The sequence below is a fragment of the Enterococcus sp. 4E1_DIV0656 genome, assembly GCF_002140695.1.
Classification (GTDB): Bacteria; Bacillota; Bacilli; order Lactobacillales; family Enterococcaceae; genus Enterococcus_D; species Enterococcus_D entomosocium.
On sequence record NZ_NGLF01000001.1, the window covers coordinates 2,274,501 to 2,389,843 of the forward strand.

Below are 115,343 nucleotides of genomic sequence, written 5' to 3' on the forward strand. Positions count from 1 at the left end.
TTTGAAAAAAATCGGCAAAACTCGTAAACCAACTGGAACCACAGTCACCTTTAAACCTGACGACACGATCTTTTCAACAACCAAATTCTCCTATGAAATTCTCGCAGAACGTTTAAGAGAATCGGCTTTCTTGCTAAAAGGGGTCAAAATCTCCCTGACGGATGAACGTGGGGAAGAACCAATTCATGAAGTTTTTTTATATGAAGAAGGCATCAAAGAATTCGTTGATTATTTAAATGAAGAAAAAGATACCTTGACCCAGGTGGTTTATTTTTCCGGTACCAAAGAAGCAATCGAGGTAGAACTTGCCTTTCAATACAATGATGGCTATTCGGAAAATGTCTTGTCCTTTGTCAACAATGTACGTACCAAAGATGGTGGTACCCATGAAGTTGGGATGAAAACATCAATGACGAAAGCTTTCAATGAATATGCCCGCAAGGTCAATTTGTTGAAGGAAAAAGATAAGAACCTTGAAGGTAGTGATTTTCGTGAAGGCTTAGCGGCCGTGCTGTCGATCCGTGTTCCAGAAAATCTTTTGCAATTTGAAGGACAGACCAAAGGGAAATTAGGAACACCCTTAGCAAGAAATGCTGTAGACAATGTGATTGGCGAGCAACTAGGCTATTACCTGCAAGAAAACAGTGAAATGAGTCAAATGCTGGTTCGTAAAGCGATCAAAGCAAGAGAGGCCCGTGAAGCTGCCAGAAAGGCGAGAGAAGAAAGCCGCACAGGAAAGAAACGCAAAAAAGGTGAGTCACTGCTTTCTGGAAAATTAACGCCTGCTCAGTCTCGTAATCCTAAGAAAAATGAATTGTATTTGGTGGAGGGGGACTCAGCCGGCGGGTCAGCGAAGCAAGGCCGTGACCGCAAGTTCCAAGCGATTTTACCGTTACGAGGCAAAGTTATCAATACAGAAAAAGCCAAGATGCAGGATATTTTGAAAAATGAAGAGATCAATACCATGATCTATACTATCGGTGCCGGTGTTGGCCCAGAGTTTTCGATTGAAGACTGCAATTATGACAAAGTCATTATCATGACCGATGCGGATACCGATGGGGCGCACATCCAAGTGCTGCTTTTAACGTTTTTCTACCGGTATATGAAACCTTTGATCGAAGCGGGAAAAGTATACATTGCTTTGCCACCTTTGTATAAAGTGTCTAAAGGGTTAGGGAAAAAGGCAGTAGTCGAATATGCTTGGACGGATGATGAACTAAGCAAACTGACCCAAAAAATCGGTAAAGGCTATATGCTTCAGCGCTACAAAGGGTTGGGGGAAATGAATGCCGATCAATTGTGGGAAACGACGATGGACCCAGAAACGCGGACGCTGATTCGGGTAAGAATCGATGATGCGGCTCAAGCAGAACGTCGCGTCACCACTTTGATGGGGGACAAGGTAGAACCTCGTCGGAAGTGGATCGAAAGCCATGTTCAATTCAGTTTAGAAGAAGATGGCAGTATTTTGGATAAAAAAGAAGATACGGTACCGGAATTAGTTGATGAAAAGTTAATGGATACCGAACAAGCAGAAAGCAAACATTTAGTTAAGGAATAGGAGGTGGTCTCTTGGAACACAGAAGCAATATACAAGAATTGACATTGGAAGAAGTGATGGGAGATCGCTTCGGTCGATATTCCAAATACATTATTCAAGAACGGGCATTGCCAGATATTCGTGATGGGTTAAAACCGGTTCAGCGGCGCATCTTGTTTGCCATGAACCAAGACGGCAATACGTATGACAAAGGCTTCCGCAAATCAGCGAAATCAGTCGGGAATATCATGGGGAACTTTCATCCCCATGGTGACTCGAGTATTTATGAAGCAATGGTCCGCATGAGCCAAGACTGGAAATTGCGTCAGATTTTGATTGAAATGCACGGAAACAACGGGAGTATGGATGGTGATCCGCCAGCTGCCATGCGTTATACCGAAGCACGACTTTCAGAATTAAGCGGTGAGCTGTTAAAAGATATCGAAAAAAACACCGTCGAATTGGTGTGGAATTTTGATGATACCGAAAAAGAACCAACGGTCTTACCAGCAAAATACCCAAATCTGTTAGTCAATGGCTCAACTGGGATCTCAGCTGGGTATGCAACGGAAATTCCCACCCATAATTTAGGGGAAATCATTGATGGAACGGTCTATTTGATCGACCATCCGCAAGCTTCTTTGGATCAGCTGATGAAGTATATTCCCGGCCCTGATTTTCCAACAGGAGGGATTTTACAAGGGAAAGAAGAAATCAAAAAAGCCTATGAAACAGGCAAAGGCAAAGTGATCCTGCGTTCGAAAACCAAGATCGAAGACATCAAAGGTGGCAAGCAGCAAATCGTTATCAATGAGATTCCCTATGAGGTCAATAAAGCCAATCTAGTCAAAAAAATGGATGAGATTCGTTTGAATAAACGGATCGACGGGATTGCTGAAGTGCGTGATGAAACTGACCGTACTGGTTTGCAGATCGTTGTCGAGCTGAAAAAAGAAGCAAATGCACAAGGAATTTTAAATTATTTATTTAAAAATACCGAATTGCAGATCAACTACAACTTCAACATGGTGGCTATCGACAATATGCGCCCCCAACAAGTCGGTTTGAAACGGATTTTAGAAAGCTACATCAAGCATCGGCGTGAAGTGATCGAAAAACGCAGTCGTTTTGAACTGCAAAAAGCCCAAAAGAGACAGCATATCGTCGATGGGTTAATCAAAGCTTTATCGATTCTTGATGAAGTGATCGCCACCATTCGCGGCAGTAATGACAAAAAAGATGCCAAAAACAATCTGGTTGTTCAGCACGGTTTTACGGAAGAGCAAGCAGAAGCCATTGTGAACTTACAGTTGTACCGCTTGACCAATACGGATATCACACAATTGCAAGCAGAGGCGAAAGAACTTGCTGAAACGATCGCTGAATTGACAACGATTTTAAATGAGGAAAGTGAATTACTGAAAGTGATCAAAAAGGAATTGCGGGAGATCAAGAAAAAATATTCGACACCGCGATTGACTGAGATCGAAGCCGAAATTCAAGAAATCAAGATCGAAACACAAGTTTTAGTCGCGCAAGAAGAAGTCGTCGTGACAGTCACAAGAGACGGTTATGTCAAACGCAGCAGTTTGCGTTCTTACGGTGCCTCAAAACCAGAAGAGATCGGCATGAAAGAAGGCGACTCTTTACTTTACAGCAACCAAATGAATACGTTGGATCATCTGTTATTGGTAACCAATAAAGGAAACACGATCTATCGTCCGGTTCATGAATTGCCTGATTTAAAATGGAAAGATCTAGGCGAACATATTTCGCAAACGGTTATGACACTGGCGCAAGATGAAATGATCATTGGGGTCTTTGCCTACAAAGAGATCGATCCGTTGAAAAACTTTGTGCTGATCAGTAAAAACGGCATGATTAAACAAACACGAATGACGGAATTTGAACCTTGGCGCACCTATAAGACACGGCCAATGACGATCATGAAGCTGAAAGATGAATCAGATGAATTAGTCAATGTCTTTTTGACTGATCAAACAGAAGAAATGGATGTCTTTTTAGTCAGTCATCTTGCCTTTGGCTTACGGTATTCGCTTAATGAAGTGCCCGTTGTGGGACCAAAAGCAGCTGGGGTCAAAGCGATGAACCTTAAAGCGGATGATTATCTTATCAATGGGTTGTTAGTTTATTCAGAAGGGGATACACCGATCGTTCTGATTACCCAACGTGGCGCAGCAAAACGCATGCTAGCCCAAGAGATCACCCAATTAGGACGGGCGAAGCGTGGATTGATGGTCTTACGGGAATTGAAGAAAAACCCTCATCGCGTAGTCTATATGGGGAATGGAGAGAACCAGCAGCTACTGGTAACCAACCAAAAAGGACAAGCCTTTGAAGTCATCACGAATCAAATCCCGATCAATGATCGGACCTCCAACGGCTCATTTATCATGGATGAGAAAACAGGGGGGCAAATCTACGAAGTGAAAACACAAATCAGTCCTGCAATCGCAGAGGATTCTGTACTATAAATTATAACAAAGCAACCATTCTGTACCAGTACAGAATGGTTGCTTTTTTGCCTCTTAATTAATCTTTCACATTAATAAAAAACGCACTTTAATAAAAGATTCACATTTGATAAATGCTTATAAATCAACGTTTTTAATAATAAAAATCTTAAAAAAAACTAAATTGTTCAAAATAATTCTTGAAAACACTTGCAATCATTAGGGTGTGTGTTATACTGTTCACGTAAAGCTGTTACATTAGTGAACAGAAAATTTAAGGAGGTCCATCAGATGGAACAATGGAATGGATTTAAAGGAAAAACTTGGAAAGAAGAAGTAAACGTACGCGACTTCATCCAAGAAAACTACACACCTTATGACGGAACAGATGAATTCCTAGCAGATGCTACTGAAGCAACGACGAAGCTATGGGATCAAGTCATGGAACTGAACAAGCAAGAGCGTGAAGCTGGCGGCGTATTGGATATGGATACAAAAGTCGTTTCAACGATTACTTCTCATGGACCTGGCTACTTAGACAAAAACTTAGAAACAGTTGTTGGTTTCCAAACGGAAAAACCATTTAAACGCAGCTTGCAACCATTTGGCGGCATCCGCATGTCAGAACAAGCAGCAGAATCTTACGGCTATGAAATCGATGCGGAAGTTTCTCACATTTTCCGCGACTACCGTAAAACACATAACCAAGGGGTATTTGATGCCTATACACCTGAAATCAGAGCAGCTCGTCGTTCTGGTGTAATCACAGGTCTTCCTGATGCATACGGCCGTGGCCGGATCATTGGTGACTACCGTCGTGTTGCATTATACGGAGTGGATTTCTTGATCAAAGAAAAACAACAAGACCTATTGTATTGCGGAAACGGAACCATGTCTGAAGACATTATCCGCCAACGTGAAGAATTAAGTGAACAAATTCGCGCTTTAAGCGAATTGAAAGAATTAGGAAACATTTACGGATTTGATATTTCTAAACCAGCTCAAACGGCGAAAGAAGCATTCCAATGGTTATATCTTGGTTACTTAGCAGCCATCAAAGAGCAAAATGGTGCGGCAATGTCATTGGGACGTACGTCAACTTTCCTTGATATTTATGTTGAACGCGATTTAAAAAATGGCGTGATCACTGAAGAAGAAGCACAAGAAATCGTTGACCATTTTGTCATGAAACTACGTCTTGTGAAATTTGCTCGGACGCCTGATTACAACGCATTGTTCTCTGGTGACCCAACTTGGGTAACTGAGTCAATCGCTGGTATGGGTGAAGATGGACGCCACATGGTAACAAAAAACAGCTTCCGTTTCTTACACACGCTAGCAAACTTAGGTCCAGCACCAGAACCAAACTTGACTGTTTTATGGTCAACACGTTTGCCTCATAACTTCAAAACATTCTGTGCGAAAATGTCGATCCAAACATCAGCGATTCAATATGAAAACGATGATGTGATGCGTGGACATTGGGGCGATGATTACGGAATCGCTTGTTGTGTATCCGCAATGCGCATCGGGAAACAAATGCAATTCTTTGGTGCTCGTGCCAACTTAGCGAAAACATTGTTGTATGCAATCAACGGTGGGGTCGATGAAAAATCAAAAGCACAAGTTGGACCAAAATTCCAACCAATTACTTCTGAATACTTGGATTACAACGAAGTAATGCAAAAATATGACACAATGATGGACTGGATTTGTGATCTGTATGTGAACACATTGAACATCATTCATTACATGCATGACAAATATTCTTATGAACGCATTGAAATGGCGCTCCAAGATACAGATATTCTACGTACGATGGCTACTGGTATCGCTGGTTTCTCTGTTGCAGTTGATTCATTATCAGCGATTAAATATGCCAAAGTTCGTACGATTCGTGATGAAAACGGCATTGTTGAAGATTACGAAATCGAAGGCGATTATCCTAAATACGGAAACAATGATGACCGTGTAGATGATATCGCGGTCAACTTGTTGAAAGCTTTCATGAAGAAAGTAAAACGCACAAAAACATATCGTGATGCAAAACATACAACTTCGATCCTTACAATCACTTCTAATGTGGTTTATGGGAAGAAAACAGGGAACACGCCTGATGGACGTCGTGCAGGTGCACCATTTGCTCCAGGTGCAAACCCAATGCATGGCCGCGATACGCATGGTGCATTAGCAAGTCTTTCGTCAGTTGCGAAATTACCATATGATTACTCATTAGATGGTATTTCAAACACCTTCTCAATCGTACCTAAAGCATTAGGTCGTGACGATGAGACACAACAAGAAAACCTAGCAACAATGCTAGATGGCTATGCAGCAAAAGGTGGTCACCACTTAAATATCAACGTATTTAACCGTGATACATTACTTGATGCGCAAGCTCACCCAGAAAAATACCCACAATTAACGATTCGGGTTTCTGGTTATGCGGTTAATTTCATTAAATTAACCAAAGAACAACAAGATGATGTCATTGCTCGTACAATGCACGAAGCAATGTAATAAGCAACAACTTCAGGCGGCGGACGGGAAAATCCGCCGCCTCTTGTTTTGAGAGTATCAGACGGAGCATGGTTATCCGTCGTTTCGAAGAAAGGAAGAGCATTATGGCAGTAACAGGACAAGTACATTCAACAGAAAGTTTTGGATCAGTAGATGGACCAGGTATCCGTTTTATTGTATTCATGCAAGGATGCCGCATGCGTTGCCAGTTTTGTCATAATCCAGATACTTGGAAGATTGGCACGGGTATCGAACGAACGACCGATGACGTCTTAGAAGAGGCGTTGAAATATCGCGAATTCTGGGGACAAAAAGGTGGGATCACCGTTAGTGGTGGGGAACCGTTACTTCAAATGGACTTTCTGATCGATCTGTTTCGCAAAGCCAAAGCAGAAGGGGTCAGCACAACACTGGACACTTGCGGAAAACCATTTACACGAGAAGAGCCTTTTTTCAGTAAGTTTCAAGAGTTGATGACTGTGACTGATTTGCTGTTGTTTGATATCAAACATATCGATAACAAAGCCCATAAAGAGCTGACCACCCAATCCAATGATAATATTTTGGATATGGCAAATTATCTTTCAGAGATCAATCAGCCCGTCTGGATTCGTCATGTGCTGGTTCCTTTTAGAAGCGATTATGATGACTTCTTGATCCGTTTGGATGAATTTATCAAGACGTTGAAGAATGTCGATAAAGTTGAGATCTTACCTTATCACACGATGGGGAAATACAAGTGGGATGAGCTAGGCTTGAAATATCCCCTTGAAGGGATCGAACCACCAACCGAAGATCGGGTGAAAAATGCCAAATGTTTGCTCCATGTAGATGACTATAAAGGCTACTTAACCCGTTGATCAAAACAGGAAAGAAGAGATTGCTATTGCTTCTTTCCTGTTTTTTTACTATGATTAGAAAGTGAATATCAATTGAAATAGGAGCGATGAAGAAATGTCGAAAATATTAGTATTCGGTCACCAAAATCCTGATACCGACGCTATTGGTGCAGCGATTGCCTTTGCAAACTTACAAAATCAACTTGGGAAAGACTGTGAAGCGGTGGCGCTAGGTACACCGAATGAAGAAACACAATTTGCACTAGACACCTTTAGCCTGGCTGCTCCTCGTGTAATCGATTCAGTAACTAAGGAAACACAAGAAGTAATGCTGGTGGATCACAATGAGTTTCAGCAAAGTGCGGCAGATATTGCGGATGTTACAGTGTTGGCAGTGGTTGATCATCACCGTATTGCTAACTTTGAGACAGCCAATCCGTTGTATTATCGTGCAGAACCTGTTGGTTGTACCAGTACGATCGTATTGAAGTTATACAAAGAAAATCAAGTGGAAATTCCAAAAGCGATCGCAGGAATCATGCTTTCAGCGATCATCTCCGATACATTGTTGTTCAAATCGCCAACATGTACCGATGAAGATGTAGCGGCAGCAAAAGAATTAGCGGTTTTAGCAGGTGTTGAACTGGAAGCATACGGATTGGATATGTTGAAAGCCGGCACAAATCTTGGAACGAAATCAGCCGCAGAATTGCTGGATCTTGATGCAAAAAGCTTCCCAATGGGCGGGAAAAACATCCGTATCGGACAAGTCAATACAGTCGACCTAAAAGAGGTCTTTGACCGTCAAGCAGAATTGGAAGCTGCCATGAAAGAATCAATGTCAGCAAATGGCTATGATTTGTTCTTGCTTGTTGCTACTGATATCTTAGACAGTAATTCTGAGCTATTAGTTGTTGGTGAACCAATTGCCCCAGTAGAAGCAGCGTTTGAAACGACATTAACGAACCATCGTGCCTTTTTACCTGGCGTTGTTTCTCGTAAAAAACAAATCGTTCCTCAATTAACAGCGGTTTTCGAAGGATAATTAGGATAAATGTCAGAGTGCTGGTGAGATCTGTTTTGGTAGATCAAGCCAGCATTTTTCATGATTTTTTTAATAAGGAGTACACACAGTGAAATTTTTTTATAGTCCCCATTATCGTTCGTTGCAACCGATCCTGGCATCTTCTGAATTCCATGATTTGGTTCATGTGCTTTTAAGCTGTCAGGAACCGCCGACACTACGAGAGCTAAAAGCGAAGTTTCCAGAGGTGTCATTTGATAAAACCCTTGACCGTCTGATCGCATCAGCTTTGATCATCCGCCAAAATCGACGCTATTTTTTAGGTTTTCCTGTTTATACTGAAGAAGATCAAAAGCAGCTGCAAGAAAGTGACGGTTTTTATCAAGATGCCCTTGATTGGTCAACACAAGAAATCGCTGGTTTTCTCAAAAACTTTGCGACATTAAGTAATGAAAATAAATACTTCTATGGTTGTTTGCAGGAGGTGGAGCAGGGGATTGTTTATTCCTTGGCCCATGAAAGTTTTCAGATGATCTCATACGCAGAAGCGCCATGGCCACCAACGCTGCCGGCTTTTTTTGAAGCAAATCGCCAGCTGCAAAATCTATCGGTTTATGACGAACTAATGGATTTGATCGGTGATGTCGATCCGGTCTATTACTTAGATCAAGTAAGTGTCATCTTTGAACGTATCCGTAAAAACAAAAAAGTGCGTCCGAGTATTTTTCTAGAATCGCTTCAACAGTTGAAAATCGTTAGTTCCGAGCTAGATTTCTTGCTGGAAGAAATAAATTGTGATAATCTAAAAAACGGCCGTTATCCATCTGCTGAAAAGGATATTTTCTTGCAACGATCAGTGCTCGCTCACTTAGCGAAAAAAGCAGGTTCATACAACACGTTTTTTTTCAATGATAATTGAGATTTCTAATAATTATGTTATTTGTTTTAAATTTTCTGAATATTACAAAGCTTTTGTTTGGAGATTTGATTTCTTGATGATATGATGATTTTAGAACGTTGAAAGGGGATATAAAAATGGAAGGATATAAAACGGTTGATTTTGAACAGTTGGAACGGAATAAAACGAAAGCAGAAATGATTACATTCGTATCAATGTCAGAGATAGAAGCGGCACGGCAAGCAATTACAAATGCGGGGATCGATGAAACGCGTTTTTCTGATGGAGATCTCATTCTCGCATTAAAGCAAAAGGAACGATTTGGGGCAAATACGATCGTTTCAGTGGTTATTGATTGGCTAGTGAATCAAAACTATTTAGTGAATCCCGCGAATGCCCTTCGTTATTTGGCGAAAAAAATGGCAGATGGTCCATTAACGAGTTATAAATTATTGAGTGAGGGAGAGTTTGACTGTGATGGCAATTATTACTTAATTGGTCACGCAGACAAGTCCTTGGCAGTAAATAAAGCCTATAAAGTTTACACCGATGGGCAAGTAAAAGAGCTTTGGCAAGCAAAATAATTGAAGGTGATTTCGGCTCTAGCGAAGAAGGGAAACGGCTGTAGAAGCAGTTGTTTTCGTAAAAGGATCGAAGATTGAAGGTTGTGAAGGACGCGTGAAACTAAACATTCGAATCAGCTTAGCTGGCAGTCATCTTTTGATTGGTGCATTCAGTTTGATCGGTGCATTGCTGACGCTTTATAAAGTACCAACTAGTTTTGGTACGATCCAAGTCATGTTAGGTGAAATTTATTATACCGATACGGTATTTGACCGATTTACTCAGCTTTTCTTATTGGGGATTATTAGTCTTTATACCGTAGTGACGAGTTTTTACGGGTTTCGATTCTGGTGTTTTTGCTCCGCCTCTTCTGCATTTGGGACACTGCTGGCATATGTTGAATTAACTGAGACACTTCCGGTGATGATTGTTTTCATCCTGGTTTTGGCAAGTTTGTTTCAGTTAAGTGTAGTCACATACTTCATTTTCCAAAAGCTAAAAAGTAGAGCTGAAACAGGTTGAACAGATACGTTCAAGCTGTTTTTTTCTGTCCTGAATAATTCGTTCGTATCATAGGGTTATTAGGTTACTAGAATTTTATTTTATGCTATGCTAACAGTAGAGATCGTTTGATTGCAAATGCTTCTCTATGAAAAAATGGGACAATGATCGATCGTTAAAGAATAAGCGATCAAGATGAGTCGAAGGAGGACTGATGAGAGAGTGGTTACCAAACAACAGGTACTGACTGCAGAAAAGGACTTTCTGAGCGGTGAAAATTTTTATGTCCAACATTTCTTAGGAGCCCATCAAGCGGATGACGGCTATGTGTTTCGTGTTTGGGCACCAAACGCTCAACAAGTTTGGCTGGTTGGTGATTTCAACCAATGGACAGACACTTTGCCAATGAATAAAAGGGCAGAATCTGGGGTCTGGGAGATTGAGACCAACCAAGTAAAAGAAGGACAGCTTTACAAATACAAAGTCAAACAAGCAAATGGACGAGAAGTATTGAAGATTGATCCTTTTGCTGTCCATTTCGAAGCTCGACCAGGAACTGCTGCCGTGTTGCATTCGATCCCACAAAAAAAATGGCGGGACGGACTATGGCAAGGCCGCAAAAAAAGACAGAAAACATTTAATCGACCTCTAAATATTTATGAAGTTCATGCCAGCTCGTGGAAGCACCACGAAGACGGCACCCCTTATCGCTTCTCTGAATTAAAAGATGAACTTATTCCTTATGTGAAAAAAATGGGTTATACCCATATTGAATTTATGCCTTTGATGGAACATCCATTAGGTACCTCGTGGGGCTATCAGCTGACAGGTTATTTTGCGCTCAGTTCCTATTATGGGACACCAGAAGAATTTCAAGACTTTGTAGAGGCATGCCATTTAGAAAATATTGGTGTCTTTGTTGATTGGGTACCAGGACATTTTTGTGTCAATGATGACAGCTTAGCTTATTATGACGGCACGCCGACATTTGAATACATGGATGAAAACCGTGCCAAAAATGTTCGCTGGGGTGCGATCAACTTTGATCTCGGCAAACCACAAGTCCAAAGCTTTCTGATCTCAAGTGCCTTGTTCTGGATCGAATTTTACCACATTGATGGTATTCGGGTAGATGCCGTTTCCAACATGATCTATCGCGATTATGATGAAGGTCCATGGGAACCAAATCACGAAGGGGGCAATCGCAACTTTGAAGGCTATTACTTTTTACAGAAGCTTAATTCTGTTATCAAGTTAGCCCATCCAGCAGTGGTCATGATTGCAGAAGAAAGTACGTCTGAAACCAAAATAACAGGAATGGTCGAAGAAGGCGCGTTAGGATTTGATTATAAATGGAATATGGGCTGGATGAACGATGTCCTGCGTTTTTATGAAATGGACCCGATTTTCCGTAAAGATCATTTAAATCTGCTTTCTTTCTCTTTCATGTATCGGATGCAAGAAAATTATATCTTGCCACTTTCTCATGATGAAGTCGTTCATGGTAAAAAAAGTTTGATGCATAAAATGTGGGGGGACCGCTACAAACAGTTTTCACAACTACGAAATCTCTATACGTACATGATGATGCATCCAGGGAAAAAATTGTTATTCATGGGTAGTGAATGGGGACAGTTTTTAGAATGGAAATATGATCATGGGCTTGAATGGGTCGATTTAAACGACACATTAAATGCAAAAATGCAGTTCTTCACCCAGACCTTGAATGAACTATACAAAGAAGAACGAGCCCTTTGGGAATTGGATGATCAAGAAGATTCATTGATGGTGATCGATGCAGACAACTTAGATGAAACGACATTGACTTTCTTACGACAAGGAAAAACGAAAAAAGATTTCTTGATCGTTGTTGTCAATCTGACACCAGTGGAGCGTCACGATTTTGCGATCGGCGTGCCATACGAAGGAACGTATCGAGAGATTTTAAACACTGAACGGGATGTATTTGGTGGAACTTGGGTGGCTAATAACCAAGACTGCCAGACCAGTAATGCCCCTTTTAAACAATACGACTATCAAATCAAAACAATTTTGCCTGCACTTGGGGCTTTGATTATCAAACCAGAAAAAATCAAAATGACTCGTAAAAAAGCAGTAAAGAAAGCATAAAAAAAGAGTAGAGGGGGAACGGTGAGTAGATCACCAAACAAAATGAAAACAGAAATGTTAGCAATGATCCTCGCAGGAGGACAAGGGACTCGTTTAGGGAAACTAACAAAAAATATTGCCAAGCCAGCAGTTCCGTTTGGCGGCAGGTATCGGATCATCGATTTCACGTTGAGTAATTGTGTCAATTCTGGAATCAAAAATGTGGGTGTAGTCACGCAGTACCAACCTTTAGCACTGAACAACCATATCGGCAATGGCGCCAGTTGGGGATTGGATGGAATCAGTACCGGTGTGACGATTTTACAGCCATATTCAAATTCAGAAGGCGAAAAATGGTTTGAGGGAACTGCCCATGCCATCTATCAAAACATCGCCTATATCGATGAGATGGACCCGCAATATGTCTTGATTTTGTCCGGCGACCATATCTACAAAATGGATTACGAAGAAATGCTGGAAAAACACAAAGAAAATGATGCTTCATTGACGGTTGCAGTTCTCGAAGTTCCGATGAAAGATGCTTCTCGTTTCGGGATCATGAATACTGATAAAAATGACCGCATCATCGAATTTGATGAAAAACCAGCCGAACCAAAAAGTAATCTTGCTTCGATGGGGATCTATATATTTGATTGGAGTCGTCTACGCAGTATGCTATTGAGTAACTACACAAAAGACGGCGAAATGGTCGATTTTGGGAAACATGTGATTCCTTCTTATCTAGAAAGCGGCGACAACGTTTTTGCCTATCGCTTCTCTGGCTATTGGAAAGACGTAGGAACGATCGATTCATTGTGGGAAGCCAACATGGAATTTATTGATCCAGCTATGGAGTTGAATATCCGGGATAAAAGCTGGCAAGTGTTCTCCAAAAACCCAATCGCACCACCGCACTTTGTAACTGAAACCGGTGCTGCTAAAAATTCGCTTGTGATGGACGGCTGCTATGTTGCTGGGGAGATCGAGCACAGTATTTTATCAGAGAACGTGCAAGTGAAAGAAGGCTCGACTATCAAAGATAGCGTGATCATGCCTGGAGCGGTGATTGGCAGAAATGTCAAATTAAATCGAGTGATCGTTGGGGAAAATGCAGTGATTGGTGACGACGCAGAGATCGATGGAACAGACGAAATTGCCGTAGTCGGCTATTCTGAAATTTTAGGGGTGACGATTGATGAGAACTAATAAAATGTGTGCAATTTTAGGGAACCTACAGCGATACCAAGACTTGATGCCATTAACGGAGAATCGTCCGCTGTCGACCTTGTTGTTTGACTGCAAATATCGCTTGCTGGATTTCAATCTTTCAAGTATTGAAAATGCCAACATCAAACAAGTCTACATGATTTTCAATGAAGGAGAGACCCAGTCAGTTTTTGATCATATCGGTGGTGGAAAAGAGTGGAACTTGGACGGTGTTCAAAACCGGTTCTTTATCCACTTATTCCAAGACTCATTGAAAAAGCAAGCCGAAGGGCAAGAGTACTACTATAACGTCATTGACTATTTGGAAAAATCAAAATCAGATCACACTGTATTTATGGGCAGCAAAATCTTATGCAACATCGATTTGCGTGCTTTGCTGAAAATTCATCAACTACAAGGCAATGAAATGACTGTGGTGTATAAACGCATCGGCAGTGACAATGTTTCTGAAAGTGACTTGTTGTTTAATGTTGACAGTGAAGGACACTTAGAAGAAGCGATCCAAGCGAAAAAAGGGGAAGTTGGCTCCCTAGTCAACTTGTGTACGGATATTTTTATCATTCAAACGGATCGTCTGATCGCGGCTCTTAAAGAAGGGCAAAAAGTTGGCGCAACGGCAGATCTCGGTCAATTTTTACGAGAGATGATCTCTGTGGAGAACACTGGCCTATATGAGTACACTGGTTACTTAAGTAACATTTATGATATCTCTTCTTATTATCAAACAAATATGGACATGCTAGATGTGCATAAATTCACCTCATTGCTTTATTCGAATCAAAAAATCTATACCAAATTGAAGAATGAAGTACCAACCTATTATTCGGAAACGTCTGAGGTGAAAAATAGCCACTTTGCTTCTGGTTGCATCGTTGAAGGCTCTGTCGAGCAGTCACTGGTTGCTCGCCGTACGAAAATCCATCCTGAGGCAAAAGTCAAAGGCGCGATCATTTTCGGAAATAACGAAATCAAAGCAGGTGCCGAAGTCTCTTATGCGATCTTAGATAAAAATGTAACCATCGCAGAAGGTGTAAAAGTGCAGGGAACCAAAGAAACCCCGATTGTCATTAAGAAGAATTCTCATGTGACAGAAGATGTAATCGGAGGAGCAAGCGCATGAAGGTTTTGTTTACAGCAGCAGAGTGCGCTCCGTTTTTTAAAACAGGCGGGTTAGGGGATGTTGCAGGTGCATTGCCAAAAGAGTTGGTCAAAAAAGGCGTCGAGACAGTTGTCGTCTTACCTTATTTCACGAAAATGCCTGCCGAATACCAAGACCAAATGGAAGATTGTTTTTCCTTTGAAGTGGCGGTCGGCTGGCGCAAGCAATATTGTGGAATCAAAAAATTAGTTCTAGGCGCTGTGACTTATTATTTCATAGACAATCTTTACTATTTTGGTCGCGAACGGCTCTATGATTTTTATGATGATGGGGAACGCTTTGCTTTCTTCCAATTAGCCGTGATCGAAATGATGGAACGCATTGAATTTATTCCAGACATCGTACATGTCAATGATTACCATACGGCGATGATTCCGTTCTTGATCAAAGAAAAATATCATTGGATCCAAGCGTATCAAAACATACGCACCGTTTTGACGATCCATAACATTGGGTTTCAAGGGTGGTATAGTCGCGATATTTTACCGGATCTTTTTGGGATGGGTACGGAAAGATATGATGATGGAACCTTGCGTTTAAACGATTGCTTGAACTTTATGAAAGCAGGAATCTTGTATGCGGACCGCATCACGACCGTCAGTCCTTCCTATAGTGAAGAAATCAAAACAGCTGAGTTTGGTTGTGGTCTTGAAGTCATTTTACGCATGGAAAGTGGCAAGCTAAGCGGTATCTTGAATGGAATTGATTATGAAATGAATGATCCAGAAACCGATCCTCATTTGGACTATCCTTTCAGTGTCGATGATTTATCAGGAAAAGCTAAAAACAAGCGAGCGCTACAAGAACAGTTTGGCTTGCCAACTCGTAAAGAGGTTCCGCTGATTTCCGTTGTTAGTCGTTTGACCACTCAAAAGGGGTTCCATTTAGTTCTTGAAGAAATGGAAAACCTCTTGCAGTTTGATGTTCAGTTCATCTTACTAGGGACTGGCGAACATGATTTTGAAGAAGGCTTTCGCTACTTTGCGCAGAAATATCCTGACAAATGTGCTGCCGCGATTTCTTTTGATATTGCACTGGCGCAAAAGTTATACGCAGCAGCGGATCTCTTCTTGATGCCTTCGGCTTTTGAACCATGTGGACTATCGCAGATGATCGCGATGCGTTATGGTACATTACCGATCGTTCATGAAATCGGTGGCTTGAAAGATACGGTGGATTCCTATAATCCGATCACGAAACAAGGAACCGGCTTTGGCTTCCAAGAGTTTTCACCTTTTTACTTGATGAATGCCTTAAAACAGGGGATTGAATTATATGAATCGGATCCGACAACATGGACGGCATTAGTCAAGCAAGCAATGCAAAAAGATTTTAGCTGGAATCAAAGCTCAGATCTTTATGTTGAGTTGTATAATAATATCAAAGTTTGATTGTTTTAAGACAGAAGAATCCTTGTCTGCAACAGAACGGCTAGTTGTATGACTAGCCATTCTGGCGGCAAGAATTCTTCTTTTTTATAAACGGTTAGCATAAAGGAGTGTAACCCTATGACAAAAGAACGATTGCGTGATCTGTTAGAAACCAACGTGCACGAACTGTTTGCGATAGAGATCGATGAAGCATCACCGCAGGAATTGTTTCAGGCGCTAGCCAATGTCGTGAAGCAAATGTATTCAGAAGACTGGCGTCAGACCAGAAAAAATCTCTTGTTGGAGGATCAGAAACAAGCGTATTATTTTTCAATCGAATTTTTACCCGGCAAAATGTTAAAGAGTAATCTGTTAAATATGCAGCTGTTGGAGCAAGCGGAAGCCGTTTTTGAAGAGTTAGGGGTTTCACTTGACGATGTTGCAGAGACGGAAAAAGACATGGCTTTAGGCAACGGGGGACTCGGTCGCTTAGCGTCTTGTTTTATGGATTCATTGGCTTCTTTAGGTTTGCCGGGAAATGGCAATGGGATCCGCTATCGCTACGGATTATTTAAACAAAAATTTATTGACGGTCATCAAGTAGAGTTGCCCGATGACTGGTTGCGTTCGGGGAATGTTTGGGAAGTCCGCAAAGAAAGCAAGGCGGTGCCTATTCGTTTCGGGGGCCATGTCTATCTCGTTACCGGAGAGGACGGGAAATTAGCCCCAGTTTATGAAGGTGGCTTTACCTGGCGGGCGGTTCCTTATGATACAGCAATGGTTGGCTACCAAAATCACCATCTCAATACCTTGCGTTTATGGAGTGTTGAGGTTCCTGCCGAAGATGAGGCGCACTACGCGACACTAGAATCGCGGCAAGCATTGGAAAATCTGACAGCGGTCTTGTATCCCGATGATTCCAATGAGACAGGCAAACGGACCCGGCTGATGCAAGAATACTTTTTTGTGTCTGCAGGGATCCAAAGTATCGTCCGTTATTATAAAAAATTGAATTTACCTTTGGCCATGATGAGTGAACGAGTAGCGATCCACATCAATGATACGCACCCAGCCCTTTGCGTCCCAGAACTGATGCGCATTTTAGTTGATGAAGAAGGTCTTGCTTGGGAACAAGCGTGGTCGATCACCGTGAAAGTCATGAGTTATACGAACCATACGATCATGGCGGAAGCCTTAGAAAAATGGCCCGTGCGCATGATTGAAGAAGTTTTGCCGAGAATGGATCAGATCATCAAAGAAATTGATCGCCGTTTTGTGGAAACGATGCAAGGGGTCCATCCGCAAGCCTTACTGGAACGGACGCGAATCATTATTGATGATCAAGTCCATATGGCACATCTCGCGATCATCGGCAGCCACAGTGTCAATGGCGTAGCCAAGCTCCATTCTGATTTACTAAAATCAGTGGTACTCCATGACTTTTATCTTATTTATCCTGCCCGTTTCAACAATAAGACCAACGGCATCGCGCAACGGCGTTGGCTTCAGCTAGCCAATCAACCGTTAGCCAAAGTATTGGATCAGTCCATCGGTACAAGCTGGCGCAATGATCCATTAGACCTGCAACTACTCAAAAACTATTATGAGGACGAAACTGTTCTCCAACAAATTGCCGACGCAAAAATGAGTAACAAGCGTGCACTGGCACAGTACATTCAAAAAGCAACGGGCATCACAGTAGATCCGACGGCAATATTTGATGTGCAGATCAAGCGTCTGCATGCATACAAACGACAATTACTAAATCTTATGCATATTCTAAAGCTCTACTTTGAGGTCAAAGACGATCCAACTGCTGCGTTTCATCCAAGAGTCTTTCTCTTTGGTGCCAAAGCCGCACCAAGTTATCACTACGCAAAATCGATCATTAAAGTCATCAATGAAGTGGCGAATCTGATCAATCATGATGAAACCATCAATGATAAAATCAAGGTTGTTTTTTTAGAAAATTACAACGTTTCTTTAGCAGAAAAAATTATCCCAGCAGCGGATGTCAGTGAACAAATATCATTGGCCTCCAAAGAAGCTTCAGGGACAAGTAATATGAAGTTGATGCTAAATGGGGCAGTAACGATCGCCACTTTAGATGGTGCCAATATTGAGATTCGAGATGCAATCGGTGATGAAAACATCGCGATCTTTGGGCTAACCGAAGAAGAAGTGTATCAGTATTACGCCCAGCGTAATTATTCTGCCTATGCATATTATGAGTCAGATCCACTACTACAACGTGTAGTCAATGCCTTTATTGACGGGACAATCCCCAATATCCAAGTAGAAGGCCGCGAGATTTTTGATTCACTTTTGAAATACAATGATGAGTACTTTTTATTAAGAGATTTCCACGCCTATTGTGATGCACAGCATCGGGTGGATATTGCTTATCAAGATACTCATCGCTGGCAAAAAATCAGTTTAATGAATATTGCGAATGCTGGGAAGTTTTCGGCGGATGAAACGGTGCGAAATTATGCAGCAGATATTTGGCAGATCGATCCATTATTTGCCCATATCAAAGAACCAAATGCGGCAAGCTTGACGGAGTCAGTGCCTCCAAGGGGAGACAATTGAAGCGACTTCGGTTGAAATGGCGCAGTCTTTCGTGAAATTCTCTTTTATTTGTGGTATGATGAAAAAAATGCATGTAAGAGGATGAGTACAGTGGCAAATTATTTAGATGTGAAACGAAAACACTTCCGTTTTCCTGCTTATGATGATACAGACGGTGTGAAGCTTCAATCCGAGCATCGCCCCGCATTCAGTAAAGCAGATGATTGGATTTTAACCGAAATCAAAGATCCCGTGAGTCATTCTCACAAGGAAGAAAATCAATCTTTGCAGCGTAAAGTGCATTCCAGCCAACGCGATCGAGGGCACAATGTTCGTCAAAAAGAAGAGCTTGCCAATCACCGTGCCAACTTGCCTCAGTACGGAAAACGTCCGGTGAAAGAGCAGATGCCGACAGGAAAAACCAATTTTTTTGGCAAAGAAGCGAACCATTCTTCTTATCAAGTGACTAGTAAGAAGGAAAAAGCTGAGGTTCCTGTTTCTTCAAAAAAAGAATATTCGGGACGCTCTTACTTCGTGCCTAAATATATTCCTGCATCAATTATTCCTGATGAGCAAAAACCTGAAATTACGCCGAACGATTTGATGGATGCAATGGCAAAAAAACAAGAAAGTTATTTGTTATTTGACACTGAACCAGCAGCTTATCAAGTCAAAGAAGAAAGCGATCCAACCGTCAAAAAATTCAATCGCCACCCCTCTGTTGGGATGACACGCAGCGAGTTTCGGGCCAACAATAAAAAAAATGGTGAGAAAAAACGGTCCGTTTTAGATCGATCATTAAAAGGAATGATTGAAGACGATCAACAAGAAGAATCTTCAAATGGCTATTTTCGTTCTAAATAGTAGAGACAGTTACTCTTAATAGAAGTAGTCCTTTGAGCATAACGATGAATGATTTCAGCTAGATGGCGAACATCTAGCTGTTTTTTTTGTGTGCTGAAACTGCCGATTTCACAAAATACTTAGTCGAATTACATTTTTCACCGACTGAGGAATATTCTGATTTTACTAAGCAATAGCGTGGGCTATAGAATAAAGTGAAACGATCAAAACCATCGTTATTTATAATGTTTGTTATTTTAATTGGCGATTTCTTTTGTCATTTAAAATCGATGGCAGGATTGTGGTTTTCTGATCAGCCGTAATTGAAAAAAGGAAGCAAGCGTCCTGATGGTTATAGCTGCTCTTTGGGAAGGACTGATCCATGATCGATTTCAAGGGAAAGATACGCTGAAAGGTGGGGCATCAACAAATGAACAAAAAAAAGAGAATGGTATATTTCACCATCATTATTGGCTTACTTGGAGGACTCTACTTTTTTTCAACCATGAGTGTGTTTTCTTCAAACATTTTCTTTGCTGCACAGCTGGAGGAAGAAACGGTTGCGAGTGACCCATTCGAACCGATACGAGAGAAAGAGGCTGAGGGAAAAGTTGCCATTTATTTTGATGAATCAACGAAAGCCGGGACTGTAGGAGACATGTTACTAGTTGCGTTTCATACGGGCCGTCCCATTAGTGAAATAGCGATCCGGTTGCCGCAATCTGCGGTTTTTGTTGAAGAGGAGTTGCCAAAGGGAGTCAAAATTACGTCAACCACTGAAGAGAATGGTTGGAAACTAACGACTGATATCCCTAAAAGTGATTTTTTGGTTCCATTGGTAGTTGATACAGCAGGGGCGTTTCCATTTGAAGTAGCAGAATCAATGATAATACTTGAAATAAAGGAAGCACGGGAGACAAACCCTACGGATACACAAGAGGATGCGCTAACCGATTCGAGTGACTCCACTGACCAATTCGATCAAGAGGACAAAGAGGATCAATTACCAAAAGAGAAGGAAATAGAAAGCCAGATTCCTGACGAATCAGAGTCAGATCCTGGCAATCTATATCTGTTAGGCGACGACGTAAAAAAGAGAGGGGTTGCTAACTGGGTCGAATTTATGGCTGCAATGGTCGATACGACGGTCAATTATATTTATTTGACAGCCAGTTTTCAAACGAACGATAATCCTCGTTTAGGCATTACGGGAATTGACGGCTGGAGCAGCAGCGCCAATCCTAATGGCGGATTAGCCTATGTTTATATCAATGCCTCGAGAGTTTCAAGAACGTTAATCATCGATGGTCTCGACACCTTTCAGATGGATCTTAGAGCCGTAGCGATCTGTTTTCGCGATTCGAGTGTCAATCCTGATTCCCCATGGGACATTACCTTGCAAAATTTGGAACTTTACCATGGAAACTTTTGGGGGGCAATTGAATATCATGATTTGAACATGTCAAATCAGCAGCGTTCAATCATTCGGTACCACAATCTCAACCATACTGGCAATCAGTTGTTTTACGGTTTGCACTCTCGAGCCAGCTTTTCTGGACATTCGGTTTCACACCAAACGCCTAGATATACATCAGACTTCAATGCTTCTTGGATGATTCACTCGAACACCCAAGCGAATTTTGAAATCAACCAAATCGAGCTTCGTGAGGGAGCAAACGTCGAAATGTCGACGATCAGCTCAGGAAATCTTGATTTTTATAATACGAATGCGCGTCTCATACTAGGGAATAATGCCCGACTATCATTAAATGCCAACGGTTCAGCTGGCGAAGCAGGCGGTGCCAATATTCGCTTTGTCGCTGGCAATGGACGCATTGAGTTAGGAAAAGGTGCGGAATTGGCATTAAATACACAAAACAACAGTCCGGCAGTCATCACATCAGGCACGCCCCATGATATTCGCTTAATGGAAAAAAGTCGCTTGTCAGTTACTGCTACAAACCGAACGTTGTACAGTCATATTTTCTGGTTAAGTGCCAATACGCATGTCACCTTAGAAGACAGCAGCACCTTAGAGGTTGAAGCAACAAATCAAAATACAACCGCAAATATCTTCCACTTCTCTGGCACGACTGGCAATCTCAACGTGGGCAAAGATGCTACCTTAGATATTCGTTCGGACAGCCCACAAGCTGTCCAACGGCTACTTTTCTTTACCGGTGCCAACAATCCCGCAAGATTGACGATCGACGATGCCAAGCGTGTCAATTTGCAAAGAACCCGCGCCATAACGACCACCACAAATGGTCTAATTGAAGGGGGAGGAATCACTGCAAAGAATCAGGCGATTCGCCAGTGGCGGCATGGAAATACAGGAGATCCATCTGATTTTCAGTGGCAACCGATTCTGTCCATGACTGCGGCGATTTCCGGAACCAACACCAATGTGACCAATGTATCTTCACTGAATGAGGAAACAAGTCGAGGGTTTGCCTCGCAGTTTGCTTCTCGTTCACAACGTCTATTATTTGAGAGAATCCCAGACATCACGGTGACCATCGATCCTTTGACAGAAGATAGAACCTTACCTAATGCCTATACGATTTCGGGAACCGCCAATCCTGGTAGCTACCTTCGATTTCAAAGAGAGGGGCTGATGCCAGAACCGACGCTTGAAACGCCAGTCGATAGTGCCGGCAATAGCGAGTACTTTCACACACAAGCGGGTGAAAATGGGCACTATTTACTTGATCTATCTGATTTAGAACCTTTCCAGTATTTTACACAAGGTGAGGTGGTCACCGCTCAGGCATTTCTTGATGGTAAATGGGCAGAAGCATCAACCACTGTGGAACCCATTGGTGACGTTGACCCAAAAGATCCCCTTGATCCTGATCAACCGATTCTACCTGAAAATCCACCCTTGATACCAGAAAATCGCGGGTTTATCAGTATAGACTTTGTTTCACAATTCGATTTTGGTACAGTACCGATTCGCTCGTCGACAAGCCGCTATCCGGCGCGTCCGCAACGAATTTCTTCAGTGGATGATCATGAATCAACCGAACGACCAAACTATATTCAGGTTTCCGATCGTCGATTTCTCCCAAATGGCTGGACCTTGAGTGCCCGATTATCTGAGGAAGGGTTCGTAAGCACGGATGCGTTTAAGCACTATTTAAAAGGAGCGAGTGTGCATTTGAATAATATTGAAATGGTCACCTCTAAAGAAAATCGCTCTGAAGCACCAGACTACGTTGAAGCAATTGAGCTAGGACCGCAGAACCAAGTGATTGCACGTGCCAATGAAAATCAAGGGACGGGTACTTGGATTCAACGCTATGGAAACGAGCATACCATGCAAAAAAGTGTCGAGCTGGAAATCCCTATTGGCGCGAGGCCGCAAGCAACAAGTTATCAAGGAACCCTTCGTTGGGAGCTGAGTTTCGTACCTGGTGCTGACGAATAACCCCTTGGAAAACAAGTAAGCATGTTCTGCAATCGTGAATATGATCGAACACTGTAAAAGTTGCTCAGACAAAAAGAAGTCCAGTTGCCATTGGACTTCTTTTTTGTCTGAAACAGACGAGCGGTGGTTTAAACTGCTTTTCCCACTTTGGTGGATATGCTTTTCGATCAATAGAAGAGAGTGAAACCACAGGCAATGGACCAATGAGCAAAATCATGACATGGTAGTGATCAATGAAATCACTTAAGCACTATATCTTCCCCAGTATAAATTTTATTTAGCTATTTTAGTAATTAAATCCTGCTCAAATATTTTAATTTTCTCTTGCCTTTTGATATGCTAAGAACAAGGGGGAATCAAAGATGGGAGTTGATCTACAAATGCTGGCGATGATTTTCTTTATCAATCTCGCCTATGTCACATTGAACACACTGCGATTTTTATTGACAATGAAAGGGTATCGCGTGATTGCCCCATTAGTGAGTATGATCGAAATCACGATCTATATTTTAGGCTTATCTATGGTATTGGATCGTTTGGATAACCCGCTGAATCTCTTATTCTATGCATTAGGTTATGCTGCAGGAGTCAGTATTGGTATCAAAATCGAAGATAAGCTGGCTCTGGGCTATACAATGGTCACAGTGATCCTACCTAGTAATACGGATGAGGAAAAAAGTTTGCCTAAGATCTTACGACAAGAAGGCTACGGAGTTACACAAAGTTATGGAGAAGGCTTAGAAGGGCCACGACTGATTTTTAGAGATTCTTTCCCAAAGAAAAAGTGAGAAAAAGCTCTATCAAACCATCAAAGCGGTGGAAGAACGAGCGTTTATCATCAGCTATGAACCCAAGTATATTTCGGGCGGTTTTTGGACCAAAAAAATCAGCCGTAGAGAGGCGAAGTTGAAAAAGCAAGCACCTGTTGATTGAGGAACTAGAGGCAGCTTGATCCATTCGTGAAGAATAGTTGCATAATAAGCAGGGAGTTTATTGATGAGAGGAAGCGTAAGGTGTGGAAAAGAAAGCAAATGGTATGATGGCGGTCATCGCTGCCCTGATCTCAAATATTTTGGTGGCTATTAGTAAGTTTGTCGGTTATGCACTAAGTGGCAGTGCAGCCATGTTGAATGAAAGCATTCATAGTGTCGTGGATTGTAGCAATCAAATCTTTTTATTGATCGGGGATAAACGGGCAACAAAGGGCCAAAGTGAACTGCATCAGTTTGGAGAAGGTCGGGCGAAATATTTTTTTAGCACGATCGTTGCGATGATGCTCTTCTTTGGTGGGGGCGCACTCGGTGTGATGGAAGCGGTAGAAAAGCTGCTGCATCCTGCCCATGAAGTTGGTAACGCTTGGTTGGTGATCGCTATTTTGATTTTCGGGATGATCGTTGAAGGAAGTTCGTTGTGGATCGCGATCAAGGAGATCCGCGAACTGAATGTGGAACGTCAACCAATCTATCGTTTTTTGAAAGAAAGTCGGCATAGTGAGATTCTGATCATTTTCACAGAAGACTTTTGTGCAATGATCGGCCTAATGATCGCACTATTTGGTACGATTTTAACCATGATTACGGGTAACGCATTTTTTGATGCCTTCAGTGGTTTATTGATTGGTCTTTTATTGATGGTAGCAGCCATTTTCTTAGCCCGCGAATTTTACAGTCTACTGATTGGCGAAAGTGTCACAAAACGGGATCTAGCAGTGATCAAAAGAGCATTTGAACGGCCAGATGTTGATCGCTTGATTGATGTTAAAACGGTGCATTTAGGACCATCAGAAATTTTGATTGCGGCAAAAGTTGATATTGCCTCGAAACAAGAAGAGGTCGGCTATGAGATCATTAATGAGATTGAAGCCGAGATTCGACACCAGATGGCAGATAAAAAAGTCTATATTTATATTGAGACAGATGAGTATGACCCTCACTATATGGAGAAACGCCGTAAACTTGTGCGACCTTCCCACTGATTTAGCTAGAATAAAGCAGCTTTTTTTGATACAATAGACAAGGATTATCACATAGTGAAGGAGATTTCAAAATTATGATCAATGCAAGTGACTTAAGAGCTGGAATGACATTCGTTCAAGACGGCAAACTTATCAAAGTATTAGATGCTAGCCATCACAAACCAGGTAAGGGAAATACGGTTATGCGTATGAAATTACGGGACGTTCGGACTGGTTCGACTTATGATACAACCTTCCGTCCAGAAGAAAAATTTGAAAAAGCGCATATTGATACGAAAGCTGTACAATATCTATACACAATGGATGATACAGCATTCTTCATGGATCTGGAAACGTATGAACAATATGAAATTCCAGTTGAAGTGGTAGAAGAAGAAATGAAATTTATTCTTGAAAACATGGAAGTAAAAATCCAATTCTTCGGCAGCGAAGTAATCGGCGTTCAACTACCATCAAGCGTAATCTTAAAGGTTGTTGAAACACAGCCGTCGATCAAAGGGGCGACTGTGACTGGTTCAGGCAAGCCAGCAACGATGGAAACTGGCTTAGTTGTCAATGTTCCTGACTTTGTTGAAGAAGGCGAAATGCTAGAAATCAATACAGCTGAAGGTACCTACTTAAAACGTGCGAAATAAGAAAAAAACCGCGACTTGTTCGCGGTTTTTTCTTTTGCTCTGGAGGAGGGATCAAAAGTGAATCATTTCCCGTCTGCCAATGATTTTTGTAAGGGATAAATACTATAGGGTTTACTGATAAAGTAGGCGACGGAGCAGACGATCACAAACAAGGGCAGATTTTCAAAGCCAAAGACTTCCCCACCGATAAAGATCGGTGCAAATAAAGTGCTAGTAGCACTGCCAAAGACACTGGCATAGCCTAGGGCTGCCACCAGTTCGATAGGCAGTCCGAAGAGCGGTGCCAGCACGACGCCCAAAGAGGCGCCGATCGCAAACAAAGGGGTGACTTCTCCGCCCAAAAAACCAATACTGATAGTCAGTACAGTTAACACCATCTTAAGCAGCCAGTCATAAGAATAGATTGGTTGATTCGTGAAACTAGCGCTGATCAAATTCGTTCCTAAACCTGAATAACGACCATGATACAAAAGGACAAAAAGTAAGACTAGCACGAGTGAACCGATGCCAATGCGCCAGAGAGGATGAGGAAAGCGTCGTTTCATGATCCGTTTCATCGTTTCTAATAATCCCGCAAAGCTGCCACCAACAATACCAAATATTAAGCCAATCAAAAGTAATTTCAGAAAAACAGCCAAAGTCAAATCGGGGGACGGTGACAAAGCAAAACTAAATTTTTCTAATCCTAACAATTGAGAAGTCGTACTAGCGGTGAAAGCAGCCAGCAAAGTTGGTAAGAGTGCATGATGACTGAATTTACCGATGACAAGTACCTCCAGTGCGAAGAACGTCGCAGCGATCGGGGTTTCAAATAAACCAGCAAATCCCGCAGCCATCCCAATCATGATCAGGGTGCTGGCGTACTTTTCTAGTCGCAGCCATTTTCCTAAGCGATTGGCGATGGTGGCACCTAACTGAACCGCAACCCCTTCTCTGCCAGCGCTTCCTCCAAATAAATGCGTCAGCCAGGTTCCCACCATTACAAAAGGAATCAAGCGCAACGGAATGTCTTTTTCTTCTTCATGTCCGACTAAAAACACTAAATTCATTCCCTGAGGACTTCGGTCACCGTACTTTTGGAACAGGTAAGTAAAACAAATGCCGATAATGGGTAAAAAGAGAATCAAGGGCAAAAAATGACTATCACGAAAGGCGCTTAAGGAAAGTAGGATCTTCCCAAAGAAGGTGTCGACGGCTCCAGCGAATACGCCAATAACCAGACTGACCACACCTAAAGCAGTCAGTTCCCAATTAGTTGTTTTTTGTTTCATCATTTCTATCACGATCCTTTAAAAAGAATATAGGAACAATGCTCCTGCAAATACGACGACCTAGTGAAAATAAAAAAATGACTGCTACACACTAAAAAAAGTGGTAGAAGTCATTAGCAAAATTGCGGTTTCAGTAAGAACTGAGGGAGACATTCATTCCCGATTAGCATTAATATTATCTGATAAAACCCTCCTTTTGTCAATGGATGTTTGTTGTGAAAAGCAATTCATCTAACACTTATCTTTTCTACATAGTTATGGTAAAATTAATCTCATAAGAACTTATATGGGAATTGAGCGCCTTGAGGATAATTGGCATGAAAAGGGATGAAAGGACGATCCTTCTACTGTTTGACCAAAGGTAAGACAGTGAGTAGTGAGGAATCGAAGAGGAATAAAAAATGGTTGCATTTATGACGAGCGAAAAATGGCTGCAAAGTGAGCGTTTTTATTATGTGATCCTACCAATTCTCATGGTAGTTGGTCTGATTGCGTTATTAGGGTTCCTGATGGTTCTGCTTTATCGAGAAAACCGCAACCCAAAAGTGACGCTATTGCTTGGCGGCATAGTCGTTACGTGTCTATTAGGTTTTTTTATTGGGGATCAAGTGTATGGTGAATTCAAAACGTATAATGCGCTGATCACACCGAATATCCGAGATCGCGAAAAGATGTTTCTAGGCTATAAATATTACGAATCTGATACTACAGCAATTTATCAGCGCATCCAAAGCAATGAAGCGATTGAAACTTTAGGAATCTATCAAGCAATACCGGTGGAACGGGAGATTGAATTTCTTGGTTCTGCTCATAACTCCGTATATTTTAAAATGGGCGCCCAGGTTTACTATGCTCGCTATCAACCGACTTTTGTGGATGAGGAAACAACTGCTAAACTGCAGGGGGTTCAATATCATTTGACTGATCCTTCCTTTGAAACAATTGGTTTCTATTCCGAAACCAACAACTATTTAACGGCAATCACGATTCCAAAGTCCCAAGAAACCCTCGAATATCAATCCGTTGATTCTGTGATCCCGAAAGAATTTGGGAAAAGTCAAACCCAATGGGCGTTACCGAATAGGAATGAATAACGATAAAAAAACTACCTAAGTCACGAAAGAAAGCTCCCTCAAGAAGGAAACTTCCGTGCGCAGGTAGTTTTTTGCATGCTTGGTCAGAGAACATTGCTTTTCCTATGACTGATCAGGTAGTCCTCTTTCTTTTTGCGAGGCAATTTTTTGAAGGCGGCTTCTGCTTGAGTGGCTTTACTACGAGTGGAAAAGCTTTCCGCATGGATCATTTGCAAGGGTCTGCGACTAGCGGGACGGGTATATTTTGCCCCGATGCCTTTGTTATGCTCTAATAAGCGGCGACTCAAATCGGTAGTATAGCCGCCGTAAAAGGATTGGTCGTTGCAACGTAAGACATAAAAGTAATGGTTGTCAGCAGCCATAGAGCATCGCCTTCACTTCTGGACTATAAGAGCCCGTTTCATCATAGGTAATGAGAGGAGAATCAATTTTAAACCCTTCCGCCTTACCATCCTTGATTCCTTCAATCAATAAAATATTGGCCTCTTTGCCTACTTTCGGATAGACGAAGCGGACTCGTTTTGGCGCGATTCGATGGGTGCGCATATGGTCCAAAATATCGAGAAAGCGATCCGGGCGATGAACCATCGCAAACCTTCCATTCATTTTTAACGCTTTACTGGCGGTTTGGATCACTTCATCTAAATTTGTGGTGATCTCGTGCCGGGCGATCGCTAAATAGGGATTCGGGTTTTTGATCGCCGTCGGTATATTTTTAAAGTAAGGCGGATTGCAGACCAAAAGATCGACGGAATCAGGTTTGATTTTTTGAAAGAGATTCTTCAAATCCATAGGATAGACCGTCAGCTGTTCTTGCAAGTCATTTAATTCGATACTGCGCTGCGCCATATCCGCTAAGCGTTCCTGCAATTCGACCTGATAAATATGAGCAGTCGTTTTTCTGCTGATAAATAAACCGACTGCGCCATTCCCTGCACAAAGGTCAACGATCACACCTCTTTTTGGTACTCTAGCGTAATTGGCTAATAAGACAGCATCTAATGAAAAAGAAAAAAATTCGGAACTCTGAATAATCTTGATGTCATCGGCATACAATTGGTCAATGCGTTCGTTCGGTTGCAACATGAAGCATACTCCTGTTCTAAATTCATTTCAATGTATTATACTACGATTAAGAATAATGGGAAACGCTAAAAAAGGCTTGTCATTTAAACCGTTTTTTTGCATACTTGAATAGGAGAGAAATAGAAAGGAAAATGAGTATGTTTTTTCGCTTTATGCGCGGTGTGGTTCGCGTAGTATTATTTTTGATCAACGGCAATGCTCGTTATCAAAACAAAGAGGTTTTACCTAAAAATGAAAACTATATTTTAGTGGCTCCTCACCGAACCTGGTGGGATCCATTGTACCTAGCAGTGGCTGCTCGGCCAAAGAAATTCAGTTTTATGGCGAAAGAAGAGCTGTTCAAAAACCCGATTTTACGGTTCATTTTGATTCATGCCAATGCTTTTCCAGTCAAACGGGACAAGCCAGGACCGAGCGCGGTAAAGACGCCAGTCAAAATCTTGAAGGAAACCGATCTTAGCTTGATCATGTTCCCAAGTGGTACGAGACATGCAACGGCCTTAAAAGGTGGCATGGCGTTGATCGCGAAAATGGCCAAAGTCAAGATCGTTCCCTCTGTTTATCAAGGACCGCTGACATTAAAGGATTTATTTAAACGCAAGCGAGTGACTGTCCGTTTTGGGGAGCCAATCGATATCAGTGACATCAAAAAGATGGACAAAGAGGGCTTGGCGGAAGTGGAACGGCGCATCCAAGGTGCATTTGACACACTGGATCAAGCGATCGATCCGTCATTTGTTTATCAAATCGATGAGTCCAAAAGAGAAGATTAATACCTAATAAAAGCCGTTGATCCTTTTGTGATCAGCGGCTTTTTTCTAATGATTTAATCCAACAATTCGAAAGCAAATTTGGTCCATGGTTTCAAATATTCCAACAAAGGCAACTCCTCTTTTGGGATAGCACCGACTTTGTTTTTTCGGGCGTCTTGGTGAGGGGTCAAAACGATCTGCAATTCGTTTTTGTACTGACCAAAGGTATCATTGCCGATAACGATGTCCCCATAAGCAAACGGTTCTTGGTTTGTATGAGGGAGGTTTTCGATGGGACGGTATTTCACCCGTGATTGTGTGGAACGAGCGACTAACGCATTACTGTCACCGCGACGAAAATGATTGGTTTCAGCTAATATCCTCCGTTCGATTTCGCTGGCTTCTGCTTCTACGGAAACGCCAAAGGTCAGTTTGTAGCGATCGATCGCCGCCAGAGCTTTCAGTTCTGCATCCGACGCATAGGCATTGCCAATAATCACCGTATCGATCAACCCAGAAGCAAAAAGCAGCTTTCCTTGCAACGCCAAAGGTAAATCGCGACAAGATTCTAAGGTTGGCAGGCCATCATTGACTTCCCAAGGGCCAATTTTGGCTGATTGACTAGTGATGAAGGCGGCTGTTTTCAACCCATATTTTTTAAAACGTTGACTGCAGTTGCGGAAAAAAGCCTCCGTTAAGCCTGTGCCTCGTTGGGGGTAAAAATTGTGGCAGCCATATAAAAAAGGTTCATTGGCTTGATAAGAAAGGATATTTTCTAAATAGTTCACATCATTACTCATGTTTAATTCAATCGCCAAGCCGAATGGATTGAAGGTCAGTTGGGCTTCTTTGCTGCCATCAAACCCTTGATCCAAGCGGATACCGTCCGCACCTAATTCTGCAAAGAAGCTTAGATCGTCATAAGAGATCGCCAGATCACTAAAAACAGCTGGGGAAATATCTAAAATCGTTTCAAACCCAAGGTTCTTGGCAAACCCGATAATCGAAGAGAATTTTTTTCTGACGATCTCTTTGCCTTCACTGACTTCTAGCATACTCATAAATAAGCGAGAGTAACCAAGGGCAGCAGCTTTTTTTAAATAGTCTTGATCCAGTAAAGGATCGCTATGGTCGGGGTAAATCGAAAGGCCAATTTCTCGTTTCAATGGTTTTCCCTCTTTCTAAAAAAATCGTACGAAGCACCTCTTAGTATCGAAAAATGCTGCTGTGGAGCGCTTCTTCCGATTGTCTTGATGGGTGCTTCGTCCGACCTTTATCAACAAATTATTGTGTGACTGGTTGATTTTCTTTTTCCAATTCGTTTTTGTCATAGATTTTTACGAATGGGTAATAGATCAGAATCGATAAAAGAATCAAAAGAACATTCAGCACGATCGCACGCCAATCGCCGCCAGTCGCTAAGAAAGCACCAATTGGTCCAGGCAATGTCCAAGGGGCATTGACCGTGACGGCATTGACTAAACCTGCTGAGGTGGCGACCCATGCAATGACACCATTGATTAAAGGCGCAATGATGAATGGTGGGATCAAGATTGGATTCAAGACGATCGGTGTACCGAAAATCAGTGGTTCGTTGATGTTGAAAATAGCTGGAATTAAGGCTGTTTTTCCTAGTTTGGAACCGAATTCCGATTTTGTGCGAAAAGCTAACAAAATAGCCAAACCAATCGTTGAACCAGCCCCACCAATCCAGATGAACCATTGATAAAATGGTTCGGCTGCAATATTGGGAATCATATCTCCCGATGCAAGCGCTGTTGTATTTCCTTCTAACAACTGTAACCATAATGGACGAGCCAGTGAACCAACGATAGAAGCACCATGGATCCCGAATGACCAGAAGAAGGTCGTCAAGAAGGTGATCAAAAGCACACTTGGCAAGGTATCTGCGGCACTGACTAAAGGATCGACCACTTTTGCCACGATCGTGTGCCAGTCAAAACCGATATAGTAAGTGATCGCGCCCATTCCTAAAATGATCACTAAAGTGGGAGTCAAGGCTTCAAAAGAGCGAGCGACTGCAGGTGGGACTTGTTCTGGCATCGTGATTTTAAATTTCGATTTGTCCGTTAACCGATAGATTTCAACGGCAAGAATCGAGGTGATGATCGCCACGAACATACCAGCACTCCCTAAATTGGCCATTGGCAAGACAAAACCGACCGTTCCAGCTGCATCCAACGCTTCTGCTGGGATATTGACCGGGGTGAAGGTCAGTAAGAAGGCGGTCGTTGCTAAGATCCCGCCCGAAAGACCATCAAGCTTATAAGAGCGAGAAAGACTGTATCCGATCCCGAATGCAGCATACAAGCTCATAATGTACATCGTCATTCGATAAGGCAATAAGATGGTTGTGGCATTGCTAGACAAGAATTGATAGATGCCCCAACTTTGAGGCAGCGGTGGAAAGGCTAAAATCATAAAGAACGAACTGACGATAATCAATGGCAATGTTGAAACGATCCCGTCACGAACCGCTCGCAAATGACGCTGGCTGCCAAGTTTTTCCATCGGTCCTGCCAGATGGCGTTCGATGAACTGAGTGAATTTATCTAACATGGTTTATCCTCCTAAGATGTTTTACATTTTTGTTTCCCATGGATTCGAAATGATTTTTCCTAAAATCACGCCTTGGGCTGCCCCGGTTGCTGCAGGGGCATTGTTGACACGGCTGTGAAGGGTTTCATTTCCTAAGATGGCGAAAGCCACCGCTTCTTTGGCATCGTTCGAACCGCCAATGTCATCTTGTGTTACAACGGCTACTGTTTCGGGTAAATAGCCTTTGATCATCTCAATCAGCAGATGGTTATGGGCGCCACCACCTGAAAGAATCACTTCAATATCATTTGTTCCCAACTGAGGGAAAATGAACCTTTGGTAACTGTCAGCAATGGAAAATGCGGTGAAATCGGTTAAAGTCCTCACCAAGTCTTCCGATGCTACTTGGGGATATTCGGTCATTAGCTGCTGCACAAAATGTTTGCCAAATTGTTCACGTCCAGTGCTTTTCGGCGGTTGCTGGGACAAATAAAAATGAGTTCTTAATTCCTTTTGCAAGGTGGGTATAATTGCTCCCGCTCGGGCTGTTTCGCCAAACGCATCATAAGGCTGACCGAATAGCTGAACCATTAGTTCATCGATGACCATGTTTCCTGGACCTGTATCAAAAGCATATAATTCGCTTAAGCCACCATTTTTAGGCAGAACCGTAACGTTGCCGATGCCGCCAATATTTTGCAATAAACGATTTTTATCGTTTGATTGATAGAGCAGATAGTCCGTATAAGGTACAAGGGGCGCTCCTTGCCCGCCAGCAGCCATATCCATCACTCGGAAATCGGCGACGACTTTCGTTTGTAAGCCATAAGCAATAATCGAAGGTTCGCCAATTTGCAAGGTGCTGTTTTTCGCTGGATCAGCATCGGGGGAGTGCCAGATCGTTTGTCCGTGGCTGGCAACAAAATCAATGCTTTTTTCTTCAATACCGGCTTTTTGGCAGAGGATTTGACACGCTTTCAAAAATTGATACCCTAATTCAGTATTTAATTGGCAGATGAGGGGAACATTTGATTCCACCGGATCACAAGCAGTTTTTATTCGTTCCTTCAATTCTTCATCAATGGGCAGTGTGAGCATTTCCATCAGCTGGACGTCAGTTTCGATACCGCAGCCGTTGATTTTTACTAAAGCAGCGTCGATTCCATCCAAACTGGTTCCTGACATGAGTCCTATTGCAAGCATATCGTTTCTCCTTTCTTTTAGAATAGTGATGAAAGCGATTGTTGAATTCGATTTCACACTCATTGTAAATGAAGTGTAATTATATTTCAAGATATAAATTTATAATTGAAAAAACATTTCAACATAATGATGTTAGGTGTTCGCTATTTTTATCAAAAATGGGTGGTAAATGAAATTTCGCTGGAAGAGAGATGTCTAACGATCAGGGAAAGTGGTATAATGATTGGAAGGATATTTTTTAAGAAGGTGAAGAAATGCGCTTTATACATACAGCTGATTGGCACATCGGAAAAAAACTACATGGCTATGATCTGCTGGAAGACCAACGAGCAATCATTGATCAAATCATAGCGCTAGCAAGAGCAGAAAAGGTCGATGCCATCGTCATTGCGGGGGACCTTTATGATCGTTCGGTTCCTGCTGTTGATGCAGTCAAATTACTAAATGAAAAAATCGCTGAAATCAATTTAACGAATGAACTGCCATTATTGGCTATCTCAGGAAATCATGATAGTCCAACTCGTTTAGAAACCGGCAGTCAGTGGTTTCAACAAACACGCTTTTACCTGTCCACCAGCATCGAACAAAGTTTGCACCCGGTTGAGTTTGACGATACACAATTCTTTTTACTACCGTATTTCGAACCCATCGAGGCCCGCTTGTTTTTTGATGAACCATTAATGAAGATTTCTGATAGTGTCCAAAGAGTCATTGAGGAGATGACCAAGAACTTTGACTCGTCCAAAAAGCAAGTGCTAGTGACCCATTTTTTTGTGGCGGGTTCTAGCCAAACAGATTCAGAAACAAAAATTCAAGTTGGCGGATTGGACAGCGTACCGACCACCGCTTTTGCGCCTTTTGATCGGGTTGTTTTAGGCCATTTACATGCCAATACGGCTCTCAAACACCCAAATATCGGGTACAGCGGCTCACCACTGAAATTTTCCCTTTCTGAACGGACGAACCAAAAAGGGATCTATCTTATTGATACCGTAAAAGATACCAATGAATTTATTCCACTGACACCAAAAAGGGATATCCAGCAGCTGACGGCGTCCTTTGAGGAGTTGATCGATCCGGTTTTTTACCGTGATCTGGATCGTGAGGCGTTTTGGCATTTTCTGCTGACGGATCGTGCTGTGATTCCAAATATGATGAATCAGTTGCGAAAAATCTATCCATTTATTTTGTCTGTCGAACGGTTGAATGGACGAGAACAGACGAAAAAAAGACAGCTAACGACACGAGAAACCGACCCGCAGACCTTGATCAGTCATTTTTTTCAAGAAATGACGGGAGATTCATTGCTCGATTCACAAACCAAATGGATCGAACAAGGATTAAATGAAGCATTTGTCGTGGAAAAGAGGGAATAGTCATGCAACCGAAGTCTTTACAAATGAAAAATTTTGGTCCATTCATTGATGAAAAATTGGATTTTAGTCAGCTGCAAGCTGGCGGGTTGTTTTTGATCAGCGGCAAAACTGGTGCAGGAAAAACGACGATTTTCGATGGAATGACGTTTGCCTTGTTCGGTGAAACATCGGGGAATCTGCGCTCAGGCAAAGAAATGCGATCGATGTTTGCTTCACCAACCGAAGAGACCAGCGTCACGTTTACTTTTGAACATCAGCGTTTTACCTACCAGATCCAACGGAAACCGGAACAGACGTTAGCAAAAAAACGTGGTGACGGTGTCACTAACCAAACGGCAAAAGTTCAATTGACGATTTTTGACGCCGATGGCAAAGAGAAAAAGCAGATCAGTAAACGGACAGAAGTTGATGCGTTTATCAAGGATCTGCTGCAGCTGGATGCAAAACAGTTTTTTCAAATCATGATGTTGCCGCAAGGAGAATTTCGTAATTTTCTGATTGCCAGTAGTAACGAGAAAGAACGGGTTTTACGAAATCTATTTGGTACAGAAATGTACCAGCAATTTAATGAATGGCTAAAAGAGCAAGTCAAAGCACAAAGTAGAAAGCTTGAACATCAGCAACTAGTCGCTTCGCAGATCATGGAGCGTTTTGAATGGGAAGAAGTGCAAGAAGTTTTAACGGTTGCGGAATGTCTGACTTTATGGGCGCAAGATTTAGAGAAACAACAGATTCAACTTCAAAAGTTATTGCAGAGAAAAGACCAGGCAACGCAAGAAATGAAAGCTGCGCAAGATGCCTTTTACCGTGCAAAAGAAATCGAAAATGCTCGGATCGAATGGCAAGAACTACAAGAAAAAGCACAACTGTTGAATGCCCAAAAAAACGAGATCGATCAAAAAAAAGCACGATTGACTCAACTTGTGTGGGCGCTTGAACATCAAGAAATCATGCAGCAAAAAGAAGAACGCGTAAATGAAGCGCAGCAAGCAGCACAGCAAATCGACGAAACGAAGCAGCTGTTGCAAGATGTTCAGCGGCAACAAGTAAGCTGGCAAGAACAAAGACCGTTGATCGAAGAGACTAAGAAAAAGCATGAAGCTGCCAATCAAAGAAGCCAACAGATCCAGCAGCAGATTCCATTGGCGCAACGCACAGAAAAGCAGCGAGAAGAAGTGGCACAGCAGGAAAAAGCAGCACAGCAGCAAACGAGCAAATTGACCAAAATTACTCAAGTGCTTGCTAACACCAAAACACAAGAGCAGCAACTGGTAGAAAAAATTGAAACGTTAAGAACATTTCAAACAGAAGCATTAAAACTAGCTGAAACACAATTGCTAATTGAAAAATGGCAGCAAGCAAAGGCACTGGTTCGTGAAGCAGAGCAAAAAACAGGGGAACAACAACAAATTCATTCGGATTTGGTCCTTGAAAAACAGCAACTAGAAACATCTTTGCTAGAGCTGCAAAAAACGCTAAAACAAGAAACCAGTCAAAATGCTCGGATGCAAATTGCGCGGCTTCGTCTTTTATTGGAAGAAAATGAACCTTGTCCCGTGTGTGGATCATTGGATCATCCGAATGCACAGGAGCATACGACCTATCCCATTGAGGACATTCTTGCGAGTGAGCAAAGACTTGAGCAAATGCAAGAAAAATTGACGATAGTCCAACAGCAGGTATCGGCAAATCAAACGCTTCAAGAACAAGCGTTATTGCGGATCAATGAATGGCAAGCGACAAGCGTTTCGGCGGAAAAGCAAGCGGCTGCTGCTTGGAACGACGTTCAGCAGGCATACGCTAGGTTACAGCCTTTCGAAACGCAAGAGAAGCTTACTGAAGAAACGATTGCACAGGAATTAAAAAAACGACAATCTATCAATCAGCAAAAAGCCTCCTCTTACGAAGCAGCGCAAAAAACATATCAGGCAGTAAAGGGGCAATTGACAAAGTTAGATGAATCCTATCAGCAAGTCAGTGAGCAAGCAAAAAAGGCCGAGGAAGCGCGCCAACTTGCGGCAGGAAAATTGGCCTCTTTGCAAGAACAACTTGGTGGTGCTACTTACCAACAACTACAAGCCGATTTAGCGTCAATTCATCTTTTACTAAGGGAATATACGCAACAAATCGAGGCGGATGCCCGGCAAGAAGCACAGATCAAAGAGCAGCAAGCGATCCTTTCAGAGAAGTTGAAGAATGTACAACAATTTTTCGAAGAAAAGCAAGCCGCCAAGGCGAAAGCAGAACAACGGCTGATGCAACGATTGCAAGAAGCAGCGATGACTGAAGAAGCAATGCGGGAATTGATTGCCCAAGCTCCTCAAACAACCCTTCTGACAGAAGAAATCAAAACCTATGAGCAAGAAACGGCGTTTGTTCAACAGCGTCTGATATTGCTAGATACCCAATTAAAAGAGCAGGCGACAATGGATTTAATCCAATTGGAAACGACCTACCTTCAGTTGCAGACTGTGATGGAGAAATTACAGCAAGAAACGGTTCGCAAACAGGAGAAGGTCAACAGCAATCAACGGTTATTTGACGAGTTGCAAGTCATTTATCAGAAAAATGTAGAAGAACTTGCCCAATTAGGCCAACTTCAACAGTTGGCAGAAACCATCAATGGCGAAAACACGAAGAAAACCAGCTTGGAACGGTATGTGTTGCAACAATTTTTGACGGAGATCTTAGAAGTCGCCAATGAACGCTTGTCCCGTTTGACCCGTGGCCGCTATCAATTTGAATTAGCGGATAAAGTTGGTAGCTATCGAAGCTCAACAGGCTTAGAAATTGACATCTATGACGATAATGCCGGTCAAGTCAGAAGAGCACATACACTGTCAGGCGGTGAAAGCTTTATTGCAGCCTTAGCGTTAGCAATCTCTTTAGCAGATGTGATCCAGCAACGAGCTGGCGGGATTGAGATCGAAGCACTTTTCATCGATGAAGGGTTTGGCTCGCTTGATGAAGAATCATTGGAAATGGCGATGGAAGCATTAGAAATGATCGAAAATGAAGGGCGCATGATTGGGATCATCAGTCATGTTCGAGAACTGCGGGCAAGGATCCTGCAGCAAGTTTTCGTAGAAACCAACGGCAGCGGGCAAAGCCGGATCCGAATAAAAGAATAAGGAGAGGAGGGCTCTTATGAAGTGGAGTATTCCAGAAAAAGTAATCGAGCGGGGGAGAACGTATCTTAATGAAGGCCGTGTCCTGTCTGTCACCCCGGATAAAGAAAAAAATGTGTGGCATGCAGAAGTACTCGGAACAGAATTGTATTTAGTTACTTTGGATGCTACTGCCAAAGAAGTGGATTATTGCCAATGTCCCTATTGGGAAGAACATCATTATTGCAAACATACGGTGGCCGTCGAACTCTATTTACGCCAACAAGGAAAAACACGAAAAATCAATGAACAAACCCCCATCAAAAAGGCCTTTTCTGCTTCAGAGATGTTTTCCAATGGTTTTGCTCGCTTAGACAGCGAAAAGGAAGCGAGTAAACCATTACAGATTGAATTTCGGGTAGATACGATTGCGACAAATCCTTATCACCAAGAGATGGATATTTTAGGGGTCTCTTTGAAGGTCGGGCATCGCGGCACGGCCAGGACCTATGTCGTCAAAAACATTTATAAATTTTTACAGATGTATCAAGAGAACAAGCAATATGCGGCCAATAAGCAACAGACCTTTTTGCTTTCTGCGGATGCCTTTGATGAGAAAAATCGAGCTTTATTGAATCGATTGACAGGAATCGCGCAAACCCAACAATTAATGGGGCAAGCGGGCATTCAAATCAATGGCAAACTTGATAAAAAATACTTGCTTCTGCCCGTTGAATTCGGCAAAGAACTGCTATTGCAATTCAATGATGTCTACACGCAAATCACCATTGGTGAAACCAAGGTCAGCCAAGTAGACTTCCAATCGGGGGAACCATTGACGTTTTCAGTTACAAAAGAAACGGATCATTTTCCGCTGCAGTTCGTAAAAGACTTCGACCACTTACTTAGTTATTATAACTGGGGGCTGTTGGACGGAACATTTTATGAATTGACTGTCGAGCAAAAGGAGATCTATGTCACGATGCAGCAGCTGTTTAAACGTTTTGAACAGCCAATCATTGATTATCCAAAAGAAGAGCTGGCGAATCTCTTTATGAAAGTTTTGCCTTATTTGCGAAAAATTGGGCGTGTCCAAGTGGCTCCTGAGGTTCAAAATGACATCGAAGAATCTGAATTGAAAGCAGTTTTCTCCTTGCGGAAAATCAAAGGTCAAGTAGATCTACAAGTTGATTTTACTTATGGAGAAGTCGTTTTTTCAAGTGATGAAAAACATCAATACATGCCAGAAAATCATCCAGAGATTTTACGTGATTTCCAACAAGAAGCACGGATCGAAGCCATTATTGAAACCTTTGGCTATCAAGCCAGCAGCAAAAATTGGCAAAAAAATCTACCACTAGGCGAGCAACTCTATACCTTTTTTACGAGAGAGATCCCGGTCTTGAGACAATTAGGGGAAGTGCGGATCGGCAAGAAGCTGCGGGAACTCTACCTTGATGCCCAGCATCATCGACCAGAAATCGTGATTGAAGAGAATGGTTCTTGGTTGGATATCAAGTTTGATGTTAGCGGCATTCAAGAATCAGAGATCAACGATGTTTTGCGGAGTCTGTTGCAATCTGCGCAATTTTATACCACAGAAAATGGTCAAGTTCTTTCGCTGGAGTCGGAAGAGTTTCAAGAAGCAAGTGCTGCCCTCAAAAAATTACGGCTCTCGTTAGATACGAAAAACGGGGCAATCCAAGTCCCATTGAATCAAGGGCTATTACTGCAAGAACAGTTTGCCGATCAAGCGAGTTTTAGTACAGGTTTTCAGCAAATGACGGAAGATTTGATCCATCCAGAAAACTTTGAGGCACAGTTGCCAGACAACTTGCATGCTGAGTTGCGGCAGTACCAAGAAGTTGGCTTTCGTTGGCTAAAAATGTTGAGCCATTATCAATTTGGCGGTATTCTTGCTGATGAAATGGGGTTAGGGAAGACCGTCCAAACCATTAGCTATTTGCTTTCTGAGAAACAAGAGCATCAAAAATTGAATGCATTGATCGTGGCACCAGCCAGTCTAACATTCAACTGGCAGCAAGAAATCAAACGGTTCGCACCTTCAATTTCAGCGACTGTCATCAGTGGAACGAAAGAAGAGCGAGAAGCGCAGATGGCGCAATCAGCGGATGTCCGAATTACTTCGTATGCAAGCTTGCGTCAGGACATTGATGCCTATCAAGCACTAGAGTTATCGTGTTTGATTTTAGATGAAGCACAGATGGTCAAAAACAGCGCGACCAAAACGGCACAGGCATTGCGATCCTTGGAAGTTCCGCAGCGGTTCGCCCTCAGTGGCACACCGATCGAGAACAATTTAGAAGAATTGTGGTCCTTGTTCCAAATGATTATGCCAGGCTTTTTCCCCAACAAGCAGAAATTTAAGGAACTGTCTACACAAGAAATTGCAAAAATGATCAAACCCTTCATTTTGCGAAGAGATAAAAAATCTGTGTTACATGATTTGCCGCAAAAGCTGGAAACAAATTATTACAGTGTCCTAACAGAGGAACAAAAGAAAATTTATTTGGCGTATTTGCGACAAATGCGAGAAGAAATCGCGCAAATGGATTCTACGTCTTTCCGCAAAAATCGGATCAGTATTTTAGCTGGCTTGACTCGTCTACGGCAAATCTGCTGTGACCCTCGATTATTCGTGGAGGACTACGAAGGGTCTTCTGGGAAACTTGAGCAGGTCAAAGATTTACTCTTAGCAGCCAAAGAAAATGGCCGTCGTGTCCTGCTATTTTCTCAGTTCACCAGTATGCTTTCGATTATTGAAGAAGAATTAGCCCAGGAAGGGTTTGAATCCTTCTATTTGCGTGGCAGCACACCGCCGCAAGATCGTTTGACGATGGTCAATGCTTTTAATAGTGGCGAAAAAGATGTCTTCTTGATCTCATTAAAAGCAGGAGGAACTGGACTAAATCTGACTGGTGCAGATACAGTGATTTTATACGATTTATGGTGGAACCCAGCAGTGGAAGAACAAGCCGCTGGACGAGCCCATCGGATTGGTCAAAAAAATGTAGTCGAAGTCTGGCGAATGATCGCCGAAGGAACCATTGAAGAACGAATGGATGCATTGCAACAAGAAAAACGTGAGCTTTTCCAAAAAGTGATCCAAGGCAATGAAACCCAGCTTCAACAAATGACCGAAGAAGATATTCGCTTAATTTTGAGTATCGGCGAAGAACATTAAGCATTCAAAAAAACATGGACCCGCTTGAAGCGAAGGTCCATGTTTTTTAGTTATAGGCGTATGCAGGAAGCTGCAAGAGGGCGTCAATACTTTCTTGGAGCTGCGAGAAAGCAGTGATCGACACATCGGGCAAATCTTCCAATCCATTAGGCGCCTGACGAAGACGATGATTGAACCACAAGGCTTGCCAACCGGCTTTTTTGCAGCCCACTACATCATTATCAAAGTTGTCACCTACGTACAGTGTTGTTTCTGGATCAAGAGCAAAGGCGGTTTCTGCCAATTGGTAAATTTCTAGCTCTGGTTTCTGATAACCGGTTGCTTGTGAAATGATCATATGCTCTGGTTTGATCCATCGAGTCAGTTGCAACTGATCCAATTTTTTTTGCTGGTGGTCAGTGGGACCGTTGGTAATAATTCCTAGTTTGACTGGCAATGTGGACAAATAGTTCAAAGTTGACTCAACTTCAGGATGCAGTGTGATGGCATCTAGTTCTTGTTCATAACACAGCTGAAACTTACAGCTTTCTTCTATTGTAATAGGTAAGTACCCTAAATCCGTTAATGAATGGGTCAGTCGAAAATAACGAAAATGATCTAGCGTCCATTCATTTGCCAATACCCGTCCAAACTGCTCATCACTGTGCACCCGAAACCGTAAGTAAAGAGCAGTTAAATCTTTGTGGGCTATTTGTGGGAAACATGAGGTTACGGCATTGTGAAATGGTTGTTGCTGGTCATATAAGGTATCATCGACATCAAAAAGAATACTAGTGATCAAAAAAGACACGCCTTTCAGAATTAGTGAAAATTTTCAGTTTGTTTTCGAATCAATCATAAGCCATTATTCCTGTAAAAAAAAGAGGAAAATCCCTGTAAAATAAAGGTTTTATTTACTGTTTTTAGAAATCCGCGTCTTTATAGGTTTTCAAAATTATAGTGAATTTTACCCATTTTCACATGTTTCTCATTTTGCATTTCTACTGAGAGTTGCTTATAATGATAGCTATTGAGGAGGGGGAAATGTGTTAAAAAGGTTTTTTCGTTATTATCGACCGTATCGGTCACTATTTATGCTAGATTTTACTTGTGCGGTATTTGCTGGTTTATTAGAACTGGCCTTTCCCGTTGCCGTCAACCAAGTAATCGATAAGATCATGCCCCAGAACAACTTTCGCTTGATACTATTGGCTTGCTTAGGCTTGTTCTTGTTTTATGTGATCAATACTGTGTTGCAATATATCGTGGTTTTTTATGGTCATAAACTTGGGGTCAATATTGAGACAGATATGCGTCAAGAACTGTTTCGACATCTGCAGACCCAATCTTTTGAATATTATGACAATCAAAAGACCGGCAAGCTGATCAGTCGCTTGACCACGGATCTCTTTGAAATCTCTGAAGTCGCTCACCATGGGCCAGAAGATGTTTTTATTACCATTATGACTTTGGTGGGGGCATTCCTATTGATGTTGAATATGCACGTTCAATTAGCGGTAGCGACATTTGCGTTGATTCCATTGATTACGATTGCCTTGGTTTTTTTCAATAAGAAAATGACCAAAGTCAATACACAGATCTATGACAACCTCGGTGAGTTCAACGCCGGAGTGGAAGCATCTGTTAGCGGCATTCGAGTGACCCAATCGTTTGCTAATGAAACGTTCGAACATAAACGCTTTGATGGATTGAGCGAAATCTATCGGCAATCGAAGATCCTTTTTTATAAGGTAATGGCGATCAGTTCAGCGTATAATTACTTTCTGATTCGCTTGATCAACTTGTTTGCTCTGATTTTTGGTGCTTACTACGTGATTCGTGGTGAACTGACGAATGGCCAGTTTGTTGGGTTTATTTTATTATCGAATGTCTTTGTTAGACCAATTGAGAAGGTCAATACGATGATTGAAAGCTATCCGAAAGGCATCGCTGGCTTCAAACGATTGACCGAAGAATTGGATAAAGAACCGACGATCAAAGACAAACCAGGGGCACGGGCTGTTCAATCATTAAAAGGGGATATCGTCTACCAAGATGTTTCTTTTTCCTATGCGGATGCGACGAAAGTCTTGAATCACATCGATTTATCGATCAAAGCTGGCGAGACGATCGCCTTCGTCGGGCAAAGTGGCTCAGGGAAAACCACGTTATGCAACTTGTTGCCGCGTTTTTATGAAGTCACTGAAGGCGCCATTACGATTGACGGCATCAATATTCAGGAGATGACCCTGGCTTCTTTACGTCAGCAGATTGGGACTGTGCAGCAAGATGTCTTTCTTTTCCCGGGAACGATTCGAGAAAATATTGCTTATGGCAAACTTGATGCAACAGAAGAAGAGATTTTAAAGGCAGTCAAATTAGCACACTTAGAAAAGGTCATCGATCAAATGACGGATGGGTTAGATACGGTCATCGGTGAACGAGGAGTCAAATTATCCGGTGGTCAAAAGCAGCGGGTAGCGATTGCTCGGATGTTCTTAAAAAACCCGCCGATTTTGATATTAGATGAAGCAACATCAGCGTTGGATACGGAAACCGAGCAAGTGATTCAAGAGTCATTGAATTCTTTGGCAGATGGCCGTACAACCTTGATCATTGCCCATCGCCTCGCAACGATCAAACATGCGACACGCATCATTGTCGTTAGTGATAAAGGCATCTTAGAAGAGGGGACCCATGAAGATTTGATGGCGAAAAAGGGACATTATCGCGCATTGCATGATGCGCAATTCGCTCGTGATGGAGAACCTTCTCTCCCTTAGAAGAAAGAAATGAACGATCAATCCAAGAAAACACTAGTCTTTTTATACTTTGTCAGGAAAAAGCATAAAAGACGGGTTTCTTAGGTTGATCGTTTTTCACTAAATTTTTGTGAGAAACCCTTTTCATTTATAAGCAGATATTCATTTCTCCTACTGTTTTATTGTCGATTATGACAGAAATGCTTGTATGGTTTTCTGATTAAAAAGGAATGTGATACAATGGAATCAAGAATGAAGACATTGGTTGAGAATCTTCTCTGGAAAAAATAACATATATTTTTATTGTAGCCCTGTCGTTTCCAAGGCAACAAGGGATCGTGAAATTTTTCCTTTGAAAACGATTGAGCCATGGACTTGGTTTTTTTCTCCATTTTTTTGATTACACATGTAATTACAGAGGGGAAATTAAAAAACGCGGGATTCAACTAAAAGAGTATTTTAATATTCTGACATCTTTTTGATACACCTTTGACACACTGTTGTATAAAAGAAGTAATATTAAAAAAAAATTTGATTTTTCTCATTTAAAAATAAACTTTTTGAGTGAAACCTTTTGCCTAAAAGGTTTCGCTTTTAATATAACTTTCGAGTTTTATTAAAAAATATGAGATTTAGACTAGATTTTTTTTAGTTAAACCTGTATAATTGAAATCAAGCGAGGGAACAGGACTTGCTTGATTGAAAATTAAAAAGGAGAGATGCACGTTGTTGACACTATACACTTCCCCAAGTTGCACATCTTGTCGCAAAGCTCGTGCGTGGTTACAAGAGCACGAAATCCCTTTTGTTGAAAGAAATATTTTTTCAGAACCGTTAAATATTTCTGAGCTTAAGGCAATTCTACAAATGACAGAAGATGGCACAGAAGAAATTATTTCCACCAGATCCAAAGTATTCCAAAAGTTGAATATGGATCTAGATGACCTGCCCCTAAAAGATTTATTGACACTTGTTCAAGAAAATCCAGGATTATTGCGTCGGCCAATTATGATCGATGAAAAACGATTGCAAGTTGGGTTTAACGAAGATGAAATTCGTCGGTTCTTACCTAGGGATGTTCGCCAACTGGAACTAAGACAAGCGCAATTAATGGCAGGCTTATAAATTTGACTTCATCGACTCGCTTTCTCGTAGAAAGTGAGTCTTTTTTTGAGTTTTTACGTTTTTCTTAAGAGGATATTCGTTTTCTCTTTACTTTTTATCAGGTTTCGATACAATGAACCTATAGTGAGTAGCAAAAGTGAGGTGTAGCTAATATGGAAATGGAACATATCAATGAGAACACCATTCGTGTATTGATCAAAAGTGAAGACTTAGCTGCGAGAGGCATCACTTTTCTTGACCTTCTAGGAAATCACAATGAAATTGAAAACTTCTTTTACAGTATTCTTGAAGAAGTTGATATTGACGAAGAATTTAAAGGCAGTGAAGCTGTAACTTTCCAAGTCTTGCCTAAAGGCGATGGGTTAGAATTGTTTATTAGCAAAAATCTTCCACCAGAAGGAATGGAAAATTTTGATGAGATGAACGATGAAGCGAATGAAGACATTACCGATATGTTGAAAAAACATGTGGCGGCTCAATTACAAGAGTCAGAGCAAGCAGAAGAAATCGGCAATCGTTTTGTATTCGAGTTGTTGCGATTCGAAGATATGATTCAATTGGCATCCGAAGTATATTTGGATTCCGTTGCAACCAATCTTTACCAAATGGGCAATCATTATTATATTGAAATTCGATTTATGGATGCAGATATTACTGATATTGAAGTGGAAAATGCACTTTCTTATTTGATGGAATTTGCCCAAAGGACTTCAGTGACGCCCGAAGTTTTATCAGAATACGGTGAGTTGATCATGGAAAACGATGCACTTGAATTGACTCGTTTCTATTTCAAGAATGATTAATGAATGAAAATCATTTCCAGCCAAGGACATTTTGACAATGTTTTTGGCTTTTTTAATTGTGTTTGACGAATCTGGCGTACCTCTTATTGAGGTGAGCCAGATGTTGAAAGCGTTGAACCAAAGAAAAGAAGTCATCCTAGCGAAAGGGGCAAAGAAATCCTCGGGCCCTTTTTATTGCCCAGGCTGTCAGAAAGAAGTGATTTTGAGGCAAGGACTTAAGCGACAGTCCCACTTTGCCCATCAAGCCACCACTGATTGTCAGACATACAGTGAAGGGGAGACGAAGGAGCACTTGGAAGCAAAACAACTTTTGTTTGAATGGTATCAAGAGATGGATATTGAACTTGAAGCCTACTTGCCGCAACTTCAGCAGCGACCTGATCTCTGTTACAAAAATATTGCCGTTGAAGTCCAGTGTTCTTCACTCAAGTTTTCACGATTTCTGGAACGAACCAGCACTTATTTAGCAAATGGTTATCAGCCTTGGTGGATCCTAGGGACCAAAATGTATCCGAAACGCCATTGGTCGCTTTTGGCAAAAGCCTGCTGTACTTATCAGTCTACTGGCTTTTGCTTGTGGCTCATTGATACGCGAAATCAGGCATTGGTGCGGCTGCACCAAATCAAATGGCACTATCAAGAAGGGGTAATCAGTCGACGAAGCGCTATACAAAAAGGGGAGCCATACAGGAAAGAGACACTTCGACCTTTGTACGAAGCAGATGAATCAGATACCCACCATTCTATTGAATGGGTAGCGGTCGATTATCGTTTGTGGGTGATTCGAAAACTGCGAAACAGACTGCCTAAAATCAGAGAGATTCAAGAAATAGTATACCCGTTGAATGGGAATGTCTCACAGTTGCCTCTTTGGTGCTATTGTGAAAGTCGGTTTGGCTTTTTATTTGAACACCACATACTGATTTTTCGCTTTCTCTATTTAAGTGAATGTCCCATTAGTTTTGAACAGTGGTTGATTCAGTTGAGGAAGCTGCATTGGCAATGGTGCTTTCCTTTGCTTGATCAAAGAGAAATATTGAGAGAAATCTTTCAAGAATGCCAATATTTAGAAAATTCGGTTTCTTTTTCAAGCCAATGATTTGGTTTCGCTGAAAAGTGTGATAAGATATTTTTAACCAATGAACAAGGAGTGAAGGGAATGTCAGAAACAAAACAATTACCAGCACGTGAATCGATTCCAGTCGAAAAAACGTGGGACTTAACGAAAATCTATGCCGATGATGCGGCTTTTGACATAGAATTTCAAGAAATCCAAGCACAGCTTAAAGAAGCTAGCAGTTACCAAGGCACTTTAGCAGATGGGCCACAAGCCTTCCTATCCGCTTTAGAATTTGTCTTAGATCTTTCTCGCCGTTTAGAGAAACTGTATGTTTACAGTCATTTGAAAAATGATCAAGATACCGCTAATACGACTTATCAAGGCTTATATGCGAAAGCCAGCAGTTTAGTTGCGCAAGTAAGTGAAGCCGTTGCTTGGTTTGATCCCGAATTATTGACGATGTCCGATGAAACGATTTGGGGCTATTTCGATCAAGAACCGAAACTAGCTGTTTATCGTCATATGATCGAAAAAACTATTAACGAGCGGCCCCATGTTTTGCCTGCCGATCAAGAAGCGCTATTGGCCGGAGCAGGCGAAATTTTTGGAGCATCCGGCAACATTTTTTCTGTTTTAAACAATGCTGATTTGGATTTTCCAGTAGTTGAAGACGAAAACGGGGAAAAAGTACAGCTATCTCATGGTGTATACGGTGAGTTGATGGAAAGCACGGATCGGTCTGTTCGGGAAGCGGCCTTTAAAGGTCTCTATGGCGTTTATGAGCAATTCCGCAATACCTTTGCCCAAACCTTAAGTACGAATATCAAAGCCCACAACTTTAAAGCCAAAGCCCGTAAATACGACTCGGCACGCCAAGCCGCTTTGAGTGCCAATCATATTCCTGAAAGTGTCTATGATACCTTAGTGGACGTCGTTAATCAGCATTTGCCATTATTACACCGATATATGGCATTAAGAAAACGCCTGTTGGCTGTCGACACGCTTCATATGTATGATGTGTACACGCCGATTTTAGGGGAAGCACCGATTCGCTATACCTATGAAGAAGCAGTCGAAAAAGCGAAAGAAGCGCTAAAACCATTAGGGGAAGAGTATCTAGCTGTAGTTGAAGAAGCCTTCAGCAATCGGTGGATCGATGTCGTTGAAAACAAAGGCAAACGCAGTGGTGCCTATTCTTCAGGTGCTTATGACACACTGCCTTATATCTTAATGAACTGGAATGATCGATTGGATCAACTCTTTACCCTCGTTCATGAAATGGGACACAGTGTGCATAGTTACTTCACACGGAATAACCAGCCTTATGCCTATGGGGATTACTCGATCTTCTTAGCAGAAATCGCTTCAACCACGAATGAAAATATTTTAACGGAATACATGCTTCGGACTGAGACTGATCCGCGGGTCAAAGCCTATGTCTTGAATCATTTTCTTGATGGATTCAAAGGAACGATTTTCCGTCAAACGCAATTTGCCGAGTTTGAACACTTCATGCACGTGGAAGATGCGAAAGGAACGCCGTTGACCAGTGAATTCTTAAGCGAGAACTATGCCGAGTTAAATGCAAAATACTACGGACCATCAGTTGAAAAAGATCCGGAGATTCGTCTTGAGTGGTCACGCATTCCGCATTTCTATTACAATTACTATGTTTACCAATATTCAACTGGTTTTTCGGCAGCTTCTGCTTTGGCGAAGAAAATCTTAGCTGGCGAACCGGATGCCTTAACTAACTATTTGAACTATTTGAAAGCCGGACGTAGTGATTATCCAATCGAAGTCATGAAAAAAGCAGGCGTAGATATGACGAAAGCAGATTATATTGAAGATGCAATGAAAGTATTTGAGCAACGCTTGAATGAATTGGAAGAACTCGTAAAAGAAATCGAAGCATAATTGAAAAGAGTACAAACCAGTCCGAAAAGGATTGGTTTGTTTTTTTTTGTTCCTCCCGCAATGAAAAACGCTGCGCAGCGAGCCAAACACAAGATCATCGTTTGGCTCGCTGCGCAGCGTCGCTATTGAATAGGGTTTCATAAAAGAATCAACCCTCGATCAATTTCATGAATAGTGGAAAGTTTTGGTGCTTTCAAAGACTGAGCTTTTTGCATAAATGTATCGAGTTCTGTTGCTGTACCACAGACGAGAGGAAGACTTCTCAGTTCCTCTGATCCTTCTAAAAGGACCCCATATTCTTCTTCACTTGAAAAATCATACACCACAGCAGAAGGTGTGATCGTGATGCCCATGTCTTTCGCTACCCTCTGATCGGTGGCAAAGTTCTTTTTCACTAACTCAGATGTACGATCTTCTAGGAACATCTCTAAATCACCATTCGTTTCTGAAAATAGATCTTTCACTAAGGTGTCACAATATTCCTGTTTTTCGATCCCTATCCGTTGTTGCAATTTCAATAAGAAATCCCGAGCAATTTTTTTTCCTTGCAACTGGGCTGCTTTATAATCCAATGACGCAGCATAGATTTGGTTGGTCTGTTCATTTCGCAAGACCAAATCCGCCTTATTCATGGACAAATAGTCCATTGAAACACCTACGGAAAACAAGTTAACGAAAGGCAGGATCTGCAAATGGATTTTTTTGCGGCTCGTGTTTAATTTGTTGAGAATCTCTTTTTCGATATCATAACAAATAGGCCCAATCGGATTAATAAATAAAAAAAGTTCGATCATTTGAATCTCTCCCCAATTAAGATTCTTGAGTAACTTGAAAAACAAAATAAGTATGTTTTATTAAATATAGCAAAAAAACGCGAAAAAAGTAAGCAAAAGGGCATCCTACAATGATTTTTCTTCAACGGCTCGAATGATCTTGTTTTTTGCTGGTCGGTAAGGAACACCAAAAGAATGCAATAACGATTGAAAGGCAAATTTTCCTTGAATTGGCTCACTGACTTCTAGCTCTAACTCATAATCATGCTGTTGACCATACCAGCTTTCATCCAAAGCAAGTAATCCTTCATTGATCGGAAATTCCGCCCGTTTCGTTTTTAATGCTGCGATCATGTGTAATGAATCAGGTTCGATATTCGCTGCTTTTAAGCGTTGAGCAACCACACCTGTTTTTAAAATTTTTTCTGACGCGATCAATGACGCTGCGGTTTCGATTGTCAAAGGATCAGTCGTTTCTAACAGACCGTGTTCAATGGGGGTCTTTAGCGTTAATTCTGCATTGGTAGGAGTCGTGCGAATGCGTAAGCCAAAATGCTTTTCTCGCAGTTTAAAGTCTTGCGTATCAAAGTAATAATTGGTTTGCGTCTTGAAGGCTTTTTCTGACAATTTGTAATAAGCAAGCAACTGGTGGTATTCTTTTTCCGTCAACATTGTTTTATATTCAATCTCTACTTGTTCGACCATTGATTTTCACTCTCTTTCTATTGCAAACATAGTGTACGCTGTTTCAGCTATTCCGTCAAAGAAACTAAACAAAGAAAAGCGGAAACGATTGGGGCAGACAAAAAAATCTTTTGTTTCTGCACTTCTGTCCATTCAGTTTTATTCCAAGAGTATGGTAGAATAAGAGGTATGTTATGAACAGAATCGAGGGAGAAGAATGATTCGAGATTGGGAAGAATTCTTAGCGCCTTATGAACAGGCGGTTTCAGAATTAAAAGTAAAATTAAGAGGCATAAGAAAACAATATCGGGAACAAAACAAACATGTTCCCATTGAATTTGTCACGGGGCGTGTCAAGCCAGTAGATAGCATTTTAACAAAAAGCAAATTACGAGGAATCGCACTGGATCGTCTTGAAGAAGAAATGTCTGACATCGCCGGTTTGCGAATCATGTGTCAGTTTGTGGAAGACATTCACCAAGTCGTTGAACTGTTGCGGACACGTAAAGACATGAAAGTCATTATTGAACGTGACTATATTACCAATAAAAAAGTCAGTGGTTACCGCTCGTATCATCTGGTGATCGAGTATCCAGTTCAATTGATCGATGGAGAAAAAATTATCTTAGCAGAGGTACAAATTCGTACACTGGCGATGAACTTTTGGGCAACGATTGAACATTCATTGAACTACAAATACCAAGGGGAATTTCCCGATGAAATTAGCGAGCGACTACGACGTTCGGCAGAAGCAGCCTACCAGCTAGATGAAGAGATGTCTAATATTCGTGAAGAGATCCAAGAGGCACAGCGGTTGTTTTCTCATGGGAAAGGCAAACGCGGCGGACATGACACGCCCAAGTTGCCGAAGGAGGAATCAGAATGAAAGGCATCCGCGTGGCAATCGTCCATAATCAAGAAAGCAAGTCAGTAGAAGTGACGAAGCGTTTAACTGTCCTCCTGGAGCAGTCTGAAAACAAGATCGATCAAGAGAACCCTGAATTAGTGATCTCTGTTGGTGGAGATGGTACGCTTCTTTCTGCTTTTCACTTGTTCAACCATAAGTTAGACCAAGTACAATTTTTAGGGGTCCATACGGGACACCTCGGCTTTTATACAGATTGGCGTGACTATGAATTGGATGAATTGGTAGAGTCTTTATGCAATGACCATCAAAAGAGTGTCAGTTATCCTTTATTGGATGTCCGAATCACTTATGCAAATGGCAAACCAGACAAGCATTTCCTGGCATTGAACGAATCAACGATCAAACGCGGCAATCGCACCATGGTTGCCGATATTTCTATTAAAGAAGACCTCTTTGAAAAGTTTCGCGGGGATGGCCTCTCGATCTCAACGCCAACCGGCTCAACTGCCTATAACAAAAGTGTTGGTGGGGCAGTATTGCACCCAAGTATCAATGCGTTTCAATTAGCAGAGATTGCTTCTTTGAACAATCGCGTCTTTCGGACACTTGGATCACCGATCGTCGTGGGTCATCACGAGTGGGTCAAAGTGCAACTGCAACAAAGTACCGACTATTTAGTGACGATTGATCAATTTACCATCGAGCAAGAAGAAATCGACGCAATCTATTACCGGATTGCCGATGAACGGATTCATTTTGCGTCTTATCGGCATATGCATTTTTGGAATCGTGTCAAAGATTCCTTTATTGGAGAAGAATAAACTCATGGAATTTACGTATCAATATACCGGACAAGGGCAGCAAGTCAAATATTTTTTGAAGGAACAAGGAGTATCCAAAGGTCTGCTAGCGAAAATAAAATTTCAAGGCGGAAAGATATTTGTGAACGACCACGAGCAAAACGTCTTGTTTTCTTTGGCGCAAAATGATAGGGTAACTATTGTAATTCCTCCTGAAGGGGAACATGAAACGATGCTGGCTGATCCGACACCTATTGAGATTGTGTATGAAGATGCCCATCTGTTAATCGTGAATAAGCCGGCTGGCATCTCATCGATTCCTGCGCAATATCATCCGACTGGCACGATGGCCAATCGAGTCAAGGCCTACTATCAAGCGCAACACTATGAAGATCAAGTGATCCATGTAGTGACTCGCTTAGACCGTGACACATCAGGATTGATGCTTTTTGCAAAACACGGCTTTGCCCATGCGAAGCTGGATAGCCAGTTACGGAAGAAGCAAGTTGTTAAAAAATATCAAGCCCTCGTTGCGGGAGATCTTTCCGCATTATCCGCCCATAGCGAGATCGATTTGCCTATCGCTAGGGACCTGACCTCGCTTTTGAAACGCAAGGTCAGTGAAGAAGGAAAAGAGGCACGTACGGAGTATTGGCTAAAACAGCGCAATTCAGATTGCGCATTAGTCGACATTCAACTACACACAGGCCGGACACATCAAATAAGGGTCCATTTTTCTGCAATCGGTTGTCCCTTACTAGGAGACGAGATGTATGGGGGACCAATGGCTTTTGGGATCAGACGACAGGCACTTCATTGCTGTCAGCTGCAATTCCAGCATCCCTTTACGAATGAACCGTTGGCTTTTGAACTGCCTTTACCTGCAGACATGGCCGCTGTTTGTTCAGCTATCGATAAGCAATAACAAATGAGGTGAAGAGATTGGATGAAAATCAAGAATTAACCGAACGATTTGATCAACTGAATCAAGCACTAAAAGACAATGATATCCAGGGATTTCGTGAGGCATTCTTGGATCTGCATATCTACGAGCAGGGTCAATTCTACCAATCTCTAGAAGCAGACGATCGACAAATCGTCTATACGTATCTATCGCCGAAAGAATTGGCAGACATGTTTGACGTCATTGAAGAAGACGATGAAAACATGGTGGACTATCTTTCAGAAATGCGGCCGGCATATGCTGCAACGATGTTAGCAGAGATGTATACCGATAATGCTGTCGATCTACTGAATACATTGGACAAGAAACAAACGGCCAAATATTTGAGTCTGATGACTGCTGAAGCCGCTAGCGAGATCAAAGAACTATTGCATTATGAAGATGAAACAGCTGGATCATTGATGACAACCGAGTTTGTTTCCATTGTTGCCAACCAAACGGTTCGTTCAGCGATGTATGTCTTAAAAAATGCCGCAGATGTTGCTGAGACGATTTATTATATTTACGTCGTGGATACCGACAACAAACTTGTGGGCGTTATTTCTTTAAGAGACTTGATCATCAATGATGAAGATACCATGATTGCTGATATTTTGAACGAGCGGGTGATGTCGGTTCATGTTGGAGATGACCAAGAGGATGTCGCTCAGACCTTCCGGGATTATGACTTTCTCGCATTGCCAGTCACCGATTATGACGATCACCTATTAGGGATCGTGACCGTCGATGATATCATCGACGTTATCGATGATGAAGCAGCCAGTGATTACTCGGGTTTGGCAGGGGTCAATGTAGAAGAAGTCAGTGAAAACCCGATCAAAGCTTCTTCGAGAAGGTTACCTTGGCTCATCACCTTACTCTTTCTCGGAATGGCAACCGCCAGTTTAATCAGCCATTATGAAGAGTTAGTTAGTGAAGCAAGTATTCTCGCCGTCTTTATCTCACTGATCACCGGAACTGCCGGCAATGCCGGTACCCAATCTTTAGCGGTAGCCGTACGCCGCTTGGCGATCAATGATGATAAAGAAAATAGCTTTATGAAAACAGTGGTCGGTGAGGTGCTTACAGGACTTTTCACAGGAGCTATTACCGGATTGACGATTTTTGCTATTGTGGCTGTCTGGAAACAAAATCCGATTCTAGGGTTTGTGATCGGGATGGCTATGATGTGTGCCATCACAGTAGCCAACTTAGCGGGAAGTTTGATTCCGATGCTAATGGATAAGCTTGGGTTTGATCCGGCAGTGGCGAGCGGTCCGTTTATTACGACCCTCAGTGATTTGACCAGTGTTTTGATCTATTTCAATATTGCCAGTCTTTTTATGAACTATTTTATTCAATGAATAAAAAATAAAAGCAAGCCGATGATTTTTCTTCGAGTGAAGAATCATTGGCTTGCTTTTTAATTTTTTGGTTTTGGCAACACCCCAGAAGGAGAGACGCCATAAAGTTTTTTAAAAGACTTGCTAAAGTGATAGGCATCTTGATAGCCAACTGCAGAGGCGACTTCCTTGATCGTGAGGTTGTCATTTTTTAGCATGTCTTTGGCGCGTTTTAGGCGGATTTCTATCAAATAGTTAATGGGGCTGACCCCTGTCGCTTCTTTAAAAATCTTGGAAAGGTACGTCGGGCTGAGAAATTGATCTTGTGCCAGTTTTTCCAAGGTGATTTCTTCTTTATAATGATTTTCCAAATAATAGACGGTATAGTTGACGATTTGTTGTTGTCTTCTTTGGCTTTTGGAAAGGTAAGGAACGACATTGATGTGGTCTTCATTTAGTCCGCGTAAAATATAGACGAGCATCTCCATCAAGACAGCTTTTTGCATCAACTGAAACTCATCCCGCTCTTCACTGCTTTCTCGCACCAACTGCCACGCTTTTTCCAAAACTTGATGATGGTATTTGCCTAATTCTAACAATGGGTGCTTGTTGGGGAAAAAATTTCGCTTGAATCCTTCCAAGGAAATATTCTTCAGTCCAATATGCAACTGGTGGGAGCGAGTGCCTTTAGGCTGTAACTCGCAGTGGTCGACACCAGGATTAAAAAGCATGACACTGCCAGCACGAATTTTCTTCGCTGGTTCTTTTTCAAAATAATACGTACTTTCTCCTTCTAACAAGACGCTGATTTCTAAAAAGTCATGATGGTGCATTTCTCCATGACTTTCTGCTTGCGTCCATGGGTCAAAGAGATAGATGATTTCGGGATTGAAGGTTCGAGGGTTAACTAAATTCATGGCTGATTCACTCCAATTGGGTGCCCATCTCCGATAAAAAAAGGGAATGGTGCTTCTTACTAATATTTTACATCAAAATGAGTAAGAAAAACCATTCAAATCGCTTTTCAAAACGCTAAGCTTAACAACGAGAGGGGGAATTAGATGAGTAATACACAATGGATCTGGCGCTATGCCAAAAAGAACCGCGGAAAAATCATATTGGCGATCCTGTTTTTAGTGATCAATGCAGCGCTGATCATTGTTAATCCGTACTTGGGAGGAATGGTGATCGATGATGTCATCAATCAGCAAAAAACGCACTTATTGATTCCATTACTGTTGATCATGATCGCAACGACCGTCATTCGCACCATTGTCCGCTATAGTTATCAAATTTTATTTGAACGGGTCGGACAAAATACGCTATACGATTTACGGGAAGACTTGTATCAGAAACTGCAGGAATTGGATTTCGACTTTTTTAATCACACACGGGTTGGAGATATTATGGCACGAATGACCGGGGATACTGATGCCATACGCCACTTTGTTTCTTGGGTGACCTATAATATCGCTGAATGTATCTTGTGGTTCTTTTCTGCGGTGGTGGTCATGAGCTTTATTGATTGGAAATTGATGTTGACATTGGTGGCTGTCACACCGATCATTTTTCTGTTGACGAATCGCATGTCTAAAAAAGCACACCCACTGTTTTTTGATATTCGTGAGAGCTTTTCGCGCTTGAACTCAATGGTAGAAGAAAATATTGGCGGCAATCGGGTGGTGAAAGCTTTTGCTCGTGAAAATTTTGAGATCGAAAAATTTCGCTCGTACAACGAAGATTTTAAGACCCGCAACATGGCATCTGCCAAAGTTTCCCGCACTTATCTGCCATGGCTTGATGGCTTAGCAGGAAGTTTGTCAGTCATTGCCTTAGTCTTAGGCGGAATTTTCGTAATCAATGGGGAGATGACATTAGGTGATCTCGTTGCATTTAATGGCTATCTATGGATGTTGAATAACCCTATGCGTATGAGCGGTTGGTTGATCAACGATGTTCAGCGATTTTCTGCAGCTTGTATCAAAATTCGACAAATGCTAGCACAAGAATCGAAAATACCGGTTCACAAACAAGAAAAATTAGAACCGATCAATGGGTTTGTGGAATTCAAAGATGTCTCGTTCCACTTTTCAGATGACCCGGATCAAAATGTGTTGGAAAACATCAACTTCACCATCGGGCCGGGACAAACGTTAGGGATTTTAGGCGAAACCGGCTCAGGAAAAACGACCTTAGTGAATTTAGTCGGACGTTTTTATGACCCGACTGAAGGGGAAGTATTGATTGATGGAAAAAATGCCAAAGAGTATCCTGTGCGCCAAATGCGGGAAAACATTTCAATGGTGATGCAAGATGTCTTCTTGTTTTCTAATACCATCTCTGACAATATTGCTTTTGGAAATCCTTTAGCAGATGAAGGCTTTATTCGGCAAATGGCCGTAGTCGCCGATGCAGATACCTTTATTTCTCGAATGCCTCAAGGCTACGAGACGATTGTCGGTGAACGAGGCGTCGGACTTTCTGGCGGACAAAAACAACGGATCTCTCTTGCGAGGGCCTTAGCCAAAGATCCATCGATCTTGATTTTGGATGACACGACGTCTGCCGTCGATATGGAGACAGAATCGAAGATCCAACAAGAGCTGACAAAATTAACAGGAGAGAAAACGACGTTCATCATTGCGCATCGCATCTCCTCCGTTCGAGAAGCCGATCAGATCTTGATGATGGAAAAAGGGCGGGTCGTTGAACAAGGCACCCACGAAGAACTTGTCAAACTGCGAGGTAAATACTATGAAGTGTATCAAAAACAATTAGGTTTGTCAGGAGGTGAAGACGATGGCGAGAAATAAATTTGATGTGGATGAGGAATTAGACCAGGAATTTAGCTGGAAGGATTTCAAGCGTTTGTCCCAATACGTCGTACCGTATAAAAAAAGTATTGGAAAAGTACTATTTACGATCATCCTAGCAAACTTAGCAGGAATGCTGGCGCCCGTTTTCACGAAGATCGCTATCGACTCATCGATTCCTGAGAAAAATGTCAATCAATTGCTGCTTTTAGGAGCTGCCTTTTTAGTGACCTTGATCGTTATTGGCGTCTGCATGCGTTATCGTATTTACCATATCACGAATATTGGGCAAGATGTTTTGAAGGATATGCGCTTTGATATTTTTGAACATCTGCAGCGGCTGCCGTTTTCTTATTTTGATACAAGGCCCCATGGCAAGATCTTGATCCGCATCGTAAACTACATCAATACACTGAGTGACCTGTTGAGTAATGGCCTGATCAATTTGATTTCCGATGTTTTCAACGTCATCATCACCTTGATCTTTATGTTTGCGATCGACTTCAAATTGACCCTATATTCCCTTGCGTTGCTGCCAATTTTGTTCATCATGGTGATGGTAATCAAAAATAACCAGCGCAAAGCCTATCAGGAGTTGAGTAATAAACAGTCCAATTTAAATGCTTACATTCATGAAAGTATTGCCGGCATCAAGATTACCCAATCCTTCGCACGGGAAGAAGAAAATGCAGAGATTTTCCAAGAAGTCAGCAATGATTATCGGACTTCCTGGATGAAAGCTGTCAAAATTCAGTTTCTCATGTGGCCTGGGGTGCAAAACATTTCAGTCATTACGACTTGTTTGATTTATTTTGTCGGCATTCGCCAAATTGGTGTCGCTGTCAGCACAGGTACTCTGATCGCTTTTATCAGTTATATCAATAATTTCTGGAATCCAGTCATCAATATCGGGAATTTTTATAATTCTTTGATTACAGCAACAGCCTATCTTGAACGGATTTTTGAAACGATGGATGAAGTCCCAGATATCGAAGACAAACCAGATGCAAAAGTATTGCCGACGATGAAAGGGACCGTTGATTTTGAACACGTGACCTTCCGATACGAAGAAGGCAAAAACATTCTTTCTGATGTCAATTTCCACATCGAACCCGGGGAAAGCATTGCCTTGGTTGGCCCTACTGGTGCAGGGAAGACCACGATCATCAATTTGCTGAGCCGCTTTTATGATGTCAATGAAGGCAGTGTTAAAGTAGATGGGATGGACGTTCGTGACGTGACGCTGGAATCGCTGCGTTCACAAATGGGGGTCATGCTGCAAGATACTTTTATTTTCTCAGGAACGATCATAGAGAATATTCGCTATGGAAAATTAGATGCAACAGAAGAAGAGATCATCGAAGCAGCGAAAATCGTCCGTGCTCACGACTTTATCACGGAGTTGAAAGACGGCTATCAAACCGTCGTCGAAGAACGAGGAAGCACTTTATCTGCAGGGCAACGGCAACTGATTTCCTTTGCCCGAGCGTTGTTGGCTGATCCAAAAATTTTGATCTTAGATGAAGCGACCTCAAGTATCGATACGAAGACAGAAGAATTGCTGCAAGAAGGATTGTTGAAGCTGTTAGAAGGCAGAACCTCCTTTATCATTGCTCACCGGCTGTCCACGATCAAAAATTCTGATCGAATCTTTTACGTGGCGGGGGGAACGATCGCTGAATCTGGTAACCATGATCAGCTAATGGCACAAAAAGGCTTGTACCACCATTTGTATCAATCACAATACGACTTACTGCAAGCCATATAAAAAGAATCCCCACAAATGATGCGTTACCATCGTTTGTGGGGGTTTCTTTGCGTGATTCTTTTGTGTCCCTCAATCTCAATCGTTAAGGTCAACGATTCTGGTTCCATGAACTTCTTTTACACCTAGTATATCAGCAACTTGTTGGGCATTTTCATAGGAAATGCCACCGCCAGGTAAGATCGTTAAACGCTCACCAGCATAGGCGATCAATTCTTTCAGACGATCGAAATTTGCTTCGATAGGGGTGCCTGCAGTACCACCATGGGTCAAAATCCGCTGTACGCCATGCTCAGCTAACCAATCGATCGCCTTGAATTGACGCGCTGCAGGAATCGCGTCGAATGCCATGTGAAAAGTAACCTGCAAGCCTTCTGCAGTTTCTAACAATAGCTCCAATGCTTCTTCGTCCAACCAACCGCTAGGTGTTAAGCAACCTAGAACAACGCCGTCTGTTCCTAATTTTTTTGCTTCGATCAAGTCGGTATGCATGATTTTCAATTCTGTATCATTGTAAACAAAATCACCGCCTCGAGGTCGAATGATCGTCATAACGGGTATTCCTTTTTCGCCAGCATATTGCAGGACTTCTTCTTGCACGCCGGTACTTGGTGTTGTTCCGCCGACTGCTAAATTATCACAGAGTTCGATGCGTTGGGCACCTCGGGCGATTGCTAAGGGAATATTGGTATAATTTTCTGCACAAAATTCTTTTAACATGATTTACCTCCAATAGATGGGTGTTCAATTGATTTGTTATTCTATCCACTAGCATTCTACCACAAGAATATGCTAAAGTAGAGCAGAGATGAGGGAAGTTGAATGTTAAAAAAAATCGATCGCGGGCGCCTTTTTTTAAACGCCCATTATCACTTATTTGAATGTCCGTTGTGCCGCCAAGCATTTTTCCCGACCGAAAATGGCTTAGTTTGTCCAAATCGTCATCGATTTGACTTATCAAAGAAAGGCACACTTTTCTTTTTGGATCATCAAGTTAAAGCAGATTATGATCAAGCACTGTTTTTGCCGCGTCAACGTATGATCGCTAGCGGCATGTATGCACCAGTCCTTGAGACCATCAAAGCAGCTTTGGGGGATGCTGAGTATCTTTTAGATGTCGGTTGCGGTGAAGGCAGTTTCCTTGCACAGATGGTCAATGAAAAGACCCAAGCGGCTGTCGGTTTTGATATAGCCAAAGACGGGGTCTATCTAGCTACCAATCAAAACGTACCCGCTTTTTGGTGTGTGGCGGATCTGACTAAGTTACCGTTTGCTGAAGCGAGCTTTGATACGATTTTCAATCTGTTTTCACCGTCAAATTACGGGGAGTTCAACCGCATTCTAAAAAAGGGTGGCCAGTTGATCAAAGTCGTCCCAGCAGCGGATTATTTAAAAGAACTACGAGCCGCTTTTTATCCTGATGACGAAACAAAACAGCAGTATTCGAATGAACGGGTCGTTAGCAAATTTTTTGAACACTATCCCACCGCATCCCGTCAAAGAGTAACGCATGTTTTTGCGATTCCTGAAGAATATCGGCAAGATTTACTTGCCATGTCGCCGTTAGAGTGGGGGGCTTCGGAGGAAAGGAAAGAAAAGCTGCGTCAAACCCCTTTGGCACAGATAACTGTTGATGTTGAGGTGTTGATTGCGAAAATTTCCTGAAAATATTTTGAACTTTTTTGTTATTTACTCTTGCAATCATGCCATGGGAGTGATATATTGTTCTCAAGTCATTTTTCATTGGTTTTTATCAGGTTCCTGTTCTGATAAAAGTTAGTGAAAAGAGCTTCACTAACGTAACGACTCGCAGTGATCGACACCGAGTTGGTACGTTTTTTTTATGCCCAAAAAAGCACACAAAAAATGTTGTTTCTAGAAAAACAAGTGTGCCAAAATATGGTACTATAGAAGTTATTGAAGAAGCTATTGAGAATGAAATGGAAAACGTAAGGTGTAAAAACACAAATCAATGCGAGAACCGATCGGCAATATCCGATCGAAAGGAGTTTTTATCTATGAATCACATCGTTCTTTTTGAACCTCAGATCCCGGCCAATACGGGGAACATTGCACGTACTTGTGCAGCAACAAATACTCATTTACACTTAATAGAGCCACTAGGCTTTTCAACGGATGACAAGCAATTGAAGCGGGCAGGACTTGATTATTGGCATGATGTCAATATCACCTATCACAAAGATTTGGCTACTTTTATGGACTTTTTAGGAGAGCGTCCGTTGTACCTGATCTCGAAATTTGCCAATCGCGTGTATTCTGACGTCGATTACACCGCAGATGATGATCAGTTCTTTATTTTTGGGAAAGAAACGACGGGGCTTCCGGAAAGCTTTATGCGTGAGCATGCCGAAAAATGCCTACGCATTCCGATGAATGATGAGCATGTTCGTTCCCTAAATCTATCAAATACGGCTGCTTTGATCATTTATGAAGTTTTGCGGCAGCAAGGCTTCCCACATCTGGAATTGACACACCATTATGAGAACGACAAACTAGATTAAGAAACGAGGCTTGTTCGATGCAATTATACTTTACCCGTCACGGAAAAACAGAGTGGAACCAAGCGCGCCGCTTTCAAGGGATGCTAGGGGATTCACCGTTATTGCCGGAAAGTCATGAAGAGATCAAACTGCTCGGTGATCATCTGGCTGCTATTCCTTTTGAGAAGATTTATTCAAGCACGTCTTTACGAGCAAAAGTAACTGCCCAAGAGATCCAAACAAGGCTCCATCACCCTGTTGAAATTATTTATAATGAGAACCTGCGTGAGATCGGACTTGGTGAATTAGAAGGACGTTCTATCGATGAAATGCATGAGAAGTATCCTCAACAATTGACTGATCTGCGTAATCATCTTGATCGCTACGATCCCAGTGCCTTTAAGGGAGAGCCGATCCAAGAAACATTGAGCCGGATCGAGACCGTCGTCATGGATGCGGTGATGCAGCATGAAGGCCCATTATTGTTCGTCGGTCATGGGGCATCCTTTACGGCTGCTATCCAGTGGCTTGCAGGCAAACCATTAGCCGAATTAAGAGAGCAAGGTGGATTAGTCAATAACAGCGTTAGCTTATTAGAGACGAATGAACAAAAAGTATTGCCTTTTGAACTAAAAGTTTGGAATGAAGCAAGCTTTTTAAGCAATCAGGCAGGATTAGACGCTTTATTGTAAACCATGAAAGGAGCGGCACCATGATTCCAGAAAGAACGTTTTTTGTCGGCCATGTTGCCGCCATCTTTTTCCAGAATCCCAGCAATTTTTATAAAGTACTATTAGTTAAAGTCACTGAGAATAATGCCGACTACAAAGACTCGGAGATCGTCGTTACTGGTAGTTTCGGCGAAATCCAAGAAGAGGAAAAGTATCGGTTTTTTGGTGAGCTGGTCAATCATCCCAAGTATGGCGTCCAGTTGAAGGCCGAAAGCTACCAACAAGAACAACCGACCTCTGAACAAGGGTTGATCGCCTACCTTTCTGGAGAAAAATTTCCTGGGATCGGCAAGAAGACCGCTGAAAAAATCGTTGATCTTTTAGGAGAAGAAGCGATCGACCGGATGCTGGAAGAACCGGCATTGTTGGAGCAGATTCCAGGGTTAAATGAAAGTAAGCAAAAAATGATTTTAGATACCGTTCGGCAAAACCATGGGATGGATCAAGTAATCGTTGGCTTGAGTCGCTATGGCTTTGGTAGCCAGCTATCTTTTGCTATCTATCAAGCCTACAAAAATGAGGCGCTATCCATTATTGAGGAGAATCCATATCAGCTGGTGGAAGACATTGAAGGCATTGGCTTTAAACGCGCAGATGGCATCGCTGAACAGCTGGGTATCGAAGCTTCGTCACCGCAACGGTTTCGAGCGGCGGTCTTGCATCAAATCTTCGCCCAGTCCTTGCAGACGGGCAATACCTTTATCCACGCCCAAGATTTGTTAGAGCAGACACTGCGCCTATTAGAAACGAGCCGCCCCATTGAGATTGCGCCTGACGATTTGGCATCAACGATCATTCATCTAGTGGAAGAAGGAAAGATCCAACAAGAAGAAACCCGTTTATATGAAAATAGTTTGTACTTTTCTGAATGGGGAATTGCCAGTTCCATCGAACGCTTGCTTTCCCGCAAAAAAGAAATCGTCTATCCTGAGAAAAAAATCAGTAAAACGTTACGTAAAATAGAAAAGCACTTAGGCATCACCTATGGTTCCTCGCAAGAAGAAGCGATCAAAGAAGCAATCCGATCGCCATTGTTTATTTTGACAGGTGGCCCAGGTACTGGGAAAACAACAGTGATCAATGGGATCGTACAATTATTTGCTGAGTTGAACGATTTGGACTTAGAACCATCAAAATACAGCGACGAAACCTTTCCGATTCTCTTGGCAGCACCGACTGGTCGAGCCGCCAAACGGATGAACGAAACGACTGGTTTGCCAAGTGGTACGATCCATCGTTTGTTAGGATTGAATGGCCGTGAAAAAGCACCATCGATTAGTCCCAAAGAGTTAGAAGGCGGTTTACTGATCGTCGATGAGATGTCAATGGTCGATACGTGGTTGGCGAATACGCTCTTTAAGTCGATCCCTACAAACATGCAAGTGATTTTTGTGGGGGATAAAGATCAGCTTCCTTCTGTGGGACCAGGACAAGTCCTTCATGATTTGCTAGCGATCGATGCGATTCCGAAACAAGAATTGACGGAAATCTATCGTCAAGGAGATGGATCAAGTATTATTCCACTGGCCCACGCCATCAAAAACGGGCAGCTGCCTGCTGATTTTACACAAAACCAAAAAGATCGTTCTTTCTTTGCGTGTGATGCGTACAAGATCGAACCGTTGATCGCTCAGATCGTGAAACGGGCGAAAGACAAAGGTTATACGCCGCAAGATATTCAAGTGTTGGCGCCGATGTATCGTGGGGCAGCTGGGATCGATGCTCTGAATAAAATGATGCAAGAGATTTTTAACCCCAACGATGGAACCAAAAAAGAGGTCACCTTCAATGATACGGTGTATCGTATCGGCGATAAGGTCTTGCAGTTGGTAAACTCTCCTGAAGATAACGTGTTTAATGGCGATATGGGCCAAATCGTTGGGATCACTCTAGCCAAACAGTCGGAAGACAAGGTTGACGAACTGGTCATTCAATTTGATGCCAATGAAGTGACCTATAAGCGTAATGAATGGAACAAGATCACATTATCCTACTGTTGTTCGATCCATAAATCCCAAGGTAGTGAATTTCAAATGGTTATTTTGCCGATGGTTCATCAATACCAGCGTATGCTGCAGCGCAATTTGCTATATACCGCTGTGACTCGCAGCAAAGAGATGCTGATTTTACTTGGTGAACCGCAAGCCTACCAAACCTGTGTCAGTCACGAATCTGCCACTCGCTTAACGACATTAAAAGAACGTATCAATGGCACGGAAGAAATGACGCCGCTGCAACGGGCGAAATTGGCTCAGTTTGAGGAAGCCGATGATCCGTTTTATAATGATTCCTCTGAGAACACGAAGGCAAAAATGGTAGCTTCGAAGCCAAAGGAAAATCCCAGCACTGAAGCTGCTGCTAACCAGCAAGCGACAGAAAAGTCACCAGATAGTGGGTTGGACTTGTTTGCTTTTGCCGAGCCTGAGCCGTCGGCATCAAATCAGACAGAAACGGCCAAGCCTCTGTCAGGGGATAAGGTCCTAAGTGAAGGGACTACGGGGGAAGAAGCACTCATCGAAGAAACGCAAAACGATGGTGTGCTGACCTTAACGATGGTCAAAAAGCATTTAGTAGATCCAATGATTGGGATGAAGGACTGTTCTCCGTACGACTTTATGCCCGTAAAAAACGAGGGATTATAACGATGAGAAAATGCTAAAAATGGGTTGTTAGTGAGCGCTTTCTTTTGGTTTTTCAGCTTCTTATGCTAAGCTGAAATCAAAAGGAGGCGTTACATTATGGCGAAAGAAACCGAAGACAAATTAGCAAAACTCGCAAAAGAATCTGGCAACGACTTTAAAAAATTGGATGAGATGGAAAAAGAATTTAAATTAGATGAAAGCCCTGATGCAGAACGAGGCGAACGGGAAGAATCAGGATTAGAAAAAACGTTAGATAAGGCGCCGATTTTCCCGCCTAACACACCAAATAACCCAACGAATCCTGGCAGTCCTGGAAATCCATGATTTTCTACCAAGAAGAAACCAACTGTTGAATAATCGAATAGAAAGAAACCTGAAGAATGCAAAGGCGCATTTCTTCAGGTTTTTTGTGTCTAATGAGACTCACTGTAAATGCTGATAAAAATAGATTGCTAATTGCGTGCGATCCCGTAACCCCAGCTTTTCTAGTAATTGGCTGATGTAATTACGAACGGTTCCATCACTCAAATACAAGGCATCGGCGATTTCTTTATTGTTTTTACCCGCTGCTACTTCTTTGATGATCGCAAATTCACGTTCGCTAAAGGAAGCTTGATTGTCAATTGATGGTTCGTTCTTCATTAGCTGCGTGAAGGTCTCAACGATTTCATTCCCAAAGACAACTTGGCCATTATAAGAGGCTTTGACAGAAGGGATGATTGCCTGTAAATTCTGTTTGATCAAATAACCTTTCACACCGATGGAAAAGGCTTCTCGAATGTATTCTTCATCTTTGAAGGTAGTCAATAGCAAAAGGATCGCGTGGGGAAATTTAGCCAGTATTTCTTTGGCAGCATCGATCCCAGTTTGTTCCGGCATGCGGATGTCCGTCAGCAAAACGTCAGGACGATGAGTTTCATAGAGGTCAATGGCGTCTTTGGCACAATGACCGATGCCTAATACACGAATTTCTTCTGTGCTTTCTAAAATGGTTTGCAACGAGGTCGTCACAAACGGATCATCGTCAATAATAACTACAGTAATCATTGGTGTTCCTCCTTTGGTAAAATGATCGTCAACTGAAAGCGTTGGTTTTCTTGTAAGATATGAACTTGTCCTTGTTGTTCTTGGACCCGTTGACGCATCGTTTTCAGACCGATTCCAGTTTTAGCAATTTGAGATCCGCGGACGCCATCATTGGTGATTTGCAAGCGGAAAAAAGCAGGCAGTGTCCGAAAATGCAAGACAACGGTTTTGGCATGACTGTGTTTGATGCTGTTGGTCAAGGCTTCTTTGATCACCATTAAGAAACAATTTTGCTGGGCTTCGTTCAATCCTTCAAATAAGGTTCCTTCAATCGTGACTGAAGATGGAAAATCAGCAATCAGAAACTCTAAGGACTGTTGGAAAGTAATCGATGTCTCATGGAGATCATGAACGCTTTGGCGGATACGATCCATCCCAGTGTGAACCGTAGCACTCAAATTTGCTAAGGGCTCATTTAGTTTTGGTTCTTGATTGATCATTTCAAGTGCGCCAATCTGCAAAATGGCACTCGACAGCAGATGGCCAACATTGTCATGGATATCTCGCGCGATTCGATTTCGTTCTTCGGCAATTTGTAAGGCCAATTTTGTTTCTTGTGATAAGGCTAGTACTTTGTTTTGCTGCGATAATTGCTGCTGTTTTTCCCAATGAGTATCTTTTGAAGCGATGTACTTTTTCTCAAGAGCAGACATTCGCTGTTCTTTTTTACGTAAGTAAAAAGCAAAAAGCAACAAAAGGATGACAAAGGCGATCTTGGAGGGGGATTGATTGCCAACTGTTGCGATCAATAAAAATCCTAATAAAGATAGAATGTCATCTTTTCTTTCTTCAGGAGCGATCACCCGCATCATTGCAGGCAGAAAGAGGGCAAGCTCTGACCAAAAAGTACATAGAAGCAATAGAATAACTTGAAAAAACCAGCTTGCTTTCTTAGGCAATAAATAACTGACACCAGTGAAGAAAATAGCGATCAGCAAAAAAATGACTTGTACGGCAACAAATCCTTGATTTACCAATAGAAGCAACGAGATTGCGAGTAGAAAGCCAGCTTCGCTGAGTAGTCGAGATTTGGACATGGCAGACTCCTTCATTGTGACAAATGTCATAGTTGATTTGGTCAATCGTCACTAGTTTCTTTTCTTAAACTTTATTATAGTCAGATTAACAAGAAATTTGGAAGGAGTTTTTCATCATGATTATTGAAATTGATAAATTAGTTAAACGCTATGGTGATTTTGTGGCATTGAATCATTTTGATCTGCAAGTACAAGAAGGGGAAGTTTTAGGATTATTGGGACCAAACGGTAGTGGGAAATCGACTGCTATCAATTGTATGCTCTCTTTGCTAAATTATGACAAAGGCACCATTAAACTGTTTGGATCAACCATGACCCCTGAAAACTATGCCGTTAAAGCAATGATCGGCGTCGTTCCTCAAGATGTTGCCGTCTTTGAAGAACTAAGTGTACAAGAAAATATCGATTATTTTTGTGGTTTATATGTTGCTGACAAAGAGAAACGGCAAGCATTGATCGAAGAAGTCATACAATTAGTGGGATTGGAAAATTTCGTGACTTTCCATCCAGGTGAGCTGAGTGGTGGCTTGAAACGACGGTTGAATATTGCCTGTGGGATTGCTCATAAGCCACGCTTGATTTTTTTAGATGAACCAACAGTCGCCGTCGATCCCCAAAGTCGTAATAAAATTTTGGAAAGCATCAAAGAGCTGAATCGCCAAGGAGCAACGATCGTTTATACGACCCATTACATGGAAGAAGTGGAAATTCTTTGTGACCAGATCGTGATTATGGATCAGGGACAGGTGATTGCCAAAGGGACCAAGGAATCTCTGAAAGACATGGTACGCACGGCAGATCGTTTGACCATCGACATCCCCTTACTGCCAGACCATGTATTGGCTACAATTCAAACCACCATTACTGCTGACGGGATCGTTTATAAAGAGGGACAGCTCCAAGTAACAACGACGGAACTCAATACGGTCTTGCTCCCCATTTTGACGCTCTTACAAGCAGAGAAAATCAGTTACGGAAAAATTGCAACCAAAGAAGCGACCTTAAATGATGTCTTTTTAGAGATCACGGGCAAGGAATTGAGAGACTAAAGGAGGGGAAAACATGTTTTGGCATTTTTACAAATATCGCACAAAAGTGCTGTTGCGAAATAAATCCATGCTGTTTTGGACGTTGGCGTTTCCCATTCTCTTAGGCCTAATGTTTATGGCGGCCTTTGGGGAGATCGATCAAGCAGGAAATTTAGAGACAATCACGACGGGAATCGTAAAAAAAGGGGATCAATCAGCGCTTTCGGAAAATTTTTCCGCGGTCCTTGAACAAGTGGAAATCAATGAAAAACCATTATTTGACCTTAAGGAACTATCAGAAGCAGAGGCAGTTGAAGAGCTGAATGCGGGTGATTTAGCTGGGTTTTATCTGATAGCTGACGAAACGATTTCACTCCATGTGGGGCAAGCGGGCATGAGTCAGACGTTGATGAAAAATGTAATGGATCAATTTTTACAACGTACAGCGATTATTTCTAGTAAAGCAGCAGAACTTGAAACGCTTGATCTTGCACCAATTATGGCCGCGTTTGAACAGGAAGCGACTTTTCAAGAAGTGAATGCTGATCGTGACATGAGTGTTAAAAGTTTTTATTTCTTTACTTTGATTGGGATGGCGATCCTCTATGGGACGATGTGGGGTGTTCGCAATGTTCAGGATCAGCAAGCCAATCAATCCGCGAATGGGATTCGGCTTTCCTTGATACCAAGAAAACGCACATTGGTTTCAAGTGCGAATTTAGCGGCGAGTTTTACGATTGTGTTAATAGAAGTCTACATTATTTTAGCGGTTTTTCGTTTTGTCTATCAAGTAGACTTTGGTGAACGATGGCAGTGGCTACTACTGGTTGCCGCGTTGGGATCATTGTGTGCGATTTTGTTAGGAACATTGATTGGAAATCTGACGCCAAAAATGAATCTGGTGCAAAAGGATGGCATTTTGATTTCCGTGACGATGGCGATGAGCTTTTTTGCCGGGATGATGGGCTCGGAACAAATCAAGTATTGGCTTGATCTACATGTGCCGATACTGGGGCAAATAAATCTCGTCAATTTGATCAGTGAAAGTCTCTATCAATTATACTACTATACAGATCTGGCTAGCTTTTATACCAATCTTTTATGGTTGACTGGCTTTATCGTCCTTTTCGCAATTGGAAATACTTGGATCGAAAGAGGGGTGCGCTATGACGCTTTATAAAACGATTTGGACTTTACTGAAGGCCAATAAGTCGAACTTACTAATTGGAGTACTGATCACTGTGGGAGTTACATTCTTTTATGCACAAAGCATCGACGTCGAAAACACCTCTTTACAAGAAGCCAACATTGCTTTGATCAGTGAAGAGGAGTCGCCAGTCGTTGACGGTCTTCGGGACTACTTGAAGGAGAAGCAGACCTTGGTCACTTTGGAGGGTACCTCACAAAAAGAAATTGATGATGCCCTTTATTTTAATCGCATAAACATCGTCTTGCATTTACCAGTAGATTTCACGGAACAGGTGGAGGCCGGCCAGATGCCAGCAATCGAGATTCAAAGCCGGCCAGATGCTTTCTCTAAAACCATTGTCACCCAGCAAGTGAACACGTACTTACAGACGCTTTTGCTTTTTAAAGAAGAAGGTAAAACAGTTAGTGAGGCGATAGAACAAGCACAAACAGCGCTAGCCGTCACTGGGCAAGTTGAACTCAGTACAGAATATAGTCAACGAATGAAAAAAATGTTAACAGGCATGACCTTTAACTTATTGTCATATGGTCTCTTTCTATCAATATTTAGCGGGTTTGGCGTGATCAATATGGCCTTTAATCGCAAAGCAATCAGCAAGCGAAACCAGAGCGCCCCTCTTGCTAAACGTGTCTTACAGCGGAAAATCCTGTTAAGCTTGATCAGTTATTCGCTGCTCTTAACTTTCGGCTTTTTATTACTGATGGTGTTATTAGTGATCCGCACGTCTTGGGATACAGCAGCTTGGTACCACATTTTGAACACGTTCTTGTTTTTATTACCAGTCATCAGCTTCTCGGCGTGTGTCACTTCCCTGGTGAAAAATTCAGAAGCAATCGGCGGGATCAGCAATATCTTTATAACCGGCAGCTGTTTTATCGGTGGTGTCTTTGTATCAGCTAATTTCCTGCCAGATATCGTCAATAAAATCGCGGCGTTTACACCAACGTATTGGTTTGTTCAAAACAATACCTTGATTAGCGAGTCCCTCACGTACAATCAAGGGTTTACTGAATCGTTTTGGTTCAATGGCTTTGTCTTGGTTGCATTTGCAGCAGTATTTTCAATGATCCAATTTGTTTTGGGAAAAGAAGGAAGTCCTCGTTGGCAGTACAACTCAGCGAAAAACTAACAGGTACACAGAAAAAAACGATACAAATCGTTGCTGATTTGTATCGTTTTCTTTATGGGCACCAAAATAATTGATTGGCAGTAGTAAAGGTAATATCAAAGGGACGTTGGCCCATTTCTTCGCCATCTTCTTGTCCATGTTGGGGCACGGTAGAGATAATTCTCAGCTTCGACGTGGAGAGATGATGAAAGTAGCGTGAATTCATGTGTTTCTTACGCATCAGTAAACCGATCAGCCAGAAAATCTTGAAAATCGACACACGCTCAACGAGTACGAAATCAAACTTTTTCTCTCTGACTGAAGCGGTTGGGGCGATTGCAACACCGCCGCCAAAGTAAGGATGATTGGTCGTGGTGCACAAAAAAGCTTTTTTATAACTGAATTGTTGCCCATTACACTCGACTAAGATCGGAAAACCTCTTTGAAGAAACAAAACGCGGATAATTGCAGCGATATAGGAAAAGGAGCCGAGGTTGAACTTATTAAGACTGCTTTTTGCCACAGAGTGATTGGTGGTATAGACGATTGCCGCATCAAGACCAATACCCACATTATTAAGAGCGATGCCGTTTTCCTCTTGGATCTGCTCTTCATAGCGGATAATGGCCAATTCTTGGGGCTTAGTAGTACCGGCAATTTTCCAAAACGCTTTTTCCGGCTCTCGTGGCAGATCGATACTTCGCGCAAAATCGTTTCCCGAGCCAGCGGGGATGTAAGCAACGGGAATTTGTTGTTGTTCCAGTTGTAACTCTGATACTACTTGGTGCAGCGTTCCATCACCGCCGATAACCACCAATAATGGATAAAGCATCTCGCCATTTTCTAAATAGACATCATCCCAAGGCAAAAGGCGTTCTTTTAAGAGTTTTCTGGTAATGTTCCGTTCGTCACCGGGTGATTTGGTTAGATAGATTTGATGGGGGAAACGATGTTTTTTTACGATTCTTTGCACACGTTCCGCCGCTTTTTTTCCTCGTCCACTACCTGAAGCAGGGTTTACGAGGAAGTGATAATAATAGTTCATTTTATGAATAACTCCATATCGTTTTTTCGTTCAATGCGGTTAATTATAGCATGTTTCGACAGAAGGCGGGGAGACGATGCCTGAAAAAAGAGCAAAAAAATAGATTCGACGATTGTGCTTTCTGGGTTTTCAAAGGTTCTTATGTCCACTTTGATCCTCAGGTAATGATGCCCATCGCCGAATCCTATTCAATTAGTAAGGAGTAACTCAAATTCCCACATCCTTTGTCTTTTATTCTAAGTTGACAACAATTCTTTTCTTGCAGAACCTGCTTCGTCTGCTTTACTGGGAATCCTTGCTCCTTACACTTATAGTATAGCACATTTTTCTCTTTTAGCAATCGCTTACATGATTTGGTTGTTGTCTTTTAGATAAATTTAAATAGTTTAAGTAAAAGATAAAGGAAAAAGCAAAATCGATTTTCATTCGATTTTGCTTTTATGTCTTTTAGAAAGTAGCAGTCATTCTTTTTTTGGATTTTTCACAAAAATTAAAATCAAAATTGGAACCACTAAAAATATAATCGCATTATTGATTATCAGCACATCGTAATTACTAAAATTAAACGGATTATTTTGCCATGTTTGAAACATAAATCCCAGTAAATTTTGAGTATGGGCAAGATAAAATAAAGCAGAGGTGCCTAGTATGTTAAGGATTATTGTGATCACACATAAAATCCGTACTAGCTTAATTAGTACTTTTTTCATAGGAGAGCTCCTTTAGTTATTGCTGCATTTCTGGTAGATTGGCGAAGGCTTCAGTTAGTTTCACAGATTCTTCTAAAATATCCATATAGATATCGTAGTAAGCCCAGCCGTCACCTAAATCAGCCGCTTCAATTGTCTCAGTGGTTGTTTGAAATTCTCTCATCAAATCAGTGTAGCTACGCATAACAGAAGTGTAAGCGGACAAATCATAAGTTTCAGGTTTAGCAATATACCCTTCAACTTCTGCGATCAGATCAGCGTACGTATCAGATAATTTTTCAAGTTGTGCTTCCAATTCATCAGAAGCTTGCTCATTCGCTTGGCGGTTAATTTCTTCTTCTGAGCTCTCATTAGTTTCAATCTCTTCTTCTTCAGAAGCAGCGACATCCTCAGATTCTTCAGAGCTTTCCATTGTTGTTTCAGTTGTTTGTTGTGACGATTCGACAGTATCACTTTCCACATCTTCACTAGAGCAACCAGCCAGGAATAAAGTGGATACTAGTACTGTCTCTTATACACATCTAGATGTGTATAAGAGACAGGGAAAAATCGTTTAGAAAAAATGGGACTCTATCTGGTACAAGTGGAAAAGGGCAACGGTTGGAGGCGATCCAAATCAAACTCACCGGTGAGATCGCTAAGTATTACGATGTCTATTATCGAGTCAATTCACAACAATTTGGCTGGATGGGGTGGGCGAAAAACGGACAGTCTTCAGGAACGTCTGGCTTTGGTTTTCAACTGGAAGCAATCCAGGTCAAACTGGTGAAAAAAGGTGGGAAAGCACCTGGAACGACGAATGATGCATTTAGAGATGGACTGAAAAAATATGTAGACAAACGGGGCAAAGGGCTGATCAAAGGCTCCAAACAAAAGATTTATCATATACCGGGGAGTCAATATTATAATAAAACGACCAGTCCAATTCGGATGTTCAAGACAGAGGTGGAAGCCTACAAAGCGGGCTTTCGACCAGCTAAATAGAGGTGTGGCAGGCATTCGCTGAGTAAACATCTATGAGAAATTGCTTTACCAAAAAGGTAACGAGGCAACGAGAAGAAAGCTATTTTTGATCAAAAAGTAACTGAATCGTCTGATTCATTCTAAACATCCCTTTCCGTTAGCGAAAAGGGATGTTTTACGTATTCAAGATGATTTCTGTGCGTAGATCCGACGAATCTTAAAGTAATTCAGCACTTAACCTTTCATCACGAGATGCGCCTTGATTTAGCGAGGTTTCAACACAAAGCCACCATCTTCATCGTTCATTTCTTCGGTAGGCGTAAAAATAATATTTTTGCCATCTCTTTCAAGGTTAAAGATTGAATCACAAGCTATTAGGAAATCTGACGATGGATGATTCATTGATAGTCGAATAGGGCTAGAAAATGAAAGCTGCGAAGCTGTCTCTTATACACATCTAGATGTGTATAAGAGTATTGCTTTTTCCTTGTTAAAAAAAAGCGATAGGAGTAAATTAGAAGTGTAAAAAACTTATTTTAGGAGGAAGTATTATGTGTACTGCGTTAACTTATGTAACGAAAGATCATTATTTTGGCAGAAATTTTGATTATGATGTTTCTTATAAAGAAGTAGTGACCATTACTCCGAGAAATTATCCATTCAAATTTCGCAAAGTAAGTGAAATAGATCACCATTACGCAATGATTGGGATTGCTGCTGGTGTCGCTGAGTATCCACTGTATTATGATGCGGTCAATGAAAAAGGTTTAGGTATCGCTGGATTGAATTTTCCAGAAAATGCTGTCTACAATGAATTTCAAGAAGGAAAAGAGAATGTTACGCCTTTTGAGTTCATCCCATGGCTCTTAGGACAATGCGCTACTGTCGAAGAAGTAAAAGGGCTATTAGCCAATGTCAATCTCGTTCGGATCAATTTTAGTGAAGATTTGCCTCTATCGCCTTTGCATTGGATGATTGCTGATAAAAAAAGTGCCATCGTTGTGGAAAGTATGAGTGATGGCCTTCATATTCATGAAAATCCGGTGGGAGTTTTGACAAATAATCCACCATTTGACTATCAATTGTTCAATTTGAATAATTACCGTGTGTTATCATCGAAAACTCCGGAAACTCATTTTTCTGACAAGGTGGATTTTGATGAATATAGTCGTGGAATGGGCGGCTTAGGTCTGCCAGGAGATCTTTCTTCGATGTCTCGCTTTGTCAAAGTAGCTTTTACCCGATTGAATTCCGTTTCTGGAGAATCTGAATCCGAAAGCATTAGTCAGTTCTTCCATATTTTAGGTTCGGTTGAGCAACAAAAAGGACTTTGTGACATAGGCAATGAGCGCTATGAGTACACGATTTATTCTTCTTGCTGCAATACAGATAAAGGAATCTATTACTATCGTACGTATGAAAATAGTCAAATCGTTGCAGTTGATATGAATAAAGAAGATTTGGAAGGTAATGTACCGATTTCTTATCCATTAATTGAAGACCAACAAGTTCTTTTCAGTAACTGATCCATTCTTAAAAAGCCATCTCAAAGCTGTTTTGAGATGGTTTTTTTCTTTTTCATTTTTAAAATGAATCACTCTCATTTGTTGTCGTCTTCGTCCCTGCGGTACTTTTATTCGGAAATGGAAAAAAGCGGTTCACCAATATTGCAATCGTCATGCCGATAAAACTATCAACAATTCGATTAAAAGCATACAAGTAAGATTCAGTTTGAGGAATCATAAATAAAATCGTCAATAGTGTGGCACAAGCACCAACTGTTCCCTCGGAGTAATCAAATTTGACCAATAAAGCGATCATTAACATGATCACTAAAGGGATTGCAATCATTTGAATAAAGGACGAATGTCCGAAAAAGTTAAATATCGCAATACAAAATACAGAAGCGATTGCGCCGAAGCTGTTACCGGCAATCCGATGTTTCCCGTATTTGACGGTATTCTCATGATCTTCTCTTAATGTGAAAACAGCTGTGATCGTTGATACGACGTAGGTTTCACGATTCAAAAGAACACTAATCAAAATACAGAGGAATACACTGATTCCAGTTTTTACATTTCTTAAGCCAAAGGTCAATCCAAATAAGTTCAATCATGCCATCCTCTCAAAACAAATTTCAACGAAGTCGATTATACCACATTGCAGACGGTCAATTGCTTAGATTTTCAGAAAAATGAACAACGATTCTTTCATCGTACGTTGACAGGCAAATTTTATCAGTCGTCGAGAAGCTAGCTTGATACCATGCAATTTTCAACTTTGAGTGTTGAAAGGAATACAATAAGTGACCCCAACCCTAAATGAATTGACTTTCGTTGCCATCGCTTAAGACTCCTTTTTTTATTTCTCAGTCTGTTCAACGTTTAAATAAGTGTTTTGATAAAAAAATATTTATTGTTCATAAAAAGTTTGTTTTTTAGATATTATATTGAGATAATCAAAATAAGGAGGGTTTAAAATGAAAAAAGTGTCAATACTATTTGTTCTTTTACTTGGCTTTGTTGTTTTTCCGATGACAGTTTTTGCTGCATCTTCACCAAGTGTGAGCTATCAAACAAATATCCAGTCTCAAGGGTGGCAATCATGGAAAACAAACGGTCAGACGTCAGGGACCACAGGGAAAGCCAAGCGACTTGAAGCAATCAAGATAAAAATTACTAACGAAAAATACAAAGGGAATATTGAATATAAAACCTCCATTCAGAAACAAGGATGGGAAAAATCGTTTAGAAAAAATGGGACTCTATCTGGTACAAGTGGAAAAGGGCAACGGTTGGAGGCGATCCAAATCAAACTCACCGGTGAGATCGCTAAGTATTACGATGTCTATTATCGAGTCAATTCACAACAATTTGGCTGGATGGGGTGGGCGAAAAACGGACAGTCTTCAGGAACGTCTGGCTTTGGTTTTCAACTGGAAGCAATCCAGGTCAAACTGGTGAAAAAAGGTGGGAAAGCACCTGGAACGACGAATGATGCATTTAGAGATGGACTGAAAAAATATGTAGACAAACGGGGCAAAGGGCTGATCAAAGGCTCCAAACAAAAGATTTATCATATACCGGGGAGTCAATATTATAATAAAACGACCAGTCCAATTCGGATGTTCAAGACAGAGGTGGAAGCCTACAAAGCGGGCTTTCGACCAGCTAAATAGAGGTGTGGCAGGCATTCGCTGAGTAAACATCTATGAGAAATTGCTTTACCAAAAAGGTAACGAGGCAACGAGAAGAAAGCTATTTTTGATCAAAAAGTAACTGAATCGTCTGATTCATTCTAAACATCCCTTTCCGTTAGCGAAAAGGGATGTTTTACGTATTCAAGATGATTTCTGTGCGTAGATCCGACGAATCTTAAAGTAATTCAGCACTTAACCTTTCATCACGAGATGCGCCTTGATTTAGCGAGGTTTCAACACAAAGCCACCATCTTCATCGTTCATTTCTTCGGTAGGCGTAAAAATAATATTTTTGCCATCTCTTTCAAGGTTAAAGATTGAATCACAAGCTATTAGGAAATCTGACGATGGATGATTCATTGATAGTCGAATAGGGCTAGAAAATGAAAGCTGCGAAGTGTTTCTTTGAATCAACGAATGAAGGAACAGAGGGAGCAATTCCATCTGCATAAAGTTTTGTCAGGTGATTTCGAGATGATTTGATGATTAAATGGCCGGTTTAACATTGATATATGGCTATTAATGTGTATAATAAGTACTTGTGCGAAGCGCACCGCGGTTCATCAACCATCCCGCGTAATCAAAACTCGGAGAAAGTAGGGATCAAATGGAAAAATCAACAAATCTAACCAATCAACGTTTGCGTGTCGTCGCAGCCAATGGGATCATTATGGCACTTTATGTTGCTGTAACGGTTCTAGTCTCACCCGTTGCCTCAGGAGCGATTCAATTTAGGATATCTGAAGGATTGAATCACTTGGTCGTTTTCAACAGAAAATTGATGTGGGGTGTCGTTGGCGGGGTTGTAGTGTATAACATGTTCTTTGGAATGGGGATCTTGGATGTCGTATTCGGCGGTTTCGGAAGCTTCTTGGCTTTAGGAGCAACTGCATTGGTATATAAGAAGATTCCAAATGTTTTCGTAAGACTGGCATTTAATACCATTGTTTTTTCATTAAGTATGTTCCTGATTGCGATTATGCTAAATATCACCTTAGCATTGCCTTTCTGGCCAACATTTGCAACAACGGCATTGAGTGAATTTATTGTAATGACGATTACGGCACCGGTGATGTATATCATCAATCGTGCCGTTCGCTTCGATAAGCGCGTGTAAAAAAAGCTTGTTTTTTGCTTTGATGGTTCTCAAAAAACAAGAAAAAAGATCATTCCTTTCTTTTTTAGGAATGATCTTTTGTTTTATTCTGCTTTTAGGTCTTCGATCTCCACAACTTTGAAATTTTTTGCTTCCAGTTGAGAAACGATCTTGTCGCATAATTCTTTTGATGTGTTCGCTGGTAAAGTGATCATCGTACGACGAATAAATTCGTCTTTACCGATGTCGAGAGTGATACAGCTAGCGATACTGCTGTATTTTGCGATTATTTTTGAGATAACCGCTAAGTCGCCTTGTTGACCTGTTGATGCGATCGTCAACACATAGCTTCCTTGTTCGACGCTCCATGATTGTGACAACATATTCAATAAGGAACTATGAGTCAAGATGCCGTAAAATTGATTGTTTTCATCTAGTACCGCAATATAAGGCAATTCTTTGATTGTAAAGAAAACCTTAAAAAATGAAGAGTTGACATAAATGAACTTCGTCGCATTTTTTAGCAGATAGGTGACGGGTAAAGTCATGTCACCGCCATTTGCTTTATGGCGATAGATGTGCATTTTATAAATATTTCCTCTAAAAATCTTTCCTGATTCATCTAGGATAGGCACACAACGATAACCAGACTCTTCTAAAATTGCCAGCGCTTCTTCTAAGGTAGCTGTTTCCTTTACCGTTGTTAAATCGCGTTTTTTGTAAACCATTGTTTTTAATAACATAATTTTCCCTCCCAAATACCCATTTAACACCATTATCATACCACAAAATCAGCAGAAACTATATTTATACGACAGAAAATCAAAAATTGACACAATCTTAAATAAATGGTATTTTTAGTGTTGGAAAACTTTATAAAAAGGGGGAGGACACTAAGATGGCAACGAAAAAAGCTGCTTTGGCTTGTTCTGTCTGCGGATCCCGCAACTATTCAAAATCAGTCAGTGAAGGTAAAAAAGGCGAACGCCTTGAAATCAACAAATTTTGCAAGTATTGCAATCAATATACTTTGCATCGTGAAACGAAGTAAGGAGGGAATCGAATGAAATTTTTGAAAAATGTTGTTGAAGAAATGAAAAACGTTTCTTGGCCATCAAAAAAACAATTACGCAAAGATACATTTGTGGTGATTCAAACAACCATTATTTTTGCATTGATGTTCTTTGTGATGGACACACTGATTCAAACGGTCTTCAATTGGATCCTAAAGTAACACTTCTTACTGATAGCGCTAGTCATTTATCACAAATCGTGCTATAATCGCTTTGAGGAAAAACTTCGGTGCAGCTGAGGTTTTTTTATTTTACAAAAAAGATGGGGAGTCCGAAAAAAATGGAATCTTTTGAAAAAAATTGGTATGTACTGCATACGTATTCTGGCTATGAAAACAAAGTAAAAGCGAACCTAGAGTCACGTGCACAAAGCATGGGGATGGGTGATTATATTTTCCGTGTCGTCGTTCCCGAAGAAGTAGAAACAGAAGAAAAAAACGGCAAAACCAAAGAAATCGTTCATAAAACATTTCCTGGCTATGTATTAGTTGAAATGGTCATGACGGATGAATCTTGGTACGTTGTACGTAATACTCCTGGGGTAACAGGTTTCGTTGGCTCTCATGGTGCAGGAAGCAAGCCAGCGCCTTTATTACAAGAAGAAATCAATTCAATTTTACGTTCGATCGGTATGAGTACTCGGACAGTTGAACTGGAAGTCGAAATTGGCGAAACCGTCAAAATCATCGAAGGTGCGTTTTCTGGTCTAGAAGGACAAGTAGCAGAAATCGATGAAGAAAAACAAAAACTAAAAGTGAACATCGATATGTTCGGTCGTGAAACCAGTACAGAACTTGATTTTGAGCAAGTAGATAAAATTTAACTGCTGGATAGACTAGCATGAACGGCTCATTTACGGTAAAATAACAGTAATGAGAATAAAGTGGACCAATTCGTTGGCCCACTTTTTTTCTCAAAATGAGTAAGCGCTTTATAAGAGGAAGGGGTCTTATGTCAAAATTATTTGCTTTTTTTAGAGTAAAGTTTCACAATGATTTTCATCCCCATACTAAAGGGATGATCTCTGTACATAATGGGTATAGCTTGTTGTTTCTTTTTAATTTGCTGCTGTTTTTCTTTGCCATGTTGTTTTTCGATCCAAGGGTGGCAGTCGAAGAGCTCAAGTTGATTTTATTTTCGGAAAGTCATCTTGTGACAGATTATATTGCTATGACTTCTGTAGGGTCGGCTTTATTAAACAGCAGTTTGATGACGATTGTAGCGATCTCGATTTGCTATCATTATCGGGTGCCGATCACAGGAGGCGCGGTGTCTGCTATCTTTATGGTGACTGGGTATGGTTTTTTTGGGAAAAATCTACTAAATTTTATCCCGATATTTTTAGGCGTCCGTCTGTATTCGTATTTTATGAATGAACCATTGAAAAAATTTCTGTTGATTGCCTTGTATGGATCGTCGGTTTCTCCAATCGTCAGCTATTTTGCATTCAATGACTCACTACCGCCTTATTTTAGCTTGGTGATGGGGTACGGTATTGGAATTTTTACCGGTTTTTTGATGGTTCCCATGGCCTTATATTTTCAAGGACTATTTCAAAGCGTCAGTTTATACAGTGCTGGATTCACTTCAGGAATGTTGTGTACATTAGTCGCCGCTATCTGTCGGATGTTTGGCCTAACGATTGAGCTAAGAACATTGGTGTCGCAAGAACAGCAGCCGCGTTTGATTCTCATGATGCTGGTTTTAGGAAGTGTGTTCGTAGGCTATGGGTCACTGATGGCAATCAAGAAAAAACGATTGAATATGCGAGCGATTTGGTCTCATAGTGGCAAAATCGAACGAGATATCTTACGTGATACCGGCGTTTATAATACGATGATCAACATGGGATTGATGACGTTTTTGCTTGTGGCATATGTCGTCAGTATTGGTGCGGTTTTAAATGGACCAGTTATCGGTGCGATCTTTTGCGTCATCGGCTTTTCTGCTTGTGGCTCTCATGTCTTTAACTCGCTGCCTTTATTGGCAGGGGTGACGATTGCCAATCTATTGAGCGTATACACCATCAACGAGACGGTTACAGTCACGTCAGCGATTTTTGCGATGATGCTCTGTGCAGTAACAAATGCCTATGGCTGGAAAGGCGGCTTGGTGGTCGGTTTTGTGCACGCCTCAATGGTACTGAATATTGATTTCTTACATGGAGGTTTGAATCTGTATAACAATGGTTTTTCTGGCGGGCTAGTCGCCATGATGATCATTCCCTTATTGGATCTCAGCAAACAGCTTTGGCAAAAATCAGCCGATCAGGCGCAAGCTACCAAGGATGAAAAACCACAAATGGACTTGAAAGCACAAGAAAGCGAGCAGCCATTGGTCCCATTGGATCAAACAGAAGGAAAACCTAAATTTTCCGAGCCTGTGAAGGTATTAAAACCCGTTGCCCAAAAGAAACACTATAGGGTAGGCGAGTGGGAGTAGAAAAACCGCCAATGTCATTTGTTACTTGTTTAACAAGTAGGGAGTGCTTGCCTTTTCGTCGTTGGAAATAATGGGAAAATGAAAACCAACCAAGAACAAGCAACGATTGGTTGTTCTTGGTTGGTTTTTATTCGTGTTCATTTCTAAAAAAACATCAACGATTGGCTTCTAAGATTTCTGCCTGTAGGCGTTGGGCAGTCGGCGTCATGGCTAGACCACCTTCAGCCGTTTCTTTGAAAATGCTAGGCATTTGTCGTCCGACTTGATACATCGCTAAGACCACTTCATCAGGTGGGATGACACTTTCGATTCCTGCTAATGCCATGTCGGCAGAGATAAAGGCCTGGGAAGATCCCAAGGCATTGCGCTTCACGCAGGGGACCTCGACTAAGCCCGCGACAGGGTCACAAATCAAGCCCATCATATTCTTGAGGGTGATCGCCACCGCTTGAGCCGCTTGGTGGGGGGTGCCACCTTTTGCACAAACCAAAGCCGCCGCTGCCATTGCGCTAGCAGAACCGATCTCTGCTTGACAACCGCCTTCGGCACCGGAAATCGAGGCATTGTTGGCAATCACCAGGCCAAAGGCGCCGGCTGTAAACAAAAAGTCGACTTGTTGCGCTCGAGTCAGTGCCAAACGCTCACGTACGGCCATCAATACACCAGAAACAACACCCGCACTACCGGCAGTCGGTGTTGCACAGATCAAGCCCATTTTCGCATTGACTTCGTTGACTGCAATGGCATTTTGGACCGCTTGTAGAATGGTTTCTCCGCTTAAAAAATCACCGGCAGCAAGGTAGTCGTTCATGCGAGTCGCATCGCCGCCGGTCAATCCCGTCACCGATTTTACACCAGCGACACCTTCAGCGACTGATTGTTCCATAACAACTAAATTCTTTTCCATGATTGCAAGGATTTGTTCGCGACTACGACCAGTATTTTCTGCTTCGATCGCAATCATCATCTCTGCAACGGAAGGATAATTTTTACTTTCTATTACTAACTCTTCTATTGTATAGAACATGTGCTTATCTCCTTTAATCAAAATACGCAGCGCTGTAAACGTGCGGCAAAACTTTGATTTGTTGCGCCAGCTGATCATTGCGCTGATCGACTTCGATGATCATGATTGCTTTATCACCGACAGCTTCTCTCGTAACGGTCATCGTACCGATATTGATTTGAGCCTCTGATAGTAAATTGGTTACTTTCGCAATCATTCCCGGAACATCTTGATGGACGATCACATAAGTAGGGGTACCCAGTGTCAGAGAAATTTTGAAGCCGTTAAGCTCTGAGATTTGAATGTTGCCACCACCTATCGAGATGCCAGTGACAGATAGTTTGTGGCTACCTTTTGTCAAAATCATCTTGACCATATTCGGATGTTCCGCTTTTTCTTTTTTAGGGACGAATAAGACTTCGATCCCTTTCTCATAAGCGATTTTTAAAGAGTCCGCTAGGCGAGCATCATCTGGCTCCATGCCTAAGAGACCGCCAACTAACGCAATATCGGTTCCATGACCGCGATAGGTTTTAGCAAACGATTCATACAACAGGATATCTACACTGTCTGGCTGTTCGCCAAAAATACTGCGAACGATTTTTCCGATCCGGGCAGCACCGGCGGTATGAGAACTGCTGGGACCCACCATGATGGGTCCGATTATGTCAAATACACTGCGGTATTTTAATTGTTCCATTTTTTTCACCTCGATAGTAGTAAACGAATAGGGAAGAATTCCAGTAGTAGTGTAGCATAAAAAAATGAGAGAATGAAAAAAGCAGACCAAAAGCAAGTGATTTTTATTTCTTTTTTTAGCGATGGACTAACGAAAAGCGCTGGTGAGCATTTTTTCAAAAAAATCAGCTGAAAAACCTTGAATTATTCCATAAAGATGCTATAATATTCCAGTGTGCTTTCGTCACACGTTTTTTGTGTGTGCACATGAATCACCAAAGTGGGAGGAGAAATTTGGATCTCCAATTAACCACATCACGGACTCAAGGAGGTATGTCTCGTGGCAAAAAAAGTAGAAAAAATCGTTAAATTGCAAATTCCTGCAGGTAAAGCAACACCAGCTCCGCCGGTAGGTCCTGCGCTAGGTCAAGCGGGTATCAACATCATGGGATTCACTAAAGAATTCAATGCTCGTACAGCTGATCAAGCAGGTTTGATCATTCCAGTAGTGATCTCTGTATACGAAGACCGTTCATTTACTTTCGTTACAAAAACACCACCAGCAGCAGTATTGTTGAAAAAAGCAGCAAACGTTGAAAAAGGTTCAGGCGAACCAAACAAAACAAAAGTTGCAAAAGTTTCACGCGATCAAGTAAAAGAAATCGCTGAATTGAAAATGGAAGACCTAAACGCAGCTGACGTTGAAGCAGCAATGCGCATGGTTGAAGGAACTGCACGAAGCATGGGGATCACTGTAGAATAATTACAGCCCTAAGGAAGTAGCTTCTCAGTCGGCTTCATATTGAAAAATATGGGACACGTGGGAGGTTCTACCGTTATAACCACATCAAGGAGGAAACAAAATGGCTAAAAAAAGCAAAAAAATGCAAGAAGCATTGAAAAAAGTTGATGCTACAAAAGCTTATTCAGTTGAAGAAGCAGTAGCTTTGGCAAAAGAAACAAATATTGCAAAATTCGACGCAACGGTTGAAGTTGCTTACAAATTAAACGTAGACCCTAAAAAAGCGGATCAACAAATCCGTGGCGCGGTAGTATTACCAAACGGTACTGGTAAAACACAAACAGTTTTAGTTTTTGCTAAAGGCGATAAAGCCAAAGAAGCAGAAGCAGCTGGTGCTGATTTCGTTGGTGACGACGATATGGTTCAAAAAATCCAAGGTGGCTGGTTCGATTTTGACGTTGTTGTTGCAACGCCTGACATGATGGCTACTGTTGGTAAATTAGGTCGTGTATTAGGCCCTAAAGGTTTGATGCCTAACCCTAAAACTGGTACAGTAACAATGGACGTAACAAAAGCAGTTAACGAAGTAAAAGCTGGTAAAGTTACTTACCGTGTTGACAAAGCTGGAAACATCCACGTACCAATCGGAAAAGTTTCTTTTGAAGATGACAAATTGATTGAAAACTTCAAAACGATCCATGAAACATTGTTGAAAGCTAAACCTTCAGCAGCAAAAGGTCAATACATGAAAAATATCTCAGTTACAACAACATTTGGTCCTGGGATCCATGTAGAACAAGCTTCTTTCTAATTTAATACAAAAATTCAAAACTTTTATTGACTTGACTACCTTATCTATGGTAAGGTAGTCAAGGTTAAAAGTTTAACTGTACCGAAGACAGTAGGTGGCATTTGCCTTAATTTCCTACCGAGGACGTTTATTGAGAATCTTCAATAGTCCCTCTATGTCTACGGTGGCATAGAGTTTTTTTATTGTCCTTTATAGGACAAAGGAACAGTTTGTTTCGAAGAAACTCTTCCATCAAAATCAGGAGGTGAAATATAAATGAGTGAAGCAGCTATCGCTAAAAAATCCGCGATCGTTGATGAAGTGAGTGCAAAATTCTCTGCAGCCGCATCTGTAGTCGTTGTTGACTACCGTGGACTAACTGTTGATGAAGTAACTCGCTTACGTAAACAATTGCGTGATGCAAACGTTGAGATGAAAGTTATCAAAAACTCAATTCTTTCTCGTGCTGCTGAAAAAGCTGGTCTAGAAGGTTTAGGTGAAGTATTCACTGGCCCTACTGCCGTAGCATTCAGTAACGAAGACGTTGTTGCACCTGCAAAAATCATTAACGATTTCGCAAAAGACGCAAAAGCTTTAGAAATCAAAGGCGGTATCATCGAAGGCAAAGTTTCTTCATTGGAAGAAATTACTGCATTGGCGAAATTGCCAAACCGCGAAGGACTTCTTTCTATGTTGCTATCTGTGCTACAAGCACCTATCCGCAACGTGGCTTACGCTGTCAAAGCAGTGGCAGAAAAAGAAGAAGATGCAGCATAATTGCCGCATAATTTTTCAGTATTAAAAACTAAACTACTTACTTAAATGGAGGAAAACAAAATGGCATTGAACATTGAAAACATTGTCGAAGAGCTAAAAGGCGCGACAATCTTAGAATTAAACGATTTAATTAAAGCTATCGAAGAAGAATTTGGCGTATCTGCTGCAGCTCCTGTAGCTGTAGCTGGTGGAGCTGGCGATGCTGGTGCTGCTGAAGAACAAACTGAATTCACTGTAGAATTGACTGCAGCTGGCGATCAAAAAGTTAAAGTTATCAAAGCAGTTCGTGAAGCAACTGGCTTAGGCTTGAAAGAAGCGAAAGCAGTCGTTGACGGAGCTCCTTCAGCAGTTAAAGAAGGCATCTCTAAAGACGAAGCTGAAGCATTGAAAGCAGCTTTAGAAGAAGTTGGCGCTTCAGTAACAGTTAAATAATTTTTCTTAGTGTCAAATCCTTTTGTATGAAGGGGTTTGGCGCTTTTTTTGTTATTTGACCATACTTTTGACCATACTTTTAGAAATTTATATAATTCGCGAACTTCTCGGCGGAGGAGTCTTTTTGTTTTTTTGTGACGTGAGCATAAATGTTCATTGTCGTTTGAATATCCGAATGGCCCAGACGAGATTGAACTTCTTGAATAGATAAACCAGCTTCAAATAATAAGCTGCAATGAGTGTGTCGAAATCCATGAATAGTTATATCTTTCAGTCCACTTTCTTTGCATAAGCGTTTCTGTATATTGTTTGGTCTTAGGGGATCCAGATAGTTATTATTTTTGGACGAGAAAATGATTTGGTTAGGTCTTAATGAGTTATGACCGTGTGTAAGAAGATATTTGCGTTGATCTTGTCGCCACTTTTTTAGCACTTCGATCGTTGTATCATCGAGAGAGATTTCTCTGTTCGATGTTTCAGTTTTCGGCTGGTTTGTCACTAATTCATTCTTAGTGTTTCTAGCAATCGTTTTATTTATAGTGAGTATTTTATTTTCAAAATCGATATCCTGCCAAGTCAATGCTAAGGCTTCGCCTTTTCGTATCCCAGTGAACGCTAGTAATCGGAATAGTGGGTAGGAGAGTGGAAACTTGTCTTCCTTTGCTACTTCTAGAAAATCTTTGAGCTCTTCAGCTTCATAAAACTTGATTTTATCCTCTTTTTTCCTCGCATTTCCTTTCGTTATATATACCTCTTTCATAGGATTGGAGACTATTACATTCATTCTGACTGCGTAGTCAAATACAGCAGTGGTATATGTTTTTAATGCTTTATAGGTTGAATATTCAGCTTTCCATTTGTTCACCGTTTTTTGACAGTAAGCTACTGTAAAAGATGAAATTTTCTTTTTACCGAAGCAAGGAAATATATTTTTTTTGAACAGAAAGCTTACCCTTGAAAGAGTACTTTCTCTAACAGTATGCTTATATTCTTCATACCACAATTCTTGAATATCGATAAAAGTGTAGTTTTTTTCGGGCGCATATTTGTTATCTTGAGCCTCTGTTTCCAGTCTAGCTTTTGCGATTTTTGCTTCTTTTTGAGTTTTGAACCCTCTTCTGGTAGTGTAAAGTTTTTTACCCGTACCAGGATCGATGCCTAAATAAGCTTTAAACATCCACCACTTACTCCCATCTTTTTTTGTATACTGTTTGATCACATTCCTTCTTCCTTTCTTAAGTGCGAATATATGTTCTTTTTATAAGAAAAATAATAATCACACGTAAAGTGTGTTATTGATTTTATCTAGTAGAAACTTTTTTAGCATCGGTTCCCACTTTGTATCCAAACCAAAGTATTCGATAAAATAAAATATATTTAAGTCAGCAGGATCTAAATGATTATGTTCTATAAATTCATCAAGCAAATTCTTGATCATATGACAATCAGCTTCATATTCCATTTTCGAGCGGAAATAAAATATTTTGTATAGTTCTGCAAACTCTTTATGATCTAAGACATGCTTAACCTCGTGATAAATTACTTTCTTTGCATCCGTGGGGGACAGACTGCTATTAATGAAAATCTTATTGAGTTCTTTAATATAGCAGCCGTCGGATTCCATCTCAATTGGCACAACATCAATCCCATGCTCATGCAGCACCTTCTTCACTAACTCCATACTTTCACCTCATTTTGAACTAAGACGACCTTCCATATATGCTCGAATTGCTTCGCGATCTTTTTCCGTTAAAGGTTTACCATTGAAGGACATCGCATTGTCGAGCATTTTTTCTAAATCATCGGAAGTTGTTGCGCTAGAACTATTAGGATTATCAGTACGGCCTAATAAGTAATCAGTAGAGACGTGAAAATAGTCAGCTATGACTTGTAAGTTTTCGGCTTTTGGACTTTGCTTTTGCAATGTATACAAATAGTTTTTACTGTAACCAAGCTCCAAAGATATCTCTTTTAGATTTTTATCCCTTTGTTTTGCTAGTTTTTGAATTCGTTCAAATAGTGTCATATCAAGCTTTCCACGCTTTCAAAAATTATTTAACGAAAAAAGTACACAAAAATAGGATAATATTATTGACAATCCAATAGTTGTGGGTTAATCTTATCACGTAAGCTAATTTAATTAGCTAATAAGCAATAAGGAAGACACCAAATAAAATAAACAATTCGACGTCGGCAAACTAAGAATGTTGTTTTATTAGCGTGTGTTTGGCTTATTTCGTTATGCTTATATAGTACACAACTATGGGATGAGTGTCAACGGAAATTAGCTAATTTTGTTAGCTTACACTCAATACATTTAGAAAGGAGTTAGATCTATGTCTCAAGATTTTGTTCTTAAAGTCAAAATCCAGTTAGCAAAATACGGAAAATCTCAAGGTTGGTTAGCTGACACTATCGGAATTTCAAGACCGTATATGTCTGATATTTTGACCGGAAAAAGAAAACCGGATAAGCAAATAAAACCGATCGAAGATGCACTAAACGCATTGAAGGAGGGGGAGGATTAATGGATATACGGATACCTGATAAGGTCATTGAAAATCAGATCATTCCTCAATTTGTCCAGATAGCAGTAACTGAATTCGAAAAGAGGATGAGGCTGGTAACAAAAACGATCGAACTTCCGCCGTTTAGCAATAAAGAAACAGTAAAAGAGGTATTAGGGATCGGTGATGCGAAGTTGAACAGCTGGATTGATCAGGGACTGAAAATCCAAGTTTGGAGTAAACAAGATATTCGGATACGTCGCGAAGCCTTGCAACAATTTTTGATAGAAAATTTCGAGGTGTAATTATGGCTTATAGTTTTGAACAAGAGTTGCTGATCCAAGCTTTGACCAAGGAGAAAATAGGCTTAAGCACCAAATAAATATATAGGAGGAAGTATATGCGAAGAATCTATTGTCTTAGACGTACAGCGTTTTTACTTACTGTTTTTGCGATGGGAACATTGGTTGCAGGGGAAGTTCCTACGTGGGTAAAAATCTTATATCCAACCGCCGTGATGATTTGGTTGATTGCATATGATGATGCGATCTTTGATCATCGCTCTCGGAGGTGGAAAGAAAATGACTAAATCAGAAATTTTAGATTTATTTTATCGGACGATCGATTGGAAGGAATGTTATTACGAAGCGGAAGCTTTGATGGCATCGAGGACAAACTAAGGAGGGAGCGTATTGAAGAGCTGGACTACAAAGGAATTGGCATATGTCCGAAAGAATGCATTGCTAGCCGAAACAAATGAAGTTATAAATTCCGAACAACTTGCAAAGAAACTAGGCAGAACAGTTTCAGCAGTTATGAAAAAAGTATCTCAAATGAGAAAAGATGGACAGTTACCACCAATAAAAAGAGAAATGGCTTTTGAGAGTAACGGTAGACCATGGACAACGACAGAAGAAAAGCGGTTAATCGCGATGCATAAGCAAGGGGCTTCGTATGTTGAAATTGGAGAAACGCTAGGGCGATCAAAGGGATCATGTTCAAATAAGGTTTCTAAATTGCAAGCAGCAGGAAAGATAAAAAAGAAACGAGTTGAGCAGTGGACTAATGAACAGGTTCAAGTTTTATTAGATAATGTGACTTTTGATCCAAACGGCTATGTATCAAATTATATGGAACTATCTAGAGTCACAGGTAAACAGTACGCTCAAGTTGTGCATAAAGTTAATAATTTGAGGAAGGAAGGGAAAATCGGCACACGACCTATTGAAGGAACGACAAGCATCAAGGCAAAAGAATCAATGCAAAAATTCAATGATGCTCGATTCGCTCAATACGAGAGAAAGGAGGACGTGAAGTTGGAACGGCCAATGCAAGAAAAGCGCGTAAATGTTGGATCACTCAGCATCGAATCCAAGGAAGAGCGAGTAATCCATACTGTGGTGGCTTTTGCAGGAGTGGAAACTCACACTTATTTTTCATCTGATGGAACCAAAATTGCGGAAATACAAAAAGAGCCTACACCAGTTCCCGCTAGTGTAAGCCACACAAAAAATAATTAAATTCATTCAAGGAGATTATAACATCATGAACAAAAAAATTCAAAATATGATCGAAGAACTAGCATTGGAGTGTCAAAAGGAAGATGTAACTTTGTCATTATCAGCTCTTGACGAAAAGGGTGTTTGCTCATTAGCGCAAGTCGGTAAAAATCAACAAATCGAGCTTGTTATTGCGAATCAAATTGAACAATGGGGAAAATTTGTAAAAGCTTGTAATTGTCAAAAATGTAAACTTAGAGCTTCTGAGTTGGAACCAGAGCCGGAATCAGAGGATTTACATGATCAACTTGATGACTTTACTGAAAAAGATGACTTTACTGAAAAACTAGCAGCGTTCTTTCGAGGTGATTTTTAATGAAAAAAATAACGTTGAACCGAATTTCACTTAAAAATTTCAAAGGACTTGAATCATTTGTTTTTGAGCCACTTGGAAAAAATGCGACTGTCAGTGGCCAGAACGGATCAGGAAAGACGACATTGGCCGATGCTCTGCTATGGCTGCTATTTGGGAAAGATACACGAGGCGCAAAATTAAATCCTAAACCACTTGATGAACACAATCAAGAAAAACTTGGATTAGAGCCGACTGTTGAAGCTGTATTAGTCATTGACGGTAATGAAGTTTCATTGAAACGCGTGCAAGAAGAAAAATGGAATACACCGCGAGGGCAATTAGAAAAAGTCCGAGGCAATGATACAACGAAGTACACAATTGATGGAGTGCCGAAAATGGAAAAGGAGTGGAAGGCACATCTAGAAACACTGGGTGCTGAAAATATTCTGCAGATGCTGTTTGACTCCACATTTTTCATGAAGATGAACTGGAAAAACCGCCGAGAAATCTTGGTCAATATGACTGGATTGACTGATGAAGAAATCATTGCCAAAGATCCAGCGTTGAAAGCTATCGAAAAAATCATCAAGGAGTATTCAATTGATGATTACCGCAAAGTGCTTGCATCTCGAAAGAAAGAGATCAAGCGGCAAATCGATGGCTTGCCAGCACGGATTCAAGAGGTAACTGAAATGTTTGCAAAAGCAAAAGCCGGTATCGGTGATCAATCTGCAGACGAGATCCAAGAACAAGTATTTGAATACGAGGCAGATGTATCGGAGCTGCAAAGCAAATTGAATACTATTGCTGCAGGTAATGCGGCGCTTGATCACCAAGAAGAGCTATCAAACTTGAAAATCAAGCTAGCAGAAGCGCAATCGGCTTATTTATCCAGTACCAACATGGAGACGCGATCCCTGCAAGACGATCTGAACAAGCAGCAGCGGATTGTCAACGAAATTCGATCGCTGGTAGCTGAGGCCGAACATAAAAAGAGCCTTCTATCCACCCATATTGATGAAATGGCCGTCTTTCTCGAGAATCACTTGAAAGAATATTACGCATTAAAAAACCAAACATTTGATGAGCATCAAAAAGTCTGCCCAACCTGTGCGCAAGAATTGCCTGCTGATCAAGTTAAAACTATGGTTGCTACATTTGAACAAAAGAGATCTCAAAATATGGAAGAGAACGTTGCGCAAGGCAAGGCAGCTAGGGATCGTAGAAACGCTGCAGAGACGGAACTCGCTGAAATTGTAAACGAGTATAAGCGGTTATCACAAAAGCTAGCGGAAGCGGAGGAAACGCTCAATAAAATCAATGCAGAGCTAGTATTCATCGAAAGTTCGACACAGAAATTCGAAGATACGGATCCTTATAAAAAAATTCAAGATCAAATAAAGATTGTTCAGCAAAAGATCCTGAATGCAACTACTGATACTGCAGTTGAAGAACAGGAGCTAAAAGAACAGATTCGTCAAAAGCGTCAACTTATTGCAGAAGCACAAGCGAAGTTTCAGCGGTTGGCCAGTCTATCGGATTATGAAAACCGCATTGAAGAACTTAAAAAAGAAGATGCAGCTTTGAAGGCGCAGAATCAAGATGTAGAACGTGAACTATTTCTTCTCGACGAATTTACCCGGAAAAAAGTCAGCTTTCTAGAAGAGTCAATCAACAGCAAGTTTGAACTCGTCAAATTTAAATTGTTTAATATCCTGAAAAATGGCGGTCTTGAGGAAGTTTGCGAGGCGACTTACAACGGCATTGAGTATGGAACGAGTTTGAACACCGGTGCTCGGATCAATTGTGATTTGGACATCATCAACACCTTAAGCAAAGAGTTTGGCTTGAGCGTTCCAGTATTTGTCGATAATACAGAATCGGTAAATAATCTGCACCAGATCAATTCTCAAATGATCGAACTTCGTGTGTCCAAAAATAAAAACTTGAAAGTAGAGGTAATGTAATGGATTTGGAAATTCTAAACCAAAAAAGACTTCGCTTAATGGATATATATGACGAGCTAGAACAGATAGCAACTTTAGAAAAAGAGTTAGCGTTCATGGAGACCGATATTGATGCTGATGAACCTGATCACGCATTTGGCTTGTTTTGGGAAGGGTATCGCTATGATGCACGCTTTGCTTTCAACGGAGTGCTTAACAAATACACAGACCTAACAAAAAACATTATTTTGATCACACGAATTGAACTAGAAAAGCGGAAATCCGAACTTAAATCAGAATTGGAAAAAAAGTATGGGGGAATTGAAGAATGACAAATCAAAATACACCTGCAGTTTTGCAGAAAGATATCACTGATACAGTGAATCACAAGGTTGCAGCAATGCAACAAGAAGGGCTTGCTTTACCTCAGAATTATAGTCCGGCAAATGCGTTAAAATCTGCGTTTTTTGCAATGACGAATGCCTCTGGGGGCAACTTATTAGAAAAATGTTCAAAAGAGTCAATTGCTAATTCATTGCTGGATATGGTTGTCCAGGGACTGAGTCCGGCAAAAACACAATGCTACTTCGTTCCATACGGAAGTCAACTAAAAATGACACGATCTTACTTTGGGACGCAAGCGGTACTAAAAAGACTGAGTAACGTAAAAGACGTTTGGGCAAACATAATCTATGAGGGAGATCAATTTGATGTCGAGATCATCGATGGACGGGAAACATTAAAAGATCACAAGACATCATTTCTCAATCGTGACAATCCGATCATTGGCGCATACTGTATCATTGAGCGATCTGATGGTATCAAAACCCTAACTACTATGACAAAAAAAGAGATCGATGCTTCGTGGAGCCAAGCTAAAACAAAAAACGTACAAAATAAGTTTCCGCAGGAAATGGCCAAACGGACTGTTTTAAATAGGGCAGCAAAAGCATTCGTGAACACTAGTGATGACAGTGATTTGTTAATCGATGCGATAAATAACACAACCGCGAATGAGTTTCAAAATGAATCGGAGCGAAAAGAAGCGGAAATAATCGAAGAAATCGACCAAAATGCAAATACCGAAATCCTAGACCCTGATCCTGTTGAACGACCAGCGAATATCTCAGATGATGGAGAAATTCAAGAAGGACAGTATGTTGATGATCAATCAGCCCAAACTCATTTTGATCTCGGAGAGGAAGATCCATATTGATTTCAGTAGAAGTTTTCGGATCAGGAAGTAGTGGGAATGGCTATCTAATAGATGATGGCCATTCCCAACTGATCATCGAGTGCGGTGTCCAATTTAAAAAAGTGCAAAAACAAATGGGACACAACTTTTCTAAGGTTGCAGGTGCGTTGATCACCCACGAGCATCGAGATCACTGTAAATATATCAGTAGCCTGATCGATAAAACTGCAGTTGATGTCTTTGCGACACACGGTACTATTGATGCCATGTTTGACGATCCGGTCCTGAAGCTGAAAATCCACCATGGTTATCGATTCAAAGAACTGCAGTACAAACAAACTCAAAAAATCGGTACTTGGTATGTCACACCTTTTGAGATCCAACACGACGTACGAGAACCTGCAGGTTTTTTAATCGATAATACTTCAGGCGATCGACTCATCTTTATCACGGATTCCTATTACGTAAAGTATCGTTTCCCAAATGTGACGCACATGATGGTCGAGGCGAACTACTCGAAAGATATCGTTGATCAGAAAATGAGCAAAGGCTTCGATCTCAAACGCAAGGAACGGCTACTTGAAAGTCACTTCGATTTTGATCGGACGCTCGATTTTATCAAATCAAACAAAAGTGATCGGCTGCGAGAAGTTTGGCTGCTGCATTTATCAGATGCAAATAGTCATGAACAAAAATTTAAAGAGGAAACGCAAAAGCTTGTCGGCGTTCCTGTTTATATAGCTTAGGTGGTGTGATCGAATGAACGTAGGCTATATAAAACTTTATCGCAAGGTGACTAGTTCATTCGTTTGGACCAATTCAAACATGTTGAAACTTTGGATCTTATGTTTGACCAAAGCTAGTCACAAAGAAAGTCGATTTATTTTTAACGGACAAGAAATACACGTGTCCAGCGGTCAATTCGTCACAGGGCGCGCCGTTATTGAGAAAGAGTTCAATGAGGGAGTACCGCTTGACCAACAAGTTGTCGGGCGTACGTTATGGAGATGGTTAAAAAAATTCGAGAACGAAGAAATGTTGTCCATCAAATCAACTACGAAATACAGCGTTATATCAATAAAAAACTGGGATGAGTATCAGTCGAGTGACCAACAAGTGTCCAGCGGTCGTCCATCAACTGTCCAGCAAGTGTCCACATACAAGAATGATAAGAATGATAAGAATGAAAAGAATAATAACATACATGATGAAAGTTCACCTTTGCAAGAAATCATTCAAATCTATGAATCAATTTTCGGGATGATAAATTCATTTGTTTTTCAGAATTTAGAGCAGTGGTGTGAAGATCTATCACCAGAATTGGTCATAGAAGCTTTGAAGCGATCTAAATCAGCTAACAATTTCAAATACACTGAGAACATTTTGAAAAATTGGGATAGTCGTGGTGTTAAGACGTTAACTGATGTTGAAAACATTGATTCCGAATTTAAGCAAAAAAAAGGTGCTTGGAAAAAGCCGACACGATCTGAACCTGTTCCAGAATGGTTAGATGATCCAGAAGGTTATAACGCTAAAAAAGAAGCTGAGCTGATGCAAAGAGCGAATGACGATTTGCCATTCTGAAAACGGAGGGAACTATGAACTATTTAGGTATAGTCGAACGATTAATTTCAGCCACAACTGAACAAGAGAATTTAATCAGTTTGAACTTCGCTAGGGAGGGATTAAAAGCTGAGAACGTAAATCAACTCCCAGAAACAGAAGCACAAAAACGTTTTGTCTATTATTTAAGACCATTCTTTATTTTCCTTTTGTATCCAAGTGTTTATGAAACTGGCAAATGGGTAAGACTTACTTTTGACGATTATTTAAGAGGGATAAATAAAGAACTTAATAGGACAAGGAAGGATTGAGTAAATGGAAATTTTCTTTACAGTGCCAGGGGAGCCAGTACCGCAAGGGCGACCTAAATTCACCACGAAGCCGTTTATGCGTGCGTATGATCCACCAAAATCAGTAGCATACAAAAAATTAGTGGCTACGCATGCATCAAGAGTTAAACCATCCACTCCTTTGGAAGGAGATTTGTTCGTAAAAATCGACGTTTACAAAGGATCGTTAAAGAGTTTCAGCAAAAAGAAGGCTGATCTGGCTGAGGCGAAGCTACTAAGACCTAGAACCAAACCAGATGCGGATAACTACGCAAAAGGGCCGCTTGATGCATGCAAAGGCATTATCTGGAAGGATGATGGCCAAGTAGTCGATTTATCGGTCAGTAAGTATTACTCAAAAGAACCGCGAATAGAAATCAGCATCTTTGAAATATCTGCTGTTCAAGAAACTTTATTTTGAGGAGGGATTGGGTGAACGAAGAAGTAGCTCAAGTTGAAGCAGAAATAAATCATATTATTGCTGAAAATGATTTTCCGGTTGAAGTGTTGAATGATGTTTTTCATCGATTGAATTGTTGTTCAGATACTGGATATGCAAAACAGCAATTGCGTTATTTACAGAATTATAAAAGACAAATCTTATTTAAAAATCATAAAAGTATGTCAGAGGAGGACAAATAAATGTCACTAGAATTTAGACCAACCATCAAATCAATCAATATTGCCAGCGAGGACTTAACAAAAATTACACTTGAGGTGAAAAACCGATCACTTGACGGAAAATATGATGACCTACGACGTTTCTCCGGAAAAACTGTGAATCTCACCATAATCCCGGAATATTACCGTTATTCGATTCCTTTCGATAAGAGTACTAATGCTCCAACTCAGGAATACGTTGTTAACAATGACGGCACAATCGATTTTGTCAAAAAAGAACAAACACAGCTTGATGTCGATGATCAAGGAAACATTGATATCGAGAATCGACCTTTTGAAGTAACAAAAGAAATCGTTGACGAGTTTATCAGAGCGGCGAAATCACTTGAGTTTCCAGGCAATATCAACCCTCGAAGCGTACTGATCAGAATCGAAGACGGTGAAGCAATCGAAGAAATTGCGGAAGATTACGAAATGTCAGCACTTACTGTATTGAACGAACTTGAGAAAGCTCGTGAATACTATGCTCCGTATGCAGCTGCTTGGGACAAGAAACGCAATGAGGTTATATTCCAAGATAATGATTCGGAAGAAACCGAAGATTCTGAGTCCTCAGAAGAAGCTAGTGAAGATTTAACCGATAAAACGGATGATGAGGCAAAGGTGGAAGAAAACCCCTCAGAAGACGAAGCAGACGGTGATCTGTTAGGGCAATCTGATCCATGTGGAAATGAGCCACCAGAAGACGAAGCAGACCCATACTGATTAGGGATATCAAAATGGTCTGTTTGAGATGTAAAGGTGAGCGAATAATTTGGATGAAGGATAAATATGGCCGGGCAGTAGCGAAAAGCTGCCCGGTATGTAACAGAAATGGCTTAGCAGTTAAAAAAGAGATGAGGGATCTTGAACGTGAGCACCAAAAAAGGAGTTATTGAGGTTTTTTGGACAAATGTCCATTGGCATGCGGAAAATAAAAACATCAAAATGTCGGAACTTGTTAACGGAAAGACGACTGCAGCGAAAAATAAAACTGCAAATATTATGTTGCGACGTGTCCAAGAAATTGCGGATATTCTTGAAATTGATGACTACGCTATTTTGTTCGAGGAAATTGAACCAACGGAGGTAAACGAATGAACGAACTATCAGTAATTGGTTTTGTTTTTTGCGTGATCGTTATTGTAGTCGCCGTAATTATTTGTAAAAAAGCATTAAATGATGAATGACTTTTTCCTAAGAGTAAGAAGTAAAAAATAGGGGGGAAGCAATGAGAAATAAATATCCGGGTTACTGCTATCGTTGTAGTGGATACGTTGAAAAAGGTAAAGAGCATTTTGAAAGGAAAAACGGTCATTGGAGAATTCAACATGCAGATTGCGCGATCAAATACCGAGGAACTAACATTCAAGGGAATGGAAAGCAAGTAAGTGACAGAAATACACAACTAGAAAGGAAGATAACAAATGAAATTTTTTGAAATTAATGACCCGTATTTTGCAATTGTAGCAGCTGAAAATGAAGGGAATTGTATGGAATTTTATGAAGAAGTAGTGTGTGACGTAGAAGATAAAGGGGACTTTATGGCTAGTATGAAAGAACTTGAGACGACAGTTGCCATTACAAAAGTTTCGAATACAGTGAGTGAAGAGACAGGCGAGCCAGTAGGTCTTCATGAGGCAGGTAATCAGGTTTTTAGTTGCATTAATGACAATAAATCAACGTTATTGGCTCTCGATGGGGCTTTAGTTTAGTCCGTTATCCAACAAAATAACCAAATTGATTAAAAGTATATTCAATATATAAAAAAGCTATTCCCGCACCACAGGAATAGCCCTTGTAAATTTTTTATAATCTTCAGTCGTGGGCAACTCAAACTCTTTTACTGGTTATACTTCCAGCACTGCGAGCTTGATCAGAACGTACACTCTTAAATCTTGAAGACTTTAAGCATACGGGGACGAACTCAATCATCAACCCGTTTTTGGCCGGTAAGCCTAAAAATGCACTACTTCCGAATAAGATACAGTATTGTTCAAAAGTTTTGTCATAGGACATCACTCTCCTTAAAATAAGGACTGACTTAAGTATACACCATGGATGAGAGAACAACCACTATAAGAAAAAAATCACTATGATGCTATCAAATCATACGTTTATACTAAAACATTAATTTTAAAAAAGTTTGTATGATACACAATCCGACGAAATAGCTGAAAAATATTATATCAACATGTGCAATGTTAATACTTTGCCTATTTCGTAAAAATATGACAACAGGAGGTCAGCACGATGCTGAACATGAAAGTTCTTGATTATCGAATCATTAGTGATGCAAACCAAGTCACTGTAAACAAAGTACGACGAAACGATCAGGAATCGATTTTGATGGTTACTGATAAAGACGGCACGCAAAGAGAGTCGCAAGGACTTGTGGGGCATTACAGCAACCTAATGAAAGCTCTCGTAGCCATACAGCGTGACTACGTGCTTGCAGAAGGTACAGATATACAAACAGTCAAGGAATATAAAAAATCGCTAGAAACGATCACTAGCACGCTAGAAAACAAATTGGAGTTAGGAGAGAAATTTTAAATGGGAAAGACAAAATCCAAAGTGAAAAAGAAAAAACGTCGGCTCCAGCAAAAAGCAGAGGCGAACGGAACCGCAAAAAAGAAATAAAAAAAGCCACTCCCCTGAGGGTAAGTGACCACTGACATGATTATTTTACCATAAAAGGGGTGGCGTTTGTGAGATTTCAGTGGCTTAAAAATTATCAAGACCTAGAAGAGCAAATTCTCTTCATGAAATGGAATCTTAACAAGAGTAGGTTGGAATTAGATCGATGGGTCAACGGTGACTTGGCAAACGTGCGCCTTGAAAAAAATTCAAGATCATCATCGTTGGAAGAAAACATCAGAATTATTGAGAATGAACTGGAACTGCTCGAAAAAGAGAAAATAGAACTGATGGAATTGATCGACTCTTTTAGTGGAGCAGACAATCAGATTGTAAAGTTAAAGTATATCGGGGACATGGATGTATACGATATAGCAGATGAAACAGGATACAGTGTGTCGTACATCCGTAAAAGGCATACTGAGATTCGCAAGACACTATCATTTGTGGATGAGTATGAGGCACGGCGAGAGGATCGATTAAAGAAACAGGATGAAATTGATTATTATTCAATTGACCAGGATCAGTTAAGCCTATTTTAACATTGCCACAAAATGCGACCTCAAAGCCTGTGTATATTTCTTGATTTAAAAGGGTTATAGTAATAGCGTAGAAGAAACGGAGAGCTGGTTTTGGACTACTCACAACAATCCATAAATCGAAAGGGGGCATAGTCCCCTCGTCGCTTATTCTTCTTAACTTGACTAGAAAGACAGCACAATTTTTTGAAAGAGGTGGATCATCTCATTTCAAAATTCGCTCGTGCTGTCTTTTTCTCTTGGTTTCACATCAAATTCATAAGATACTAATCAATCCTTTTAACACATGATCTGCTTATCAGAGTTAACATGTTACCAACAAAAGACGAAGGGATTTGATCAAATGAACGCATTACAATTGGCTACAAAAATCAAAGACAATTCAGAGTGGAGAAAAGCTTACGACCTTATTGCAAATGCTAAAAGTCATGACAAGAAAATGAAAGCTTATCAAAACTTCGAGAAAAAGTTTGGCATTAATTTGAACGATTCCATTGGCATTTATGTGAAAGGATTTCTATAAAAGTCTCTTAAATCGAGGCTTTTTTATTTTGGGAGGAAACTATGAAAATATCAAAAATGAAACTCGCTGATCTTAAGCCTGCAGATTATAATCCTAGAATTGATTTAAAACCAGGGATGGAAGAGTACGAGAAATTGAAGCAGTCCATCTTAGAATTTGGATTTGTGGATCCACCGATCTTCAATATTCAGACTGGCACCCTCGTAGGAGGTCACCAGCGCGTCGCTGTGGCTCGAGATTTGGGCCTATTTGATGAGATAGAGGTATCGATCGTAGATTTACACCTTGAGAAGGAAAAAGCCCTCAATTTGGCTCTCAATAAGATTTCTGGCAGTTGGGATGAAGAGAAGTTAGCTCTTATCTTAAAAGAACTCGGAGAAGAAGAGATCACTTTAACCGGTTTTGATCATGAAGAAGTCGAAGATCTAGTAGCAGCTTTTGATTATCAGGAAGACATTGATCAACCGATTGTTGAAGATGATTTTGACGTAAACCAATACATTGAAGACCATCCGGAACCTAAAACAAAGCAAGGTCAATTGTGGCAACTAGGTAATCATTTCTTGCTTTGCGGTGATTCGACTGATCAAACTGATGTTGATCGTTTATTGCAAGGCAAAAAAGCGGATTTGGTTGTAACAGATCCACCGTATAATGTTGCTGTAAAGTCCAGCAATGAAGAGCTAACAAATTCCGGTCGAGGTGAAATTCTTAATGATGATATGGATCACGATGATTTTGTAGGGTTTTTAGGGCAAATCTTTCTGAATTACGCGAAACTGATGCAGGATCAAGCGGCAATTTATGTTTTTCACGGATCTTCGTATCAGCGAGAGTTTGAAAATGCGATGAACGCTGCAGAGATCGATGTGCGAGCACAATGTATTTGGGTTAAGAACAACGCTACCTTTGGCTGGAGTCAGTACCGTTGGCAACATGAGCCAGTATTTTATGCATACAAGCGGAGACAAGCACCTGAATGGTACGGGGATAGAAAACAAACTACAGTCTGGAAAGATGACTTGATTCAAGACATTCCAGACATAAGCATTTGGCAAATTGCTAAAGATGACGCAACTAAATATTACCATCCGACACAAAAGCCACTATCTCTTATTGCAATTCCAGTGAGAAATAGCTCGAAACGTCAAGATGTGGTCGTGGATCTCTTTGGCGGATCTGGTAGCACATTAATGACCTGCGAGCAATTGCAACGCTCTTGCTACACAATGGAGCTTGATCCAATCTTTTGCGATGTGATCATTGAAAGATGGGAAAACGCTACTGGCAAGACTGCAGTATTAATAGAGCAATAAAAAGAGGCCGGTGCGCTAACACCGACCCTTTCAACGAGCTTTGACACCCGAAGATACAGAGAATGCCCACGCGTGGTCTTTCGATACCCTCTGTATCTTTTAGCATTCTAACAAATGCGGGGTGCCAAAACAATGGGAACAGAAGATTTTGATTTTGAATATGAATTAAAAAAGGCAGAAGAGAGAGCTGAAACAGTTGATGAGTACAAGCGAATCATTCGAGTAGCTTTGGGTAAATGGCTGTCGAACCTGCAGTCTGGGGAGATTAAACTCAACTCTGTTAGTGATTTGAAGGTATTGATCGAGGCTGATTTAATGTTAAAAGATATTGAAAGCTAACCACATATATCAAACTATCTTGTATAATAGTAATAGATATGGAGGGTAAATTATGAGTTCAAATTTGATAGTATTAGGAAATGGGTTTGACTTAAAATGTGGGGTTAAGTCTACATTTAAAGATTTCTTTGATAATAGAATCTCTGAAGATGTGGAGCAGCAGATAAAGTCATTTTTTAAAAATATTGATATAAGAGATACCTATCGTTCACTTTCTTTTGATGAAGCCCAAGAATATGACGGAGTTCTCGTTCCTGAAGGTAGTTACAATTTAATAAAAGACGCGAAACTTACTTTCTGGGATTTACTGTTCGTAACGAAAAAAAATAAAAAAACATTGGTAAATTGGCATAATGTAGAACAAAATATGCTAGATATTTTAAAAGACCTTGATTTAACTAAAAATTATTCACATTTAGGTCAACGTATGATCAGTGGAGTTCCAGGTATCAGAAGTAAGTTGAAAAGTAGCATAAAAGAATCGTTAATTCAATGTAGCATATTAGCTTATTATGTGATTCCGAAAGAACGTTACAGGAGTAAAAAAAATCTTGATGACTTTTTATTAAGTGAATTAATTGAATTTGAATCTTCATTCTCTAAATATCTAGAAGATAAAATTTTGGAAACCTACGAATATTCTTATGTATCAGAACTTTTAATACGCAAAATAATCGGCGAGGACAATTCAATTGATGATGTTGAAGCTTTATCATTCAATTACACTGAGCCAAGTTGTTTAAGAAGTAAGATCACTAATGTTCACGGTAAACTAAGAAATAATAACATTATCTTTGGAATTGATCAAGATGAAATCAGTCCTAACTCTCTAATATATAAGTATACGAAAACCTTTAGAAAAATGGTTCAAATCAACAAAAATAACGGAGACTCAGTATATATTAACAACAAAAATGACTTGAAAAACATTTTCTTTTATGGACATTCACTAAGTGTATTGGATTACTCATATTTTCAGTCTATTTTTGACTATTATAATTTATATGACAGTAATGTTTCGTTGACATTTTGTTGCTCCCCATATGGTGATAAGACTTCTCAAGAAATCTTAACTGAGCATGCAGGACTTGTTGCGAATTTACTGGGGAAATATGGGAAAACAATGAACAATGAAAACCATGGTAGAAATTTAATGCATAAGTTAATGCTTGAAGGTAGATTAACAATAAAAGAAATAAACAATTTATAAAACAAAACTCAACTGAATTAGCGATCGTGAGGTGGTGCATATTGAATGGCTAGGCAACGAGACCCTAGAAGAGATCAAGCAAAACAAATTTGGCTGAAATCTAATGGCGAAAAGCTTTTGAAAGAAATTGCAAAAGAGCTAGGTGTTTCTGATTCGCAAATCCGGAAGTGGAAATCGCAGGATAAATGGGCCGAAGAATTGAAAGGTAATGTTACCAATCGCAAAAGTAACGTTACCAAACGTGGCGGTGCGCCACCTGGCAACAAAAACGCTGAAGGCAACAAGGGGAATAGTCGAGCATCACCGCCGCCAGGTAACAAAAATGCGTTGAAAACAGGCGAGCACGAGACTATCTTTGCTGAATATCTAACTGAAGAAGAAAAGGATCTTTATTCTAATTTGAATGATGATCCTTTTTTTGTGATCTCAGAAGAGATACGGCTGTTGAAAGTTCGACAAGTTCGTATGATGAAACGCATCGCAAATGCTGAAGCCGGGCTAACTGAAAAAGAGACAGAGCAGCTCTTTGAGCTGCGTGGGCGCAAGACACTGATCGAATCAAAAAAATTCGGAAGGAAAGTCCAGGTCGACGTTCCGGAGCTTGTGCTAACGGAAGAGAAAACAAAAAGCTTTCGAAAACTCGATGACATTTTAGCGATCGAGGATGCACTGACTCGTGTCAGCGCTCAGCTGCAGCGAGCAGTAAAGCAGCTTGCTGAATTGACGATGAATGACAAACGTGGTCAATTGATCGATGCTCAGATTGATCACACGAAAGCACAGACGACTAAAGCCCTGATCAATAAGGACGGCGATGAGAATGATGGCGGAACTGTTATCAATATCATCGACGATATTGGGTGATCGGCATGGCTAAAGTTGTAACACAAAAAAATGTAAAACTCACTGATGTCTTGGCTCCTTCATTTTATTCATTTCACAAAGCAGTAAAAGAGGGATTGCACTCTTCTTATTGGTTAAAAGGTGGTCGTGGATCTACAAAATCATCCGCTATTTCAGTTGAAATTATTCTCGGCATTGAAAAGGATACAAATGCAAATGCTGTTGTTTTACGGAAAGTAGCTGAAACACTTCGAGAGTCAGTTTATGAACAAATGCTTTGGGCGATTGACATTCTTGGATTAACTGACGAATATCATGCATCAGTCAAGCCACTACGAATAACTAAAATTAAGACAGGGCAACGGATTATATTCAAAGGTGCAGAAAAGCCTAAAAAGGTAAAGGCATCAAAATTCCGTAGGGGTTATGCAAAATTTATATGGTATGAGGAAGTCGATGAGTTCAACTCGATGGCTGAAATTAGAACGATCAACCAATCCTTGGGTCGTGGTGGTGCAGGCATCACCATCTTCTATTCGTTCAATCCGCCGGAAAGTAACACTAACTGGACAAACCTAGAAATTCAACAGCAACAAGTTCGTGATGAGGTTTTTGTCCATCACAGCGATTACAGGACTGTTCCGAAAGAATGGTTAGGGGAATTGTTCATCCAAGAGGCAGAACACCTCAAAAAGACGAATGAGGACAAATACAGGCATGAGTATATAGGCGAGGTAACTGGTACTGGCGCAGAAGTATTCAAAAATATCACCGTCCGTAAAATCACTGATGATGAGATTGCAAGCTTTGATAAAGTATCGCACGGTATCGACCACGGTTACGCCGGGGATCCCATGCATTATACGAAAAACCACTTCGATAAGACGCGGCGTAAGCTTTATATTTTCGGAGAGGTTCACAAAGCGGGACTATCTAACCTCAAGGCGGTTTCAGCAATTAGGAAGCTAAATTCTGATAATGAAATCGTTATAGCTGATAGTGCCGAACCTAGAACAAATAACGAGTTTAAAGATTTAGGGTTGAAGATAAAGGGAGCAAAAAAAGGCCCTGGTTCTATCGAACATGGGATCAAGTGGCTGCAAGATCTGGAAGAAATCATTATAGACCCGTATCGCTGTCCTAATACTAAGAGAGAGTTTTCGACATATGAGCTAGAGAGAGATTCTAACGGCAACCTTAAAGGATCATATCCTGACAAGAACAATCACTCGATTGATGCTGTTCGCTACTCTCGAGAGGAAGAAATGAAGAAACCGGCGAAAGTGAAAATCATGAAATAGGAGGTGCCACTTGGATTTAGAAACAGTTAAAAGAATAATTAGCGAAAACTATAAAGGCTTTCCTGCCAGGATCCAAAAAATTCGTAAATCTGAACTTTACTATCAAAACAAAAATGATATTTTGCGCAAACGAAATCCGCTGGCAGAAAAACTGAAGGATGATGATCCCGACAATCCACTGAGAAGCGCTGACAATCGGATAAGCCACTCTTTCCATCAGCTTCTTGTCAATCAAAAAGCTGCTTATGCAATGACAGTACCGCCTTTGTTTGACGTTGATGACAAACACTTGAACGAGGAAATCGTAAAGTTGTTAGGGGATGTATATCCCAAGGTTGCAAAAGATCTTTGTATAAACGCAAGCAATGCTGGTGTTGCATGGCTGCATGTATGGCGAGATGAAAAACAACAGAATTTCTTTAGATACGCCGTCATAGATTCGAAGCAAATCATTCCGATTTATTCAAAGCGTTTAGCAAATCAACTTGAAGGGGTATTGAGAATTTACAAAGATTATGACGAACAAGGTGATGTAAATCTTGTATATGAATTTTGGAATAACGAAGAGTGTAGTGCATACTCAAGACCAAAAGGCAAACCATTGGAAGATTTGGAAGAACATAACGTGTTTGATATGGTCGACGTTGGCACCAACGAAAAAAAATCAAAATCTAACACCTATAAACACGGTTGGTCAAAAATGCCGTTTATCCCATTGCGAAATAACCCTCTGCAACAGCCTGACTTGGAAATGTACAAAGCATTGATTGACGTCTATGACAAGGTTTTTTCTGGCTTTGTAAATGATGTCGATGATATACAAGAGATCATATACGTTTTGACAAACTACGGTGGGGAAAGCAAAAAAGAATTCCTCGATGATTTGAAAAAATACAAGATGATCAAGGTTGAAGATGACGGCCAGGGCGCTAAAGGCGGCGTTCAAACATTAGCAGTTGATATTCCTATTGAAGCGAGATCCAAAATCTTAGAAACAACTCGGGAAAGTATTTTTGTCCATGGGCAAGGTGTAGACCCCCAAAAAAACATCGGGCAAAATAACTCGGGGGCAGCACTTAAGTACATGTACTCATTACTTGAACTTAAAGCGTCGATGCTTGAAACCGAGTTCCGATTAGGATTTGCGGAGTTAGTTCGCTTTATTTTAGAGTACTCGAATGCAAATGCCGATGTGACTATTAAACAAACGTGGACGCGATCAGCGATTAATAACGACCTCGAACAAGCTGATATCGTTAGCAAGTTAGCGCCGGTGACTAGTGAAGAAAACTTAGCTAAAGCGAATCCAATCGTAGAAAATTGGGAAACCGAGATCGCAAACCTGCAGTCAGAAAGAGTACGTACATTTCGCGGTGAAGACGATTATCGAGAAGAGGAGTAATCTATGAGATATTGGCAGAGACGTTACCTGCAGATTTCTATTGATCGCGATCGTCGTGATCAAGAATACATCCGGCAGATGCAAAAAGAATATCGACGTCTTTCAAAATCAATGTACAAGGAAATCCGGCGGTGGACGGAACGCTACGCCGATAATGATCAGATATCGATCAAAGAAGCGCAGGCCCTTTTATCAAAAAAGGAGCAAAAGACCTGGTCGATGACGCTCGAACAATATCGCCAGAAGGCAAAATCTGGCGGTTACGAGCAAGAGTTAAATCGTGAGTATTTCAAGTCAAGGATTAGTCGTCTTGAGCAATTGCAGCGGCAGCTATACTTCGAACTTGCTGAGATGGCCAATAGCCAAGAAGCATCTTTGAATGGATACTTAAAAGAATCATTAAATGAAAGCTATCTCCGTCAAATCTATGAGATGACTGATCAAGGTGCTTTTTCTTTGGATTTTAGTCGGTATAGTAGTTATGCATTACAGGTCGCAATATCAAAGCCGTGGAAAGGCGGTAACTTTTCGAGCAGAATATGGAAAAGTCATCTGAAAACTATTCCGGATCGATTGGCAAAAACGATGTCACTATCATTACTTCACGGATGGGGAATTGATCGGACAGTAAAAGAAATGATGTTCGGTATTGACTCTGTGTTGCGTAATCGGATGACGACATTAGTTCAAACAGAATCGGCCCATTTAGCTGAGGTGGCAAACGAGAAAGCCATGGCGGAAACAGGTGTGGAGGAATGGGAGTGGCTTGCTACTCTTGAAGCTCATACCTGTGATCGATGCGGAGATCTCGATGGTCAACAATACGAACGAGGTGATCCCGACGCTCCAGATTGTCCAGATCATCCAAACTGCAGATGCACACGAGTTCCAGTTATTTCCGGCTGGTCAGATGTTTCCAGATGGCAACGAAATCCTGAGACTGGCGAAGGTAGGACTGAAAAATACTTGCTCTTTAGAAATTGGAGAAAGAAATATTGAATATATTATTTTATGTATTGATTGTATATAATAGTTGAGCGATATTTCTTGACTGTGGTATCCTATTTTGTATAGGAGGATATAACAATGAATCGTAGACCACACATTTTTATTAGCTCAACGTTTAAACTTAATAAAGAAGTAAGACTAAAACTCAATGATTTTTATAAACAAATAGGTGCCGAACCAATGCTATACGAACTCAACCTTACACCATCGGACATTCCTCATACTTATCGGAAGGATTTAAAAGAAGCGGATTTTATAATTCTGATAGACAAAGAAAATTATGGTACACCGACTGATACGGGTAAATCAGGAATCCATGAAGAATACGAAATAGCTAAAAAAAGCAATATTCCGATGCATGTTTATATGTCAAAAAAAGAGATGAATAGAAGAAAAAGAAATAATCTTTCGAAAGATATAATGGATGATAACGTTTCTTATTACGTGTTTGAAGATGATGAGACTTTGCTAAAACGAATTATGGAGACTACATTTGAAATAGCTAAGGTAATATATTTTCGAGAATTTAATAAAAACCACAGCATACCTGACGATGAAATTAAATCCATGGCTTTAAAAAGTGATTTCAAAAAAGCTCAGGATATTATCAAGATTATTGATTGTATGAGTGGCTATGGTAAAGATTCTTTTCATGTATTTTACAGTACGACTTTATTTATCGAAGTAGTGGAAAAAGTGTATTTTCAATTGAAAACAAAAAAGGAATATTTTATTGACCCGTTTCTTCAAGACACAAGTTCAAGATTTGTTAATCTAGGGTATCAAATTATTGATAATCTGGCACATGATTCTATCATGGATAGAGAATTAAAGGAAATAGAGATTCCTGTTATTGGCAGACAAAAAATTTTTAGTGCAGAATGGGTAAATTTTCCGATGAATTCTATAGAAGACTATAATTCCTGGTTCAATGATTTTTTTGAAATCTATCAAAGTTTTAAAAAACTAGTCATAGAAAAGAGAAATAAAATTGATTTTGAGACTTAAAAGCCCTAATAAGAGGGCTTTTTATTTTGCATCAAAATCGACCGGGATGTCGTTAAACTATCAAAATCCATTCGTGGTCGTAGCCACGTTAAAAAACGAAAGGACGAGTAATATGAAAAGAGAAGACTTGAAAAAAATTGGACTGTCGGATGAGCAAGTAGATGCGGTAATGGCAGCACATGGCCAAACTGTCCAATCGCTTAACACACAAATTGCAACATTGCAGCAGTCGGAAACAGAGCTAAAGAATCAGGTGTCAAAAAATGCTGAGGACTTGAAGAAACTGCAGAAAGACAACAGCGATAACGAAGAATTGAAAAAACAGCTAAAAGAGTTGCAAAAGGAAAATGCAGCGCAGGAAGCAAAATATCAAGAATCGCTATCGAAAGTGCAACGTGATTCGGCCCTTTCGACATTACTCGCTGAATCTAAAGTGAAGAACCCTAAAGCAGTCGCAGCATTGTTGGATGATGAAAAAATCATCTTTAAAGACGGTGAACTGTCTGGGGCAAAAGAGCAGATCGAGGCATTGCAAAAATCGGATGCTTATCTTTTCGACTTAGGCACAAAGCAAGGTGGATATAATCCAGCAGCAGGACAAGCGACCGAAAAAACCTACAACTCTTTTGAGGAAGCGATGGAAGCAGATGATCTCGAAACTTACTTTAACGAACAAGAAGAATTAGGAGGAAATGAATAATGGCAAGTTTAATCACACAAATCAAAGACTTAATCACACCAGAGCAATATGATCAATACCAAGCGTTTTATGCAGAAAAGCACTCTGCGTTTATTAATAGCGGTGTTATGGTTGCGGATCCACGCGTTAACAAAAATATCGAATCAGGCGGTCTATTACTTAACATGCCGGAATTCGGGCGTATCGAAGGTACCGACCAAATCTTGAAGGAAGATCGATCACTGAAAACCGGTAAGATCTCAGCAAAAAAACAAGTAGCTTACGTAATGTATCGTGGGTCTGGTTTTGCAGCATCCGAGTTATCTGCAATCGTCACTGGATCTAAACCACGCCAAGAAATTTTACGTCAGTTGGGCGATTTCACATTAGAAAATGATCAAGCAATTCTGTTATCAATTATGGCCGGGCTATTCGCTGATTCAGCAGGCGAGGATCCAGCAGGTGCCTTACACGAGAGCCATTTGTCTGATGAATCTAAAGCAAGTGCTGGTATTGAAGCAAATATGATCTTGGATGCTAAACAATTGTTGGGAACAAGTGCAGGAAAACTGACAACATTGGCTATGCATTCTAAAACCAAGACGGCCCTGCAAAAACAAAACACTGCGACTAAAAACTATATCCCAGCATCAGAGTCAAAAGTAAACTTCGACACCTATCTTGGATACCGTGTCATCGAGGATGATACTTTGCCGGTTGGCGGAACACAAGCAAATCCGGTATTTACAACGTACCTGATGGCTGGCGCATCCATTGGTCGAAACACAGCAACTCCGGAAGATATGACGACTTTTGAGGTTGATCGTGACAAGGCTGCCGGAAACGACAAGCTATACACACGCCGAGCGATTGTTATGCATCCATACGGCTTGTCCTTTGAACCAGAGGAGCTCTCTGACTTTACACCGACAAACGGTGATTTGGCAAACCCGGTAAACTGGAAAAAAGTGCGGGAAGACAAGCAGATCGGGTTAGTTGCGTTGAAACACAAATTATAGGAGAAGTCGTATGAAAGAACTGCAAAAGCGAATCTTAGATAGATTAAAAAAGCTCAAAGGCATCGATGATGAGAAATCAGACGATGTCTTTTTGTTTGCAGTCGAAACAGCCATTCAGGAGATCTTGACCTATTGTCATTTTGAAGTAGATGATTGGCCCGACGGATTGGACAACACTGCTGTTTTGATGGCAGTGGATCTGATCAACGAAACAAGCTTCTCTATCAACGCTGCAGAAGCTGAGGGAGAAGTGAAATCGTTAAGCGAAGGTGACTTTTCAATAGCAAAAGAAACAAGGGCTGATGCGTATCAAAAGATGATGCAGGCACCTTCTTTTGCGAGAAATTATTCAAAGGTTTTAAACAGATTCAGACGATTGAGGTGATCAGATGAACATCTTTGAGTTTGCAAAAAGAGAATTCGAAAAGCAATACGATTGCACAATGACCGTTTCTGTAAACAAACCTGAAAAGGTCGGATCAGTAACAAAGCCAAAGTGGACAGCTGTGATCAGCAATAAACCTTGCCGAATCTCTCAAAAACAAGTATCACCAGTCAGTGATGCCAATGTAGCAGAAGTAACTTACAACACAATGCTCTATTGTGATCCTGTTCTCGTCATTCCGGCTGGGTCGCGTATCTCGATTACAGATCCTCATGGTAAAGCGAGGGACTATAAGAGATCATCCGAAGGTTTCTCGAGTTATCACACACATCAGGAGATAATTATCGTTCGCGAGGTACAAGCATGAGTGATTTTGAGTTTGATCAATTTTTAAAATTTGCGAATCAGTTTCATAAGAATCTGCAGGAAGAGACATTCATCATTGATGTAATGAACCGACTCGGAAATCTGATGATTCGTGAGGTTAAGATGAGAACGCCTGTTGGTCAATACGATAATTCGGTCTTCTTCGCTCGAGACGGGAAGCTGTTTGTGTTTGAAGCATCTAGTGGTCGGAATCGTGTCGGTGGTGAGTTACGCAGGAACTGGGTACTCGAAGGCGCTCAAGCGACTGGCGATGGGTTTATCGTCACTATCTCAAATAACACCGAATACGCTCCATTCGTCGAGAACGGCCATCGGACGGTTAACGGTGGCTGGGTGGAAGGACAGTTCTTTCTAAAAATCACTATGGAAGAGATCATTGGCCAGCTGCCGAAAATCGTCGGGCCGGCTTATGAAGAATATTTGAGAGGATTTGGTTTCTCATGATTGATGTAACGTTAGCAATTGCAAATGAGCTTTCTAGGATCATTCCTGATGTGGTCATTTATCGGGAAAATCAGGAGCAAGGATTCCAAGAGCCGTCTTTTTATATCTACGAAATCATGGCCGACAGTAAGGGAGAATTGATGTCATATGAGAATCGAAAACATCTATATTGTGTGATGTGGTTTCCTGATTCAACAACAGATGATCCTGGTGTGAAAGAGCAGTGTGAAAAAATGCGTAGCAAGCTCTTAGACGAGTTTAATCGACTGGATGACTTATCTGTTGGCTTGTTAAACAGAGAAGCTAGAATCGAATCTCAGGCGCTCCATTTTACTTTTGCTTTGCGGTATCGTGTTGCTCCAGTTGATAACATACCGAAATTAGAATCGTTCGAACAAAGAGGAGGATTAAAAGGTGACTAAAAAAGAAAAAAAAGAAGTTGAAGTTGAAACAAAAACAACACCACCAGAAAAGAAATACGAAAAAAATGAGTTGTTGAAGTCGAAAGAGTTCAGCAAGATTGAAACTGATTTCTTAGCAGCATATTTGCCGGAAGCGGCATACAGCGTTGCTGAAGCAAAGCAACTACTGATCAAATTACGAAAGGAAAAGGTGAAATAAATGGCAGGAGGAACATGGACAACACAAAACAAAGTTAGACCAGGCGCATATATAAACGTGAGATCAAGCGGAGGGCTTGGACCAGCTGATTCGGTATCCGGTGTAACGGCATTGCCAATTGCTCTAGACTTTGGACCAGAAAACGAGGTCGTAACGGTTACCTCATCATCTGATCTGACCGTTTTTGGTTATGATTTGACAGATCCGCAACTCTTATTATTGCGCGAAGCGTTAAAACAAGCTGCAACCGTGCTTGTTTATCGTGTCGGATCAGGAGGAAAAGCAGCTGCAACAGAAGGCGATCTATCCATTACGGCGCTTTATGGTGGTACACGAGGAAATGCGATCAGTGTTGTTTCAAAAGAAAATGTGAATGTGAAGGATGCCTATGATGTAGAAACGTATTTGGCAGGACGTTTAGTAGATCGGCAAACAGCGAAAACAATCGAGGAGCTATCCGCAAATCGTGTAGTGAATTTTGCCGGATCTGGAGAGTTAAGTGCTTTTTCGATCGTTTTAGAGAGCGGATCAAACACTCCGGCGACCGTGAACGACTACATGACGTTCTTCAGTAAAATTCAAGTATTTGAATTCAACACGTTAGCATTGCCAGTGCAAGACGAAGTAATCAAGACTGCAGGTGTATCCTTTATCAACCGGATGCGCAACGAAGAAGGAAAGAAATGTCAATTAGTCGTAGCAGGTCATGCAGCTAATAATGAAGCAGTGATCAACGTGAAGAATGGTGTAATTCTACTTGATGGTACACGTATCACAGCGGAACAGGCGACAGCTTGGGTAGCAGGTGCATCTGCTTCAGCTGGTGTTGCAACTTCATTGACTTATAAAAAGTACGATGGCGCGATCGATGTAACACAACGCTTCTTAAATACGGAAATCATTGAAGCACTGCAAAATGGTGAGTTCGTCTTTACTGAGCAACGAGGAGAAGTTGTTATTGAGCAAGATATCAATAGTCTAACGTCCTTTACTGCAGATAAAAGCAAAGACTTTTCGAAGAACCGTGTATTACGTTGTTTGGATGACATTGCTAATAACTCGAAGAAAGCCTTTGAAGATAACTTTATTGGACAAATCAATAATGATCAAGATGGGCGAGAATTATATAAAGCCGATAGAATCAACTATTTCAATGTTTTGCAAGGTGCTGGAGCGATCACTAATTTCTCTGCGGATGACATTGAAATCAGCGCAGGGAATGAAAAGGATTCAATCGTTCTTAATGTGCAGGTGCAACCAGTAGATGCGATGGAAAAACTTTACATGACCGTTGAGGTCTTATAAGAAAGGGGTAAATAGTCAATGAGTGGATTTTTGAAATCAGGTGATGTTATTTCGGGTCGTGAGGGAACTGCCTTCATGACCATTGATGGACGGAACGTACCGATGTTTTGGTTGAAGAACATTGAAGCAACTGTGGAGTTGATCAAAACAGAGGTGCCAGTCTTAGGCAAGCGGATGAATCAGCAGAAAGTTACAGGAGCAAATGGTTCTGGATCCATGCTGATTCATAAGGTTACAAGTGAATTCGCTGCAATTGGTATTAATTATTTGAAATCCGGTACGATTCCAGAAATCACAATTAAAGTCACTAATGATGATCCTAACAGCTCTATTGGACGTCAATCAACGTTAATTAGCGGTGTGATTTTTGATTCTGTACCAATTGCAAAACTAGATATCGAATCGGAAACATTGGACGAGGACGTGTCTTTCACCTTCTCAGATGCCGATTTATTAGATCAATTCAGTCAGCCAACACTTGGATAATTTGGGAGGAAAAAATAGATGAATATTAAAAGCTTTATGATGGAAGTTGTCGGAGATACAAAAGAAGTGAAACTAGATCGTTTTGAAGAGCCATTTGTCATTGAGGCAATCTCAGAAACTGAAAATGATCGGTTAAAAAAGGTGCATACTACCAAGCGCCGTAGCAAGGCAGGGAATACAGTCAAGGATCTTGATACGGATAAATACGGCGATGCATTATTGGCTCGCTGTGTGAAAACGCCAGATCTGCAAGATGCTGAATTGCAAGGCTATTACAAAACAGAAGGTTCTGCAACGGATACTCTAAAGGCAATGCTTTTAGCCGGAGAATACGCAAACTTGACCAAAGAAGTGTTGGAATTAAATGGTTTCAACGAATCTGAGGATGAGTTGAAAGAAGAAGTAAAGGACTAATGGCTTCCGGTGAATCCGGTGAGATGTGGTATGCCTATCATGCATATCACACCGCTGGATTGACACCGGAAGTTTTTGCGTCTTTGCCAAAACGCGAAAGAGCCATGATCATGGCTTTTACTGACATTCGAATTGAAGCCGAAGAAAAGGCAATGAAAAAATCAAAAGGAAGGTGACCAAATGACAACTCTTGAAGCTAGTTTAAAGCTTCGAGATCAGTTTACTGCAGTTCTGAAAACAATTGATAGTAGTCTTAACCAGACAACTCAGACTATGAGTGCGTTCAAAAAGAAAGCTGCGGGACCAGCACAAGCCTTGCAACAAATGGCCACAGTTGCTGCCAGCGCAATAAGTAAATTGAATTCAACGATGAGAACAGGTTTAGATGCTGTTTGGAAGATCGTACAATCTACTACTGAACGAATATTAACATTGTTTGGGAACTTCGGAAACCAAATCTCGTCGAAGCTAAACCTTGGGGGAGTAACTTCTAAAATCTCCTCAGCGTTTAGCGGAATTACAAGTAAAGTATCGTCCGCCTTTTCTGGTTTGGGTAAAATAGCAGGTTCTGCCTTTACGCCGCTTTTATCAGCTGCAAAAAGTTTTGGAACAGGAATGTCATCCGTCTTTGACAGTGTGGTCAATCATGCTAAAAATTTTGGGAATAACTTAGGTAATGCATTTAAAGGTGCTAAAAATTCTTTTAAACAATTTGGCAATGATTTGAAATCTGGCTTTTCTGGCATCAAAGATTCTACGAATCAAGCAACAACTGGTGTCAAAGGGTTTGTTACTGCACTAGGCTTGATGAAAGTCGCCGGAGCTGCAATCGATGTTGTTAAGGGGTCAATTGATGGAGCAATTGATCGTTTCGATACGCTTAATCAATTCCCTAAAATGATGCAGGCGGTCGGGTTTTCAATGGACGAGGTTAACGATAGCCGTCAACGTTTGGTTGATGGTATCGATGGATTACCGACAGCTCTAAACGAAGTTGTACCGACAACACAGCGGATCGCTATGATGACCGGAGACTTAGACAATGCGACTAAGACCACGATTTCATTAAACAATGCATTCTTAGCATCTGGTGCAGATTCGGCAAAAGCCGCACAAGGCCTTGAGCAATATGTACAGATGTTGGGTCGTGGAGAGGTCAACTTGACCTCTTGGCGTTCATTGATGGACACTATGCCGGTTGCACTTAATGATGTTGCCAAGGCATTTGGCTACACAGGAAAGTCAGCCCAGTATGATTTGTACGATGCTCTTAATAAAGGTCATGTTACGTTTGATCAATTTAATGCTAAATTGATCGAGATGTTCGATACCGGTACCGAGGGTGCCAAACGTGCCTTGATCGGATCAGAGGGGATCAAGACAAGTTTTAAAAATATCCGGACAGCCGTGACGAACGGTGTTGAGGGATCCATTCGCAAACTCGATGAAATGTCCGAAGCTTTTAGCGGCAAAACTATTGCGCAGCATCTAGATAGTGGAAAAGATTTAGTTCGTGGTTTTTTCAAATCCATCAATGGTTATACCGATGAGAGTGGTCAATATATCGATGGTTTCATGGACAAGATACCAGGCATGATCGATAAGGTGCGTCCTTATCTGGATGTTTTAAAAGATGCTTTTGAGGATATTAAAGAGCCAATCGGCAATGCGATATCTGCAGTTAAAGAAAGTTTGGCGGAACTAACGGGCGCCTTTGGTAGCGAAGCCAGTGTCGCTGGCTTTAAAGGTTTCGTGGACGGAGTAACAGGAGCGATCGCAAAACTGGCCGGATTTATTGAACGACATTCGGATGTCATTGCAAAGTTTATCTCAATGCTGCCGAAACTAGCAGCTGCATTCGTTGGTTTCAAAATAGGAAAAGGTATTTTAACGCCGTTATTAACCTTCGGCAAGGGATTGACTACTGTTGTTGGAGCTACAGGAAAACTGGCAAAAGGTTTAGGTGGCAGCTTACTGACTTTGTTTGGATTCGGTAAAAAAGCTCCGGGCGGCCCGGGAAGTGGTCCTGGCGGTGTCGATATGGGTGCCAAATCTATAACGAATCCTTTAGATACATTTTTGAATACTATGAATGGCTTTGCAAAAGGGGTCACCAACTTAGCCCTTGTGTTTGGGGTCATTCTCCTGATCAAG

116 protein-coding genes, 1 pseudogene, 1 riboswitch and 1 other annotated feature (2 of these 119 cut by a window edge) are annotated in these 115,343 nt (G+C 41.0%); of the genes and pseudogenes, 94 read left to right on the forward strand and 23 right to left on the reverse strand.

The window, feature by feature from the left end; translation table 11 throughout:
• The 18 genes and pseudogenes from parE to efp form a co-directional block, all read left to right on the forward strand.
• On the forward strand, positions 1-1,564 hold the 3' portion of the coding sequence (parE, locus tag A5882_RS10725; RefSeq protein WP_034872209.1) for a DNA topoisomerase IV subunit B. The gene continues 464 nt to the left of window position 1, outside the view; only the last 1,564 of its 2,028 coding nucleotides appear in the window; its start codon lies off the left edge, out of view; the stop codon is at positions 1,562-1,564.
• Between the two features lie 11 nt (positions 1,565-1,575).
• Positions 1,576-4,038: a DNA topoisomerase IV subunit A gene (gene parC, locus A5882_RS10730; protein ID WP_086372727.1), complete on the forward strand. Its 2,463-nt coding sequence runs from the start codon at positions 1,576-1,578 to the stop codon at positions 4,036-4,038.
• A gap of 270 nt (positions 4,039-4,308) precedes the next feature.
• Positions 4,309-6,537 (forward strand): formate C-acetyltransferase, encoded by a 2,229-nt coding sequence (gene pflB / locus A5882_RS10735; RefSeq protein WP_086372728.1) that lies wholly within the window; start codon positions 4,309-4,311, stop codon positions 6,535-6,537.
• Positions 6,538-6,641: 104 nt separating this feature from the next.
• Positions 6,642-7,397 (forward strand): pyruvate formate-lyase-activating protein, encoded by a 756-nt coding sequence (gene pflA, locus A5882_RS10740; RefSeq protein WP_086372729.1) that lies wholly within the window; start codon positions 6,642-6,644, stop codon positions 7,395-7,397.
• 94 nt (positions 7,398-7,491) lie between these two features.
• Positions 7,492-8,421 carry a manganese-dependent inorganic pyrophosphatase gene (locus A5882_RS10745; protein ID WP_008379685.1) on the forward strand — a complete coding sequence of 310 codons (930 nt, stop codon included), beginning with the start codon at positions 7,492-7,494 and terminating at the stop codon, positions 8,419-8,421.
• Between the two features lie 88 nt (positions 8,422-8,509).
• On the forward strand, positions 8,510-9,319 hold the full coding sequence (locus A5882_RS10750; protein WP_034872210.1) for a DUF1803 domain-containing protein: 810 nt from the start codon (positions 8,510-8,512) through the stop codon (positions 9,317-9,319).
• A 116-nt stretch (positions 9,320-9,435) separates the two neighbouring features.
• Positions 9,436-9,882 (forward strand): hypothetical protein, encoded by a 447-nt coding sequence (locus tag A5882_RS10755; RefSeq protein ID WP_005236794.1) that lies wholly within the window; start codon positions 9,436-9,438, stop codon positions 9,880-9,882.
• Between the two features lie 94 nt (positions 9,883-9,976).
• Positions 9,977-10,384 carry a hypothetical protein gene (locus A5882_RS10760; RefSeq protein ID WP_008379690.1) on the forward strand — a complete coding sequence of 136 codons (408 nt, stop codon included), beginning with the start codon at positions 9,977-9,979 and terminating at the stop codon, positions 10,382-10,384.
• A 174-nt stretch (positions 10,385-10,558) separates the two neighbouring features.
• A complete protein-coding gene (gene glgB / locus A5882_RS10765) occupies positions 10,559-12,493 on the forward strand; it encodes a 1,4-alpha-glucan branching protein GlgB (protein ID WP_016613231.1) in 1,935 nt (644 codons plus the stop codon).
• A gap of 42 nt (positions 12,494-12,535) precedes the next feature.
• Entirely contained in the window at positions 12,536-13,678 is a 1,143-nt protein-coding gene (locus A5882_RS10770) for a glucose-1-phosphate adenylyltransferase (RefSeq protein WP_016613232.1), read from the forward strand.
• The gene (gene glgD / locus A5882_RS10775; RefSeq protein ID WP_016613233.1) at positions 13,668-14,819 is read left to right on the forward strand and encodes a glucose-1-phosphate adenylyltransferase subunit GlgD; all 1,152 of its coding nucleotides are present in this window, start codon (positions 13,668-13,670) and stop codon (positions 14,817-14,819) included. The genes A5882_RS10770 and glgD overlap by 11 nt, the downstream gene beginning before the upstream one ends.
• Positions 14,816-16,249 (forward strand): glycogen synthase GlgA, encoded by a 1,434-nt coding sequence (gene glgA / locus A5882_RS10780; protein ID WP_086299592.1) that lies wholly within the window; start codon positions 14,816-14,818, stop codon positions 16,247-16,249. Before glgD ends, glgA begins: the two co-directional genes overlap by 4 nt.
• Before the next feature lie 117 nt (positions 16,250-16,366).
• Positions 16,367-18,820, forward strand: a complete 2,454-nt coding sequence (locus A5882_RS10785; protein ID WP_016613235.1) for a glycogen/starch/alpha-glucan phosphorylase — start codon at positions 16,367-16,369, stop codon at positions 18,818-18,820.
• Between the two features lie 81 nt (positions 18,821-18,901).
• Positions 18,902-19,663 carry a hypothetical protein gene (locus tag A5882_RS10790; protein WP_016613236.1) on the forward strand — a complete coding sequence of 254 codons (762 nt, stop codon included), beginning with the start codon at positions 18,902-18,904 and terminating at the stop codon, positions 19,661-19,663.
• A 409-nt stretch (positions 19,664-20,072) separates the two neighbouring features.
• Entirely contained in the window at positions 20,073-23,072 is a 3,000-nt protein-coding gene (locus tag A5882_RS10795) for a WxL domain-containing protein (RefSeq protein ID WP_086372730.1), read from the forward strand.
• A gap of 362 nt (positions 23,073-23,434) precedes the next feature.
• Positions 23,435-24,005: pseudogene (locus A5882_RS10800) on the forward strand (DUF2179 domain-containing protein).
• Between the two features lie 82 nt (positions 24,006-24,087).
• A complete protein-coding gene (locus A5882_RS10805) occupies positions 24,088-25,047 on the forward strand; it encodes a cation diffusion facilitator family transporter (protein ID WP_005236780.1) in 960 nt (319 codons plus the stop codon).
• 74 nt (positions 25,048-25,121) lie between these two features.
• Entirely contained in the window at positions 25,122-25,682 is a 561-nt protein-coding gene (gene efp, locus A5882_RS10810; RefSeq protein ID WP_005229668.1) for an elongation factor P, read from the forward strand.
• 62 nt (positions 25,683-25,744) lie between these two features.
• Here the strand turns inward: efp and A5882_RS10815 are convergent, their stop codons facing one another.
• Positions 25,745-26,956 carry a chloride channel protein gene (locus A5882_RS10815; protein WP_086299712.1) on the reverse strand — a complete coding sequence of 404 codons (1,212 nt, stop codon included), beginning with the start codon at positions 26,954-26,956 and terminating at the stop codon, positions 25,745-25,747.
• Positions 26,957-27,050: 94 nt separating this feature from the next.
• Positions 27,051-27,123, reverse strand: a riboswitch (Fluoride riboswitch).
• Between the two features lie 231 nt (positions 27,124-27,354).
• On the opposite strand from A5882_RS10815, the gene A5882_RS10820 reads away from it, so the two are divergent.
• Positions 27,355-28,047, forward strand: coding sequence for a hypothetical protein (locus A5882_RS10820; RefSeq protein ID WP_008379712.1), 693 nt, complete (start codon positions 27,355-27,357; stop codon positions 28,045-28,047).
• A gap of 83 nt (positions 28,048-28,130) precedes the next feature.
• Here A5882_RS10820 and A5882_RS10825 read toward each other — a convergent pair whose 3' ends face one another.
• Together A5882_RS10825 and A5882_RS10830 are read right to left on the reverse strand one after the other, a co-directional pair.
• Positions 28,131-28,409 (reverse strand): GIY-YIG nuclease family protein, encoded by a 279-nt coding sequence (locus A5882_RS10825; RefSeq protein WP_005236776.1) that lies wholly within the window; start codon positions 28,407-28,409, stop codon positions 28,131-28,133.
• Positions 28,399-29,133 (reverse strand): tRNA1(Val) (adenine(37)-N6)-methyltransferase, encoded by a 735-nt coding sequence (locus A5882_RS10830; protein ID WP_086372731.1) that lies wholly within the window; start codon positions 29,131-29,133, stop codon positions 28,399-28,401. Before A5882_RS10830 ends, A5882_RS10825 begins: the two co-directional genes overlap by 11 nt.
• 137 nt (positions 29,134-29,270) lie before the next feature.
• On the opposite strand from A5882_RS10830, the gene A5882_RS10835 reads away from it, so the two are divergent.
• Positions 29,271-29,906 carry a 1-acyl-sn-glycerol-3-phosphate acyltransferase gene (locus A5882_RS10835; protein ID WP_005229679.1) on the forward strand — a complete coding sequence of 212 codons (636 nt, stop codon included), beginning with the start codon at positions 29,271-29,273 and terminating at the stop codon, positions 29,904-29,906.
• A 53-nt stretch (positions 29,907-29,959) separates the two neighbouring features.
• Here A5882_RS10835 and A5882_RS10840 read toward each other — a convergent pair whose 3' ends face one another.
• The 3 genes from A5882_RS10840 to anmK all read right to left on the reverse strand — a co-directional run bounded on the left by A5882_RS10840 (position 29,960) and on the right by anmK (position 33,647).
• Positions 29,960-31,051, reverse strand: coding sequence for a DUF871 domain-containing protein (locus A5882_RS10840; RefSeq protein WP_086299589.1), 1,092 nt, complete (start codon positions 31,049-31,051; stop codon positions 29,960-29,962).
• Positions 31,052-31,169: 118 nt separating this feature from the next.
• Positions 31,170-32,465: a PTS sugar transporter subunit IIC gene (locus A5882_RS10845; protein WP_008379718.1), complete on the reverse strand. Its 1,296-nt coding sequence runs from the start codon at positions 32,463-32,465 to the stop codon at positions 31,170-31,172.
• Positions 32,466-32,486: 21 nt separating this feature from the next.
• Entirely contained in the window at positions 32,487-33,647 is a 1,161-nt protein-coding gene (gene anmK / locus A5882_RS10850) for an anhydro-N-acetylmuramic acid kinase AnmK (protein WP_086299588.1), read from the reverse strand.
• Between the two features lie 254 nt (positions 33,648-33,901).
• Between anmK and A5882_RS10855 the strand changes: the two genes are divergently transcribed.
• Genes A5882_RS10855 through A5882_RS10865 form a run of 3 tightly spaced genes read left to right on the forward strand, consistent with a single transcriptional unit; the run spans position 33,902 to position 41,335 of the window.
• Entirely contained in the window at positions 33,902-35,023 is a 1,122-nt protein-coding gene (locus tag A5882_RS10855; protein ID WP_086372732.1) for an exonuclease SbcCD subunit D, read from the forward strand.
• Positions 35,024-35,025: 2 nt separating this feature from the next.
• Complete coding sequence (locus A5882_RS10860; RefSeq protein ID WP_016613243.1) at positions 35,026-38,154, forward strand: SbcC/MukB-like Walker B domain-containing protein; 3,129 nt, start codon at positions 35,026-35,028, stop codon at positions 38,152-38,154.
• Between the two features lie 16 nt (positions 38,155-38,170).
• A complete protein-coding gene (locus A5882_RS10865) occupies positions 38,171-41,335 on the forward strand; it encodes a DEAD/DEAH box helicase (RefSeq protein ID WP_086299587.1) in 3,165 nt (1,054 codons plus the stop codon).
• A 46-nt stretch (positions 41,336-41,381) separates the two neighbouring features.
• Here A5882_RS10865 and A5882_RS10870 read toward each other — a convergent pair whose 3' ends face one another.
• Positions 41,382-42,116 carry an HAD family hydrolase gene (locus A5882_RS10870; protein ID WP_086299586.1) on the reverse strand — a complete coding sequence of 245 codons (735 nt, stop codon included), beginning with the start codon at positions 42,114-42,116 and terminating at the stop codon, positions 41,382-41,384.
• Positions 42,117-42,360: 244 nt separating this feature from the next.
• On the opposite strand from A5882_RS10870, the gene A5882_RS10880 reads away from it, so the two are divergent.
• The 5 genes from A5882_RS10880 to pepF all read left to right on the forward strand — a co-directional run bounded on the left by A5882_RS10880 (position 42,361) and on the right by pepF (position 48,981).
• Positions 42,361-44,097: an ABC transporter ATP-binding protein gene (locus tag A5882_RS10880; RefSeq protein ID WP_005236757.1), complete on the forward strand. Its 1,737-nt coding sequence runs from the start codon at positions 42,361-42,363 to the stop codon at positions 44,095-44,097.
• A 705-nt stretch (positions 44,098-44,802) separates the two neighbouring features.
• Positions 44,803-45,201, forward strand: a complete 399-nt coding sequence (spxA, locus tag A5882_RS10890) for a transcriptional regulator SpxA (protein ID WP_003127030.1) — start codon at positions 44,803-44,805, stop codon at positions 45,199-45,201.
• 152 nt (positions 45,202-45,353) lie between these two features.
• Positions 45,354-46,004, forward strand: a complete 651-nt coding sequence (locus A5882_RS10895) for an adaptor protein MecA (protein ID WP_005236753.1) — start codon at positions 45,354-45,356, stop codon at positions 46,002-46,004.
• 100 nt (positions 46,005-46,104) lie between these two features.
• The gene (locus tag A5882_RS10900; protein WP_042890434.1) at positions 46,105-47,103 is read left to right on the forward strand and encodes a competence protein CoiA; all 999 of its coding nucleotides are present in this window, start codon (positions 46,105-46,107) and stop codon (positions 47,101-47,103) included.
• Between the two features lie 60 nt (positions 47,104-47,163).
• Positions 47,164-48,981, forward strand: coding sequence for an oligoendopeptidase F (pepF, locus tag A5882_RS10905; protein WP_086372733.1), 1,818 nt, complete (start codon positions 47,164-47,166; stop codon positions 48,979-48,981).
• Positions 48,982-49,118: 137 nt separating this feature from the next.
• Here the strand turns inward: pepF and A5882_RS10910 are convergent, their stop codons facing one another.
• Positions 49,119-49,775 (reverse strand): DsbA family protein, encoded by a 657-nt coding sequence (locus A5882_RS10910; protein WP_008379746.1) that lies wholly within the window; start codon positions 49,773-49,775, stop codon positions 49,119-49,121.
• Positions 49,776-49,880: 105 nt separating this feature from the next.
• Positions 49,881-50,459, reverse strand: a complete 579-nt coding sequence (locus A5882_RS10915; RefSeq protein WP_008379748.1) for a CYTH domain-containing protein — start codon at positions 50,457-50,459, stop codon at positions 49,881-49,883.
• Positions 50,460-50,655: 196 nt separating this feature from the next.
• On the opposite strand from A5882_RS10915, the gene A5882_RS10920 reads away from it, so the two are divergent.
• The 4 genes from A5882_RS10920 to mgtE are packed head-to-tail and all read left to right on the forward strand — an operon-like array spanning position 50,656 to position 54,413.
• A complete protein-coding gene (locus tag A5882_RS10920; RefSeq protein ID WP_005236729.1) occupies positions 50,656-51,324 on the forward strand; it encodes a GTP pyrophosphokinase family protein in 669 nt (222 codons plus the stop codon).
• A gap of 5 nt (positions 51,325-51,329) precedes the next feature.
• Positions 51,330-52,127 (forward strand): NAD kinase, encoded by a 798-nt coding sequence (locus tag A5882_RS10925; protein ID WP_301280263.1) that lies wholly within the window; start codon positions 51,330-51,332, stop codon positions 52,125-52,127.
• Between the two features lie 4 nt (positions 52,128-52,131).
• Complete coding sequence (locus tag A5882_RS10930) at positions 52,132-53,031, forward strand: RluA family pseudouridine synthase (protein ID WP_034872214.1); 900 nt, start codon at positions 52,132-52,134, stop codon at positions 53,029-53,031.
• A gap of 17 nt (positions 53,032-53,048) precedes the next feature.
• Positions 53,049-54,413 carry a magnesium transporter gene (mgtE, locus tag A5882_RS10935; protein WP_005229714.1) on the forward strand — a complete coding sequence of 455 codons (1,365 nt, stop codon included), beginning with the start codon at positions 53,049-53,051 and terminating at the stop codon, positions 54,411-54,413.
• 59 nt (positions 54,414-54,472) lie between these two features.
• Here mgtE and A5882_RS10940 read toward each other — a convergent pair whose 3' ends face one another.
• Positions 54,473-55,309, reverse strand: a complete 837-nt coding sequence (locus A5882_RS10940) for an AraC family transcriptional regulator (RefSeq protein WP_005236722.1) — start codon at positions 55,307-55,309, stop codon at positions 54,473-54,475.
• Positions 55,310-55,453: 144 nt separating this feature from the next.
• On the opposite strand from A5882_RS10940, the gene A5882_RS10945 reads away from it, so the two are divergent.
• Complete coding sequence (locus A5882_RS10945; RefSeq protein ID WP_016613253.1) at positions 55,454-57,205, forward strand: ABC transporter ATP-binding protein; 1,752 nt, start codon at positions 55,454-55,456, stop codon at positions 57,203-57,205.
• The gene (locus A5882_RS10950) at positions 57,192-58,973 is read left to right on the forward strand and encodes an ABC transporter ATP-binding protein (protein ID WP_005236718.1); all 1,782 of its coding nucleotides are present in this window, start codon (positions 57,192-57,194) and stop codon (positions 58,971-58,973) included. Before A5882_RS10945 ends, A5882_RS10950 begins: the two co-directional genes overlap by 14 nt.
• Positions 58,974-59,048: 75 nt before the next feature.
• Here the strand turns inward: A5882_RS10950 and A5882_RS10955 are convergent, their stop codons facing one another.
• The gene (locus A5882_RS10955; RefSeq protein WP_016613255.1) at positions 59,049-59,690 is read right to left on the reverse strand and encodes a copper homeostasis protein CutC; all 642 of its coding nucleotides are present in this window, start codon (positions 59,688-59,690) and stop codon (positions 59,049-59,051) included.
• A 102-nt stretch (positions 59,691-59,792) separates the two neighbouring features.
• Between A5882_RS10955 and A5882_RS10960 the strand changes: the two genes are divergently transcribed.
• From A5882_RS10960 to A5882_RS10980, 5 genes are all read left to right on the forward strand, one after another.
• Complete coding sequence (locus A5882_RS10960; RefSeq protein WP_086299582.1) at positions 59,793-60,635, forward strand: methyltransferase domain-containing protein; 843 nt, start codon at positions 59,793-59,795, stop codon at positions 60,633-60,635.
• Between the two features lie 353 nt (positions 60,636-60,988).
• Entirely contained in the window at positions 60,989-61,492 is a 504-nt protein-coding gene (trmL, locus tag A5882_RS10965) for a tRNA (uridine(34)/cytosine(34)/5-carboxymethylaminomethyluridine(34)-2'-O)-methyltransferase TrmL (RefSeq protein WP_086299581.1), read from the forward strand.
• A 17-nt stretch (positions 61,493-61,509) separates the two neighbouring features.
• Entirely contained in the window at positions 61,510-62,163 is a 654-nt protein-coding gene (locus A5882_RS10970; RefSeq protein WP_016621323.1) for a histidine phosphatase family protein, read from the forward strand.
• Positions 62,164-62,183: 20 nt separating this feature from the next.
• On the forward strand, positions 62,184-64,844 hold the full coding sequence (locus tag A5882_RS10975) for an ATP-dependent RecD-like DNA helicase (protein WP_086372734.1): 2,661 nt from the start codon (positions 62,184-62,186) through the stop codon (positions 64,842-64,844).
• 96 nt (positions 64,845-64,940) lie between these two features.
• Complete coding sequence (locus tag A5882_RS10980; protein ID WP_005236708.1) at positions 64,941-65,168, forward strand: hypothetical protein; 228 nt, start codon at positions 64,941-64,943, stop codon at positions 65,166-65,168.
• 99 nt (positions 65,169-65,267) lie between these two features.
• Here the strand turns inward: A5882_RS10980 and A5882_RS10985 are convergent, their stop codons facing one another.
• Together A5882_RS10985 and A5882_RS10990 are read right to left on the reverse strand one after the other, a co-directional pair.
• Complete coding sequence (locus A5882_RS10985) at positions 65,268-65,891, reverse strand: response regulator (RefSeq protein WP_008379771.1); 624 nt, start codon at positions 65,889-65,891, stop codon at positions 65,268-65,270.
• Positions 65,888-66,967, reverse strand: a complete 1,080-nt coding sequence (locus A5882_RS10990; RefSeq protein ID WP_086372735.1) for a sensor histidine kinase — start codon at positions 66,965-66,967, stop codon at positions 65,888-65,890. Before A5882_RS10990 ends, A5882_RS10985 begins: the two co-directional genes overlap by 4 nt.
• Positions 66,968-67,083: 116 nt before the next feature.
• On the opposite strand from A5882_RS10990, the gene A5882_RS10995 reads away from it, so the two are divergent.
• From A5882_RS10995 to A5882_RS11005, 3 genes are read left to right on the forward strand one after another with little or no spacing between them, the layout of a single operon-like run.
• Positions 67,084-68,016, forward strand: coding sequence for an ABC transporter ATP-binding protein (locus tag A5882_RS10995; RefSeq protein WP_005236700.1), 933 nt, complete (start codon positions 67,084-67,086; stop codon positions 68,014-68,016).
• A 13-nt stretch (positions 68,017-68,029) separates the two neighbouring features.
• Positions 68,030-69,175, forward strand: coding sequence for an ABC transporter permease (locus tag A5882_RS11000; protein WP_086372736.1), 1,146 nt, complete (start codon positions 68,030-68,032; stop codon positions 69,173-69,175).
• Positions 69,162-70,334, forward strand: coding sequence for an ABC transporter permease (locus A5882_RS11005; protein WP_086372737.1), 1,173 nt, complete (start codon positions 69,162-69,164; stop codon positions 70,332-70,334). Before A5882_RS11000 ends, A5882_RS11005 begins: the two co-directional genes overlap by 14 nt.
• Before the next feature lie 52 nt (positions 70,335-70,386).
• Here A5882_RS11005 and A5882_RS11010 read toward each other — a convergent pair whose 3' ends face one another.
• The 3 genes from A5882_RS11010 to A5882_RS11020 form a co-directional block, all read right to left on the reverse strand.
• Positions 70,387-71,358 (reverse strand): diacylglycerol kinase family protein, encoded by a 972-nt coding sequence (locus A5882_RS11010; RefSeq protein ID WP_008379780.1) that lies wholly within the window; start codon positions 71,356-71,358, stop codon positions 70,387-70,389.
• 461 nt (positions 71,359-71,819) lie between these two features.
• Entirely contained in the window at positions 71,820-72,068 is a 249-nt protein-coding gene (locus tag A5882_RS11015; RefSeq protein ID WP_005236692.1) for a hypothetical protein, read from the reverse strand.
• 16 nt (positions 72,069-72,084) lie between these two features.
• On the reverse strand, positions 72,085-72,528 hold the full coding sequence (locus A5882_RS11020) for a hypothetical protein (protein ID WP_254908481.1): 444 nt from the start codon (positions 72,526-72,528) through the stop codon (positions 72,085-72,087).
• Positions 72,529-72,593: 65 nt separating this feature from the next.
• Between A5882_RS11020 and A5882_RS20250 the strand changes: the two genes are divergently transcribed.
• Positions 72,594-73,052 carry a hypothetical protein gene (locus A5882_RS20250; RefSeq protein WP_369596970.1) on the forward strand — a complete coding sequence of 153 codons (459 nt, stop codon included), beginning with the start codon at positions 72,594-72,596 and terminating at the stop codon, positions 73,050-73,052.
• A 530-nt stretch (positions 73,053-73,582) separates the two neighbouring features.
• Positions 73,583-74,557, forward strand: a complete 975-nt coding sequence (bsh, locus tag A5882_RS11030) for a choloylglycine hydrolase (protein WP_005236690.1) — start codon at positions 73,583-73,585, stop codon at positions 74,555-74,557.
• A gap of 58 nt (positions 74,558-74,615) precedes the next feature.
• Here bsh and A5882_RS11035 read toward each other — a convergent pair whose 3' ends face one another.
• Complete coding sequence (locus tag A5882_RS11035; RefSeq protein ID WP_005236688.1) at positions 74,616-75,143, reverse strand: aromatic acid exporter family protein; 528 nt, start codon at positions 75,141-75,143, stop codon at positions 74,616-74,618.
• Between the two features lie 367 nt (positions 75,144-75,510).
• Here A5882_RS11035 and A5882_RS11040 point away from each other — a divergent pair, with 367 nt between their 5' ends.
• Together A5882_RS11040 and A5882_RS11050 are read left to right on the forward strand one after the other, a co-directional pair.
• Positions 75,511-76,209, forward strand: coding sequence for an Ig domain-containing protein (locus A5882_RS11040; RefSeq protein WP_086299574.1), 699 nt, complete (start codon positions 75,511-75,513; stop codon positions 76,207-76,209).
• A 628-nt stretch (positions 76,210-76,837) separates the two neighbouring features.
• Complete coding sequence (locus A5882_RS11050) at positions 76,838-77,347, forward strand: QueT transporter family protein (protein ID WP_008379785.1); 510 nt, start codon at positions 76,838-76,840, stop codon at positions 77,345-77,347.
• Positions 77,348-77,430: 83 nt separating this feature from the next.
• Here the strand turns inward: A5882_RS11050 and cbpA are convergent, their stop codons facing one another.
• A complete protein-coding gene (cbpA, locus tag A5882_RS11055) occupies positions 77,431-78,069 on the reverse strand; it encodes a cyclic di-AMP binding protein CbpA (protein WP_086372739.1) in 639 nt (212 codons plus the stop codon).
• 155 nt (positions 78,070-78,224) lie between these two features.
• Between cbpA and rpmG the strand changes: the two genes are divergently transcribed.
• The 4 genes from rpmG (at position 78,225) to A5882_RS11075 (ending at position 80,841) form a co-directional block, all read left to right on the forward strand.
• Positions 78,225-78,377 (forward strand): 50S ribosomal protein L33, encoded by a 153-nt coding sequence (gene rpmG / locus A5882_RS11060; protein ID WP_005229764.1) that lies wholly within the window; start codon positions 78,225-78,227, stop codon positions 78,375-78,377.
• A gap of 12 nt (positions 78,378-78,389) precedes the next feature.
• Positions 78,390-78,560: a preprotein translocase subunit SecE gene (secE, locus tag A5882_RS11065; protein ID WP_005229766.1), complete on the forward strand. Its 171-nt coding sequence runs from the start codon at positions 78,390-78,392 to the stop codon at positions 78,558-78,560.
• A gap of 119 nt (positions 78,561-78,679) precedes the next feature.
• Positions 78,680-79,222 (forward strand): transcription termination/antitermination protein NusG, encoded by a 543-nt coding sequence (gene nusG, locus A5882_RS11070; RefSeq protein WP_005229769.1) that lies wholly within the window; start codon positions 78,680-78,682, stop codon positions 79,220-79,222.
• 128 nt (positions 79,223-79,350) lie between these two features.
• Positions 79,351-80,841 (forward strand): DUF1576 domain-containing protein, encoded by a 1,491-nt coding sequence (locus tag A5882_RS11075; RefSeq protein ID WP_086372740.1) that lies wholly within the window; start codon positions 79,351-79,353, stop codon positions 80,839-80,841.
• Positions 80,842-80,995: 154 nt separating this feature from the next.
• On the opposite strand, the gene sdaAA is transcribed toward A5882_RS11075, so the two are convergent.
• Both sdaAA and sdaAB read right to left on the reverse strand, forming a co-directional pair.
• Complete coding sequence (sdaAA, locus tag A5882_RS11080) at positions 80,996-81,868, reverse strand: L-serine ammonia-lyase, iron-sulfur-dependent, subunit alpha (protein WP_008381622.1); 873 nt, start codon at positions 81,866-81,868, stop codon at positions 80,996-80,998.
• Positions 81,869-81,881: 13 nt separating this feature from the next.
• Positions 81,882-82,547 carry an L-serine ammonia-lyase, iron-sulfur-dependent subunit beta gene (gene sdaAB, locus A5882_RS11085; protein WP_005229781.1) on the reverse strand — a complete coding sequence of 222 codons (666 nt, stop codon included), beginning with the start codon at positions 82,545-82,547 and terminating at the stop codon, positions 81,882-81,884.
• 318 nt (positions 82,548-82,865) lie between these two features.
• Between sdaAB and rplK the strand changes: the two genes are divergently transcribed.
• From rplK to rplL, 4 genes are all read left to right on the forward strand, one after another.
• Positions 82,866-83,288, forward strand: a complete 423-nt coding sequence (gene rplK / locus A5882_RS11095) for a 50S ribosomal protein L11 (RefSeq protein ID WP_005229787.1) — start codon at positions 82,866-82,868, stop codon at positions 83,286-83,288.
• Between the two features lie 100 nt (positions 83,289-83,388).
• Positions 83,389-84,078, forward strand: coding sequence for a 50S ribosomal protein L1 (gene rplA, locus A5882_RS11100; protein WP_005229790.1), 690 nt, complete (start codon positions 83,389-83,391; stop codon positions 84,076-84,078).
• Between the two features lie 63 nt (positions 84,079-84,141).
• Positions 84,142-84,268: a sequence feature (ribosomal protein L10 leader region), on the forward strand.
• 65 nt (positions 84,269-84,333) lie between these two features.
• Positions 84,334-84,834 carry a 50S ribosomal protein L10 gene (rplJ, locus tag A5882_RS11105; protein ID WP_005236672.1) on the forward strand — a complete coding sequence of 167 codons (501 nt, stop codon included), beginning with the start codon at positions 84,334-84,336 and terminating at the stop codon, positions 84,832-84,834.
• A 60-nt stretch (positions 84,835-84,894) separates the two neighbouring features.
• Positions 84,895-85,266, forward strand: a complete 372-nt coding sequence (gene rplL, locus A5882_RS11110) for a 50S ribosomal protein L7/L12 (protein WP_003127081.1) — start codon at positions 84,895-84,897, stop codon at positions 85,264-85,266.
• Between the two features lie 79 nt (positions 85,267-85,345).
• Here the strand turns inward: rplL and A5882_RS11115 are convergent, their stop codons facing one another.
• From A5882_RS11115 to A5882_RS11125, 3 genes are read right to left on the reverse strand one after another with little or no spacing between them, the layout of a single operon-like run.
• Complete coding sequence (locus A5882_RS11115) at positions 85,346-86,485, reverse strand: site-specific integrase (protein ID WP_086372741.1); 1,140 nt, start codon at positions 86,483-86,485, stop codon at positions 85,346-85,348.
• Between the two features lie 57 nt (positions 86,486-86,542).
• Positions 86,543-86,947: an ImmA/IrrE family metallo-endopeptidase gene (locus A5882_RS11120; protein ID WP_086372742.1), complete on the reverse strand. Its 405-nt coding sequence runs from the start codon at positions 86,945-86,947 to the stop codon at positions 86,543-86,545.
• 9 nt (positions 86,948-86,956) lie between these two features.
• Positions 86,957-87,292: a helix-turn-helix domain-containing protein gene (locus A5882_RS11125; RefSeq protein ID WP_086372743.1), complete on the reverse strand. Its 336-nt coding sequence runs from the start codon at positions 87,290-87,292 to the stop codon at positions 86,957-86,959.
• A 310-nt stretch (positions 87,293-87,602) separates the two neighbouring features.
• Here A5882_RS11125 and A5882_RS11130 point away from each other — a divergent pair, with 310 nt between their 5' ends.
• From A5882_RS11130 to A5882_RS11325, 40 genes are all read left to right on the forward strand, one after another.
• Entirely contained in the window at positions 87,603-87,794 is a 192-nt protein-coding gene (locus A5882_RS11130) for a helix-turn-helix transcriptional regulator (protein ID WP_086372744.1), read from the forward strand.
• Complete coding sequence (locus A5882_RS11135) at positions 87,794-88,078, forward strand: hypothetical protein (RefSeq protein ID WP_086372745.1); 285 nt, start codon at positions 87,794-87,796, stop codon at positions 88,076-88,078. Before A5882_RS11130 ends, A5882_RS11135 begins: the two co-directional genes overlap by 1 nt.
• A gap of 95 nt (positions 88,079-88,173) precedes the next feature.
• On the forward strand, positions 88,174-88,362 hold the full coding sequence (locus A5882_RS11140; protein WP_086372746.1) for a hypothetical protein: 189 nt from the start codon (positions 88,174-88,176) through the stop codon (positions 88,360-88,362).
• Positions 88,363-88,465: 103 nt separating this feature from the next.
• The gene (locus A5882_RS11145; RefSeq protein ID WP_086372747.1) at positions 88,466-89,293 is read left to right on the forward strand and encodes a hypothetical protein; all 828 of its coding nucleotides are present in this window, start codon (positions 88,466-88,468) and stop codon (positions 89,291-89,293) included.
• 25 nt (positions 89,294-89,318) lie between these two features.
• Positions 89,319-89,648 carry a hypothetical protein gene (locus A5882_RS11150; protein ID WP_086372748.1) on the forward strand — a complete coding sequence of 110 codons (330 nt, stop codon included), beginning with the start codon at positions 89,319-89,321 and terminating at the stop codon, positions 89,646-89,648.
• A complete protein-coding gene (locus A5882_RS11155; protein WP_086372749.1) occupies positions 89,648-91,594 on the forward strand; it encodes an AAA family ATPase in 1,947 nt (648 codons plus the stop codon). Before A5882_RS11150 ends, A5882_RS11155 begins: the two co-directional genes overlap by 1 nt.
• Complete coding sequence (locus A5882_RS11160) at positions 91,594-91,905, forward strand: hypothetical protein (protein WP_086372750.1); 312 nt, start codon at positions 91,594-91,596, stop codon at positions 91,903-91,905. The genes A5882_RS11155 and A5882_RS11160 overlap by 1 nt, the downstream gene beginning before the upstream one ends.
• Positions 91,902-92,789 carry a recombinase RecT gene (locus A5882_RS11165; RefSeq protein WP_086372751.1) on the forward strand — a complete coding sequence of 296 codons (888 nt, stop codon included), beginning with the start codon at positions 91,902-91,904 and terminating at the stop codon, positions 92,787-92,789. The genes A5882_RS11160 and A5882_RS11165 overlap by 4 nt, the downstream gene beginning before the upstream one ends.
• Positions 92,786-93,514 (forward strand): MBL fold metallo-hydrolase, encoded by a 729-nt coding sequence (locus tag A5882_RS11170; protein ID WP_086372752.1) that lies wholly within the window; start codon positions 92,786-92,788, stop codon positions 93,512-93,514. Before A5882_RS11165 ends, A5882_RS11170 begins: the two co-directional genes overlap by 4 nt.
• Positions 93,515-93,527: 13 nt before the next feature.
• Positions 93,528-94,352 carry a DnaD domain-containing protein gene (locus A5882_RS11175; RefSeq protein WP_086372753.1) on the forward strand — a complete coding sequence of 275 codons (825 nt, stop codon included), beginning with the start codon at positions 93,528-93,530 and terminating at the stop codon, positions 94,350-94,352.
• Positions 94,353-94,366: 14 nt separating this feature from the next.
• Positions 94,367-94,642, forward strand: coding sequence for a hypothetical protein (locus A5882_RS11180; RefSeq protein WP_086372754.1), 276 nt, complete (start codon positions 94,367-94,369; stop codon positions 94,640-94,642).
• A 4-nt stretch (positions 94,643-94,646) separates the two neighbouring features.
• On the forward strand, positions 94,647-95,081 hold the full coding sequence (locus tag A5882_RS11185) for a RusA family crossover junction endodeoxyribonuclease (protein WP_086372755.1): 435 nt from the start codon (positions 94,647-94,649) through the stop codon (positions 95,079-95,081).
• Positions 95,082-95,092: 11 nt separating this feature from the next.
• Entirely contained in the window at positions 95,093-95,302 is a 210-nt protein-coding gene (locus tag A5882_RS11190; protein ID WP_086372756.1) for a DUF6877 family protein, read from the forward strand.
• The gene (locus A5882_RS11195; protein WP_176462021.1) at positions 95,303-96,046 is read left to right on the forward strand and encodes a hypothetical protein; all 744 of its coding nucleotides are present in this window, start codon (positions 95,303-95,305) and stop codon (positions 96,044-96,046) included.
• Positions 96,047-96,193: 147 nt separating this feature from the next.
• Positions 96,194-96,421: a hypothetical protein gene (locus tag A5882_RS11200; protein WP_086372757.1), complete on the forward strand. Its 228-nt coding sequence runs from the start codon at positions 96,194-96,196 to the stop codon at positions 96,419-96,421.
• A gap of 130 nt (positions 96,422-96,551) precedes the next feature.
• Positions 96,552-96,761 carry a hypothetical protein gene (locus A5882_RS11205; RefSeq protein ID WP_086372758.1) on the forward strand — a complete coding sequence of 70 codons (210 nt, stop codon included), beginning with the start codon at positions 96,552-96,554 and terminating at the stop codon, positions 96,759-96,761.
• Positions 96,748-97,035, forward strand: a complete 288-nt coding sequence (locus A5882_RS11210) for a hypothetical protein (protein ID WP_254908482.1) — start codon at positions 96,748-96,750, stop codon at positions 97,033-97,035. The genes A5882_RS11205 and A5882_RS11210 overlap by 14 nt, the downstream gene beginning before the upstream one ends.
• Positions 97,036-97,573: 538 nt before the next feature.
• Positions 97,574-97,876, forward strand: a complete 303-nt coding sequence (locus tag A5882_RS11215; protein ID WP_086372759.1) for a hypothetical protein — start codon at positions 97,574-97,576, stop codon at positions 97,874-97,876.
• A gap of 155 nt (positions 97,877-98,031) precedes the next feature.
• Complete coding sequence (locus tag A5882_RS11225) at positions 98,032-98,502, forward strand: hypothetical protein (protein WP_086372760.1); 471 nt, start codon at positions 98,032-98,034, stop codon at positions 98,500-98,502.
• Between the two features lie 340 nt (positions 98,503-98,842).
• Positions 98,843-99,022: a hypothetical protein gene (locus A5882_RS11230; RefSeq protein WP_086372761.1), complete on the forward strand. Its 180-nt coding sequence runs from the start codon at positions 98,843-98,845 to the stop codon at positions 99,020-99,022.
• Between the two features lie 41 nt (positions 99,023-99,063).
• Positions 99,064-100,338, forward strand: coding sequence for a site-specific DNA-methyltransferase (locus A5882_RS11235; RefSeq protein ID WP_086372762.1), 1,275 nt, complete (start codon positions 99,064-99,066; stop codon positions 100,336-100,338).
• 132 nt (positions 100,339-100,470) lie between these two features.
• The gene (locus A5882_RS11240) at positions 100,471-100,677 is read left to right on the forward strand and encodes a hypothetical protein (protein WP_086372763.1); all 207 of its coding nucleotides are present in this window, start codon (positions 100,471-100,473) and stop codon (positions 100,675-100,677) included.
• 52 nt (positions 100,678-100,729) lie between these two features.
• Entirely contained in the window at positions 100,730-101,887 is a 1,158-nt protein-coding gene (locus tag A5882_RS11245; RefSeq protein WP_086372764.1) for an AbiH family protein, read from the forward strand.
• Between the two features lie 45 nt (positions 101,888-101,932).
• Positions 101,933-102,751, forward strand: coding sequence for a phage terminase small subunit (gene terS, locus A5882_RS11250; RefSeq protein ID WP_086372765.1), 819 nt, complete (start codon positions 101,933-101,935; stop codon positions 102,749-102,751).
• Between the two features lie 5 nt (positions 102,752-102,756).
• On the forward strand, positions 102,757-104,031 hold the full coding sequence (locus A5882_RS11255) for a PBSX family phage terminase large subunit (RefSeq protein ID WP_086372766.1): 1,275 nt from the start codon (positions 102,757-102,759) through the stop codon (positions 104,029-104,031).
• 10 nt (positions 104,032-104,041) lie between these two features.
• On the forward strand, positions 104,042-105,433 hold the full coding sequence (locus A5882_RS11260; protein ID WP_086372767.1) for a phage portal protein: 1,392 nt from the start codon (positions 104,042-104,044) through the stop codon (positions 105,431-105,433).
• Between the two features lie 3 nt (positions 105,434-105,436).
• The gene (locus A5882_RS11265) at positions 105,437-106,432 is read left to right on the forward strand and encodes a minor capsid protein (RefSeq protein WP_086372768.1); all 996 of its coding nucleotides are present in this window, start codon (positions 105,437-105,439) and stop codon (positions 106,430-106,432) included.
• Between the two features lie 87 nt (positions 106,433-106,519).
• Positions 106,520-107,449: a DUF4062 domain-containing protein gene (locus tag A5882_RS11270; protein ID WP_086372769.1), complete on the forward strand. Its 930-nt coding sequence runs from the start codon at positions 106,520-106,522 to the stop codon at positions 107,447-107,449.
• A 112-nt stretch (positions 107,450-107,561) separates the two neighbouring features.
• Positions 107,562-108,149, forward strand: coding sequence for a phage scaffolding protein (locus A5882_RS11275; protein WP_086372770.1), 588 nt, complete (start codon positions 107,562-107,564; stop codon positions 108,147-108,149).
• Complete coding sequence (locus tag A5882_RS11280) at positions 108,149-109,147, forward strand: head protein (RefSeq protein WP_086372771.1); 999 nt, start codon at positions 108,149-108,151, stop codon at positions 109,145-109,147. Before A5882_RS11275 ends, A5882_RS11280 begins: the two co-directional genes overlap by 1 nt.
• Positions 109,148-109,157: 10 nt before the next feature.
• Complete coding sequence (locus A5882_RS11285) at positions 109,158-109,532, forward strand: hypothetical protein (protein ID WP_086372772.1); 375 nt, start codon at positions 109,158-109,160, stop codon at positions 109,530-109,532.
• Positions 109,533-109,536: 4 nt separating this feature from the next.
• Positions 109,537-109,899 carry a hypothetical protein gene (locus A5882_RS11290; RefSeq protein ID WP_086372773.1) on the forward strand — a complete coding sequence of 121 codons (363 nt, stop codon included), beginning with the start codon at positions 109,537-109,539 and terminating at the stop codon, positions 109,897-109,899.
• Positions 109,896-110,363 (forward strand): HK97 gp10 family phage protein, encoded by a 468-nt coding sequence (locus A5882_RS11295; RefSeq protein ID WP_086372774.1) that lies wholly within the window; start codon positions 109,896-109,898, stop codon positions 110,361-110,363. The genes A5882_RS11290 and A5882_RS11295 overlap by 4 nt, the downstream gene beginning before the upstream one ends.
• Positions 110,360-110,785, forward strand: a complete 426-nt coding sequence (locus tag A5882_RS11300; RefSeq protein WP_086372775.1) for a DUF6838 family protein — start codon at positions 110,360-110,362, stop codon at positions 110,783-110,785. The genes A5882_RS11295 and A5882_RS11300 overlap by 4 nt, the downstream gene beginning before the upstream one ends.
• Entirely contained in the window at positions 110,778-110,984 is a 207-nt protein-coding gene (locus tag A5882_RS19820) for a hypothetical protein (protein ID WP_086372776.1), read from the forward strand. The genes A5882_RS11300 and A5882_RS19820 overlap by 8 nt, the downstream gene beginning before the upstream one ends.
• Positions 110,985-112,289, forward strand: a complete 1,305-nt coding sequence (locus tag A5882_RS11310; RefSeq protein ID WP_086372777.1) for a phage tail sheath family protein — start codon at positions 110,985-110,987, stop codon at positions 112,287-112,289.
• 18 nt (positions 112,290-112,307) lie between these two features.
• Positions 112,308-112,775 carry a phage tail tube protein gene (locus tag A5882_RS11315; RefSeq protein ID WP_086372778.1) on the forward strand — a complete coding sequence of 156 codons (468 nt, stop codon included), beginning with the start codon at positions 112,308-112,310 and terminating at the stop codon, positions 112,773-112,775.
• Between the two features lie 18 nt (positions 112,776-112,793).
• Positions 112,794-113,189, forward strand: a complete 396-nt coding sequence (locus tag A5882_RS11320) for a phage portal protein (RefSeq protein WP_086372779.1) — start codon at positions 112,794-112,796, stop codon at positions 113,187-113,189.
• Entirely contained in the window at positions 113,189-113,365 is a 177-nt protein-coding gene (locus tag A5882_RS19825) for a hypothetical protein (RefSeq protein WP_164890394.1), read from the forward strand. Before A5882_RS11320 ends, A5882_RS19825 begins: the two co-directional genes overlap by 1 nt.
• Positions 113,366-113,369: 4 nt before the next feature.
• Positions 113,370-115,343: the start of a tape measure protein gene (locus A5882_RS11325; RefSeq protein WP_086372780.1), read on the forward strand. 2,883 nt of this gene lie beyond the right edge of the window; the window shows 1,974 of its 4,857 coding nt (coding positions 1-1,974); its start codon is at positions 113,370-113,372; its stop codon lies off the right edge, out of view.

Bases quoted from the DNA above. Each gene is read 5' to 3' on its own strand.
- A5882_RS11120 (WP_086372742.1), bottom strand. From the start codon at position 86,947: ATGGAGTTAGTGAAGAAGGTGCTGCATGAGCATGGGATTGATGTTGTG.
- glgA (WP_086299592.1), top strand. From the start codon at position 14,816: ATGAAGGTTTTGTTTACAGCAGCAGAGTGCGCTCCGTTTTTTAAAACA.
- A5882_RS11285 (WP_086372772.1), top strand. From the start codon at position 109,158: ATGAAAGAACTGCAAAAGCGAATCTTAGATAGATTAAAAAAGCTCAAA.
- A5882_RS11210 (WP_254908482.1), top strand. From the start codon at position 96,748: ATGAAATTTTTTGAAATTAATGACCCGTATTTTGCAATTGTAGCAGCT.
- A5882_RS10945 (WP_016613253.1), top strand. From the start codon at position 55,454: ATGAGTAATACACAATGGATCTGGCGCTATGCCAAAAAGAACCGCGGA.
- A5882_RS11275 (WP_086372770.1), top strand. From the start codon at position 107,562: ATGAAAAGAGAAGACTTGAAAAAAATTGGACTGTCGGATGAGCAAGTA.
- A5882_RS11240 (WP_086372763.1), top strand. From the start codon at position 100,471: ATGGGAACAGAAGATTTTGATTTTGAATATGAATTAAAAAAGGCAGAA.
- A5882_RS10835 (WP_005229679.1), top strand. From the start codon at position 29,271: ATGTTTTTTCGCTTTATGCGCGGTGTGGTTCGCGTAGTATTATTTTTG.
- A5882_RS10860 (WP_016613243.1), top strand. From the start codon at position 35,026: ATGCAACCGAAGTCTTTACAAATGAAAAATTTTGGTCCATTCATTGAT.
- pflB (WP_086372728.1), top strand. From the start codon at position 4,309: ATGGAACAATGGAATGGATTTAAAGGAAAAACTTGGAAAGAAGAAGTA.
- A5882_RS10995 (WP_005236700.1), top strand. From the start codon at position 67,084: ATGATTATTGAAATTGATAAATTAGTTAAACGCTATGGTGATTTTGTG.
- A5882_RS10950 (WP_005236718.1), top strand. From the start codon at position 57,192: ATGGCGAGAAATAAATTTGATGTGGATGAGGAATTAGACCAGGAATTT.
- A5882_RS11265 (WP_086372768.1), top strand. From the start codon at position 105,437: ATGAGATATTGGCAGAGACGTTACCTGCAGATTTCTATTGATCGCGAT.
- A5882_RS10980 (WP_005236708.1), top strand. From the start codon at position 64,941: ATGGCGAAAGAAACCGAAGACAAATTAGCAAAACTCGCAAAAGAATCT.
- trmL (WP_086299581.1), top strand. From the start codon at position 60,989: ATGAATCACATCGTTCTTTTTGAACCTCAGATCCCGGCCAATACGGGG.
- bsh (WP_005236690.1), top strand. From the start codon at position 73,583: ATGTGTACTGCGTTAACTTATGTAACGAAAGATCATTATTTTGGCAGA.
- A5882_RS11180 (WP_086372754.1), top strand. From the start codon at position 94,367: ATGAACTATTTAGGTATAGTCGAACGATTAATTTCAGCCACAACTGAA.
- A5882_RS11075 (WP_086372740.1), top strand. From the start codon at position 79,351: ATGTCAAAATTATTTGCTTTTTTTAGAGTAAAGTTTCACAATGATTTT.
- A5882_RS11230 (WP_086372761.1), top strand. From the start codon at position 98,843: ATGAACGCATTACAATTGGCTACAAAAATCAAAGACAATTCAGAGTGG.
- A5882_RS10915 (WP_008379748.1), bottom strand. From the start codon at position 50,459: ATGGTCGAACAAGTAGAGATTGAATATAAAACAATGTTGACGGAAAAA.
- nusG (WP_005229769.1), top strand. From the start codon at position 78,680: ATGGAATCTTTTGAAAAAAATTGGTATGTACTGCATACGTATTCTGGC.
- A5882_RS10970 (WP_016621323.1), top strand. From the start codon at position 61,510: ATGCAATTATACTTTACCCGTCACGGAAAAACAGAGTGGAACCAAGCG.
- rplL (WP_003127081.1), top strand. From the start codon at position 84,895: ATGGCATTGAACATTGAAAACATTGTCGAAGAGCTAAAAGGCGCGACA.
- A5882_RS11195 (WP_176462021.1), top strand. From the start codon at position 95,303: ATGTCACTAGAATTTAGACCAACCATCAAATCAATCAATATTGCCAGC.
- cbpA (WP_086372739.1), bottom strand. From the start codon at position 78,069: ATGTTATTAAAAACAATGGTTTACAAAAAACGCGATTTAACAACGGTA.
- A5882_RS10865 (WP_086299587.1), top strand. From the start codon at position 38,171: ATGAAGTGGAGTATTCCAGAAAAAGTAATCGAGCGGGGGAGAACGTAT.
- A5882_RS10975 (WP_086372734.1), top strand. From the start codon at position 62,184: ATGATTCCAGAAAGAACGTTTTTTGTCGGCCATGTTGCCGCCATCTTT.
- glgB (WP_016613231.1), top strand. From the start codon at position 10,559: ATGAGTCGAAGGAGGACTGATGAGAGAGTGGTTACCAAACAACAGGTA.
- A5882_RS11270 (WP_086372769.1), top strand. From the start codon at position 106,520: ATGAATCGTAGACCACACATTTTTATTAGCTCAACGTTTAAACTTAAT.
- A5882_RS10825 (WP_005236776.1), bottom strand. From the start codon at position 28,409: ATGGCTGCTGACAACCATTACTTTTATGTCTTACGTTGCAACGACCAA.
- A5882_RS11135 (WP_086372745.1), top strand. From the start codon at position 87,794: ATGGATATACGGATACCTGATAAGGTCATTGAAAATCAGATCATTCCT.
- anmK (WP_086299588.1), bottom strand. From the start codon at position 33,647: ATGCTTGCAATAGGACTCATGTCAGGAACCAGTTTGGATGGAATCGAC.
- efp (WP_005229668.1), top strand. From the start codon at position 25,122: ATGATCAATGCAAGTGACTTAAGAGCTGGAATGACATTCGTTCAAGAC.
- A5882_RS10745 (WP_008379685.1), top strand. From the start codon at position 7,492: ATGTCGAAAATATTAGTATTCGGTCACCAAAATCCTGATACCGACGCT.
- A5882_RS10990 (WP_086372735.1), bottom strand. From the start codon at position 66,967: ATGTCCAAATCTCGACTACTCAGCGAAGCTGGCTTTCTACTCGCAATC.
- A5882_RS11010 (WP_008379780.1), bottom strand. From the start codon at position 71,358: ATGAACTATTATTATCACTTCCTCGTAAACCCTGCTTCAGGTAGTGGA.
- A5882_RS10910 (WP_008379746.1), bottom strand. From the start codon at position 49,775: ATGATCGAACTTTTTTTATTTATTAATCCGATTGGGCCTATTTGTTAT.
- A5882_RS10770 (WP_016613232.1), top strand. From the start codon at position 12,536: ATGAAAACAGAAATGTTAGCAATGATCCTCGCAGGAGGACAAGGGACT.
- A5882_RS11290 (WP_086372773.1), top strand. From the start codon at position 109,537: ATGAACATCTTTGAGTTTGCAAAAAGAGAATTCGAAAAGCAATACGAT.
- A5882_RS11165 (WP_086372751.1), top strand. From the start codon at position 91,902: ATGACAAATCAAAATACACCTGCAGTTTTGCAGAAAGATATCACTGAT.
- A5882_RS11015 (WP_005236692.1), bottom strand. From the start codon at position 72,068: ATGAAAAAAGTACTAATTAAGCTAGTACGGATTTTATGTGTGATCACA.
- A5882_RS11315 (WP_086372778.1), top strand. From the start codon at position 112,308: ATGAGTGGATTTTTGAAATCAGGTGATGTTATTTCGGGTCGTGAGGGA.
- A5882_RS11050 (WP_008379785.1), top strand. From the start codon at position 76,838: ATGGAAAAATCAACAAATCTAACCAATCAACGTTTGCGTGTCGTCGCA.
- A5882_RS11040 (WP_086299574.1), top strand. From the start codon at position 75,511: ATGAAAAAAGTGTCAATACTATTTGTTCTTTTACTTGGCTTTGTTGTT.
- pepF (WP_086372733.1), top strand. From the start codon at position 47,164: ATGTCAGAAACAAAACAATTACCAGCACGTGAATCGATTCCAGTCGAA.
- rpmG (WP_005229764.1), top strand. From the start codon at position 78,225: ATGGCAACGAAAAAAGCTGCTTTGGCTTGTTCTGTCTGCGGATCCCGC.
- A5882_RS11130 (WP_086372744.1), top strand. From the start codon at position 87,603: ATGTCTCAAGATTTTGTTCTTAAAGTCAAAATCCAGTTAGCAAAATAC.
- A5882_RS11155 (WP_086372749.1), top strand. From the start codon at position 89,648: ATGAAAAAAATAACGTTGAACCGAATTTCACTTAAAAATTTCAAAGGA.
- A5882_RS10920 (WP_005236729.1), top strand. From the start codon at position 50,656: ATGATTCGAGATTGGGAAGAATTCTTAGCGCCTTATGAACAGGCGGTT.
- A5882_RS11160 (WP_086372750.1), top strand. From the start codon at position 91,594: ATGGATTTGGAAATTCTAAACCAAAAAAGACTTCGCTTAATGGATATA.
- A5882_RS10855 (WP_086372732.1), top strand. From the start codon at position 33,902: ATGCGCTTTATACATACAGCTGATTGGCACATCGGAAAAAAACTACAT.
- terS (WP_086372765.1), top strand. From the start codon at position 101,933: ATGGCTAGGCAACGAGACCCTAGAAGAGATCAAGCAAAACAAATTTGG.
- A5882_RS10940 (WP_005236722.1), bottom strand. From the start codon at position 55,309: ATGAATTTAGTTAACCCTCGAACCTTCAATCCCGAAATCATCTATCTC.
- A5882_RS10900 (WP_042890434.1), top strand. From the start codon at position 46,105: ATGTTGAAAGCGTTGAACCAAAGAAAAGAAGTCATCCTAGCGAAAGGG.
- A5882_RS19825 (WP_164890394.1), top strand. From the start codon at position 113,189: ATGGCTTCCGGTGAATCCGGTGAGATGTGGTATGCCTATCATGCATAT.
- A5882_RS11140 (WP_086372746.1), top strand. From the start codon at position 88,174: ATGCGAAGAATCTATTGTCTTAGACGTACAGCGTTTTTACTTACTGTT.
- A5882_RS10815 (WP_086299712.1), bottom strand. From the start codon at position 26,956: ATGATGAAACAAAAAACAACTAATTGGGAACTGACTGCTTTAGGTGTG.
- sdaAB (WP_005229781.1), bottom strand. From the start codon at position 82,547: ATGGAACAATTAAAATACCGCAGTGTATTTGACATAATCGGACCCATC.
- A5882_RS10820 (WP_008379712.1), top strand. From the start codon at position 27,355: ATGGTTGCATTTATGACGAGCGAAAAATGGCTGCAAAGTGAGCGTTTT.
- A5882_RS10930 (WP_034872214.1), top strand. From the start codon at position 52,132: ATGGAATTTACGTATCAATATACCGGACAAGGGCAGCAAGTCAAATAT.
- A5882_RS11255 (WP_086372766.1), top strand. From the start codon at position 102,757: ATGGCTAAAGTTGTAACACAAAAAAATGTAAAACTCACTGATGTCTTG.
- secE (WP_005229766.1), top strand. From the start codon at position 78,390: ATGAAATTTTTGAAAAATGTTGTTGAAGAAATGAAAAACGTTTCTTGG.
- A5882_RS11280 (WP_086372771.1), top strand. From the start codon at position 108,149: ATGGCAAGTTTAATCACACAAATCAAAGACTTAATCACACCAGAGCAA.
- A5882_RS11125 (WP_086372743.1), bottom strand. From the start codon at position 87,292: ATGACACTATTTGAACGAATTCAAAAACTAGCAAAACAAAGGGATAAA.
- A5882_RS10785 (WP_016613235.1), top strand. From the start codon at position 16,367: ATGACAAAAGAACGATTGCGTGATCTGTTAGAAACCAACGTGCACGAA.
- A5882_RS11005 (WP_086372737.1), top strand. From the start codon at position 69,162: ATGACGCTTTATAAAACGATTTGGACTTTACTGAAGGCCAATAAGTCG.
- A5882_RS11185 (WP_086372755.1), top strand. From the start codon at position 94,647: ATGGAAATTTTCTTTACAGTGCCAGGGGAGCCAGTACCGCAAGGGCGA.
- A5882_RS20250 (WP_369596970.1), top strand. From the start codon at position 72,594: ATGTGTATAAGAGACAGGGAAAAATCGTTTAGAAAAAATGGGACTCTA.
- A5882_RS11320 (WP_086372779.1), top strand. From the start codon at position 112,794: ATGAATATTAAAAGCTTTATGATGGAAGTTGTCGGAGATACAAAAGAA.
- A5882_RS11175 (WP_086372753.1), top strand. From the start codon at position 93,528: ATGAACGTAGGCTATATAAAACTTTATCGCAAGGTGACTAGTTCATTC.
- A5882_RS10960 (WP_086299582.1), top strand. From the start codon at position 59,793: ATGTTAAAAAAAATCGATCGCGGGCGCCTTTTTTTAAACGCCCATTAT.
- A5882_RS10755 (WP_005236794.1), top strand. From the start codon at position 9,436: ATGGAAGGATATAAAACGGTTGATTTTGAACAGTTGGAACGGAATAAA.
- A5882_RS10795 (WP_086372730.1), top strand. From the start codon at position 20,073: ATGAACAAAAAAAAGAGAATGGTATATTTCACCATCATTATTGGCTTA.
- A5882_RS10845 (WP_008379718.1), bottom strand. From the start codon at position 32,465: ATGTTAGATAAATTCACTCAGTTCATCGAACGCCATCTGGCAGGACCG.
- rplA (WP_005229790.1), top strand. From the start codon at position 83,389: ATGGCTAAAAAAAGCAAAAAAATGCAAGAAGCATTGAAAAAAGTTGAT.
- A5882_RS10790 (WP_016613236.1), top strand. From the start codon at position 18,902: ATGAGTACAGTGGCAAATTATTTAGATGTGAAACGAAAACACTTCCGT.
- A5882_RS11245 (WP_086372764.1), top strand. From the start codon at position 100,730: ATGAGTTCAAATTTGATAGTATTAGGAAATGGGTTTGACTTAAAATGT.
- rplJ (WP_005236672.1), top strand. From the start codon at position 84,334: ATGAGTGAAGCAGCTATCGCTAAAAAATCCGCGATCGTTGATGAAGTG.
- A5882_RS11235 (WP_086372762.1), top strand. From the start codon at position 99,064: ATGAAAATATCAAAAATGAAACTCGCTGATCTTAAGCCTGCAGATTAT.
- glgD (WP_016613233.1), top strand. From the start codon at position 13,668: ATGAGAACTAATAAAATGTGTGCAATTTTAGGGAACCTACAGCGATAC.
- A5882_RS10830 (WP_086372731.1), bottom strand. From the start codon at position 29,133: ATGTTGCAACCGAACGAACGCATTGACCAATTGTATGCCGATGACATC.
- A5882_RS10985 (WP_008379771.1), bottom strand. From the start codon at position 65,891: ATGATTACTGTAGTTATTATTGACGATGATCCGTTTGTGACGACCTCG.
- pflA (WP_086372729.1), top strand. From the start codon at position 6,642: ATGGCAGTAACAGGACAAGTACATTCAACAGAAAGTTTTGGATCAGTA.
- A5882_RS11310 (WP_086372777.1), top strand. From the start codon at position 110,985: ATGGCAGGAGGAACATGGACAACACAAAACAAAGTTAGACCAGGCGCA.
- A5882_RS11295 (WP_086372774.1), top strand. From the start codon at position 109,896: ATGAGTGATTTTGAGTTTGATCAATTTTTAAAATTTGCGAATCAGTTT.
- A5882_RS11205 (WP_086372758.1), top strand. From the start codon at position 96,552: ATGAGAAATAAATATCCGGGTTACTGCTATCGTTGTAGTGGATACGTT.
- A5882_RS10955 (WP_016613255.1), bottom strand. From the start codon at position 59,690: ATGTTAAAAGAATTTTGTGCAGAAAATTATACCAATATTCCCTTAGCA.
- A5882_RS11300 (WP_086372775.1), top strand. From the start codon at position 110,360: ATGATTGATGTAACGTTAGCAATTGCAAATGAGCTTTCTAGGATCATT.
- A5882_RS11150 (WP_086372748.1), top strand. From the start codon at position 89,319: ATGAACAAAAAAATTCAAAATATGATCGAAGAACTAGCATTGGAGTGT.
- A5882_RS11000 (WP_086372736.1), top strand. From the start codon at position 68,030: ATGTTTTGGCATTTTTACAAATATCGCACAAAAGTGCTGTTGCGAAAT.
- A5882_RS11215 (WP_086372759.1), top strand. From the start codon at position 97,574: ATGCTGAACATGAAAGTTCTTGATTATCGAATCATTAGTGATGCAAAC.
- A5882_RS10895 (WP_005236753.1), top strand. From the start codon at position 45,354: ATGGAAATGGAACATATCAATGAGAACACCATTCGTGTATTGATCAAA.
- sdaAA (WP_008381622.1), bottom strand. From the start codon at position 81,868: ATGTTCTATACAATAGAAGAGTTAGTAATAGAAAGTAAAAATTATCCT.